Raw genomic sequence first — 115343 nt, 5'->3', positions numbered from 1 at the left:
CAACGGTTGTACTTAACCGTAACATCGCAGCGATGGGTCTATACCCAGCGATCGACCCACTGGATTCAACGTCTCGTCAGCTAGACCCACTAGTGGTAGGTCAGGAGCACTACGACATTGCGCGTGGCGTTCAGTCTACTCTACAGCGTTACAAAGAGCTGAAAGACATCATCGCGATCCTAGGTATGGACGAGCTATCTGAAGAAGATAAGCAAGTTGTATCTCGTGCACGTAAGATTGAGCGTTTCCTAACTCAGCCTTACCACGTAGCGGAAGTATTCACTGGTGACCCAGGCATCTACGTACCTCTTAAAGAGACTCTACGTGGCTTCAAAGGTCTACTAGCTGGTGATTACGACGACATTCCAGAGCAAGCGTTCATGTACTGTGGTGCAATTGACGATGCTATCGAGAATGCGAAGAAGCTATAAGGCTAACTAGGAGGCGATATGGCACCAATAACCTTTCACCTAGACGTAGTAAGCGCTGAGAAGAAAATCTTCTCTGGTCGCGTTGAAACGTTTCAGGTGACCGGTAGCGAAGGTGAGCTGGGTATTTTCCACGGCCACACTCCGTTACTGACCGCTATCAAGCCTGGTATGGTGCGTATTGTGAAACAGCACGGCCACGAAGAAATCATTTATGTTTCTGGTGGTATGGTGGAAGTTCAGCCAGGTACAGCGACTGTACTGGCTGATACTGCTATCCGTGGTGAAGAGCTAGACGCAGCGAAGGCAGAAGAAGCCAAGCGTCGCGCTGAGGAGAGTATCCAGAATCAGCACGGCGATATGGACTTCGCTCAAGCGGCCAGTGAGCTGGCGAAAGCCATTGCTCAGCTACGTGTTATCGAGCTGACAAAGAAACGCCGTTAATCCTATTACGGTGTTTTAAAAATGATAAAGGCGGTCTTATGACCGCCTTTTTGCTTAATTTTTAATAGAAATTTTTCCAGAGCAATTAACTAATCTTGGATAAGTGTCTAGAATACCTCTCAGTTTAAAAACAGCACATTTAAAGGTTACTGAATGAAATTTAGCGCGGTGATCCTCGCAGCGGGTAAAGGGACTCGCATGTACTCGAACAAGCCCAAAGTACTGCATACCTTGGCGGGCAAACCTATGGCAAAGCATGTGATTGATACATGTGCCAGTTTAGGTGCGCAAAATATTCATTTGGTGTACGGCCATGGTGGCGACCAGATGCAGAGAGAGTTGGCGGAAGAGTCAGTCAACTGGGTGCTGCAGGCGGATCAATTAGGTACAGGTCATGCTGTGGATCAAGCCTCTTGTCAATTTGAGGATGATGAAAAGATCTTAGTGCTCTATGGTGATGTACCACTGATCTCAGAAGAGACAATCGAAAGCCTATTGGATGCGCAGCCTACTGGTGGTATTGCGTTACTGACCGTGGTTCTGGATAACCCTATGGGGTATGGACGCATTGTGCGTAAGAATGGCCCTGTAGTAGCTATCGTCGAACAGAAAGACGCGACTGAAGAGCAGAAGCTGATTAAAGAGATCAATACTGGTGTGATGGTCGCGACAGGTGGTGATCTGAAACGCTGGCTATCTGGTCTAAATAACAATAATGCCCAAGGTGAGTACTATCTGACGGATGTCATTGCTGCGGCTCACGACGAAGGTCGTGCTGTAGAAGCTGTGCATCCAGTGAATCCGATTGAAGTGGAAGGCGTTAACGACCGTGCTCAACTCGCTCGCTTAGAGCGTGCTTTCCAATCAATGCAAGCGAAAAAGCTGTTAGAGCAAGGCGTTATGCTACGTGATCCTGCTCGTTTTGATCTACGTGGTGAACTGCAATGCGGAATGGATTGTGAGATCGATACCAACGTGATCATTGAAGGCAAAGTCACCTTAGGTGATAACGTGATCATTGGCACAGGTAGCGTGCTAAAAGACTGTGAAATTGATGATAATTCCGTCATTCGTCCTTACAGCGTGATTGAAGGTGCAACGGTGGGTGAAGACTGTACGGTTGGCCCGTTCACTCGCTTACGCCCGGGGGCAGAGATGCGTAATGACTCTCATGTAGGCAACTTCGTTGAAGTGAAGAATGCGCGTATTGGCGAGGGTTCTAAAGCGAATCACCTGACCTATTTAGGTGATGCGGAAATTGGTCAACGTACAAACATCGGCGCAGGCACGATCACCTGTAACTATGATGGCGCAAATAAGTTTAAGACGGTTATCGGTAATGATGTATTTGTTGGTTCTGACAGCCAGCTAGTGGCGCCAGTAAGCATCGCTGACGGTGCGACGGTTGGAGCGGGAACCACATTAACCAAAGATGTCGCTGAAGGAGAGTTAGTGATTACCCGTGCGAAAGAGCGCAAAATCACAGGCTGGCAGCGTCCCGTCAAGAAGAAGTAGTCCGAAGTAATTAAAGGATCGCCGCCTTAGGGCGGCGTTTTTGTATTCAGTTACTTGGGATCGCTATTCGTTGCTCCAACCACCGGACAGCTTGTGATACCAGTAGAATCAATACCAGATATTCCAGCACCAAGAAGGTATAGATCTCGAGTGGTAAGTACTCATTAACTACCAACTCATTGGCCCGCCTTGTTAAGTCACTCAAGCCAATCACACTGACCAGTGAACTCATTTTTAGGATATAGACAAATTGGTTGCCGAGCGGTGGTAGGATTTGCCTAAATGCTTGTGGAAGGATCACTAAGCGCATCTTTTGCCAATAGTTCAGGCCAAGTGACTCAGCTGCTTCATGCTGTCCTTTGGTAATAGATTTAATACCGCCACGGAACACTTCCGCCATAAAAGCACTTTCGGCAATGGTAAGAGCGATGACACCTGCCCAGAAGTGATCGAGGGAGATGTCCAATAGTGTTGGTAGGCCGTAGTAGACCCACAGCAGCAGAACAAGCACAGGAATTGAGCGAATCACTTCAACATAAACCCGGTTAAAGCCATTTAGCCATGTTGAGCTCGATAATGAGGGCAGAGCAACCATCAAGCCTATTAACATGGCGAGAACCATGCTCAACAAAGAAATCGTGATCGTGTCGTAAAACCCTGCACTGAGAAACTTCAGATTGGTTTGGCCTTGCTCTGTCGCTGGATCGAGCACATACCAGCCCCATTGGTAGTCACTACAACCAGTAAGGAGCAGAAGTGTTGCCAGCCAGAAATAACGATAGGTCACATTACATCCTGTATTGTCTAAAAAAATAGCTTTGTTGCTGCTATGTTAGCAGTGAACAATCACAGAGCGTAATAACTTTAAGGAAGGTTAAATGAACAAGTTCATCCTCGCACTCGGACTGTGTATTTTATCGATTGGGCAATCGGCGGCTGACACTAGCCGACTTGATGATATTCTCGACAGCGGAGTATTACGAGTAGGGACGACTGGGGACTGGAATCCGATGACGATGAAAGACCCAGCAACGAACAGCTATCGTGGTTTTGACATTGATGTTACCACTGAACTGGCTAAAGACTTAGGTGTGAAAATTGAATACGTGGCGACAGACTGGAAAACCTTGGTCAATGGCATTACAGCAAACAAGTATGACATAACGGGAAGTGCATCATTGAATATGTCACGTGCGAAAGTGGCAGGTTATAGTCAACCTTATTTCTATTTGGCGTTTGTACCCGTCGTACAGAAAAAGGATCTACAAAAATTCTCGGATTGGAGCGATTTCAATAAAGAGGATGTGAAAGTGGCCGCAACGTTAGGTACGGTCCAAGAAAAGATGGTCAAAGAGTTTTTTCCTTCCGCGAAGCACATCGTCATTGAAGCGCCCGCTCGCGATTTCCAAGAGTTATTGGCTCGTCGTGCAGATGTTTCAGTCACCTCCAATGTTGAAGCTGCAACACTGGTGGAGAAATTTAAACAGCTTGCGATTGTCCCTGTAAAACAGCCACGTAAACCGACACCGATTGCGATGTTGCTGCCTCAGGATGATCAGGTATGGATTAATTACATTAACCATTGGGTGGAACTGAAAAAAACTCAGGGCTTCTTTAAGAAAACCGCTGAAAAATGGGGACTTACAAGCATGTAAGTGCTTTGAATAGGAAAGAGCCGCATTGTGCGGCTCTTTTTATCGTTTATTCGTCACTTACCACTCGTGAATTATCTGGAGTTGTAAAGTGCTCAGACAATTGACGATTAGAGACAACAAATCCTATCCACAACCCACCCATACAGATCAGAATAGTGACACCTGTAATGACTTGAGCTTGGCTAGCCATCGCCGCGACTAATGCACTGGCGAGACTGCTGATGCAGATCTGCAAACTGTTTTGCAGTCCTGCTGCAGTGGCTGGGCTCTGCTTAGCACTGGCCAATGCGCGGTTGACGACAATCGGGTAAAGCGCACCGTTCGCAACCGCAATTAAACAGAAGGGTGCAAGAATCGGCCAGATAGACGTTAGCTGCCATTGTGAGGCGATAAACACCAGTAGTGAAGCGACACTGAATAAACCAATCAACTGGCGCAGTACTTTTTCGTCACCAAATTTGGTTACCCCTTTTTTCCCTAGGTAACCACCAGCCATAAAGGCGATCGTCTGTGGAATAAAACTTAGACCGATATCTTTGGCTTCGTAACCAAGCTGAGCCATGATTTCTGGCATCCCAGTTAAGTAAGCAAAGAAGGCCGCTGATGCGGTAGCAAACATCATGACGTTGCCCAAATAAGTCTTTGAGCCTACTAGCGCTTTGATGTCTGAACCTATGCTTGTTTGTTTGGCTGGTGCCTTCTCCTGGCTTTGTGCCATTGTTGTCACTGCCAAAAATAGCCCCATTAAGGTCAGAGTGACAAAAATACTGTGCCAACCAAAGTTATCTGCCAGTACGACACCCAGTTGGGGGGCTAACGCGGGAGAGAGTGCGACTAAGGGCATGATGGTGGCAAAGATTTGTTGGCTGCTGCTGGAATAACGCTTGATAACCATGGCTTGCCAAATCACAGCGGGAGCGCAGACGCCAATGGCCTGAACGAAGCGAAGTGTCAGTAATTGCCAGACTTGATCGCTGAAGGCGAGACCAAAAGATGCCAAAGTAAATAAACCTAAACCTACGGCAAGAGTATTACGGTGGCCAAATTTATCAGAGGCCAGCCCCCAGAGTAGCTGACCCATTGCCATACCGACTAAAAAGACGGTCAGCGATAATGCGACTTGTTCTGGACCTGTGGCGAAGTCATTTTCCATCACCTTGAAAGCAGGTAAGTACATATCTGTGGCAATAAAACCTAGCATTGATAACGAGGCTAAATAAAAAAGTTGTAATTTAGAGATTTTCATCATCTTTCCATTCAAAAAAATTCACGGATTGTTATAAGTTGGCGCCAACCTTTTTATTAACTTTGCTATTCTATTTTTCATATTCATGAAATTGAAACGCTAAAATTTACAGTTATTAATCAAAATTTTTGAAAGGTATTATTGTGGGTGTGTTTTCGCAAACATCGTTAGAGCTGGTGGACACTGTTGCTCGGTTGGGCAGTTTCACTGCGGCAGCGGAAGAGCTGCATAAGGTGCCGTCTGCGATTAGTTATAGTATTCGTCAGATAGAGCAAGAGCTAGATGTGGTGCTATTTCGTCGTCTTCCAAGAAAAGTAGAACTGACAGCGGCTGGAGAACTGTTTTTGGATCAAGCCAGAGCTATGTTACGTCAGATGGAAGAAGTGAAAGCGCAAACGAGACGCGCCGCCCATGGTTGGCAGAAAACGCTCAAGATCACGTTGGATAATGTGGTGAAGCTTGAGCGACTCAAACCTCTCATTGAAGATTTCTATCAGACTTTTCCTTACGCTGAATTACAAATCAATATGGAAGTGTTTAATGGTTCTTGGGAAGCGATTTCACAAGGTCGCGCTGATATCGTTATCGGTGCGACAGCAGCGATTCCCGTTGGAGGAGATTTTGAAGTTCGTGAAATGGGTATTTTAGATTGGGCGTTTGTCATGTCTCCCAGCCATCCGTGTGTGAAACAGCAGGCATTAAGTGAAGAGTACGTCAGTCAGTATCCTGCAATCTGCTTAGATGATACTTCCAATTTATTACCCAAGAGACACACAGTGCATTATCCCAAGCAGCGCAGATTGCTGCTACCCAACTGGTACAGTGCGATAGAGTGCCTAAAAAACGGTGTGGGGGTGGGCTATATGCCTCGGCATATTGCGCGCCCTTTGATTGCTGAAGGGTTGTTGGTGGAAAAAATTCTTCCTGAAGAGAAACCTTTGAGCCATTGCTGCTTAGTGTGGCGCAAAGATGAAAATCATAAGATGATTCAATGGATGGTCGACTACCTAGGATCCAGTGAGCAGTTATATCAAGACTGGTTGCAAGCAAGATGAGGGGTTCAAAAAGCGCCAGTTCTTACTGGCGCTTTGCTTTTCTTACGATCGGCACTTTACGGACGTTCGAATACCGTTGCAATACCTTGACCTAAACCAATACACATAGTCGCGAGACCGTATTTTGCGTCTTTCGATTCCATTAGATTGATCAGTGTGGTTGAGATGCGTGAGCCAGAACAGCCTAGCGGATGGCCTAGTGCAATTGCACCGCCATTCAGGTTAACCTTCTCGTCCATCACTTCCAACAAGCCTAAGTCTTTTGCACACGGTAGAGATTGTGCAGCAAAAGCTTCATTAAGCTCAATCACATCCATATCTTCAATGGACAGGCCAGCACGTTTTAGTGCTTTTTGCGTCGCAGGTACTGGGCCATAGCCCATGATAGAAGGATCACAGCCCGCAATCGCCATACCTTTGATACGGGCACGAATGGTTAAACCGAGTTCGTTTGCTTTGTCTTCACTCATGATCAGCATTGCAGACGCGCCGTCTGAAAGCGCCGATGACGTACCTGCTGTGACTGTACCATTTGCAGGGTCAAATACTGGACGTAACTGAGACAGGCCTTCTACAGAAGTCTCTGGACGAATGACTTCGTCATGGTCAAGAGTGAATAAGGTACCGTCCGCTGCATGACCTTCAGTCGGTAAGATTTCATTCTTAAAGCGACCTTCCAACGTAGCAGCGCGAGCGCGAGCATGAGAGCGTGCGGCAAATTCGTCTTGCTGCTCACGGCTGATGCCGTGCAGCTTACCCAGCATTTCGGCTGTCAGACCCATCATGCCTGCTGCTTTGGCGACATGTTTAGACATACCTGGGTGGAAATCTACCCCATGGTTCATCGGTACGTGGCCCATGTGCTCAACACCACCAATTAGACAGATCTCAGCGTCACCTGTCATGATAGCGCGAGTACCGTCATGTAGCGCCTGCATCGAGGAACCACATAAGCGGTTAACCGTCACCGCGCCAATTTCAATCGGCAGGCCTGCCAGTAGGGCTGCATTACGTGCTACGTTGAAGCCTTGCTCTAGGGTTTGCTGAACACAGCCCCAGTAAATATCTTCAATCTCACTTGGATTAACCTGAGGGTTACGCGCTAGGATGCCTTTCATTAGGTGTGCTGATAGGTCCTCAGCACGAGTATGTCGGAATGCACCACCTTTAGAGCGACCCATAGGTGTACGTAGACAATCTACGATAACGACGTTTCTTGTTTGTAAAGCCATGTGGGAATCTCCTTAGATAGAACCTTGTTGCTGAGTGCCGTAGAAGGTTTCACCTTTAGCAGCCATATCAATCAGCATTTGTGGAACCTGATACATAGCACCGAGCGTTTGGTACTGTTCTGCCATCGCGATATATTCAGCAATGCCCACACTATCTAAGTAACGGAACACCCCGCCGCGGAATGGAGGGAAGCCTAAGCCGTACACTAATGCCATATCGGCTTCTTGTGGAGAGGCAATAATGTTTTCTTGTAGGCAAAGTACCACTTCGTTGATCATAGGAATCATCATACGTTGAATGATGGTTTGGTCATCGAACTCTTGAGTTTGGCTACAGACTTCCGACAGGATAGGTAGAATTTCGTCGGTGAAGGCTTTCTTCGGTTTACCGCGCTTATCTACGCTGTAGCTGTAGAAACCGCTGCCATTCTTCTGTCCGTATTTATTGGCGTCGAACAGAGCATCAATCGCATCGCGATCTGACTTACCCATGCGTTCAGGGAAGCCTTGTGCCATCACCGCTTGGGCATGGTGAGCAGTATCAATACCTACTACATCTAGCAGGTAAGCTGGGCCCATTGGCCAACCAAACTGACGCTCCATGACTTTGTCGACTTTGGTGAAGTCTGCACCGTCACGAAGCAACATGCTGAAACCACCGAAGTATGGGAATAGCACGCGGTTAACGAAGAAACCTGGACAGTCATTGACCACGATTGGTGATTTACCCATCTTCGCGGCGTAAGCAACAACACGATTGATGGTTTCATCCGAGGTCTTTTCACCGCGAATGATTTCAACCAGCGGCATTCTGTGGACTGGATTAAAGAAGTGCATACCACAGAAATTTTCAGGACGCTTAAGAGACTTCGCCAGTAAGTTGATTGGGATCGTTGAAGTATTGGAAGTGATAACAGTATCTTCGCTGACCTGCTGTTCTACTTCACTTAATACTGCGGCTTTTACTTTCGGGTTTTCTACCACAGCTTCAACAATCACATCCGAATTTTCAATCCCGGCGTAATGTAGACTAGGTGTAATCGACGCTAGGATACCAGCCATCTTAAATCCATCGATACGGCCGCGTGACAAGCGCTTATTAAGCAGCTTAGACGCCTCTGTCATACCGAGATCTAAAGATGCCTGAGCGATGTCTTTCATCATAACCGGCACGCCTTTTAGGGCTGATTGGTAAGCAATACCGCCACCCATAATGCCTGCACCGAGCACCGCTGCGCGTTCAGTTTGCTTGTTAGCGTTTTTCGCTGCTTTCTTGGCAATACCTTTGATGTACTGGTCATTAAGGAAAAGACCAACCAGTGCTTTCGCTTCTTCGGACTTAGCTAATTTGATGAAGTACTTACGCTCAATATCTAGGGCTTCATTACGTGCAAAACGTGAACCTTCTTCAATGGCGATGACCGCTTTCATCGGTGCAGGGTAGTGCGGACCTGCTTTTTGTGCCACTAGGCCCTTCGCCATCGTGAAGCTCATCATCGCTTCTAACTTACTGAGAGTAAGTGGAGAGGTTTTTTGTTTGCGGCGCTGCTGCCAATCAAGCTTCTCATTAATCGCTTGGGTAAGCGTTGCTAGCGCAGATTCATACAATGACTCACTGTCAACCACAGCATCAAGTAAGCCAATTTTCAGTGCTTCATCTGCGCGGCAAGCTTTACCTTGCGTGATGATTTCCATTGCACTGTCAGCACCAATGACGCGGGGCAGGCGTACACAGCCGCCAAAGCCAGGCATGATTCCGAGTTTAGTTTCTGGTAAGCCAATGCTGGTGGTTTTGTCACCAATGCGCATGTCGGTAGCAAGTACGCACTCACATCCACCGCCAAGAGTATGGCCTTTCAGCACGGAAAGTGTAGGGACAGGCAAGTCTTCAAGTTTATTGAAGATGCTGTTAGCAAACTGCAGCCACTTATCGAGTTCGGCTTCTTCTTTGGCAAACAGGCTTAAAAACTCAGTGATATCTGCGCCAACTATAAAAGCGTCTTTATCTGATGTCAGCAGCAGACCCTTGAGGCCTTGATGGGCATTCAGAGCATCGAGTGCTTTATCGAGTGATTCAAGAGTGGCGAGGTCGAGCTTGTTGACAGAATTGGGTGAGCAGAAACTGAGCTCAGCGATACCGTCGTGTAATTCCTTTACCTGTAGGGTTTCGGCTTGGTAAATCATTATCTATCTCCATGACATACAATCTTGGGATTGCGCGTACACCGACCTCAGGCTTGTGGTCGGCATATAGAAATGTCGCTTTATTTTTATTCTGGTTAGACCAGTGGTTTTAGTTTGGACTCAGCTAAAATTAAATTCAATACATTTTTTAAACAAGTGTTTAACATTGTGCGCTGCCGCTGATCTTTTAAGCGCGCTAATTGGGTTTCATGGTAGACTGGTAAGATAATGAAAAGTGACGTAATGCCATGAACGATCTGCCCTATCTTATCCCCGCTCAACTTGCTCTATTCGAAGAAGAAATTAAGAAAAGTGTCTTTATTACCCAGCTAGCGCATACTCCATCTGTCGAAGCTGCCAAGGCGTTTGTTGAGCAGGTTAAAGCACAACATTCAGGTGCCAGACACAACTGCTGGGGGTTTGTCGCAGGTCGACCTGAAGATTCAATGAAATGGGGGTTTAGTGATGATGGTGAACCTTCTGGCACGGCAGGCAAACCCATCTTAGCTCAACTATCAGGTTCCGGAGTGGGTGAGATTTCGGCTGTAGTGACTCGATACTCTGGTGGAATAAAACTTGGTACTGGTGGCTTAGTCAAAGCGTATGGTGGTGGTGTTCAGCAGGCACTCAAGTTGCTTCAAACAATTGAGAAAAAAATAACCACAAAGCTATTAGTGGAGTTAGACTATGGCTTTATGACTATTGTTCAGGCTTTACTGCCGCAATTTAGCGCGCAAGAAGTGGAGACTGACTATAGTGAACAAGTAAAGATGGTCGTGGAAATTGAACTTCGCTATGTAAGTGACTTTACCCAAACCATAATCAACAAAAGTGGAGCCAAGGCTTTGGTTACCTCTTTAGACGGAAAATAAAGATAATCAGGAAGTCGGAAGCTCAGCTTCAGTAATCATCAGTTCATGCAGTTTCGTTCAATAATTCGTATTGTCGGGCTATTGCTCGCTCTTTTTAGTGTCTCAATGCTAGCGCCTGCGCTGGTCGCGTTGATTTATCGTGACGGTGCAGGTGTGCCTTTTGTTACGACTTTCTTTGTTCTGCTCATCTGTGGCGCTATCTGCTGGTGGCCAAATCGCCGTCATAAACATGAACTCAAAGCCAGAGACGGTTTTCTGATTGTTGTATTGTTTTGGACGGTTATTGGTAGTGCGGGTTCGATTCCTTTCTTGCTTTCTGATAATCCTAATGTGTCAGTGACAGACGCTTTTTTTGAATCTTTTTCTGCGCTGACGACTACAGGAGCAACGGTGATTGTTGGTCTTGATGAGCTTCCCAAGGCACTATTGTTTTATCGTCAGTTTCTACAGTGGTTCGGTGGAATGGGGATCATCGTACTTGCTGTGGCAATTCTGCCTGTACTAGGTATTGGTGGCATGCAGTTGTACCGCGCGGAGATTCCAGGTCCAGTCAAAGACAGTAAGATGACGCCTAGGATTGCTGAAACCGCAAAAGCGCTGTGGTACATCTATTTGAGCTTAACGATTGCGTGTGCCTTGGCATTCTGGTTAGCGGGCATGACGCCGTTTGACGCGATAGGTCATAGTTTTTCCACTATCGCAATTGGTGGTTTTTCTACGCATGACGCCAGCATGGGCTACTTTGATAGCTACGCGATTAACATGATTACCGTGGTGTTCTTACTCATTTCTGCGTGTAACTATTCTTTGCACTTTGCTGCGTTTGCATCCGGTGGTGTTCATCCTAAATACTATTGGAAAGATCCAGAGTTCCGAGCTTTTATCTTCATTCAGGCACTGTTATTTGTAGTGTGCTTTCTGATTCTGCTTAATCATCACTCTTATAACTCTGTCTATGATGCTTTTGATCAGGCGTTATTTCAGACCGTTTCAATTTCTACTACGGCTGGTTTTACGACCACAGGGTTCTCCGAGTGGCCGCTTTTCTTACCCGTACTTTTGCTATTTTCTTCCTTTATCGGAGGCTGTGCCGGTTCAACGGGGGGAGGGATGAAAGTTATTCGTATTTTATTACTCACTTTGCAAGGTGCGCGCGAGCTAAAACGTTTGGTACATCCAAGAGCGGTTTACACGATCAAAGTAGGTGGAACTGCACTCTCTCAACGTGTAGTCGATGCTGTATGGGGGTTCTTTTCTGCTTACGCTTTGGTGTTTGTGGTATGCATGCTGGGACTAATCGCGACAGGTATGGATGAGTTAAGTGCCTTTTCTGCAGTGGCAGCTACGCTCAATAACCTTGGCCCAGGTTTAGGAGAAGTGGCATTGCATTTCGGTGATGTTAACGATAAAGCCAAATGGGTATTAATTGTCTCTATGCTGTTTGGGCGTCTTGAGATATTCACTTTACTGATTCTACTCACTCCAACATTTTGGCGCAGTTAAGGAGCTTATGTGACCAAAGCACTATTTCTTTATTCTTCCCGTGAAGGGCAAACCAAAAAGATCCTTCGTTATATAGAGCAAGAGCTTTCACAATTTGATGTGGAAACGCTGGATTTACACAGTGCTGAAAACATTAATTTTGAATTGTATGACAAGGTTTTGATTGGCGCATCAATCCGATATGGTCATTTAAATAAGCGGCTTTATCAGTTTATAGAGCAATATAGGCAAGAGTTAGAGTCGAGTAAGGTTGCTTTCTTTTGCGTTAATTTGACTGCGAGGAAGGAAGACCAAGGGAAAGATACTCCTGAAGGTAGCGCATATATTCGCAAATTCTTGATCAAGTCTCCTTGGAAGCCGGAGTTAATTGGTGTGTTTGCCGGTGCGCTCTATTACCCTCGTTATAACTGGTTCGATAAAATGATGATTAAGTTCATTATGAATATGACTGGAGGAGAGACGGATACCAGCAAGGAAGTTGAATACACCAACTGGGAAAAAGTTACATTATTTGCTCAAAAATTTAGTAATTTGTGAATATAAAGGTGAAATTTGGTCATTAGAGGTTAAGGTTTCACCGAAAGGTAAAAAAATACAGAAAAATCGAGAAAAAGAGTTGCCAAGATAATCTCTATCTCTATAATGCCCCCTCGCTGACACGGCAACGCTTCAACAGAAATGTTAGGCCAGTTAGCAAGGTCAATTAGCCAAGTGGAAACGCTTGAATAAAGTTTGAAAAAAGTGGTTGACACTAAACTTTATCTCGCTAAAATGGCCGTCCGTTTTGAGTAAGACTTAAAACGAAAGCTCTTTAACAATATAAACCTATCAATCTGTGTGGGCACTCGTTGATGATAATCCAATTCGATACTTCGGTATCAATTTAGGTTTCAATGATACGAAGTGACCATTGAATCTTCGGATTCAGCACAGTCAATTCAAACATTACTTTATGTAATGTTCAGTATTCATTGAGCCGACAAAATCTTAAATTGAAGAGTTTGATCATGGCTCAGATTGAACGCTGGCGGCAGGCCTAACACATGCAAGTCGAGCGGAAACGAGTTATCTGAACCTTCGGGGAACGATAACGGCGTCGAGCGGCGGACGGGTGAGTAATGCCTGGGAAATTGCCCTGATGTGGGGGATAACCATTGGAAACGATGGCTAATACCGCATAATAGCTTCGGCTCAAAGAGGGGGACCTTCGGGCCTCTCGCGTCAGGATATGCCCAGGTGGGATTAGCTAGTTGGTGAGGTAATGGCTCACCAAGGCGACGATCCCTAGCTGGTCTGAGAGGATGATCAGCCACACTGGAACTGAGACACGGTCCAGACTCCTACGGGAGGCAGCAGTGGGGAATATTGCACAATGGGCGCAAGCCTGATGCAGCCATGCCGCGTGTATGAAGAAGGCCTTCGGGTTGTAAAGTACTTTCAGCAGTGAGGAAGGTGGATGTGTTAATAGCGCATTCATTTGACGTTAGCTGCAGAAGAAGCACCGGCTAACTCCGTGCCAGCAGCCGCGGTAATACGGAGGGTGCGAGCGTTAATCGGAATTACTGGGCGTAAAGCGCATGCAGGTGGTTTGTTAAGTCAGATGTGAAAGCCCGGGGCTCAACCTCGGAATAGCATTTGAAACTGGCAGACTAGAGTACTGTAGAGGGGGGTAGAATTTCAGGTGTAGCGGTGAAATGCGTAGAGATCTGAAGGAATACCGGTGGCGAAGGCGGCCCCCTGGACAGATACTGACACTCAGATGCGAAAGCGTGGGGAGCAAACAGGATTAGATACCCTGGTAGTCCACGCCGTAAACGATGTCTACTTGGAGGTTGTGGCCTTGAGCCGTGGCTTTCGGAGCTAACGCGTTAAGTAGACCGCCTGGGGAGTACGGTCGCAAGATTAAAACTCAAATGAATTGACGGGGGCCCGCACAAGCGGTGGAGCATGTGGTTTAATTCGATGCAACGCGAAGAACCTTACCTACTCTTGACATCCAGAGAACTTAGCAGAGATGCTTTGGTGCCTTCGGGAACTCTGAGACAGGTGCTGCATGGCTGTCGTCAGCTCGTGTTGTGAAATGTTGGGTTAAGTCCCGCAACGAGCGCAACCCTTATCCTTGTTTGCCAGCACTTCGGGTGGGAACTCCAGGGAGACTGCCGGTGATAAACCGGAGGAAGGTGGGGACGACGTCAAGTCATCATGGCCCTTACGAGTAGGGCTACACACGTGCTACAATGGCGCATACAGAGGGCGGCCAACTTGCGAAAGTGAGCGAATCCCAAAAAGTGCGTCGTAGTCCGGATTGGAGTCTGCAACTCGACTCCATGAAGTCGGAATCGCTAGTAATCGTAGATCAGAATGCTACGGTGAATACGTTCCCGGGCCTTGTACACACCGCCCGTCACACCATGGGAGTGGGCTGCAAAAGAAGTGGGTAGTTTAACCTTCGGGGGGACGCTCACCACTTTGTGGTTCATGACTGGGGTGAAGTCGTAACAAGGTAGCGCTAGGGGAACCTGGCGCTGGATCACCTCCTTATACGATGATTACTCACGATGAGTGTCCACACAGATTGATGGTTTATGTAGTTTAAGAGACGATACTGGGTCTGTAGCTCAGGTGGTTAGAGCGTTCGCCTGATAAGCGAGAGGTCGGTGGTTCAAGTCCACTCAGACCCACCAATCTTCCTCCCAGGAGATTGGCAACAGTATCGACACCTTGATGGGGCTATAGCTCAGCTGGGAGAGCGCCTGCCTTGCACGCAGGAGGTCAGCAGTTCGATCCTGCTTAGCTCCACCATCTTTAAGCATACTTGCTTAAGTGTTCTTAAAAATGGTTCTTAAATGAATCTAGCTCTTTAACAATTTGGAAAGCTGACGAATAACAACAATCCCCATCTCTTTGAGATGCGTTGTTATTCAATAAAAGTTCTCAAATCCTAATTCTTTGAATTAGGTACCAACACACATTCAAGTGTTCTTGGAAACATCCTTGTGATGTTTAATATTTGAGTCCGGCAAAATCGAGTCTGCATCATGTTTAAATAATGGCAGACAACTTTGGTTGTTTAACAAAGACCCTTTGGGGTTGTATGGTTAAGTGACTAAGCGTACACGGTGGATGCCTTGGCAGTCAGAGGCGATGAAGGACGTATTAACTTGCGATAAGCCCAGATTAGACAGTAAAAGTCATTTGAGTCTGGGATTTCCGAATGGGAAAACCCAACTGCATAAGCAGTTATCATTATCTGAATACATAGGGTAATGAGGCGAACCGGGGGAACTGAAACATCTAAGTACCCCGAGGAAAAGAAATCAACCGAGATTCCGAAAGTAGCGGCGAGCGAAATTGGACTAGCCCTTAAGTCTATAATGCGTCAGGTGAAAGTTCTGGAAAGGTCTGCGATACAGGGTGATAGCCCCGTAACCGACAGCGCATTTTAGGTGAAATCGAGTAGGGCGGGACACGTGATATCCTGTCTGAATATGGGGGGACCATCCTCCAAGGCTAAATACTACTGACTGACCGATAGTGAACCAGTACCGTGAGGGAAAGGCGAAAAGAACCCCTGTGAGGGGAGTGAAATAGAACCTGAAACCGTGTACGTACAAGCAGTAGGAGCACCTTCGTGGTGTGACTGCGTACCTTTTGTATAATGGGTCAGCGACTTATATTCAGTAGCAAGGTTAACCATCTAGGGGAGCCGTAGAGAAATCGAGTCTTAACTGGGCGTCAAGTTGCTGGATATAGACCCGAAACCAGGTGATCTAGCCATGGGCAGGTTGAAGGTTGAGTAACATCAACTGGAGGACCGAACCGACTAATGTTGAAAAATTAGCGGATGACTTGTGGCTAGGGGTGAAAGGCCAATCAAACCTGGAGATAGCTGGTTCTCCCCGAAATCTATTTAGGTAGAGCCTCGGACGAATACTACTGGGGGTAGAGCACTGTTAAGGCTAGGGGGTCATCCCGACTTACCAACCCTTTGCAAACTCCGAATACCAGTAAGTACTATCCGGGAGACACACGGCGGGTGCTAACGTCCGTCGTGGAGAGGGAAACAACCCAGACCGCCAGCTAAGGTCCCAAATTACAGCTAAGTGGGAAACGATGTGGGAAGGCTTAGACAGCTAGGATGTTGGCTTAGAAGCAGCCATCATTTAAAGAAAGCGTAATAGCTCACTAGTCGAGTCGGCCTGCGCGGAAGATGTAACGGGGCTAAGCTGTAAACCGAAGCTGCGGCAATGCATTTTATGTATTGGGTAGGGGAGCGTTCTGTAAGCCGTTGAAGGTGGATTGTAAAGTCTGCTGGAGGTATCAGAAGTGCGAATGCTGACATGAGTAACGATAATGGGGGTGAAAAACCTCCACGCCGGAAGACCAAGGGTTCCTGTCCAACGTTAATCGGGGCAGGGTAAGTCGACCCCTAAGGCGAGGCCGAAAGGCGTAGTCGATGGGAAACGGGTTAATATTCCCGTACTTCTTACAATTGCGATGGGGGGACGGAGAAGGCTAGGTGGGCCTGGCGACGGTTGTCCAGGTTCAAGTGCGTAGGCTTGAGAGTTAGGTAAATCCGGCTCTCTTTAAGGCTGAGACACGATGTCGAGCTGCTACGGCAGTGAAGTCATTGATGCCATGCTTCCAGGAAAAGCCTCTAAGCTTCAGATTGTAAGGAATCGTACCCCAAACCGACACAGGTGGTCGGGTAGAGAATACCAAGGCGCTTGAGAGAACTCGGGTGAAGGAACTAGGCAAAATGGTACCGTAACTTCGGGAGAAGGTACGCTCTTGACGGTGAAGTCCCTTGCGGATGGAGCTATTGAGAGTCGCAGATACCAGGTGGCTGCAACTGTTTATTAAAAACACAGCACTGTGCAAAATCGTAAGATGACGTATACGGTGTGACGCCTGCCCGGTGCCGGAAGGTTAATTGATGGGGTTAGACGTAAGTCGAAGCTCTTGATCGAAGCCCCGGTAAACGGCGGCCGTAACTATAACGGTCCTAAGGTAGCGAAATTCCTTGTCGGGTAAGTTCCGACCTGCACGAATGGCGTAATGATGGCCACGCTGTCTCCACCCGAGACTCAGTGAAATTGAAATCGCTGTGAAGATGCAGTGTACCCGCGGCTAGACGGAAAGACCCCGTGAACCTTTACTACAGCTTGGCACTGAACATTGACCCTACATGTGTAGGATAGGTGGGAGGCTTTGAACCCGGTACGCCAGTATCGGTGGAGCCGTCCTTGAAATACCACCCTTGTAGTGTTGATGTTCTAACTTAGACCCGTTATCCGGGTTGAGGACAGTGCCTGGTGGGTAGTTTGACTGGGGCGGTCTCCTCCCAAAGAGTAACGGAGGAGCACGAAGGTGGGCTAATCACGGTTGGACATCGTGAGGTTAGTGCAATGGCATAAGCCCGCTTGACTGCGAGAATGACAATTCGAGCAGGTGCGAAAGCAGGTCATAGTGATCCGGTGGTTCTGTATGGAAGGGCCATCGCTCAACGGATAAAAGGTACTCCGGGGATAACAGGCTGATACCGCCCAAGAGTTCATATCGACGGCGGTGTTTGGCACCTCGATGTCGGCTCATCACATCCTGGGGCTGAAGTCGGTCCCAAGGGTATGGCTGTTCGCCATTTAAAGTGGTACGCGAGCTGGGTTTAGAACGTCGTGAGACAGTTCGGTCCCTATCTGCCGTGGGCGTTGGAAGATTGAAGGGGGCTGCTCCTAGTACGAGAGGACCGGAGTGGACGAACCTCTGGTGTTCGGGTTGTCATGCCAATGGCATTGCCCGGTAGCTAAGTTCGGAATCGATAACCGCTGAAAGCATCTAAGCGGGAAGCGAGCCCTGAGATGAGTCTTCCCTGACCCCTTGAGGGTCCTAAAGGGTTGTTCGAGACTAGAACGTTGATAGGCAGGGTGTGTAAGCGTTGTGAGGCGTTGAGCTAACCTGTACTAATTGCCCGTGAGGCTTAACCATACAACACCCAAAGGGTTTTGATGGACTCAAAGTAGAACAGATTGAATGTGTAGAGAACGCATTAACAGCTTTCCAGATTAAAGAATTTGCTTGGCGACCATAGCGTTGTGGACCCACCTGATCCCATGCCGAACTCAGAAGTGAAACGCAATAGCGCCGATGGTAGTGTGGGGCTTCCCCATGTGAGAGTAGGACATCGCCAGGCTTTAAATTTAGACTTTAAGTCTAACCAGTGCGGAGCGGTAGTTCAGTTGGTTAGAATACCGGCCTGTCACGCCGGGGGTCGCGGGTTCGAGTCCCGTCCGCTCCGCCACTTATTTCGAAGCCTCGCTTATAGCGAGGTTTTTTCGAATCTAAAATCTGAAAAGATTCTACAGTGGTGTAGCTCTAATTCGAAAGAATAAAGAGCAGTGGATTCCCCAGATACCTTGTGATAGGGCGTGTTGGGAGTTCTAATCCATTCGAACCTGATTGTAGAGAATTTAGGGGTGTAGCTCCAATTGGCAGAGCAGCGGATTCCAAATCCGCGTGTTGGGAGTTCGAATCTCTCCACCCCTGCCATATTTAAGGCTCTAGTCGAAAGACTAGAGCCTTTTTCGTTCCAACTATGAATGTCTAATCTGTAGAGTCGTAACTCGCCCGAGATAACTCAATAGTCAAAGACATGGGCTATTATTTTCTTTCTTATCTGTCATTTATCCAGTGATAATAAGTGGCATTAAAAATTACTTTTCTAGTGAGTATTATTCTTAATTATTTGTTACATTTTGCTAATGAACCAATAATAGTTATCAGAATATGGAAATCTCTCGTCGTCGCTTCTTGCAATCCTCACTCGCTATTTCTGCTCTTAGTGTACTTCCTGCTTGTTCAATGAACCGGTCTACTGATTCGCAAGGGCGTTATGTCTACGATATTACGGCTGAACCTGCGACTGCAGAATTGGTGCCTGGTTATCAAACCCAAGTGCTTGGATTCAACGGGCAGATTCCTGCGCCTACGATCCGTTGCCGTCAAGGTGAGCCAGTTACCATAAGATTCACTAACAAACTATCAGAGCCGACTACCATCCATTGGCATGGACTGAGAATTCCTATTGAGATGGATGGCGTCCCATTTCTTAGCCAGCCACCTATCATGCCAGGTGAGACATTCAGCTATGAATTTACACCACCTGATGCCGGCACATTCTGGTATCACCCGCACATGAACAGTGTGAAGCAACTTGGAATGGGATTGGTAGGATTGATCATTGTTGAAGAGAGCCAGCCTGTTATCTTTGATGAAGAGCATGAATTGATGCTTAAGCACTGGCACCTAGACAAGCAAGGCCAGTGGAAAGACTTAATGATCCCGCGTATGAGTGCACGAATGGGCACTCCAGGGGAGTGGAGTAGTGTGAACGGTATACATGAGCCGATTTACCAACTGAAGGCCAGAGCGACCACACGGTTGCGAATAGCAAATGTCGACAATACTATTACTTACCCGATTGCAGTGGAAGGTGCTGACGCATGGGTCATCGCTATCGATGGTAATCCGGTAAAAACGCCCTATAAGCTATCTCAGCATAAAATTGGCCCAGGAATGAGGGTTGATATAGGTCTTATTGCTCCTCAAGCTGGTGAGCGTGTCTATGTTCGTCAAATGAAGGGACGTTTCCCATTCCATCTGTGTGAATTCGACGTTGTTAAATCTTCTTTGCCTGAGTCTCAACCATTGCCCAAGTTACCATTGAATCCAGTGCCTCAGCTTGATTTGGCTAATGCTGAGGAAATTGACTTTGTTTTTGAGTGGGAGGGCGCGGTTACCCCAACGAGTAAAGATGGTAAAGCTATGCCCAAATTCTGGTTAACCAATAAACGGTCATGGGAAGGTATGAGCAAAAATAATATTCCAGCACCTTTGGCAACACTTGAATTGGGGAAGACTTATATTTTTGACTTAAAGAACGTCACCCAGTATCACCACCCGATCCATATCCATGGTCATACATTCACAGTTCTAGAAATGGACGGTAAAAAGATTGCAGAACCGTTCCATACCGATACCGTACTGCTAGGTAAAAACGGTAGAGCCAAAGCGGCGTTTGTTGCAGATAATCCAGGGCGCTGGATGTATCACTGCCATGTGATTGAACACATGAAAACCGGATTAATGGGTTACATTGAAGTAAAGTGACTCCTGTAACTTTTTAAATCTCAGAATTAATTTGAGATAATGTGTTGCGATTTTGATTCGAAAATAGCCTTATTCCAGATACAATACGGCAGAATTTGACAGGAGGAACCATGGGACAACTTTCGATTCTCGGTTTTATCGCTTTGGGTGGCGCCTTTGGTGCGTGTTCTCGGTATTTAATTTCCGAACTGTGTGTTGTTTTACTTGGGCGTGGTTTTCCCTATGGTACGTTGACGGTCAACGTAGTGGGCTCATTTATTATGGGCTTGCTGATCGCGGCATTTGAAAATGAAATGTTGGCCACCGAACCTTGGCGACAAATCGTTGGCTTAGGCTTTCTTGGGGCTCTGACGACCTTTTCGACTTTTTCCATGGATAATGTATTACTCATGCAGCAAGGTGCATTTTTTAAGATGGGTCTCAACGTACTATTAAACGTTATACTTAGTATCTCAGCGGCTGGTATTGGCTTTCAAATACTGATTAAGAGCTAATTTTGGGGTAAAGTTTCGCTAATATTCTTCTACACGGCTTGGTTTCACCAGGCCGTTTTTATATACTGATTTTACTTGTCGGAGTGCCATAAGGCTGAGACCGTTAATTCGGGATCCGTTGAACCTGATCAGATTAGTATCTGCGAAGGGAACAGGAGAAGAGATCACTGTATTTTCGCACCTGTGATCTATCTACATTCAAGTAATACATTTCTTTATTACTTTGATACCTCTTGTCGCATCTATCCGCCAAGCATTTTTATCCAAAATCTTTTTATCTAGAATAACAAAGCAAGGAAAAATGCTATGTCGAGTCGCAAGCAAGCGAGACTGGAAGCAAAACAGTTTATTGATTCTCTCTCGGTACAACCGTACCCCAATTCACGCAAGGTATACGTACAAGGTTCACGCCCAGATATTCGTGTGCCTATGCGCGAAATCACTCTAGCTGATAGCCTTATTGGTGGCACAAAAGAAGAGCCGATTTTCGAGCCTAATGAACCTATCAGGGTTTATGACACTTCAGGAGTCTATACCGATCCTACTCATACCATAGACCTGTACAGTGGTTTACCTAAGCTGAGAGAGAAGTGGATAGAAGAGCGCAATGATACAGAAGTGCTCGATGATGTGAGTTCAATGTACACCAAGCAACGGCTGGAAGATGAAACGCTCGATGAGCTTCGTTATGGCAACCTGCCACGCATCCGTCGTGCTAAAGGTGGCCAATGTGTTACTCAGCTGCATTATGCACGTAAAGGCATTATTACACCTGAAATGGAGTATATTGCGTTACGTGAAAATATGGGGCGCGCAAAGTATCGAGATCAGGTTCTTAATCAGCAGCACTCAGGCCAAAGCTTTGGGGCTAATCTTCCAGACGAAATCAGCGCTGAATTTGTACGCAGAGAGGTCGCTGAAGGTCGCGCTATTATCCCTTCAAACATCAATCACCCAGAATCTGAGCCTATGATCATTGGCCGTAACTTTCTTGTGAAGGTAAACGCCAACATTGGTAACTCCTCTGTGACCTCATCAATTGAAGAAGAAGTTGAAAAGTTGGTTTGGTCGACACGTTGGGGGGGCGATACAGTGATGGACCTGTCTACTGGTCGTAATATTCACGAGACTCGCGAATGGATTTTGCGTAATAGCCCAGTCCCAATCGGCACTGTACCAATGTACCAAGCATTAGAGAAAGTGAACGGCATTGCCGAAAATCTCAATTGGGAGGTAATGCGTGACACTTTAATTGAACAAGCCGAGCAGGGCGTTGATTACTTTACTATCCACGCAGGTTTACTCCTTCGCTATGTCCCTATGACAGCCAAGCGCGTGACAGGCATTGTCTCACGCGGTGGCTCTATCATTGCTAAATGGTGTTTGGCTCATCATCAAGAAAGTTTCCTCTATACCAATTTCCGCGAGATCTGTGAAATCTGTGCTAAGTATGACGTGGCACTATCGCTTGGTGATGGTTTGCGTCCTGGATCAATTGCAGATGCCAATGATGAAGCCCAGTTTGCAGAATTACGCACGCTTGGAGAACTTACAAAGATCGCATGGGAGTATGATGTTCAGGTGATCATTGAAGGCCCAGGGCATGTGCCAATGCATATGATTAAAGAGAACATGGAAGAGCAGCTAGAGCATTGCCATGAGGCGCCTTTCTATACGCTCGGCCCTCTCACGACAGACATTGCTCCCGGCTACGACCATATTACGTCGGGTATAGGTGCTGCAATGATTGGTTGGTATGGCTGTGCAATGCTGTGTTATGTGACTCCAAAAGAACATCTAGGCTTGCCTAACAAAGAAGATGTAAAGACAGGACTGATCACTTATAAACTTGCCGCTCACGCTGCCGATTTAGCGAAAGGGCATCCAGGTGCTCAGATTCGTGATAATGCCTTATCTAAGGCTCGATTTGAATTTCGTTGGGAAGATCAGTTCAACCTTGCGCTTGACCCTGATACTGCCCGTGCATTCCATGATGAAACCTTGCCCCAGGAGTCAGGTAAAGTTGCCCATTTCTGCTCTATGTGTGGCCCGAAATTCTGCTCAATGAAGATCTCTCAGGAAGTTCGAGAATACGCAAAAGATATTGATCAAGTCGCGGCGGACCAAGCCATCTCAATCAAATTGCTTGATGACCCATTGGAAGGCATGCGTCAAAAGTCTAAAGAGTTTAGAGAGACTGGCTCTGAGCTTTATCACCCTGCAGTAACTTCGGTCACGGAGGGATAACGGTGAAGATCCTTATTCCAGCTATGATGGATACACTCCATCATGAGGTGGGGTTGTGCCTGCGGCTGGCCAAGAAGCAAGGGTTTGAAATAGATAAGTTTGAGTTGGGCATTAGCCCTGCTCAAACTATTCAGGTCACTCAGGGCGAAAGCACGATTGCTCTTGGGGCTGATTTAATCAGTTCTTCTCCGGTTGGTAATTTAGATTACTACCTCATTTACTACTCACAACTGTCTCTTACAGAGTATGTGCCTTCCAAGTTTCCAGTGCACGTTTATCTCAATATTACAGAGAAAGAACAATCAATAGATATTTGGGCTAATTTGCATGGCCATGGTAGCAATGCGCTGGCAAGCTCGGATCATATTCCCTATACCGAAGAAATACGTCACTTATCTTGGGTTATTGTTCTACTTTCATTGCAATTCACGATTGAAGATGCATTGACCCTTTCTCGGGCAATGATAAATGTTTCACGTGAAACATGGGCCGAATGTATCGAAGATTTTCCTATTCCGCTTATTGAGGATATTAGCTCCGGTATTCAAACTGATAGTGTGACTAAAGGGAAGCAACTCTTATTTCCTACTGTGTGTAAATCTGCGATGGCGTTATATCCGGTAGTTAATAGCGCGGATTGGGTCGAGAAACTCTTGAAGATGGGGGTTAAGACGGTACAACTACGTATTAAGGACTCGCAACAACTCGATTTAGAGCAACAGATTGTTCGATCAATCGAGCTAGGCCTCCAGTATGATGCACAAGTGTTTATCAATGATCACTGGCAGTTAGCAATTGAGCATCAAGCCTTCGGTGTCCATCTAGGACAAGAAGACTTAGAGAAGCTTGACCTTGAAGTGTTAGCAGAAGCCAATATCTGCTTAGGTCTGTCTACACATGGTTATTTTGAGTTGCTACGAGTTGCACAGTTCAATCCAAGCTATTTAGCTTTGGGTCACATCTTTCCAACAAAAACCAAGCAATTGATGTCCAGCCCACAAGGTTTGGTCCGCTTAGCCCTATATCAGAAATTGGTTAACTCTATGTCCGCTAATGGAACCGCTGTGATACCAACCGTTGCGATCGGAGGGATTAACACTGCAAACGCCAAATCAGTGTGGGACTGTGGTGTGACAAGTTTGGCACTGGTTAGTGCCATTACCAACGCGCCTTCATGTGAGCATGCCGTCCAATTCTTCAGAGGGCTAACGGAGGAGTCCTCAACGTGCTAACAGACCAAGAGTTTTTACGTTATCACAGACAGGTGTCATTACCTGAGATTGGTGAAGATGGTCAATACAGATTGAATCGAGCCCATGCCCTTGTCATTGGCTGTGGTGGCTTGGGAAGTGCGGCAGGATTATACCTAGCTGCAGCTGGTGTTGGAAAAATAGTGCTTGTTGATGATGACAAGGTAGATAGTACTAATTTGCAACGTCAGATCGTTTATCGAGAGGCTAACCTCGGTGAGGAAAAGACGAAGGCAATACGAGACCAGTTGAGTGCCCTAAACTCGGGCATCAGCTTGCGCACGATCTCTCAACGGCTTTCAGAGTCTCAACTCGCTTTAGAAGTTATGCTGGCCGATGTTGTTTTAGATTGTACGGACAATCTTGAAACGCGCCAATTAGTCAATTCAGTGTGTTTCAAACAGAGCAAGCCACTTATCTCTGCTGCAGCCGTAGGCTGGCAAGGCCAGTTTGCTGTATTTGATTATTCGCAAAAAGAGCGCAGCAAGATGGGGTGCTATCGCTGTCTTTATCCTTTTGATGAACTAATACAACCTAAAAAGTGCAGCGATAGTGGCGTTGTTGGTCCTGTTGTAGGCACATTGGGAAACTATCAAGCACTGGCTGCGATACAAAGGCTGGCAATGGGAAGGTTCAGTTTTCTTCCTAGTCAACTCCATCTATTCAACGGATTAACTCTTGAATGGCAAGTGATGACAATTGCCCGTGATAAACATTGCGCTGTTTGCAGAGGTTAAGCGCTATAACCGATTAATAAAGAAGCGAAATGATGAGAGAGATACAAATCATAGTAAATGAACGGCCTTATAATGTGAGTGCGGGGTCGGACTTAGAGAGCATTATTAAGCAATTTTCACTGCCTGAAATCGGCTGTGTGTTTGCTATTAACAATACGGTTGTGCCTCGTAGTGAGTGGTGCACAACATGTCTGAGTGAAGGAGATACCATTTCACTTTTTCAGGCCATCGCCGGGGGATAATAGCCATGCTGAAGATCGCAGACAAAGAGTTTAGTTCAAGGTTGTTTACGGGTACAGGAAAGTTTGCCAGCAAGTATCTAATGGAAAACGCAATAAAGGCGTCTGGTTCTCAATTAGCTACAATGGCACTTAAGCGAGTAGATGTGCATGATCACCAAGATGATATCCTACAGCCTTTGCTCCAATCAGGAGTGAATTTATTGCCTAATACTTCGGGGGCAAAAAATGCGAAAGATGCAGTTTTTGCAGCGCATTTAGCCAGAGAGGCGCTAGAAACGAACTGGTTAAAGCTCGAAATTCATCCTGATCCAAAATATCTAATGCCAGATCCCATTGAAACATTATTAGCAGCCGAGCAACTGGTGAAAGACGGATTTACGGTTTTGCCATATTGCCATGCGGACCCAGTTCTGTGTAAGAGGTTGGAAGAGGTAGGGTGTGCAGCCGTGATGCCTTTAGGAGCTCCAATTGGCTCAAATAAGGGCATAGCATCGCATGACTTTCTTGAGATCATTATTGACCAAGCTAATGTGCCGGTTGTAGTGGATGCGGGAATTGGCGCGCCTTCACATGCAGCAAGAGCAATGGAAATGGGAGCGGATGCCGTACTTGTAAACACAGCAATAGCAGCGGCCTCTGATCCAATATCAATGGCAACGGCATTTAAGATGGCCGTTGAGTCTGGCCGACTAGCCTATGAAGCTGGCTTGGCTGGGCAAGTCTCTCATGCTGTTGCATCGAGCCCTTTGACGTCATTCCTTGATGATCTCTAATATGAGTAGGTGTGAGAATGACTTTTACAGACCAATTTAACAGGTTAAATTGGGATGACATTTCGATGTCGATATATGCCAAAACCGCGCAAGACGTTGAGCGAGCATTGGCTAAGCCCAAGCGTGATCTAGAAGACTTTAAGGCACTAATTTCACCTGCTGCAGAGCCTTACATAGAAGCAATGGCCCAGCAGTCTTATGCTTTAACTAGACAGCGCTTTGGCAATACGCTTTCGTTATATATTCCTCTTTACTTGTCGAACCTGTGTGCTAATGCTTGTACTTATTGCGGTTTTTCAATGGAAAATCGCATCAAACGTCGAACCCTGAATCAAGAAGAAGTCAGAGCTGAAATGAATGCCATTAAACAGATGAAGTTTGATAGCATATTATTAGTGACAGGTGAGCATGAAACTAAAGTGGGGATGAAGTACTTCCGTGAGATGTTGCCCATCATTAAACAGAAATTTAACTACTTAGCGATGGAAGTGCAGCCGCTTGAACAAGACCAGTACGCAGAACTCAAATCATTAGGTCTGGATGCTGTCATGGTGTATCAGGAAACTTATCACCCTTCGACGTATGCGGAGCATCACCTGCGAGGCAACAAAACGGATTTTGAATATCGCTTAGAAACTCCGGATCGGTTAGCAAAAGCCGGCATAGATAAAATAGGTATTGGCGCATTGATCGGCTTGGAGGAGTGGAGAACTGACTGCTTCTATGTTGCTGCTCACCTTGATTATTTAGAGCGTAAATACTGGCAAACGCGTTATTCAATTTCGTTTCCAAGATTAAGACCATGCGCGGGGGCATTGCAACCTAAATCGGAGATGAGTGACAAGCAGTTAGTGCAATTGATTTGCGCATATCGATTACTCAATCCTGAAGTAGAACTCTCTCTATCGACACGTGAATCAGCACACTTCAGAGATAATGTTTTGCCACTGGGTATTACGTCAATGTCTGCAGCATCAAAAACACAACCTGGTGGCTACGCATCAGAAGAAACGGAATTGGAGCAGTTCGAGATCAGTGATGAGAGAAGTGCAAGCTCAGTTGAAGCGATGATTCGCGCCAGAGGTTTTGATCCAGTATGGAGGGATTGGCACTCAGTCTATTCCGGCTGAAGTGCTTAAAGTGTTTCACGTGGAACATTAGTGATACGCTTAAACCTAAAGCTCTCCATTGGAGAGCTTTAGTGCAAGAATCGATTGCTACAGTAATCAGTAGTGAAGTGGTTGGGTTGCTTTTTCTAACCACTCCTTTACATCCCCTTCGACTAAGGGGCTAATATCATGCCAAACTTTTTGGTGGTAATCATTTAACCATGCCAGCTCTGGCTTAGTTAGCATATTAACATCAATATTTCTTGTATCGATCGGACAACGAGTTAGAGACTCGAACGAAAGAACTGGAAAGTCACCATTGGTTTCAGTCTCAACCACTAGCTCTAGGTTTTCAATACGAATTCCAAAGGCATCAGCGCGGTAATAGCCCGGCTCGTTTGAAAGCACCATCCCTTCGACTAAAGGAACATCAATCTGTCGCTTCGATATACTAGCAGGGCCTTCATGAACATTTAGGAAGTGGCCAACACCATGGCCTGTGCCGTGGTCATAATCATAGCCTTCTGCCCACAAATGCTGGCGTGCTAATGTGTCAATCTGATAACCACGTGTGCCTTTCGGGAAACGGGCACGAGCAACACCAATATGGCCTTTTAGAGCAAGCGTGAATTGCTTAATCATTTCGTCACTTGGTTGACCAATAGCAATAGTGCGCGTGATATCCGTTGTACCATCTAAATACTGACCGCCAGAGTCGACTAGATAAAGTGTATTGAGTTCTAGCTTACCAGGTTCAGGTTGATTCTCATGATTATAGTGGCACATGGCCGCATTACTACCCGCAGCAGAAATGGTGTCGAAACTCAGATCCATTAGAGTTGGGTCTTGCTTGCGGAAAGACTCTAATTTATCGGAGAGCGTTGCTTCATCATGCAAGTTGCCTTCAGCTACTTGTGCATCTAACCAACACAAGAACTTACTCATCGCAACGCCGTCTCGAATATGACAGGCTTTCATACCTGCAACTTCAGTCTCATTCTTCGCAGCTTTAGGCATCAAGCAAGGATCTGCCGCACTAACTACATGAGCGCCGCTGTTTTGCAGAATTAATTTGAACCATGCATTACTGGTCGTTGGATCGAGCAATACTTTCTTGCCCGCCAATGATTCAAGTCGCGCTTGGAGTGTCTCTGGATGATGAACACTAACTCCTTGTCCGACATGCTGTTCAAAGCCGTTAGGCAGGCGAGCTGGGTCAAGGAAGTATTCCAGTGTTGAATCCGCATGTAAGATCACATGTGATAAAAGAACCGGTAATCGAGAAACATCTAAACCGCGTACGTTGAGTAGCCAGCAAACGGAATCCAGTGCTGTGATCACGGCACTATCAGCGCCTGATTGCGCGACCAATTGACTGATCTCCTGACGCTTAGATTGGCAAGATTGACCAACCGCTTCCGTTGGCATTAAACGAACGTCTGAAACCACAGGTTGCGGACGGTCATGCCACAGCTCGTCAATAGGGTTGCTGGAGAGTACTTTGAGCTGCAATAGGTCTGCAAGCTTTGCCTGTGCCATGGATAGCCAAGCTGAATTGTGCATTCGCGGATCTATGGCCACAACTTGCCCCGGGGAAAGCTGGTCTTTAACCCAATCTAGAGCTGGTTCTTCAATTAAATGGCGATACTCAAATAAGTCTGCAGGGACTTCTTTGGTCACTTGAACCGTATAACGACCATCAACAAACATCGCTGCTTTGCTCTGAGTGATAACCGCGGCACCGGCTGAACCAGTGAAACCGGTTAACCAATGCAGACGTTCATTATGAGCGGGTACATATTCGCCTAAGTACTCATCTTCATGGGGTATTAGCAACGCATCAATATCGTGCTGAACCAGCCATTCGCGAATGGCTGCCAAACGTTGTTCAGTAGTGGTAAGCATCTATTAATCCTTCATCATTTATTCACGCGTCCTTTCTATAAAGCGGACGATGTGGCAATAAGCTACTCCTTTTACCGTCAGCCTGCAAATCATCTCAATGCGGTCGTTTTTTCTCTGATTATTCTACGTAACCAAGACAAAGCAGGGTCATTTTCTCGGTCTCTATGCCAGAACAAGGTATAGGCCATTGGCGGAAACTCTAAAGGCAGTGGTAAGACGGTCAGGCCCAGTTGTTTAGACGATAGCTTCACAAAGTGACTTGGGGCGGTAAAGATAAAGTCCGTATAGGAACAAAGGCTGGCTGCACTGTTAAAGTCAGGTACTGTGATGGCAATATCCCGTTCTTTACCAATGTCTGCCAAGCGATAATCCAGTAGCCAGCGATCATTACCATCACAACGAACCTGGACATGGCGTTGTTCGAGGTAAGCTTCTAGGTTCCAGTGGCCAGAGAGAATTGGATGATTATGGCGCAATAAGCACATCTGGTTATCTCTGTATATTTCCTGCTCGCAAATGTCGTTAGGTGGAAGCATAGTGAGTTTTGCATCGTTAATATCTATGTCTTTACCTGTTATACCGAGATCAATGTCGCCGCGTTGGATCTGACGAAAGGTTTGATCGGCCCATGAATGGGTACTGATGGTCACTCCTGGTGCCCGCTTAAAAATTTCTGGTAGAAAATGAGGAAGAATTAATGGGTAAACACTTTCCACGGCGGCAATCTGAAACTTATGGTCACTCGAGTCTGGCGAGAATTGTTCAGGCTGAGTAATTTGTTCTAAGTGATGGATCAAGCTATCCAGTTTTGGTTTGAGGAACAGTGTTTTTGGGGTTGGTTTTAAGCCATGAGCGTGGCGAACAAACAGAGGATCGTCGAATTGATTACGCAGTTTTGCGAGGTTCTTACTCACAGCCGACTGACTGAGGCATAGGCGATGTGAAGCGCGAGTCACGTTTAACTCTTCTGAGAGTACTTTCAAGCATACAAGAAGGTTAAGGTCGAGGCGGGCAAGTTTTTCTATGTTCATGTGAAATTCCTATATGGAATATCTTTAATGATTATGTGTCATTGGATGTCATAACTAGACTAGCTTACACTGCAAACAATTTCATCAATTCTTGTCGGGAGTCTTCTTCGTGCCAACCGCTCATCAACAAAATCACGGTAAAATGCAAATGGTGCTACTCACTTTGCTAGTACTGTTTAGTCCTTTGGCAATTGATATCTATTTGCCAGCCTTACCGTTGATTTCTCAAGCGTTTCACGTGGAACACGCACTGGCTCAAGATACGATTACATGGTTTTTGTTCGCTATGGGTGTCGGTCAATTATTTGCAGGCCCACTGGCAGACAAGGTAGGACGTCGAACTGTTGCATTAGGTGGAATTAGTATCTATGCGTTGAGTGCCTTATTGGCGTGGGGCGCTCAGACGATTGAGTGGATGCTAATCGCGAGGCTGCTACAAGGCTTAGGTGCGTGCGCGACATCGGTAGCAGCCTTTGCAACAGTTCGCGATATTTTTGGGCCACAAAAAAGTGGCAAAATGATCAGCTACTTGAATGGTGCCATTTGCTTTATTCCAGCGTTAGCACCAATTCTTGGTAGCTGGCTAACTCAGCAATTTGGTTGGCGATCTAACTTCTCGTTTATGGCTGGGTTTGCCTTGATCGTGTTGGTTGTGATGTTCATGAAAATGAAGGAAACCAACCCTGCGCCAAGTAAAGAGCCTGTATTTCGTCCTAGTCGTTACATGGCTGTGCTCAAAACTCCATCGTTCTTATTCCACGCCTCATTGTGTATGTTGGCTATGGCCGTCATTCTGGCTTATGTTACCTCGGCTCCTGTAGTCCTGATGGAAAAATTGGGGCTGACGATGAACGAATTCACCATGTGGTTCGGGATCAACGCTGCGATTAACATCGTTGCTTGTATGACAGCACCTAAGTTTATGGAGCAATACGGGACGCATAAAACATTGTTTGTTGGTATTATGACCCTTGGCTTAGCTGGTATTGTGATGCTAGCGATGGCTAAAACACCGACGGCCATGGCTTTTATGTTGCCGATTTTTATGTCTTCGGTCGGATTCGCATGGGTGCTAGGCGCTGCGGCAGGAAAAGCTCTCGCGCCATTCGGTGATAAAGCCGGTACTGCGGCTGCTTTACTTGGCTTGTTCCAGATGAGTGGTTCTGGCCTTGTTGTCGGGACCGTGCAACGACTTGGAATGGAACCACAAGTAATGATAGCGGTGCAGATGTTCATCATTGTTCCAGGGATTTTTGTATTGATGAGTAAAGCAGGAAAAAAATGGCATGCTGCCATAGCGTAAGTTTGTCTAATTGCTTTGAACGACTAAGAAAACATTGTATATTTGATCCTCACTTCTAATAACTAATGTGGATATTAAACCTCGATGTCGATGACAACTTATGAAATGGCTCGTGTACTGGAACAACTAGAAGATGCTCCGGAAAAAGTGATGTTTGGAAAACTATTGAACGAGCTGGGTAACCAAAGTGGAGAGCGTATTCGCAGTGCAGCGAAGCAAGTGCCACTTCATATGTTGCGTGATATTGTGTACCAGTTTCAACAGGTAGTGGAAGACCGTAAAGGGGAAGAGGTTGCTTCGATTGCAAAAACGATTGCCGAACAAGGCATTTCTGCCGAAGAACTCAAAAAGTACCTGGAATCCAAATAACATAAAGAAGGCCTGCATTATGCAGGCCTTCTTGCTTATGGATTAACGTTACGGTTGATGGGGTTCTGGAGAGAAATCAAAGTCTCTGTTGATTGAACTTCATCGATGGCTTGAAGTTTATCTATCAGAACAAACTGGAGCTCTTCAATTGAGCGACACATCAGTTTAACGAAGATATTATAGGCTCCAGTGGTGTAATAGGCTTCAACCACTTCCTCCAATGCATTTAGCTTCTCAAGTGCCGAATGGTAGTCACGAGCAGCATTAAGGTTGATGCCGATAAAGCAACACACATCGTAACCCAACTTTTTGGTATCAACGATCACTTCAGTGCCTTGAATGATGTCGGCCGCTTTCATCTTCTCGATGCGAACATGGATAGTGGCTGGGCTGACCTCGAATTGTTTCGCCATCTCCGCGTAGGCAGTTTTGGCATTTTCCATCAGTGTTTTTAAGATCGCACGGTCAAGGTCATCGAGCTTGGTATGGTGAGCTTGCATCTTTATCCCTACTTAAAACGCTATGTCCTTAGTTCAAAATATCAACAAGAGTGATACTATTAAACTAATTGCTAACTTCATCTGAGAGCTATTTTAGTGCGCTTTTGCCTGATTCTTCTAGCTGTATTTTGTGCGGCGCTCCCTTATGCTCACGCCAAAGACAAAGATGTACTGATTGTTCACTCTTATCACCAAGGCTTTTTTTGGACTGATGCATTTCAGCGTGGTCTTGAGGATGTGTTGAGAGGAGAGGATATTGCCACGCGCGTGGTGTACCTCGACTCAAAACGATTACAAAATCCAGCCTACCTAGAACAGCTCTATAAGCTTTACCAAACTAAGTTTTCTCAAGAAATCTTCACAGCTATTGTAGTGAGTGATAACAATGCACTTAACCTAATGCAACGCTTGGCCCCCGAGCTTGGTGATACGCCTGTGGTATTTGGTGGCATCAACCACTATAGACCACAAATGCATTCACAACTAAGAGCAACGGGAGTAATAGAAGATATTGATATCTATAGTAATGTTGCCTTGATTGAACGTATACAGCCGCAAGTGGAAAAGATTTATGTTGTCAGTGACTACTCTGTCACAGGTCAAGCGGTTAGGCGACAGGTTGAACATTTCCTGACCCTCAATAGTGAATATCAGCCAATGGTTGAGCTACTAGTACCGGAAAGCTACCAGCAGCTGATAGACTTTTCTGCCAGCCTTGACAGCAAAAGTAGCATACTGTTTTGGGTCTATTACCGAGATAAGCAAGGCCGGATAGCCACGAAGCAGGAGTGGAAAAAACTCAGTCGAGAGTCTAATGCTCCGATATATATGGTGCATGACTTAGGGCTTGGCAATGGTGCGGTAGGAGGCGTTATTCTCAATGGCCGAACACAAGGGCAGCAAACGGCTAAACAGCTTCTTAAAGTGCTAAAAGCTGACGATCAATCGTTACCTAAAGTTGAAGTGGCGACTCCTGAAATCAAACTGGATTACCAAGCTGTTGTTAAATGGGGCTTGGGCATTGAAGGAGAGGCCGCGACAACCCTATTCAATAAGCCGCTGCCTTTTGCGGTTCGGTATGAGAAAGAGCTGAGAATCATTACTGGGCTGGTTGTCTTGCTGTCGGTGATCATCATTGCCTTGGTTTACTACCTGAGCCGACTTAAGAAAAGCGAATCCTTAGCCAAAGAGAGCCAAACTTTGCTTGAGATGGTCTTTGACCAGAGCTACCACTTTATCGGCCTGTTGGATGCACAGGGGCGGTCAATATCCAGCAACAGTAAGCTGCAAGAACTCCTCTATCATCAGAATTTCAGTGTTGATCGGCCGATTTGGCAACACCAACACTGGGAAGACCATGCGGCAGATAAATTAAAACACTACTTCAATGATCGACACCAGAAGCAGAATACTCAGTTTGAAGCTGAAATCTGGCACACCGAACAGGGGACCATGGTGCTTGAAATGTCACTCAAGCCTCTACCCGAAATGGGTCAGGGAGCGGAGTATTTATTGGAAGCTCGTGACATCACCTCAAGGAAAATCACAGAGGCACGTCTCTATCAGAGAGAGGCTAACCTTAGTCATTATTACGACCAGCAGCCTGTGATGATGATTACGCTTGATGAGCACAACCGTATTCAGCAGGTAAACCAATTTGCTGAGCAACTGATTGGTTATTCATCAGACAAAGTACTCGGGCACCGGCTAAGAGAGTTCTACCTACATGAAGATGCGGTTATCCCTCGTCAGGTATTGTTACAGCCGAAACAAGCAATGCGTGGCGTTTGGCGGCGAGAAATTGAGTACCGTCATGCCGATGGCAAACCGGTGTGGATTCGTGAAAATATTCGCCCGCTTGTTGAGTCAGGGCACTTGCTGATCGTTGGTGAAGATATTACCGAAACTAAGCAGTTAGCAGAGCAATTAGAGTATCAGGCTCGTCACGATTTGCTGACAGGGACGTTTAACCGGAATCACTTTGAGATGGAGCTGGCGAAGTCATTATTGGAAGTGGAAAGCTATACACGTACTCATGCCATGCTGTATTTGGACCTCGATCAGCTTAAGGTGCTCAATGACACGGCCGGCCATGAGGCCGGAGATACCGCCATCCAGTTCTGCGCTAGCATGCTGGAAGAGGTCTTACCGTATAACGCCATTCTCGCGCGAATGGGGGGGGATGAATTTGCTGTGCTACTCAAAGACTGTACTGAGCGTGATGCTAAAAACGTTGCCAATACGATTATCATGACACTTAGTGAGCAACCTTTTGTTTGGGATGAGATTCGTCTCAACCTGACGTGTTCGATAGGAATTCGTTTGATTGATCATACTGCTGATTCTCCGCAAATGGTTCATGCGCAGGCTGATACAGCTTGTCACGCGGCGAAGGAAGAAGGGCGCAACCGTTTCAACCTTTACTGCCAAGGTGACGCTGATTTGCGCCGTCGTGAACAGGAAATGGAATGTGTCAGTTTGGTTCACAATGCACTGGCGAATCAGCGCATTGAGCTGTTTGCTCAGCAAATATTAGCGCTAAACCAACAAGAGTCGCTGATGCATTTCGAGATCCTCATCCGTATACGTAACGCGGCTGGTGAATACATTTCTCCGGGCATCTTTATGCCTGCCTCTGAGCGGTACAACATTGCCCAGTTGCTCGATAAACAGGTGGTGACTCAAACCTTAGATTGGCTGGCTGCCAATCCCGTGGCGTTGGCGAATCTTGGCATGTGTTCGATTAACCTCTCTGGCCACTCGATGGGTAATAAGGAGTTTATTGCTTTCCTACTGGATACGCTTCAGCACAGCCCTGTACCGTGTGAAAAAATCTGTCTTGAAATTACCGAAACTGCGGCAATGAGTAATATGAATCAGGCAATAGATCTGTTCACTCAGTTTAAACAGCTTGGTTGTAAGATAGCGCTCGACGATTTCGGCTCTGGCTTGTCATCATTTGGCTATCTGAAAAAATTGCCAGTCGACATCGTTAAAATTGACGGATTATTTGTCCGAGATATCGACGTCAATGAAGTCGATCACTTGATGGTTCGCTCAATCAATGACCTAGCAAAGCAAATGGGTAAGAAAACCGTTGCCGAGTTTGTTGAAAATAGCCGTATCATCGACCTCTTAGTCGAGTTGGAAGTTGACTACGCTCAGGGATACGTGATTGGCAAACCCAAACCACTTGAAGAGCTGGTCGATGAGCTGCTGACTGACAAGCATAGTGTCGACTAGCAAAATCCATTACACTGGCGCCCGAGAATTTGACCACCCCTATGGAGCCTATCGTGCAGCTACAACTCATTAGTGAAGATCCGAACCGAAATGAGCAACTGAATCAGTTGGCTCAGCGTTGGGGGCTGTTGCATGATCAACAAAGCGCCTTTGCGCTGGTTCTGACTGCGGAACGCTTAGAGCTGCGTAAAGTCGATGAGCCTAAGTTGGGCGCTATCTTCGTCGATTTAGCGGGTGGTGCAGTGGCTCACAGGCGCAAGTTTGGTGGTGGAAAAGGGCAGGCTATTGCAAAAGCTGCCGGTTTGAATAAAGGCGTGATTCCCACAGTGCTCGATGGTACGGCGGGGTTGGGCCGTGATGCGTTTGTGCTGGCTTCACTTGGGTGTAAAGTGCAAATGGTGGAACGTCACCCTGTTGTGGCAGCCTTATTAGATGATGGATTAGAACGAGCAAAGCAGGACCCAGAAATCGGAGACTGGGTCAGTGAGCGAATGTCTCTACTTCATGCTTCTAGCCATAACGCCTTAGAATCTCTGGCTAACGACTCAGAGTTTACTAAGCCTGATGTGGTTTACTTAGACCCTATGTACCCACATCCAGAAGGCAAAAAGAAGAGTGCACTGGTCAAAAAGGAAATGCGAGTTTTTCAATCTCTGGTCGGGGCCGATCTGGATGCTGATAAGCTGTTAGAACCTGCGTTAGCCCTTGCGAGTAAAAGGGTGGTGGTTAAGAGACCTGACTACGCAGAGTGGCTGAATGGTCAAAAGCCCGCGATGGCTATTGAGACGAAAAAAAATCGTTTTGACGTTTATGTGAATGCATCAATGACTTAGCACTCAATCGTATTTTACAGCGTTATTTAGTGCTTGCTTAATCGTCACCATGCAGGTATATCATACTAAGAATTATTCGTATTCTTAGCTGGAGTGGTAGCATGGCTAAACGACTTTGTAAGATGAATCGCAAGCAAATTGCTGATGGATTGAATGAAATCCATCGTTTGGTGGTCGCACCTAAGTTTGTCTGTCGTTCTTGTGCTCGATCTTCAGCAGAGAAAACCTCTTTGTGTAAACCTGCCGCCATTCCTCCTCAGCAGTGCCAGAGCAAACCTATAGAGCAGCAACGCGCCTGTGGTTTACTAGCGGAAGCTTTACCACCTCAAGAGACTCAAGTACCTCACCTTTCTGAAGAGAAGTCCCAAGCGGTGCGTCGCGTGGTGGAGCGAGTTAAAGAGAAAGCGCAGCCTAAGGTGTCTACAGGACCCAAAACCACTGCCGATGATCTGACGCTGGACTTGTCCGATAAGAAAGCGATTAAGAAGGCTAAGAAAGCGCTTAAGAAATACTACAAGCAGCAGAAGAAGCTATTAAAGCTGGCTAAGAAGCAACACAAACTGCAAAAGCATGAAGCTAAAATCAAGGCTCGCCTCAGTCAAAACCCTGCCTTGAACCTGCCACCAGAGATGTTCGAATCGGCAGCGACACCCAATATGCATTGATAAAAAACGCTCTCCAACTGGAGAGCGTTTTTGTTTAGCTTGCGGCTTGATAACTCTGGGCGACTTTACGCTTGACCCAGGTTTCATTCATCCATAGCGACAGCATGATGATCGCACCGCCAATTGCTAGGCGGGTGAGGTCAACGTCTCGATTCCAAATCACTATGTTGACGATGAGCCCAGCAGGAACCAGCGCATTATTCATCACCGCTAGTGCGCCAGCGTTCACCATAGTCGCCCCTTTATTCCAGGCAAAGTAGCCGAAACCTGAAGCAATTAGACCTAGATAAATCAGAATTCCCCACTGCGTGCTGGTGGTTGGCATCTTGTCGATATTACCCATCAGCGCAAACGCCACCAAAGCAACACACAGAGCACCTAAGTAGAAATAACCAAAAATCGTATGCTGGGGTAAATCAACCGGTTGCTTCTCCATCAGATATTTGTAGCCCACCTGACCGATGGCAAAGCATACGTTAGCACCTTGCACAACAAGGAAGCCGATCAGGAAGTTCTCATTGATACCTGCAAATTTAATAAAGGCTGCGCCCGCCACCGCTATAGCGGCAGTTACTAGGTACCAAGGTGAGAATCGACCTTTGAGTAAATCGTAAATCAAGGTGACGTAGATCGGTGTGAATACGGTGAACAGTAGAACTTCTGGTACAGAGAGTAAAAGAAAAGACTGGTAGTAGAAGCAATACATTAAACCAAGCTGGAAACCGCCCACGGTCATCAGCTTAATGATTAGCGATTTATCGACCCCTTTAAACTTAAGGAATGGAATAAACACCAAACTGGCGAGCGCAACGCGCATTAGCACAGAGAACCAAGAATCAACCTGACCAGCGAGATAAACGCCAATCAGGCTAAACGAGAACGCCCACAACAGGGTGACTGCAGATAGATAACCCATGATTAATACTCATTATCAACAACTGTTCTGCAGTCTATACCAAAAGTCAGCCGCGATCAGTCTTTAAGTGGCACGACCAACATGTCGACCGGAGAGCAATTGATCAGCTGTCGGGTGGAAGACAGCAGTTTGCTCCAAAAGTCCTGATGATGACCACATACCACTAAATCGATGTTGAATTCTTTGATGGTATCGCACAGCTCATTACCTAGATCACCGCTACCAACTAAGGTGTGCTTGATAGGGTGATTGGCGTGCTCAGCAAAGCTCTGCAGTTGCTGCTGAGAGGCTTCGATAGCCTGATGCTGGGTTTCGGCGAGGTTAATGTCAATCAAGCCGGTATACAGTTCAGCGTAGTTGACATCAATATGAATAAACGAGACATCGGCGCCGAGAGGCTTGGCAAGAGCCACCGCTTTATCTACTAAGATTTTACTGTCTTCAGATAGGTCTACAGCAACTAAAATATGTTGATAACTCATAGTGCTACCTCCATTTAGGTATCTGATTATAGGTTAGCACTAAGGTGAGAAAATTTTTGCCGTGGTGATCTCAGATCCACATTCATTCGTCAAAGTGTTATGGTGTGGAAATGATATAGTTCATTGAAGTTCATCGAGTTAATTAGGAGTGATAAATGCTTTCACAGGCAATGGTTGATCAATTGAATGAGCAAATTAATCTCGAATTTTTCTCATCCAATCTATACTTACAAATGAGTGCTTGGTGTGAAGACAACGGTTTTGAAGGTGCTGCTGAATTTTTACGTGCGCATGCCGTAGAAGAAATGGAGCACATGCAAAGACTATTCACTTACGTGAGCGAAACAGGTGCGATGCCAATTCTAGGGGCGATTGATGCTCCAAAGCATGAGTTCGGCAGCCTAGGCGACGTCTTCCGTGAAACCTATGAGCATGAGCAGATGATTACTCAAAAAATCAATAAGCTGGCTCATTTAGCGTTTACATCTCAAGATTACTCTACTTTCAACTTCTTGCAGTGGTACGTCGCTGAGCAGCACGAGGAAGAGAAGTTGTTTAAAGGGATTTTAGACAAGCTAGAGTTAGTGGGTGAAGATGGTAAAGCACTGTTCTTCATTGACAAAGACCTAGCAGCTCTAGCGAAAGAAGGTTCATCTTCTATCATGGATGCCCCTGCTGAATAATGTTCAGCTAAAGACTTTCTAGGCAGATCGTCTTTTTCTTCTGGGCTTCGTATAGAAGGTGTAGGGAGGAAAAGATGATCAATGCTGATACTATTCTATTCACGCTGATGCTAGTGACTCTAGTCAATATGGCTAGGTATCTAACTGCGCTGCGTTCTCTTATCTACATCATGCGTGAAGCGCATCCGCTGCTCTATCAGCAAGTCGACGGAAATGGCTTCTTTACCACTCATGGTAATGTCACTAAACAAGTGAGGCTGTTCCATTACCTGAAGAGCAAAGAGTACCACCATCATCACGATGAAGTGTTTACCGGTAAATGTGAGCGAGTGAGAGAGCTCTTTATTCTCTCAACTTCACTGCTTGGAGTGACGCTATTTGCGGCGTTCATCTTATAACGGGTGATTTGGCAAGCGCTGCATTTGCCGTTAGAATAGCGCCGAAACTGGCTAAGGATGTGCTAAACGCACATCCTTTTTTATTGGATTTTGGTTGAGAAAAGGTCATGACGGAAAAGTTTGATGTGGTCGTCATCGGTGCAGGTGCGGCTGGCTTGATGTGTGCTGCAGAAGCAGGTAAGCGTGGGCGAAAAGTGCTTGTGCTGGATCACGCTAAAAAACCGGGCCGAAAAATCCTCATCTCGGGCGGCGGTCGCTGTAATTTCACTAACTACGATGTCTCAGCCAAAAATTACTTATGTCGTAATCCACACTTCGTGAAGTCAGCATTGGCCCAATACACCAACTGGGACTTTATCTCGATGATCTACAAGCATGAAATCGAGTTTGAAGAGCGTGACCATGGCCAGCTGTTCTGTGTCGGTGATTGCGACTCGAAAGACATCGTCAAAATGCTACTTGCAGAGTGTGATTTGCCGACGGTCGAGCAACGTTATCGTCAGGACATTCACCATATCGAAAAAACCGACACGGGCTTTGAGCTTCACGCTAATACCGAGGTGATTGAGTGTCACTCCTTGGTGGTAGCGACTGGCGGATTGTCGATGCCAAAACTGGGCGCGACGCCCTTTGGCTACAAAGTAGCAGAGCAATTTGGCTTGCCTGTGTTGCCGACGACGGCGGGCTTGGTGCCGTTTACCTTACACAAAGAAGATAAAGAGGATTTCGCTGAGCTGTCCGGTATCGCGATTCCTGTCGAAATCACCACGCAAAGCAATACAACCTTCAAAGAAGCCTTGCTGTTTACTCATCGCGGATTATCTGGACCTTCTGTCCTACAGGTCTCGTCCTACTGGAAGCCAGGCGAAGCGGTAACTGTGAATCTTGTACCGGATGCAGATATTGATACTTTGCTGATCCGCTCTTTGGAAAAGCACCCGAACCAAAGCCTGAAAAATACCTTAGCCAAAGTGTTGCCGAAGCGCTTAGTGGAAGTGCTGATTGAACGTAAAGTGCTGACAGATATGCCACTCAAGCAGTTTGGCGTTCATCAGCTGAAACAGATTACCCAGCAGCTAGAAAACTGGACCATCGCACCCAACGGAACAGAAGGCTATCGCACTGCAGAAGTAACACTAGGTGGCGTTGATACTGATCACTTGTCGTCAAAAACGATGGAATGCAAGGATGTTAAAGGCCTGTATTTCATTGGTGAAGTAATGGATGTGACAGGTTGGCTCGGAGGTTACAACTTCCAGTGGTGCTGGAGCTCAGGCTTTGTTGCTGGCCAGTGGGTATAAATTCTCACGAATAAAAAACGGAAGAGTGGGGAGCTCTTCCGTTTTTGCATATTGGCCTATGGGCAAGTTATTTAGCTGGTGTAATGGTCAACTGAGCATCACCGAAGCCAAGAGCCTCGAGTTCTTGTGCATCGAAGTTAGTGGTGACTTCGATATCACCGATTCGTTCACTCACCAGAGCTTCCGCTGAGCGTTTGACGCGGCTGCCTTGTGCTGCAGTGCCAATCGGTGTGGCTTGACCGATTTCGATCGTGCCAGCAAATTGAGATTCGGCGTAGAAATCCCCAGAGACGTAAGAGTAAAACGGACGTAGGCTGGCTCCTGTTGCGTACTGCATGTTACCTAAACCATTCTCGTTGATGGCCCAGCTCCAATCCCACCATTTGACTTCACCAGGAATATAGCGGTGATCCCATTGATAACGGATATCTGCGGAGTGTTCGCTACCGCGTCCCATCGTAAAGGTGTGTGCTTTGTAAGGGCGGTTGTCAGGATGAGAATGCCACGCGTTGCCACCCCAGCGTAGGAAGCCATTAAATTCGACATCGTAGCTGATATCCGCGCCAAAGCGATACGGATAGGAGATGCTCGAACGGTACAACTCGACACGAATTGGGATTTCAGAATTTGCAGGTACGGTTGGTCTTGCTTGAAGCGTCACCTGCTCGCTGGTGGAGCCACCATTCGTGTTAGCGAAACTTTGATTGGCTTCTAGAGTGATGGTCAGTTTGGTGTCACCGACCAAAGGCCATTTGAAGGTGTTTTCTGTCGATACCTTCTGAGCAAAACCATAGCTGTTGGTTTTAGACCAGTTGGTAGACTCATCCACTTTCAGATCCACTACTACTTGTTGCGGGATATCACTGTTGTTGCGGGCGACTGCCGTCACGGTTTTTACCAACTGACGATCCGACTCAGTCACAGTGCCGTGCCAGAAATCGCTGTCGTTAAGAGTATAGGCAAAGTTATCGACGGTGATTTTGGTTTTCTCATCACAGCGATAGCCACTGCATGAGCCGTCATTGTTGCCTTGAATTACCCAGCTGTCACCTTCACGCCTGACATCCATATCTTCGCCGACGTATTGGCTATGGTTACCGCCAACCCAAGCGTATCCGAGATAATGAGCAAGGTAGCTTAATGGACGAACAAAGTTGGAGTGATCAGTTACCAGCTCATACTGAATGTCCAGTTCATCACCTTCTGGGATGGGTTTAGAAGGGTAGTTTGGAATTTCAGACAAAGCGTTGTCAGGGTAGCACCAAGTGCTGCTATTGGGGTTATCCTGCTTGATTTGACCATGGTAACCAGAGCCCATTATCACCCAGTTGTCCTTTAGTCCTGCGATTTGCCACTGACCCATGCGAGAAACAATGTAGTCCTTTTGCTCAGAGGCTTCGAATCGATCGATAGGGCGGTAGCCAGAACGGCAGACATCTTCACCCAGTTGATCAAGTACTAACTGATCAGGGTAAATCTTGGCTTGTGCGCCTGCAGAGAGAACGGAAAGTACCGCTGCTGATAACACATGTTTTTTCACCGTAGACATAGACGTTTCCTTTCGTGATTTTTCTTAGTTTTATGAAGTTGTGTTGTCATTATTGGCTGCTTATCAAAGCAACAGGTTTACCTTTCCATAGTCATGTAATTTACAATACTGAAAAGAGTTGAATTTTATTTCTATTTAAATTCAATTGGTTGAATTGTGTTATTTGTCATTTTTATGTAATGAAAATCATCGCTGATTGATGGGTGTGATCTTGCTTCGATGGGATTTAGAAAAATTGTGATGTGTTTAGGTAGGAGGAAGAACAGGAGGACCTGTACTGGCTAAACCATGGGAAGATAACGCTTAGGCTGGTGAGCTTTGTCGATGTTTATCGCTTAGCCAGCAGTTGAACTCGGCCTGTTTGCCTATCACGCACAATCACGAAACGGTCAGTGGAATAAAGAATATCGATATCAAGTGTGTAAGGGTCGTCATTGAGCAAGAGGTAGGGCGAAATGGTCGCATCGTTCATCACGGGGGTTAACGTTTGTACCGAGAGCAGGTTGATGATACCAGACAATGAAAAACCAAACTGACGGAATGATTCCGCTTGGCCCTGAAAACGAATCACAATCGGCTGATCCATATTCTCATCTTGAAGCGAGGCTAAATGCACCACTTGGTTGTTTTCAATTCGTGTCAATCCATCAGAGCGGAAGACTCGATTGTTAGGCTGAATATGAATTTCACTGTGTTGATAGCGATTATCTTCAATACGATTTGACCAAGGTAGGCTTAAGACAGTCGAGAAGACAATCGCGGCAATCACTAGTGTTAGGTAGGGGATCATAGTTGCCCCTCCTGTACAAAACGTTCAATCTGAGCCGAAACTTGTTTGAGCTGACTGGGGGCGTAGAAGATATTGATGGACTGTCGGCGCTGTTTATCTAGCCATGAGAGTTCAGAAAAGTGCTCGTTTTTCTCGATATAAACCACGCAATCACACTGGTTCTTCGATAAAAGCTGACGCAGTGGCAGGCTAAGTCGAGTTTGTGGCTCTGTAAAGACTTGTAGCTGTCCTATGGTGTGCTGAGTCAGATACTGATCACTGGGAATGTCTTCCCAACGCCATCCGTGCAGCTTGCTTAAAGCCAGAATGCCTGATGCAAACAGTAGTGCAATCGCTACAACATAACACAGTGGCGATTTACACTCCTCAAAAGACAGCTTGAATTTAAGAGAGTGACTTGATGGTGTTGCAGTTAGGGGAGTGTTTGCTTCACGATTGATGGTTTGTGATGGAAGAGCGGCAGGTGCATACGCAATACAATGGCCTACCAGTCGGTAACCGACTTTAGGCACCGTCACAATCGGGGACTCTTTTGCGCCCAGTTTAACGAGGGCTTGCCTCAGTGTACTAATGCTTTTCGCCAGTGAAGTCTCGCCAATATACTCGCTGCCCCAAGCATGTTGAACGATGTCGTGTTTTTTGACGACCTCAGGGGAGTGCTTGAGTAGCAGGTCAAGTACCTGCGCTTCACGATAGCCAATTCTTATGACGCGTTGCTTAGTCGAAAGCTTATTCTGAACGGAGTGGAATAGAATCATACAGCCAGCTTTTTATAGTTATTGTTGTCATCTCAATTCTTATTGAGAGGATCAATATACTATTACGACAATGCGAACGCATGAATATTTTTTGATCAATTATTCAGTTTTTCTTATTGAATTTATCGCTTGTTTTTCTGCTAAGCCCTCTTGATCGGGAAGCGTGATATTGTGGCTATCCCTCTTTTGCTGAATTTCTATCCTATAGTAAATGAGGACAGAACTTGTTGAAGGAGTGGTATATGAGCTATCAAGCGCTGATCTCAAGAATTAATGAATTACCCAGAATCGAAAGTGTGCTTCAGGAATTGCTGGAGATGGTGAACAGGGAGCAAATTGATTTTGGTGAACTGGCAAAGAAAATGGCCATGGATCAGGTGTTGTTAGCGCGTGTGTTAAGGATGGCAAACTCAGCGCAATTTGGTGGTGTAAAAGGAGTGTCGAACATCAACGATGCGATTGTGCGCATTGGTGTCGGCGCGATTCGAAATTTGATTTCATCATCTATTCTCGCCTCCACCTTTCCCAAATTGGAAACTCTCAATATTAAAGATTACTGGGCCAGTACCTTTGAGGTTGCAACTGTTGCCAGTACCATCGCTAAGGACGTCAAAGTGGACCCTAATGAAGCGTTTATTGCCGGCATACTACATAATATTGGAGAGTTGATGATCCACTCCTTAGAGCCTGAAAAAGCGTTGGAGATAAGCCGTCGGGTTGCAGAAGGAGAGAATCCAGTTGAAGTGCAAAGAGAAGTGCTCGGTACGGACGCACAGCAATTGGGGGCGGCCTTAGCGGAAAGCTGGAAGTTTCCCTCAGAATTGATTGATGCTATCGCCAATGTGAATCATCCAAGCAAGGCGGTGGAATCAAAAAGGCTCGCCTGCTTAATGTTTTTAGCTCGCGATATTGACCGTAAATGGGATTCCATGCTCAGTATAGATGAGAAGCAAGGGTATTTGAGTCGACACAAAGCCGCAGCGGCATTGCGTGTTTCTCCTGACCTCACTGGAAAAATTGATGAGGTACGAGGTCAGGGAAGTGAGATGGCTTATCAATTGTTCTAATAATGTTAATTGGTTGATTGAGTGAGATCTTTTTTGCCCAATTTGATCTGCTGGATCACCAATCCTGTAATGATCAGAAGCAAACCTATCAGAGTGGTCGGGTGAATATCTTCACCAATAACTGTGGCAAGCAGCGCCAGAGAAATAAACGGTGAAGCGAATATCAGATTGCTGATACGCGCGGTGTTTTGTGTCAGTTTGAGTGCGCTGAGCCAAAGGACGAAAGTCACTCCCATTTCAAACAAGCCCACATAAGTCACCGCTAACCAACCTTGTAATGAGATGCCACGCCAATGAGCGCCTTCATACACACTCAGAGCAACTGCAAACGGGATCGCCACTAAGAAGCCAAGCAAGACGCCGACGATAGGGTCTGCCTTGTTTTTGGTATTCAGGATCCAATAACTGGCCCAAAGCAACGTAGACAATAGAGCTAACCCAACACCCACGGGGCTTTCAAAGCTCAGCCCCAGTATGTCACCTTTAGTAGCGATCACGATGACGCCAAAATAACTCAATGTACACGCCAGCCAATCTTGTTTGCGGATCTTCTGACCGAGGAAGATGGCTGCCATCAAGGTCAGTGTAATTGCCCAGCTATAGTTGATCGCTTGTGCCTGTGAGGCAGGAAGTAAGTCATACGCTTTGAACAGAATCACGTAGTAAGCCAGTGGATTGATCAACCCGAGTAACAAGTAATACCAAGGGTTGGCCATGAAGGTGCTTGATAGCGAAGATAGCTTACCTTGGAATAGGCATACGGCTGTCAGAGCCACAGCTGAAACTACGCTGGCAGCGGTTAGCATTTGTATTGGAGTAAATTCTGCGAGAGTTAATTTAAAAGCGGTGGCAACGGTAGACCACAGTAAGACGGCAGACAAAGCAAAACCTAAAGCACGTCGCTCGTTCATGATGTTCCTTCATTAAACCAACACTCGAGTTGTTGGTGATTGGCGGTGAGGTGAATTAAAGAGCGCTTAGTCTAGCTGTTCGATATCTGGTCGACAAACTGGACATTTATCCAGTGGTAAAATACCATTGAAACAGTACTTGAAATAAGAGTTAAACCTTGATTATGCAATGGATTCTGGACAACCAAGCCCTACTTATTAGTGTTATAGGCAGCGCTGCAATCAGCGGGCTCGGAGTTGGTTGGTGGATCAGGCAGAAAATGCGTTTTGATCAACAACTTCTCAAACAGCAGCTTGAGTCCAATCAACAGCTCGCTAATACGCAAATTACCCAGTTAAAAAAAGAGCTTGAGCAAGCCTATCAGGAGTTGGATGAGCTGGATAGTGAGCGAGACAAAGCTGCCTATGAGTTAAAACAGTCTCATGGCAAGCTGATGGCGGTGCTGGAAAAGTTACGCTACTTCGAGGCGGTTAAGCAAGAACGTGAGCAATACGCCAAGGAGTTAAACCACAGCCGCGATCAGAAAGCGCAGCTCGAAGCTCAGCTCAGAGAGCAAGAAGCGCGTCATGAGGAAGAAAACAAAGCCAATCGCGACAAACTGCAATTGTTAGAGCAGGCCGAAACTCGTCTAAAGCAACAATTTGAACACCTTGCGAATCAGTTGTTTGAGGTGAAAACTGCCAAAGTTGATCAACAAAACCGCCAGAGTCTTGAAGGTTTGCTCACTCCACTCAAAGAGCAGTTAGAAGGCTTTAAGAAGCAGGTCAACGATAGCTTTACGGTGGAAGCGAAGGAGCGCCATACCTTAGTCCATGAGCTGAAAAACCTACAACGCCTCAATGAACAGATGACGCGTGAAGCGGTTAACCTCACCCAAGCATTAAAAGGCGATAACAAACAGCAGGGTAACTGGGGTGAAGTGGTACTTGCCCGAGTATTGGCCGAGTCTGGATTACGCGAAGGGCACGAGTACCAGACTCAGGTTAGCTTGCAAAATGAAGCAGGTAAGCGCTATCAGCCGGATGTGATTGTCCACTTGCCGCAAGATAAACAGGTAGTAGTCGACTCTAAAATGACGCTGGTGGCGTATGAGCGTTATTTCAATGCGGAATCTAACTCTGAGCAGGAACAAGCATTAAGTGACCACTTACTATCATTAAGGTCACATATTAAAGGGTTATCACAAAAAGATTATCATCAACTGAAAGGAATCCAGAGTCTCGATTACGTGCTGATGTTTATCCCTGTTGAGCCAGCGTTTCAGGTTGCGATTCAGGCTGACCCCGATCTGGTGAAGGATGCGATGGAACACAATATCATCTTAGTTAGCCCAACCACTTTACTAGTGGCATTGCGTACGATTGATAATCTATGGCGCAATGAACGACAGAATCAAAATGCACAAATCATTGCCGAGCGAGCCAGTAAACTGTATGACAAGCTGCGCCTGTTTGTGGACGATATGGAAGGTCTTGGTGCTGCGTTGGACAAGGCCAATCAGAGTTATCAAGGCGCGATGAACAAGCTTGCGACTGGTCGAGGCAATGTGATTCGTCAAGCAGAAAGCTTTAAGCAACTGGGAGTGGAGGTCAAAAAGCCAATATCGCCGAGTCTGACGGAGCTGTCTCAGTATGATGGGCTCACAGAAAATAATGCGCTGAGTGAAAATGATTCTATCGCGGAAAGACATCCGGCTGAGGATAAAGTAAACTAATCGCCCCGCAGCGCTCAGCCGTATTTATTCATAGCGTTGCTCGAAGAGGAATCATCATGACGGATACAAGCGTGCAGTCGAATACAGCTTTAGAATCAAATGAAACCACGCATTTTGGTTTCACCACGGTAGCCAAAGAAGAGAAAGTCGCCAAGGTCGCAGAAGTATTCCATTCTGTTGCCGCCAAATACGACATCATGAATGACTTAATGTCCGGTGGTGTGCACCGTCTTTGGAAGCGTTTCACGATTGATTGTAGTGGAGTGCGCCCGGGTCAACGTGTGCTGGACTTAGGTGGGGGGACGGGTGATCTGACGGCGAAGTTCTCTCGCATTGTCGGTGAAAAAGGTCATGTGGTTCTGGCTGATATTAACAACTCAATGCTCAATGTGGGACGCGACAAACTGCGTGACAAAGGCATTGTGGGTAACGTGCATTATGTTCAAGCTAACGCCGAAGAACTGCCTTTCCCAGATGATTACTTTGATGCCATCACTATCAGTTTCTGTCTGCGTAATGTGACAGACAAAGACAAAGCACTGCGCTCGATGTTCCGCGTTTTAAAACCAGGTGGCCGCCTATTGGTGCTGGAATTTTCTAAGCCAGTACTCGAGCCGTTATCGAAAATTTACGATGCCTATTCTTTCCATCTGCTACCCAAAATGGGCGAGCTGGTGGTGAATGATTCGGAGAGTTACCGTTATCTGGCAGAGTCTATCCGCATGCATCCAGATCAGGAAACGCTCAAAGGCATGATGGAAGAAGCGGGTTTCGACAAGACCAGCTACTACAACCTGACTGGCGGTATTGTTGCGCTGCACCGTGGTTACAAATTTTGAGGTTAGAGGATTGCTATGCCATTTGAACCTCTTGTCACTGCTGCGATTGAATCGACTCTCAATACATTGATTAACGACGACCCAGAGTTAGGGCGTCGTCTTTCCCGCCTTAAAGGTCAAGTGATTCAAGTTCACCTTAAAGAGCTTAATAAGACATTGACCTTTGTGTTTAGCCAACAAATTGATGTGTTGGCTCATTATGAAGGGGAACCGGATTGCTATCTGTCACTTAACCTTTCTGTGCTACCTGAACTGCGTGAGCAGTCGAATATCACCAAGCTGATCAAACAAGATAAAGTGATCTTGGAAGGGGATATTCAGCTAGCTCAGAAGTTTTCTCAGTTAATGACAGATTGTAAGCCAGACATCGAAGAGTGGCTTTCTCGTGTGACCGGGGATGTCGTAGCGCACAGCTTAGTACAAGGCGTGTCGAACCTTGGCCAGTTGGTTAAAACCAAAGCAAACAAGCACCAAAACCATTTGGCACAGGTTATTACCGAAGAGTGGAAACTGGCGCCTGCACCACTGGAAATAGCCCATTTCTGCGATCAGGTGGATGAGGTTACAAGCCAAGCGGCTCGTCTTGAAGCCAAGTTGAATCAATTACTGGAGCGCGCATGACTCCGGCAGAATTAAAACGCCTCTACCGTATTATCAAAGTTCAGCTCGAATATGGACTGGACGAGCTGTTGCCTAATCATCAGTTAACCAAAGCGCCTTTGCTTGCTCGTAAAGCCCTATTCTGGATTAAAAAACAACATGCGGACAAAGAGTTAGGTGAAAGGCTACGCCTTGCGTTGCAAGAGTTGGGGCCAGTATGGATTAAGTTTGGTCAGATGATGTCGACCCGACGTGATCTCTTTCCTGCTCACATTGCTGACCCACTGGCGTTACTTCAGGATCAGGTTTCTCCTTTTGATGGCCAATTAGCTAAAGAGCAGATTGAACAGGCGTTGGGGGGACCACTGGAAAATTGGTTTAGTGATTTCGATATTACACCACTGGCGTCAGCTTCCATCGCTCAGGTCCATACTGCCAAGCTCAAATCAACTAACCAAGAAGTGGTATTAAAGGTTATCCGGCCAGATATTCGTCCGGTCATTGATGCAGATCTAAAACTGATGTATCGAATGGCGCGTATAGTCGCCAAAGCTTTACCTGAAGCACGTCGTTTAAAACCCGTCGAAGTGGTGCGCGAGTATGAAAAAACCTTACTCGATGAATTAGACTTACGACGAGAGGCGGCAAACGCGATTCAGTTAAGAAGGAACTTTGAAGGCAGTGAAGAACTGTACGTTCCTGAAATAATTACTGATTTTAGTAATGAAACTGTAATGGTTTCTGAGCGAATATACGGCATCCAAGTTTCGGACATTGAAGGCTTGAAAGCCAACGGCACCAATATGAAGCTGCTGGCTGAGCGTGGCGTGAGTGTGTTCTTCACTCAAGTCTTCCGTGATAGCTTTTTCCATGCTGACATGCATCCGGGCAACGTGTTTGTAAGCCCTGATCATCCACATAACCCAAGATGGATTGGTTTGGATTGTGGCATTGTTGGCACACTAAATAGCGAAGATAAGCGTTATTTAGCGGAAAACTTCTTGGCGTTTTTCAATCGAGATTATCGCCGTGTTGCCGAGTTGCATGTTGAGTCGGGTTGGGTTCCACGTGAAACGAACATCGACGAGTTTGAATTTGCTATCCGCGTAGTGTGTGAGCCCATTTTTGCTAAGCCGCTATGTGAGATTTCATTCGGTCATGTACTACTGAATCTGTTCAATACTGCTCGCCGTTTCAATATGGAAGTTCAGCCCCAGTTGGTGCTACTGCAAAAGACATTGCTGTACGTGGAAGGTTTAGGTCGTCAGCTTTATCCTCAGCTTGATCTTTGGCAAACTGCGAAGCCATTCCTTGAAGAGTGGATGATGAATCAGGTTGGCCCGCAAGCCGTGATAAATGCGATCAAAGATCGTGCGCCGTTTTGGGCTGAGAAGTTGCCTGAATTGCCAGAGCTTCTATATGACAGCTTACGCCAAGGCAAGATGATGAATCAGCGTATGGACCAGCTCTATCAGGGTTACCGTACTACGAAGCGTCAGCAGGCAACGGGGAAATTTTTATTTGGTGTTGGGGCCACATTAGTCGTATGCTCGGCAATATTGGTCAACAGCCCGTACGAGCAGTTATCGATGGCCACGGCTATTGGCGGTGTCACATTTTGGCTGCTCAGTTGGCGAGCTTATCGTCAATAGACGTTAAACTCTTGAAATAATTTGTTTAATAAGACCCGAGGTATAGAAAATGGGTGGTATTAGTATTTGGCAACTTTTGATTATTGCTGTCATCGTTATTCTTCTGTTTGGTACTAAGAAACTACGTGGTATCGGTGGTGATCTGGGCGGCGCAGTGAAAGGCTTCAAAAAAGCCATGAGCGATGAAGAGCCAGCAAAAAAAGATGCGGACTTCGAGCCAAAAAATATTGAACAGCAGAAAACAGATACTTCTGCTGAAACTAAGAAAGACAAAGAGCAGGCATAACACGTGTTTGATATCGGTTTCTGGGAACTGGTATTAATATCTGTCGTCGGGTTAGTGGTTCTTGGCCCTGAGCGTTTGCCTCATGCTATTCGTAGTGTGTCCCGATTTGTCGGCGCGGCGAAAAAGATGGCAAACAGTGTGAAAGATGAGCTTTCACATGAACTGAAAGTTCAGGAACTGCAGGAAAATTTGCGCAAGGCTGAGAAAATGGGGATGGAAGACCTATCACCAGAGCTGAAGTCTTCTGTTGAAGAACTTAAGCAGGCCGCTCAAGATGTGCAACGCCCATATGCGAGTAAAAGCGACTCAGCACCTCAAGGTGCTGAAACGGAAGCGGATAAAGTACAATCCATTCCTGACGCCAATGACTCAGTGGCTGCTGTAGAGACTCTTGATACTCAGGCAGCGCCTCAGGCAGATAAAAAAGCCGAATAGTCTCGCATTAGGGGAGCTGCTGCTGTGCAGCTCCTTTTCGATCTTTTAGAGTAGAGGTTTTCATGTCTTCTGTTGAGCAGACACAACCTTTGATCAGCCATTTGCTGGAATTGCGTAACCGCCTGCTTCGGGCGATTGTTGCGGTGCTGGTGGTTTTTGTTGGCTTGATCTATTTTGCGAATGACATCTATGAGTTTGTCTCCGCGCCACTCGTTGAACGCCTGCCGGAAGGTGCAACGATGATTGCAACGGATGTTGCATCGCCTTTCTTTACCCCACTTAAACTGACTTTAATAGCGTCAATCTTTATTGCGGTCCCCTTTATCCTTTATCAGGTCTGGGCATTTGTTGCGCCTGGGCTATACAAACATGAACGGCGCTTGATCATGCCGCTGATGTTCTCTAGCTCACTGCTGTTCTACTGTGGCGTGGCCTTCGCGTACTTTGTGGTATTCCCACTGGTATTTGGCTTCTTTACGGCGATATCACTGGGCGGCGTAGAGTTTGCCACGGATATTTCCAGCTACCTCGATTTCGTTCTGGCGTTGTTTTTGGCCTTTGGCATTGCTTTTGAAGTACCGGTGGCGATCATCCTGTTGTGCTGGACGGGGGCAACCGACCCGAAGAGCCTAAGTGAGAAGCGACCGTATATCATCGTTGCTGCATTTATTGTCGGCATGATGCTAACGCCACCAGATATGATTTCGCAAACCTTGCTGGCGATCCCAATGTGCTTATTGTTTGAGGTTGGCTTGTTCTTTGCGCGCTTCTATGTGCGTAAGAATGATGAACAAGAGCAGGAAGAAGCTGGAGAATAGGCGTTCAAATCAGAAAAAGGCTTGCCAAGTGGCAAGCCTTTTTTGTACTACAACTGGAATAGCTTAGTCGCGTTGGACGTGGTGATGGCATCGACTTGGTCGACACTGATGCCACGTAAATCAGCGACTCGCTGGGCAACCAAGGATGTGTATGCAGGTTCATTGCGTTTGCCACGGTGTGGCACTGGAGCTAGGTAAGGGCAGTCGGTTTCAAGAATGACATAGTCCATATCCAGCGACGGAATGACTTTGTCCATGCCACCATTTTTAAACGTCGATACACCACCCAAACCGAGGTGAAAGCCTAATCCATTGATTGCTTTGGCTTCTTCTACACTGCCACCAAAACAGTGGAATACGCCAGACAACGAGCCATCTTGTTCCTGTTCAAGCAGCTGAAGTGTTTCTTCAATAGAGTCACGGGTGTGGATGACGACAGGTAGCTTCATCTCTTTGGCCCAGTTGAGCTGGGTGACAAAGGCCATTTCCTGCTCGGCTTTGTAGGTTTTATCCCAGTAGAGGTCAATACCAATTTCGCCTACAGCAATAAAGTTGTGTTTCTCAAACCAATGGCGAATCACCTGCAGTGTCTGTTCAACATTGCCATCGACATAACATGGATGAAGGCCCATCATTGAGCGACAAACTTGCGGATAGGCTGCCTCAGTCTCTAGCATCGGCTCAATCGACTCCAGATCGATGTTTGGCAACAGGATTTTGTCTATCCCCTGAGCCAAGGCTCTCTCGACGACTTGGTCGCGGTCACTATCAAATTCGCTGGCATAAATATGGGCGTGTGTATCGATCATGGTTTGTCTCTGTAAAGCTTGCTTGGCCTGAGTATACGGCAGTGTGAGCATTTGGTCATTTCTTGCATTTTTACTGCTTGCGGCTAGCGTCATTACGCAAGAGTGATATCATGCAAATCAAGCACTTTCACCACACAAGGAGAACAGAGTGTCAGTTTCCATTCAAGGTCAGTTCCCTGGCCGTCGTATGCGTCGTATACGCAAGCATGACTTTAGTCGTCGCCTTATGGCTGAGAATCAATTAACCACAAGCGATCTGATCTACCCAATGTTTATCTTGATGGGTAAAGACCGCCGTGAAACCGTTGAGTCTATGCCTGGAATTGAGCGTCTGTCTATCGACCTGATGTTGGAAGAAGCACAGTACTTAGCAAGGCTTGGGGTTCCAGCGATTGCGTTGTTCCCTGTGGTGAATCAAGATGCCAAAAGCTTGTGCGCAGCTGAAGCCTACAACCCTGAAGGGCTAGTTCAACGCGCGGTACGTTCTTTAAAAGAGCATGTGCCAGAAATTGGCGTGATCACTGATGTGGCTCTTGACCCGTTCACGACGCACGGTCAAGATGGCATCATCGATGAAGAAGGTTATGTTCTGAACGATGCAACGACAGAAGTTTTGGTCAAACAGGCTTTGTCTCATGCGGAAGCGGGCGCTGATGTGGTTGCGCCATCAGACATGATGGATGGTCGAATTGGCGCGATTCGTGAAGCGCTGGAAGAAGCAGGCCACATCAATACTCAGATCATGGCTTACTCTGCGAAATACGCATCTTATTACTATGGACCTTTCCGTGATGCAGTCGGCTCAGCGGGTAACCTTAAGGGTGGTAACAAGAAAAACTACCAAATGGATCCGGCCAACACTGATGAAGCGGTGCACGAGGTCGCGATGGATGTCAACGAAGGTGCGGACATGGTGATGGTCAAGCCGGGTATGCCATATCTTGATGTGGTGCGTCGTGTTAAATCGGAACTGCAAGTCCCGACGTTCGCTTATCAAGTGTCTGGCGAGTATGCGATGCATAAAGCGGCATTCCAAAACGGTTGGCTTAAAGAGCGTGAGACTGTGATGGAATCACTGCTTTGCTTTAAGCGCGCAGGTGCCGACGGTATCCTGACTTACTTTGCTAAAGATGTCGCTGAGTGGTTGGCAGAAGAAAATGCTCAGCCTGCTCAGTTTCTAAAAGACGCGGAATAACTCAGCTTACACATATTCAAAGGCTGGCTTGTGCCAGCCTTTGTTGTTTTAAGGAGAACCGATGAGCGTTGAATATCGACTTGGAACACTAGAAGAATGTGTTGAGATTGTCGCGACTATCGAAGAGTTCATACATAAAGAAAGCGTAGAAAGCTTGTCCGAACGATTAGACGGCAAGCGATACCTCATTCAGGTAGCTGAAGAAAATGGCCAGCTACTTGGGTTTAAAATTGGATATGAGATTGACGAAAACACATTTTATAGCTGGTTTGGTGGTGTATCACCTCTGGCTAGAAATAAAGGGGTGGCCCAGAAGCTACTCGATTATCAAGAGATCTGGGTCAAAAAACACACTTATTCTCAACTTAAGGTGAAATCTCGTAATCAATTTCCTTCTATGTTAAGACTCTTACTGAGAAATGGTTATCTAATTGAAAAGTTTGAAGTAAAAGAGCCTTTGATCGAATCAAGAATTCATTTCGTGAAGCAGTTGTAGCACTGTCATAAAAATTAAATGAGATTTTTTCTCATTTAGGGGTTGACGAGATAAATGAGAATAATTATTATTTATCTCGTCTTAGGGAATAAGAGAAGTTCACAAGGACGTCGAGTTACCAGATTCAACTTGGAGACGGTGATGACACTGAACTTAATTGAACTTGCACTAGTTCTTTTTGACACGACATTGCTCACATTGCTTCCAGTGTAATTTATAGCTTTATGGCAAAGCTAACTATTCAATTGAATAAGCTTTGACCCCTTTTTGCTAGGCGACATCGTTAAGATGTCGCTTTTTTTATGCTTAAAATTCATCGCTGGATAAAAGGACACCAATAGTCTTTTCCACAGTTAAGGATCGTTATTGGATCGATCTTATGGTGAACGATCTAAAACATTTGTATTATATTTCAATTGCTTGTGATGTTTTATTGCAGTTTTGTGACGAAATGTTGTGATAGTGGATAAATAGTATAAACAGAGTTATCCACAGGTGGAGGTGTCGATCAGGGGATTATTAACCAAATGTGTGAGTAGTGTACACAGAGTTAAAATGGATCCACTGAAAGAGTCATGGCATCCTAAGCAGATCTTAACTTCTTGGATGCTTAAAGACTATGGCTCATATTCCAGACAACCCGTTGATTTTGATTGACGGCTCTTCTTATCTTTACCGCGCATTTCATGCTTATCCGGGCACTATGAGTAATGGGGAAATTCCAACCAATGCAGTGTACGGCGTTGTGAATATGTTGCGCAGCATGATGCGTCAATTTGCTTCCGATCACATTGCCGTGGTCTTTGATGCCAAAGGAAAAACGTTCCGCGATGAGATGTATCCCGAATACAAGGCTAATCGTCCACCTATGCCTGATGATCTTCGCTGTCAGATTGAACCACTGCACAATGTCATTCGTGCTATGGGACTGCCTTTGATCTGCGTTCCTGGTGTGGAAGCGGATGATGTGATTGGGACATTGGCTCATCAAGCATCGCAAGCGGGTATGCCGGTCTTAATCAGTACTGGTGATAAAGATATGGCTCAGCTAGTCGATGACAATGTGACTCTGATTAACACCATGACCAACGTGGTCATGGATCGAGAAGGTGTGATTGAAAAATTTGGTATTCCACCTGAGTTGATCATTGATTACCTCGCATTGATGGGCGATAAGGTCGACAACATCCCTGGCGTTCCTGGTGTAGGTGATAAAACAGCGACCGCATTACTTCAGGGAATCGGTAGCCTAGAAAAACTTTATGAGAACCTCGATGATATTGCATCCCTTGGTTTCCGTGGTTCCAAAACCATGGCGAAAAAGCTGATTGATAACAAAGACAATGCTTTCATGTCTTATGAGTTGGCAACAATCAAGCTCGATGTCGAATTGGAAGAGAACTATGACACTCTAGTGAAGAGTGTGCCGAATAAAGATGAACTCGTTAGGCTTTATGGAGAGCTGGTGTTTAAGTCTTGGCTTAACGAGTTACTTGAAGGTGGGAATGGTGTGGTTGAAGCTGATGAAAAGTCGGGAGCGTCACAGCATGATAAGGCCCCTGAGCTCAGTGTTTCGGCCATTACGATTGATCGTAGCCAATATCAAACGGTTTTAGACAAAGACACGTTCAATGCTTGGTTAGACAAACTCAAGGCTTGTGATGTTTTTGCATTTGATACGGAAACGGACAGTCTCGATTACATGGTCGCTAACCTAGTTGGTGTTTCGTTTGCGACAGAAGAAGGCGTAGCGGCATACGTACCTGTGGCGCATGATTACCTTGATGCGCCAGATCAGCTTGATCGCGACTGGGTACTAGAGCAATTGAAGCCGATTCTTGAAGATGATGCTCAGGCGAAAGTGGGTCAGAATCTAAAGTATGATGCGTCTGTCTTGGCTCGATATGATATTGAGATGAAGGGCATAAAGCATGACACTATGCTCGCGTCTTACGTGTATAACAGCGTTGGCGGCAAACATGATATGGACAGTTTGGCACTGCGCTTCCTACAACATAGCTGCATTTCTTTTGAACAGATTGCGGGTAAAGGTAAGAAACAGCTCACCTTTAACCAGATTGAGCTGGAAGAGGCTTCCCCCTATGCAGCGGAAGATGCAGATGTGACGCTGCGTCTGCATCATCGCTTATCGGCCAATATTGAGCAGGATGAAAAGCTTAAGACTATTTACGAAGAGATCGAAGTCCCGCTGGTGCCAGTACTATCACGTATTGAACGCACAGGGGTGCTGATTGATGATATGAAGCTGGCGGCTCAATCTCAGGAGATTGCGCTTCGTCTCGATGAGTTAGAGCAGAAAGCGTTTGAAATTGCTGAGCAAGAATTCAACATGAACTCACCCAAGCAGCTGCAAGCTATCTTGTTTGAGAAGATGGGGTTGCCAGTGGTGAAAAAGACGCCTTCAGGCACGCCTTCCACCAACGAAGAAGTACTGCAAGAGTTAGCGCTAGACTATCCGTTACCAAAATTGATTCTTGAATATCGTGGTTTAGCGAAACTCAAATCGACCTACACCGATAAATTACCCAAGATGATTAACGCTGAAACGGGGCGTGTTCATACGTCTTATCATCAGGCGGTGACCGCTACGGGGCGTCTTTCTTCGACTGACCCTAACTTACAGAATATCCCAATCCGTAATGACGAAGGGCGTCGTATTCGTCAGGCATTTGTCGCGCCGCATGGTTACAAGATCATGGCCGTCGACTATTCCCAGATTGAATTGCGTATTATGGCGCACCTTTCAGGAGATAAAGCGCTGCTGGATGCTTTCCAGCAAGGAAAAGACATTCACGCAGCCACAGCAGCTGAAATCATTGGTGTGGACATAGAGCAGGTGTCAGCTGAACAACGTCGTCGTGCGAAAGCGGTCAACTTTGGTCTTATCTATGGTATGAGTGCTTTTGGTTTGGCAAAACAGTTGGGTATTCCGCGTGGCGAAGCACAGCAATATATGGATACCTATTTTGAGCGCTACCCAGGTGTGATGCAGTACATGGAAGACACACGCAGTGCCGCGGCAGAACAAGGGTATGTCGAAACCATCTTTGGCCGCCGTCTGCACTTGCCGGAAATAAAATCACGCAACGGCATGCGTCGTAAAGCGGCAGAACGTGCGGCGATCAACGCTCCAATGCAGGGGACGGCAGCGGATATTATCAAAAAGGCCATGTTGTTGGTTGATCGGTGGATTGAGCAAGAAGGTCAGGGTCGAGTGAAATTGCTGATGCAGGTGCACGACGAACTGGTCTTCGAAGTTCAGGAGTCAGCTTTAGCCGAAATTGAAAGTAAAGTACAAGAATTGATGGAATCAGCCGCTCAGCTTGATGTGCCTTTGATTGCGGAAGCTGGTCATGGTGATAACTGGGATCAGGCGCACTAGGCAAAAAATAGCCAAAATTCGCTAAATAACATGAGCCAGCGCCCAATCGCTGGCTTTTTTTTGATTCTAAAAAAGCCAGTGCTTATTAGTGCGTCTTGTAGTTTAATAAAATTTTAATGAAAAAAAATTACGAAAAGAGTTTTCATTTCTGACCAATTGTTGTACATTAAACGGCGTAGGGTACAGAGGTAAGATGTTCTATCTTTCAGACCTTTTGTTTCACGTTATTGGATTAGGCTGATTCAGCCGCCCCAGTCAGAATTTGACTGGGGCGTTTTTTATTGCGCCAAAGAAAATTACAATAAATTTCATACCCTTACTGATGTCCTTTCTTATTTGTTATGATTTGGCTGCTCAATTCTCAATATCGTACTCTTAACTCGCCTTAATCTTGTATTTGGTAACTCAGACCAATTTTGTAAGAAAACTTCAATCACACTTTTATTTTTTCAAATAGAAAATCAAATCAAGAGCTCAGAGTGTTCGTCTCATTTTATAGAGTAATTATTTATATTTTTTAATGATTTAGGTGTTAGTAGTAGGAAAGGAAAGTGATGGAGACTGAGAAGAAACCAGCCGTTGCATTGTTCTCTGCTTTGAACAATCCTATCGGCATAATAATAACTACCTCCTATTTCTCTCCCGTTGCCCCACCAGGATGGTGGGGATTTTTATTTCTGCTGATGGATATTTCTTTCGCTGCAGTGCCGAGGTAAAAAAGCAGAGACAAAAAAGCCCCACTGAATAGTGAGGCTGGTATCATCCGGTAGTGCGCTTATTCTTACTCGTCGCCTTGCTGGTCTTCAATAATCTCATCAGTCAACTGCTCTGCAACGGCAGGGGCAAACCACTCATCAAGTTTGTTGCGCAGGACATCAACACCGATGCCCTTCAACGAAGAAAACGCAGCAACACTCACATCACCACCGAATCCAGCAGAATCCTTCTTGATCTTAAGTACTTGAGCTTTGCGCGCACCACTTTTCAGCTTATCTGCTTTGGTCAATAGAACCTGTACGGGGATGCCGCTGTCGACCGCCCAGAATATCAGCTGTTGATCGAGATCCTTCATTGGGTGGCGAATGTCCATCAATACGACTAAACCTTTCAGACTTTGACGCTTTTGTAGATATTCACCGAGTGATTTTTGCCACTTCCTTTTCATTTCCAGCGGTACTTGGGCGAAGCCATAGCCTGGGAGATCGACGATGTGGCAGCCATCGGTCACTTTAAATAAATTGATCAGCTGAGTTCGACCTGGTGTCTTACTGGTTTTGGCTAAACTTTTCTGGTTAGTCAGTCGGTTAAGAGAACTTGATTTGCCCGCGTTGGAGCGTCCTGCGAACGCAACTTCGATACCTTCATCTTCAGGCATGTGACGAATATCAGGTGCACTGGTGATGAAATGGGTGTTTTGATAATGAATTTTTACGCTCACTGTTAACTCCATCTCGACTTTGTGTAGTCGATTGATTACTTTTTTGTGAAATTGTGTAAAATAACCGTGCTCGGCATAAGGTCGCCTATTGTACCATGAGTGGCAACTCGGAGTGGTACTGGAAGCTTGATAATTATAATGGAATGTCATGAAGAAATTAGCGCTAATCTTGAGTCTTTTAGCCAGCTGCTCTGTATGGGCCCAAGGCAGTATTGAAGCTGGTAAAGCAAAATCCCAAACCTGTGTTGCTTGTCATGGTGCTGATGGCAACAGTCAATTGGCCATGTACCCTAAGTTAGCAGGTCAGCATGCTAAGTATATTGAGAAGCAGCTGAAAGATCTGAAACTAGGTATGACAAGTGGTGGTAAGCAGGGTCGTGTTGATCCGGTGATGGGCGGTATGGCAATGCCACTGTCTGAGCAAGACATGAAAGATCTTGCAGCTTACTACGCATCTTTACCAATTTCTCACAACACGACGCCTGAAAACGTGGTGGAACAAGGCAAAACTCTATATACGGCGGGTGATGCGACACGTGGTCTGACAGCATGTATTGCCTGTCATGGTCCTCGCGGTAACGGTACTGAGCTTTCAGGTTTCCCTAAAATTTCAGGTCAGCACGCTGATTATATCAAAGCTCAGCTAATGAAATTCCGCGATGGCTCTCGTGCTAATGATATGAATGGCATGATGCAAGATATCGCGAAGAAACTGACAGACGAAGATATAGAGACTTTGTCTAAATATGTTGGTGGCCTACACTAAGCCCTATTAAATACTGCCCGAGCAATGTTGTATTGAAAGAGCCCAGACGAAAGTCTGGGCTCTTTCGTATGATGCATATCACAACGACTTTTCTTCGGTGTGGTTCGATCTTTCCCAAAGGTTTGTAAGAGATCGCCCATTTATCGTATTGCTCTTTTCTCGTTGTGTTTTGTAACTATCTGAAAAATAATAGAAGAGGAGCGGTGGACAAAAAAAAGCCGATTTTTTTCTTCAAGTGGATTGTTCAAAATCCATCAAGCGTTAAAGTGTGTTCATCGGCAGGGCGCTGATAAAGGAATTTAGGCCATGATGGTCTCCAAGGACGCAAGCGAAGGATGCTTGGAGGTCTATAAAGGAGTTAGGTAAGCAGGAAGCTTACTGGATAGGGATGGTCACCTCGTCTAATGGTTTAGACAGCGAAAAGGATCAGGCTAAGGATTAGCCCAGTTACGGGAAGTAAACGGAAAGCCAAAATTCACTAGGATGGTGAAAAACGACACCTTTTGCAGGGAAAGCGCCAAAAACAAATGGAAATTTGATGCACGATAATATGTGCAACACAGTTTCGCCGAAAGGCATTTTTAGAAAGCGATAGAGTGATCTATCGCTTTTTTTATATCTCAAATCCACCAACTTCCGCCTCTCGCCAACTCGGTTCCTTTATTACATCGATAAGATTATTGGTCAGAGAGGGAAAATTTCATTAAATTGGTGATTATTTGCCCAATGGCACTCCACTCTACAGCCACTTTCTGGTATGTTTCGCATCCCTGTTTGAGGATGTCAGCATGCACCACTGCCCACTTTGTCATTACCCTGAATCGCATCATTACTTTGAAGATAAGCGTCGAGCCTATCTCCAATGTCAGCAATGCGAACTGGTATTTGTCAATCCAGAGCAAAGGCTGGATGCAAAGGCTGAAAAAGCCCACTATGATCTGCATGAGAACGATCCAAATGACGCTGGCTATCGTACCTTTTTATCTCGGGTAGCCAACCCCATATTGGAACGTATTGAGCCTAGCTCAACAGGGTTAGATTTTGGTTGTGGTCCTGGACCGACTCTCTCTTTGATGATGGAAGAGCAGGGGCACAACATGTCATTGTATGACCTCTATTATCACCCCAATACCGAGGTGCTAGAGCGTACATATGACTTTATGACTGCCACTGAGGTGATTGAGCACTTGTATCATCCGGATCAGGTATGGCAGCAATGGTTGAATTTAGTTAAGCCAGGTGGCTGGATTGGTCTGATGACCAAGATGGTCATTGATGTCGAAGCGTTTGCCAAATGGCACTATAAAAATGACCCTACGCATGTGGTCTTTTTTAGCCGCAATACGTTTAAGTACTTGGCAGAGCGGGATCAGCTCAAGCTTGAATTTATTGGTAATGATGTAATTTTACTGAGGAAAACCCAGTAATGAGCCGTAGTAAGAAAGTAAGATCGGGCGGTAATGGTGACGTAATTGTTGTCCGTAATCGCACGGAAGCTGACGTCGAAGGACGTCTACGTAAGAAAGAGAAAAAACGCAAAGGCCTAAAAACGGGCGGTCGTAACTCTGAAGCGAAGCAGAATAAACAGCAGACAGCTGGACAAAAGCGCGACCCACGTTTAGGCAGCAAGAAGAAAATTCCTCTTGTGGTTGAAGCGGTGAAGAAGCCAACCAAAGCAGAACGTCGAGTCAACGCAGAACAAGAGCTAGAGATGCTGGAAAATGATGCCCAGCTGAATGTCTTGCTTGATCGCCTTGATAATGGTGAAAGCTTAGGCGCAGGCCTACAGAAATACGTCGATGAGAAATTGGCGCGTATTGAAGTGCTGATGAAGCAACTCGGCCTCTATGAAGAGGAAGAAGAGCCAGAAATCGTTGAGGAGCCGAGCGCACCTGTGGCGAAAAAGGTGAGTAAGAAAGCTTCATCAGAAGATGAACTGCTGTCGCAGTTCGAAGATCTGGATTTGAACCAGTTTAAAGGGTAGGAAAATTGTGAATGTAACCTTGTTAGCCATTGCTGGTGGAGTCATTATTCTCGGCTTAGCGTCCTATGCGGGTTACCTTCTGCTCCAGCTAAAGAAGCAAAAGGAATTGCAGGAACAGCATACGAAGCTGGCTATTGATAAGCGCAACGCCAACATTTTTGAAAGTGTTCATGTGCTTTGTTTAGCCGGTATTCAAGGCCAGTGTGATTTGTCGGAAATCAGTATTCGCTTATACAACATCATGGACTATGTTCAGGGTGAAGATCGGGTGGATTTTGATACAGAGTTCCCAGCGACATCGGAGCTTTATCATCTTGTCAAAGACATGCCACGTGGTGAAGATCGCCAACAAATGGCGAAGAAAGATCGCATGAAGCAAAACTTAGAGCGTCATAAAGCGGAATCTCGTTTGCAAGATGCGATAATCGACGAGCTCAAGCTGCTGCAGAAAAAAGTTCAGCCTTTAAACAACCAGATCAACATTCAGATGATCTAGATTGATACTTTAGTCACTCGATCACTTACACTTATGGGTGAGTGATCGAGTTATCAATTCTGACTATTGTTACTCAAAAAGCGCTATGCCACCCGGCGACCCGCCTCTGCGTGTGGCAAAATAGCCCCCAAAATATAACGGTTAATCACACCGGATACGCATTACAGCACTAACGGAAGTACACCATGTCTCAGCAAGTCGTCGCAAGCCAACAAATAGTATGGGATCAAGCCATCCTTAATAAATACAACTATTCTGGTCCGCGTTATACGTCTTACCCAACCGCGTTGGAGTTTCACGAAGCGTTCACTATTGCCGACTATGATATGGCGTGTACTGAATACCCGGAGCGTCCGCTGTCGCTCTACATCCATATTCCGTTTTGTCACAAGCTTTGCTACTACTGCGGTTGTAATAAGGTCATTACGCGTCATGCACATAAAGCTGATGAGTATCTCGATGTACTGGAGCAGGAAATCCTGACACGAGCTTCCTTACTGCATGGACGTAAAGTGACTCAGTTGCATTTTGGTGGTGGTACACCCACATTTCTGACCAAGACCCAAATCAGCCGTTTGATGAACATTCTACGAGCGGAATTTAGCTTTGAAGCCAGCGCAGAAATCAGTATTGAAGTCGACCCTCGTGAGATCGAACTGGATATGCTTGATCACCTGCGTGAAGAAGGTTTTAACCGTTTAAGTATTGGTGTTCAAGACTTTAATAAAGAAGTGCAAAAGCTGGTCAACCGCGAGCAAGATGAAGAGTTCATTTTTGCTATGGTTGAGCGAGCGAAACTGCTTGGTTTCCGTTCGACCAACCTTGATCTGATTTATGGCTTACCAAAACAGACTAAAGCGCGCTTCGCTGAAACATTGAATCGAGTTTTGGAGATGCAGCCAGGGCGTTTGTCTATTTTTAACTATGCTCATATGCCGCAGCTGTTCGCTGCTCAGCGTAAGATTAAAGATGAAGACCTGCCACAAGCGGAAGAAAAAATGGCCATTCTTCAGGATACTATTGCGACGTTGACCAATGCTGGTTACCAGTTTATCGGTATGGACCACTTCGCAAAGCCTGATGATGAACTGGCGGTCGCTCAGCGCGAAGGAGTTTTGCATCGCAATTTCCAAGGTTATACCACTCAAGGTGAATGTGACTTGGTTGGCTTTGGGGTTTCCGCTATTTCAATGATCGGCGATGCCTATGCGCAAAATCAGAAAGAGTTGAAAAAGTATTATTCTCAGGTTAATGAACACCGCCATGCTCTATGGAAAGGTGTTGCTCTTGATAGTGATGACTTACTTCGACGTGAAGTGATTAAACAACTTATCTGCAATTTCAAACTCGACAAAGCGGCAGTAGAAGTAGAGTTTGATATTCAGTTTAGTCAATACTTCAAGGAAGACTTGGAATTGCTGCAAACCTTTATCGATGATGGACTTGTTGAAGTAGACGATAAGGAAATTCGCGTGACATTGCGTGGTCGTCTACTGATTCGTAATATCTGTATGTGTTTTGATAAATACCTCCGAGCGAAGGCGCGTCAGCAGCAATTCTCGCGAGTGATTTAATCGTCGTAGTTGCCTCGATAACCACGAACAATAAAGCCACCGACAACGGTGGCTTTATTGTTTCTTCGGGTAGTTGTTAGGGCGCGATATAGGCGTCTTGAGCGACTTCCCATAGTGCTTTGACCAGCGGATTATCCAGCTGCGAGCGTTTGCAGCAGACCCCTAACTTGAAAGGCTTGATTGATGCGACCTTGAGCCTTTGAATCTTCTCTTTAACTGGGCTGTTGTTGATCACCACGTCCGGCGCAATACCCACGCCACAACCTAGTGCGACCATACTGACTATCGCCTCATGACCGGAGACTTGCGCATAGATGTTGGGTTTGATTCTCATCGCTTTAAACCAAGTATTGGCGCGGTCTCGTGCGGTACCTGATTCCGGCACGATGAAAGGAATGGACGACCAGTCAGGTTTGTCCTTTTGCAGCGCTTCAGCAAAGTTGCTCACGCCGACAGGGGCGATCACCGAAAGAGGAATTTCACTAATGGTTTCAAATTTGAGTTTGGCAGGCAGCACTTCCGGTTGGGCGGAGATTGCCACGTCCACTTCATCATTAAGGACTTTGTTTATAGCTTGAGCCGGATCGCCTGTAGACAGTTTAAACTCAATAAACGGATGCTGAAGGCGAAACTCTGACAACAGCTCAGGCAGGTGGCTGTAGCTGGCTGTCACCGAGCAAAATAGGCGAATCTCACCTTTTAATTCTTCTTCGTGCCCTTGAATCTGCGCATTGAAGTTTTGCCATTCTCCGAGAATCTTTAAAGCCACAGGCAAAAGTTTTTTTGCCGCTGGGGTCAATTCAACACTGCGGTTATCCCGTACGAACAATTCTTGCCCGGTTTCTGCTTCCAACTTTTGTACCTGACGACTGAGCGCAGAAGGGCTGATGTGCATAGCAGAAGCCGTTTTGGCGAAGCTTTTGCTATCACACAGATGAATGAACAATTGCAGACTTTTAATGTTCATGAAATAAGTGTTTCCTTGTTGCATTTTTTGCAATAACTAATTGTGAATATATCACTTTAAGCAACCCGATGTCTGATTTAGTATCGAGGCATTCGGTAATGAAACGCCGACCCAAACGGATAAATTCTCAAAGGAGAGCCCTAACATGGCTAACTATTTCAATACATTAAACCTACGTGAGCAGCTAGATCAGCTTGGCCGTTGTCGCTTTATGGACCGCAGTGAATTCGCTACAGAAGCGGATTACCTGAAAGGTAAGAAAGTTGTTATCGTTGGTTGTGGTGCACAAGGTTTGAACCAAGGTTTGAACATGCGTGACTCAGGCCTTGATGTTGCTTATGCACTGCGTCAGGCAGCGATTGATGAGCAACGCCAGTCTTTCAAAAACGCGAAAGAAAATGGTTTTGAAGTAGGTAGCTACGAGACGCTTATTCCTCAAGCTGATCTCGTGATCAACCTAACGCCAGACAAGCAGCACACGAATGTGGTTGAGACGGTAATGCCGCTGATGAAAGAAGGCGCAGCACTAGGTTACTCACACGGTTTTAACATTGTTGAAGAAGGCATGCAGATCCGTAAAGACCTAACCGTCGTGATGGTTGCGCCTAAGTGCCCGGGTACTGAAGTACGTGAAGAGTACAAGCGTGGCTTCGGCGTTCCTACGCTAATCGCAGTTCACCCAGAGAACGATCCAAAAGGTGAAGGTTGGGATATCGCCAAAGCTTGGGCAGCAGGTACTGGTGGTCACCGAGCAGGTTGTCTAGAGTCTTCATTCGTTGCTGAAGTGAAATCTGACCTAGTGGGCGAGCAAACTATTCTGTGTGGCATGCTACAAGCAGGTTCAATCGTGTCTTACGAGAAGATGGTTGCGGAAGGTATTGATCCAAGCTACGCAGGTAAGCTAATCCAGTATGGTTGGGAAACCATTACAGAAGCGCTGAAGTTTGGTGGCATCACACACATGATGGATCGCCTATCAAACCCGGCGAAAATCAAAGCGTTCGAGCTTTCTGAAGAGCTGAAAGAGTTGATGCGTCCGCTTTACAACAAGCACATGGATGACGTAATCACAGGCCATTTCTCTAGCACTATGATGGCTGACTGGGCAAATGATGATGCGAACCTACTAGGCTGGCGAGCAGAGACAGGCGAAACAGCGTTTGAAAACTACCCTGCAGGTGATGTGGAGATCTCAGAGCAAGAGTACTTCGACAACGGTATCCTTCTAGTTGCAATGGTGCGTGCGGGTGTTGAGCTAGCATTCGAAGCAATGACAGCGTCAGGTATCATTGATGAGTCAGCGTACTATGAGTCACTACACGAGCTACCACTCATCGCAAATACAGTCGCGCGTAAGCGTCTGTACGAAATGAACGTTGTTATCTCTGATACGGCTGAATACGGTAACTACCTATTTGCTAATGTCGCTACACCACTACTGCGCGAGAAGTTCATGCCTTCTATTGGCACTGACGTGATTGGTAAAGGTTTAGGTGAGACTTCTAACCAAGTAGACAATGCAACGCTAATCGCAGTGAACGATGCAATCCGTAACCACCCTGTTGAGTACATTGGTGAAGAGTTACGTGGATACATGACGGATATGAAGAATATCGCGGTAGGCGGTTAATCTTCTTCGCTAAGATGAGTAAAGAACTCCAGACAGACTGGAGTGATAAATACAAAATATAAACACAACACTTAATGAAAAGGCTTGGTCGCCGTTGACCAAGCCTTTTTTATTTTCCATAAGCTAGGTATGCACTGAGGGATAGAATAAGTTTGAGAAAATAAAAAGGGCTGACGCAGTACGCCAACCCTCCATATTTCATCGCTATCAGCTGTTACTTATCTGCTAGTTTCTCTTCTAGATCGGCTAGCTTCTTTTCCATTTCAGTCAGCTTCTGGCGAGTGCGAAGGAGTACCTGAGTCTGAACATCAAACTCTTCGCGACTAACGACATCCAGCTTATTCAGCTGACCTTGGATAACTTGACGAACTTTCTGATCAACATCTGCACCAAGTTCTTTTACTGGCGCGGGCATGGAATCATGAATCTGTTTAGCAATTTGCTCTAGTTTCTTTGGGTCAAACATGTGACGAGAACTCCTGTATCTTTGTGTATATTCTATGTAATTGGTACGGGAAAGTCGCTATTTGGATAATAAAAATTCGATGTGGTCAGCGGTCAATCTAAACCAATAAAAAAGGCCACCGAAGTGGCCTTTAGTTAACGCGGAGCTTAGCTGTTGTCGGCTAACTCACGTTGTGCGGCTTTTGCTTCATCAACACGAGCCAATTTCTCTAAGTCTTTATCTTCAACAAAGACTGGAAGTGGCTTGTGCTTCTCAGCTAAGTAGCTATAGATAACTGGCAGTACGAACAGGGTAAACAGAGTACCGATCGCTAGACCAGCCACGATAACAATACCGATACTGAAGCGCTGAGCGGCACCAGCACCTGTTGCGTACATCAGTGGGATCAGACCTGCAATCATCGCTGCAGTTGTCATTAGGATAGGGCGTAGACGAACCTTCGCCGCTTCCATGACCGCTTCTGTCTTGCTCAATTTATTGTGTAGCTGCTCTTCTTTGGCCACCTCACAGATCAAGATGCCGTGCTTGGTGATCAGGCCTACCAAGGTGATCAGGCCAACCTGAGAGTAGATGTTCATCGAAGCAGCTCCCCAAGCCAGAGCAATCAAGGCACCACATACCGCCAATGGAACGGAAACCATGATAACAATTGGGTCTTTAAGAGATTCAAACTGAATCGCCAGAACCAAGAAGATGATAGCCAGTGCTAAGCCAAACGTTGCGTACAGTGCACTACCTTCCGTAACATATTGACGAGCTTCACCCATGTAGTCGTGGTTGTAACCATTTGGCAGTTTGTTGCTTGCTAACTCTTCCAACCAGTTTACCGCGTCACCCATTGCTGTCCCTGGTGCAGGTACAGCACCGATGGTCGCTGAGTTTAGCTGGTTGAAGTGTGGTAGCGAACGTGGCTCCGCGACAACATCGATAGTAATCAGGCTACCAAGTGGAACCGCGCGGTTATCTGCGGCACGCACGTAGTAGTTATTCATCGACTCAGGGTTAAGACGCCACTTACGCTCTACCTGTGGAATGACCTCGTAGGAGCGGCCGTTAAGGTCGATACGGTTTACATAGCCATCGGACATCATGGTACTCAACGTAGTACCAATGTCTTGCATTGTTACGCCGTATGCGCCCGCTTTGTCTTTATCAATGTTGATCTTCATCGTTGCTGAGTCGTAGTTTAGGTCCAGCTCAGAGTAGACAAACATTGGGTTAGACGACACCTCGCCAAGCACATCTGAGGCAATAGCGAATAAGCTCTCAAACGCATTAGGTGTGGTGATAACGAACTGTACTGGCAGACCGGAACCGGCACCTGGTAGTTCTGGCATCTGGAATGCAGTTACCGCCATGCCTGGAACGTTTTTCACAAGGCCTGTCACGCGATCAGCTACTTCAGACTGGCTTGCTTCACGCTCACTCCAAGGCACCATAGAGGCGATACCAAACGCTTGGTTTGAGTTAGGCACACCAGTAAACACCTGTGCGTAAGCCACTTCTGGTTGATCAGACAGAATTCGGTTTACGTCGTTCATGGTGTTTTGCATGAAGTCGAGGTTAGCGTTTGATGGAGCCGTACCCATCAGCATCACCACCCCTTTATCTTCCGATGGCGCCAGTTCGCTTGGAATGAATTTGAACAGCATCGGTAGGCTGGCAAAAACAATCACAGCGAAACCAAGTACTACAGGGCGATGTTTCATGACCGCACCCAGCATGCGTTCATAACGGTTGGTCATGCCATCCAGCACACTATGGACTTTTTGTTCGAATTTGCTTGGGGTTTCATTGGCCTTGAGCATTTTCGAACACATCATAGGTGACAGAGTCAGAGCGACGATACCGGAAACGAATACCGAGCCTGCGAGGGTCAAAGCGAACTCTTTAAACAGTGAGCCTGTGATGCCCCCCATTAAGGCTATTGGCGCATACACCGCACCCAGTGTTAGGGTCATCGCGATAACCGGAACAGCAATTTCACGTGTACCAATAATCGCAGCACGGAAAGGCGACTCACCGAGCTTGATGTGTCGGTCGACGTTCTCTAGAACAACGATCGCATCATCCACCACCAGACCGATGGCCAATACCATGGCGAGTAGTGTCATCAGGTTCCATGAGAAGCCCATCGCTTGCATTACCATCGCCACACCAATCAGTGAGAGAGGGATGGTGACGATAGGGATCATTACCGCACGGAAAGAACCGAGGAATAGGGTAATGACGATCAATACAATCAGTGCTGCTTCCGCGATGGTCTTAATAACCTCGTTTATCGATTCATTGATAGCAATGGTCGAGTCATACATCACGTTCATATTGATGTTGCTCGGTAGGTTACGCTCTAGTTGAGGTAACAGGTCAAGCACATCAGCCGCAATGTTGATTGGGTTGGCACTTGGTGCTGCGTTGATCGCAACTACTACCGCCTCTTTACCGTTGGCACTTGCGCGGTAAACATCATGGCTCTTCTCAAGCGTTACCTTAGCGATATCACTCAGACGAGTAACATCACCTTCATCAGAGCTTACGACAAGGTTCTTCAGCTCTTCTACGTTTGATACCTGAGTATCTGCACTACCGTTATACAGAACGAACTCGCCTACAGCCTGACCAGCTGCTGACTGATAGTTGTTGGCACTTAGCACGTTCATGACATCGGTAGCGGTTTTGCCCAGCGCGGCCATTTTGGCCGGGTCTAGCCAAATACGCAGGGCGTATTTCATGCCACCGTAGAGGTCAACCTTAGAGACACCATTTACAGTGAACAGCTGTGGGTTGATTACACGCTCTAGGTAGTCAGTGATCTGGCTCGATGAAAGTTCATCACTGGTAAAGCCGATATAGAGTACTGCGGTAGTCGAGCCCGTCGACATGGTCACAGTTGGGTCTTCGGCTTCTTTTGGAAGCTGAGATCGAACCGAGTTGGTCTTAGCCAGAATGTCAGATAGGGCTGCATTCGGGTCAGTGTTCAACTTCATGTTAACGGTAATGGTCGATGTACCGAGTACCGACGATGATGTCATATAGTCGATATTATCGGCTTGAGCTACGGCCTGTTCCAGAGGCTGAGTAATAAAGCCTTGGATCAGATCGGCACTGGCACCGTAGTAACTGGTTGTCACCGTAACTACAGTGTTTGTCATTTCAGGGTATTCACGGACCTGCATTTTGAATACTGCTTGTAAACCAAGCAGGGCTATCAAAAAGCTGATCGATACCGCTAAAACTGGACGTTTAATAAAAACATCAGTAAAGCGCATGAGGCCTCCAATTACAGCATTGGTGTTTCAGCTGGTGGAGTAGTTGCATCGCTTTCTACTACACGAACTTTCGCGTCATTGCTCAAACGAACCTGACCAGATGTCACAACCACATCACCAGGCTTCACGCCATCTAGGATATGAGCAATGTCTTTCACGCGTTCACCTACTTTAACCACTTGCTGTTTAACGCGTTTCTCACCATCTTTCTCGGAAATGATGTACACATTGTCACCGTAAAGAGTGAAGGTGATAGCCGTTTGTGGCAGAGTCACCTGATTTTCCAAGGTTGGCAGAATGATATTGGCACGAGCGAACATACCGCTACGTAACTTGCCATCGCTGTTTGGAATATCCGCTTGAACCTGAATCAAACCACTTTGAATATTCACCGCAGGTTCTATTGCTGTGATTGAGCCTTCGAATGGTGTTTCAGGGTAAGCATCGACGAAGATATCAACTTGTTGACCAAGCTGGATGCGTGAGATATCTGTCTGAGGCACAGTGAAGCGTAGGCGCATGACGCTGGTATCTTCAAGACGAACAATATCAGTACCGGCTTGTAGGTATTGGCCTAGGTAAACGTTACGAATACCTACCACGCCTGAAAAAGGTGCCTTGATGTCACGGCGGTCAATCGTTGCTTTAAGGCTTTCGATATCGGCTTTTAGCGAGAAGTAGTTTGCTTCTGCTTCATCATATGCTTCTTTCGATACAGAGCCTTTTTTGTATAGGCCTTGGTAACGTTTGTATTTCGCTTGAGCAGCAGGCAGTTTTGCCTGTGAGCTCTTCAGGTCAGCTTTTTCCACCTTAGAATCCAGCAGAACAAGAGGCTGGCCTTCTTCAACCGTAGTACCTGAGTCGAACGTGATTTTATCAATCACACCTGCTGTTTCATTGGCGATAGTGACACCTTGATTCGGCTCGATGAAGCCGATCGCTTCGATCACCGGTACCCAATCAACCGGCTTCACTTCCGTTACAGTAACCGGAAACTCAGGCTCTGGGCGATTAGCCAAATATTCGGCTATCTTTTGTTGTTTGAATAGATTGAAGCCTATCACGCTGCCAAACAGCAGTATTGCGATAAGCAACATAAAGAAAGTCCACTTTTTCATTCTGATCAGAACTCCAAGTTAGTGTTGAATTATTGCATCCCAACTGGCTTCGATTGCGGCTTCTAAGGCTGCTTCATCCAGATGGTAGTATCCCAAAGCATGTTTTCTCGCCAGTGCGACACTGGCTTCAAAACTCAGCCCTGAAAGAATCTCATTGTCGAGAGGTTTAAAGATCCCTTGCTCTTTTCCTTGCTTAAACAACCGATCCACTTGGGCAAACATTTGTCGCTCAAGTTCCCGAGTCTTTCTCTTATTTGCACAGGGAAGAGATTCATATTGAACGCGACTACTCAGGGTTTCCATATCTGAACTGGCTAAATTCCATATGTTTAACCACATAGTGCGATAGCGTACTTTCAAGGGCATATCGTCATTGACACCAGATTGGACGGCAGATGCAATCCGCTCGGCGACGTTCAAACGTACTTCATCTAGGAGATGCTCTTTATCTGAGAAATAACGATAGATAGTGCCTGCAGCCACACCCGCTTCTTTGGCCAGCTTATGCATCGACAGGCCTTGAAAACCGGACTCTGCAATCAGCTTTTCGGCTGCAGTGAGGATCTGTTCTTGCTTATCTATTGCAGTGTTACTAGACATAGTTTCACTACCCAATGAATGAACGTTCATTCATTATAGCCTAATAGCTGTACACTAGTGCAATAAAATATTTGGTTAATTATGTAAATTTATAGGTAATGAGATCATTTTAGCTGGCACTAGTCGGTGTCGATTAAGCATAGCAATCGATCTGTTGCAGCATTATTATAGGCGCCAAAGAATTTGACCTCAGAGATCTTTATGAAGCTGAACCCCAATCAAGACCAAGCCGTAAAATATGTATCAGGACCTTGTCTGGTTTTGGCGGGTGCGGGATCTGGCAAAACTCGCGTTATTACTAATAAGATTGCGTATTTGGTTCAGCAGTGTGGTTATAAGGCGCGCAATATTGCTGCGGTGACGTTTACTAATAAAGCAGCACGTGAAATGAAAGAGCGTGTCGGCCAGACGTTAGGTAAAAACGAATCGAAAGGCTTGATGGTTTCGACTTTCCATACTTTGGGCCTCAACATTATCAAACGAGAATATAAGTCGCTGGGGTTAAAGGCGGGCTTTTCTTTGTTTGATGATCAAGACCAGTTAGCGCTACTGAAAGAGCTGACGGAGAAGCAGTTGGATGGCGATAAAGATTTATTGCGTCAATTGCTCAGTACGATTTCTAACTGGAAAAATGACATGCTGACCCCTGATGAAGCCAAAGCGCGCGCACAGGGTGAGCAACAGCAACTGTTTGCGTTCTGCTTTGAAATGTATCAAAAGCAGATGAAAGCCTATAACGCCCTCGATTTTGATGATCTGATCGCTTTACCAGTTCTGCTGCTGCGTACTAATGAAGAAGTCCGTCAGCGTTGGCAAAACCGCATTCGTTATTTGCTCGTTGACGAGTACCAAGATACTAACACCAGCCAATATGAGTTGGTGAAATTGATTGTCGGTGAGCGTGGCCGCTTAACGGTTGTGGGAGATGATGACCAGTCGATTTATTCTTGGCGTGGTGCCAAACCTCAGAACTTAGTCTTGCTTGGTGAAGACTATCCGAATCTTCGTCTGATCAAACTGGAGCAAAACTATCGCTCAACCAGCCGAATTCTGCGCGCTGCCAATATTTTAATTGCCAACAACCCGCACGTGTATGAGAAGTCGCTGTTTTCTGAAATCCCCGATGGCGAAAAGCTCAAAGTGTTGCTGGCGAAAGATGAAGAACATGAAGCGGAGCGCGTGACGGGTGAGCTGATCGCCCATAAGTTCCTCAATCGTACTGATTACCGCGATTACGCTATCTTATATCGTGGTAACCATCAGTCTCGTCTGATTGAAAAATCGCTGATGCAAAACCGAGTGCCTTACAAGCTCTCTGGCGGTACCTCATTTTTTGCTCGTGCTGAAATCAAAGACATCATGGCGTATTTACGTGTGTTGGTGAACCCGGATGATGACAATGCATTTTTGCGTATTGTGAACACGCCACGGCGTGAGATTGGCCCAGTAACCTTGGAAAAACTGGGCAGTTACGCCAATATGCGCGGCAAGAGCCTGTTTGAGTGCAGTTTTGAGATCGGACTGGAGCAGCACTTGTCTGGCCGTGGGTTAGAAAATTTGCGCCGCTTTAGTCAGTGGTTAGTCAAGATTGCCGATCAGGCTGAGCGAGGAGACACTGTAGAAGCTGTGCGTTCATTGGTGCGGGACATCAACTACGAAGACTGGCTATATGAAACCTCTGCGAGCCCAAAAGCAGCAGAAATGCGGATGAAAAACGTTTCTGATCTGTACTCCTGGATTGTCGCAGATCTGGAGGGAGATAATTACGATCAGGAAGAAAAGAGTCTTAAAGAAGTCGTTCAGCACCTGACACTGCGTGACATGATGGAGCGAGGGGAAGAAGATGAGGACAGTGATGCTGTTCAACTAATGACGCTACATGCTTCGAAAGGTCTTGAATTCCCTTATGTGTATTTGATTGGTGCGGAAGAAGGTATTTTGCCTCACCAAACCAGTATAGATGAAGACAATGTTGAAGAAGAGCGCCGTCTGATGTACGTAGGGATCACCCGTGCACAGCGCGAGTTGACTTTTACCATGTGTAAAGAGCGTCGCCAATTTGGCGAATTAATTAAACCGACCCAAAGTCGATTCCTAGATGAATTACCGTTTGATGATGTAGAGTGGGAAGTGAATAAAAAGCCCCAGACCCAAGAAGAACGAATGGCAAAAGGGCAGGCACATATCGCTAATATTCGAGCGATGTTTAATAAAGATTGATGTACTGTTTATAGAAGACAGTAATGAAAAGGGCTTGGTGAAAACCAAGCCCTTTTTCGAATCGCTTCTTATATAAAGACGAATTACAGGCCGGCAATCATGTGCTCAATTGCCGCAACGATTTCATCGTCTGAACAATCCATACAGGACCCTTTCGCTGGCATAGCATTAAAGCCGTTGATAGCGTGGTCTTTCAGCACGTCTTTGCCCTGTGCAATTCGCGGACCCCAGTCACCAGCATCACCGGTTTTTGGTGCGCCACTAACGCCTGATGCGTGGCAAGCAATACAGAAGGTGCCATACACGGTCGCGCCATCACGTGGACCGGTTGGCTCTGCTTTGACTGGTTCTGAACCTGCAAGGTACACATCACCGACAGGTTTAATGCGCTCTGCAATCGCATCATAGTCTTCTTGGCTAACATTAGCTGCAAAAGAGGCGCTAGAAAAAGTGATCGCAGCGACCAAAGCGGTTAAGATTTTTCGAGACATATCCATTAAACTCACTTTACATTCCTGAAGGTAAGTTCGTGCTTACCTATTATTAGAGTGTGGTTTGATCCACAGCGTTTTGCTGTTAAATCAATGTAAATATTGGGTGATTATATCCTGATAACTTGTTGCAATAAACAACAAGTTACCCGCTTCCATGGGGTTATCTAATGGGAAATAGGGGTTTATCACACTTTAATTGCCCAAAAAGGCGCCAAACGATAAAAAAAGTTTAAAAAGTACTAGACGGCCTAGTGTGATATACGTATTATTCCACTCCGCCGATAGGGCATGCGCCCGTAGCTCAGCTGGATAGAGCGTTGGCCTCCGGAGCCAAAGGTCGAAGGTTCGAATCCTTTCGGGCGCGCCATCCGGACGCTTACTAAGGTAAGTTAAATTGGCAGTATAATGGTGGCTATAGCTCAGTTGGTAGAGCCCTGGATTGTGATTCCAGTTGTCGCGGGTTCAAGTCCCGTTAGCCACCCCATTATTTTGGTGGCATTGTCTCCATTCTTGATTGATTATCGAGATAAAACTTAAGTCGGTGAATAGCGTTGTTTGTAGCGCATCTAGGCTCTTGGAATAAGCGGGACCAGAGGGTTAAGCTTCTATAAACGTAAACCAAGTAAAAAAATAATTCGTCGGTGAATAGCGCAGCTTGGTAGCGCATCTGGTTTGGGACCAGAGGGTCGGGGGTTCGAATCCCTCTTCACCGACCACTCTTTCGTTTATGGCTTTAAGAGCGGTAAACATCAAAATTTTGATGGTGGCTATAGCTCAGTTGGTAGAGCCCTGGATTGTGATTCCAGTTGTCGCGGGTTCAAGTCCCGTTAGCCACCCCATTACTCAGGTGGCATTGCTTCCTTTCTTGACTCTCTTCAAGATAAATATAAGTCGGCGAATAGCGTTATTTGTATCGCATCTCGGCTCTTGGAATAAGCGGGACCAGAGGGTCTATAACGTAAACCAAGTAACAAAATCCATCGTCGGTGAATAGCGCAGCTTGGTAGCGCATCTGGTTTGGGACCAGAGGGTCGGGGGTTCGAATCCCTCTTCACCGACCACTATTGAAAGCCTCGACAGTAATGTCGGGGCTTTTTTGCATTGAATACTCATCATTAAGTCTACTAACGGGCTCAAGCCTCTTTCTGCTTTAGTATCCCTCTTTTTTGCTCTCCAATGGTTTAAATCAAGAGGTACATACAATGCCACGCTTTCATGGTCCCAACAGGTTTGAATGAGCCCGAACATGAATGGCGCATAGATTGTTAAACATGGTTATACAAAAGCTTTCTTGGTAACGCTTGAATAAAGAGCGCTCAGTTATATGTGCTGATTATGCATTTAATAGTTACGCATAATCGTGTGGTGATACTTGCTGTTTGGTGTGAAAGTAACCATAGTCATTTAGTCTGTATTTTTGGTTTTTATCTGGTTCTATATTTGGTTAATTTTTATTTTCTCGGAGTTTAGGTCTAACAAATAAATTTTATCTGACCTAATGTTTTTATTTTGTTAAAGGGTTGGCTGGTCTTTTTTGTGAATTAATATTCATCGTTTTTTATGGCTAAAGGTTTTAAGTTATAACTAATCTGCTTATTATTCTTACTCTGAAGCTGAGGTTTGTGTACAGGTATGACCAACCGATGATCTAGCTTGATTGCATATTTATTTTCATAAGCTGCTTGGTTTTTGTTCGAACTCGACTTTTTATCCTATGTTTGTTGCTTTTCTGTGAATTTTTTGCCAAATTGATGACCTTGTAAATTGCCAGAACGATATACCCAATTTGCTTTTTGGATTGGGTGACGAGCTGGCTTGAATGGATTCACTTTTCAGACAGGGCAGAAAGCTGCCAAAGCAGTAGAGGTCTGGTTAATGTCACTCTTAGAAGTTAAAAATCTTCGTATTGAATACCCGTCGCGTCATGGTGTGCATGCAGCGGTTAAATCGTTATCGCTCAATATTGAGCGAGGCGAAATCGTGGGTGTGGTTGGGGAATCTGGTGCGGGTAAGTCAACAGTTGGTAACGCTGTGATCGATTTGCTTAGCCCTCCTGGCCGTATCGCCAGTGGTGATGTCTATTTGGACGGTGAGTTGATCTCCGGTTTATCGGCTGAAGAGATGCGACAAGTTCGAGGCTCAAAAATTGGGTTTATTTTTCAAGATCCAATGACTTCCCTTAACCCGCTATTTACGGTTGAGCACCAGCTGAAAGAGACTATTCACGCCAACATGAATGTGTCAGATGAAGAAGCTTATCAGCGTGCCTTATCTTTAATGCAGCAAGTCGGTATTCCACAGCCAGAAAATCGCCTTAAGCAGTACCCTCACCAATTCTCAGGTGGTATGCGCCAACGTGTTGTTATTGCTATTGCACTTGCCGGTGAGCCTGATTTGATCATCGCTGACGAACCGACCACGGCGTTGGACGTCTCTATTCAAGACCAAATTCTGAGCCTGATCCGCGAATTGTGTATCAAGAATAATGTTGGTTGTATGTTGGTCACCCACGATATGGGTGTGGTTTCTAATGTCACGGATCGTGTTGCGGTCATGTATCGAGGCGACTTAGTTGAGTTTGGCCCGACAGCAAAAGTATTAGGCGATCCTGACCATTCATATACTCGCAGCTTGATTTCTGCTGTTCCTCGCTCAGATATGAAGCTTGAGCGTTTCCCTCTGGTGAGTTACATCGAAGAAGCTCATGAGATGGCGCCTTTGGATGTGAAAAATCATTGGCTAGGCCAAAGTCAGGATCATCGTGAATACACAGGTTCATTGTTGACCGTAGAGAATGTCAATCTTCGCTTTACCACCAAGGATTCATTGTTTGAAAGCCGTCGTGAGTACGTGCAGGCATCGAACAATGTCAGCTTTGAAGTTTTCGAAGGGGAAACCTTCGGTTTGGTGGGTGAATCGGGCTCGGGTAAGTCAACCATTGCACGTGTGATTGCGGGTCTGTATCAGCCAAACTCAGGCAAGGTTACTTTTGAAGGTATTGATCTGACTTCGCTAAAATCTGAAAAGGAGCGTCGTCCACTTCGTCGTCAGATGCAGATGGTGTTTCAGAACCCATACACATCTATGAACCCACGGATGAAGATCTTTGACATCATTGCTGAGCCAATCCGTTTTCATAAGTTAACCCGCGATGAAACGGAAACCAGACAGATCGTCAACGATCTGCTTGATCACGTTGGTTTGGGAAAGATGGCTGGTGTGAAGTATCCACATGAATTCTCAGGTGGTCAGCGTCAGCGCATTTCGATTGCGCGTGCTCTAGCGACTCGTCCACGTCTTCTGATTTGTGATGAACCAACGTCCGCACTGGATGTATCGGTTCAGGCACAAATTCTTAACCTATTAAAAGACTTACAAGATGAGTTAAATCTCACCATGTTGTTTATCAGTCACGATCTCCCTGTGATTCGCCAAATGTGCGATCGAGTGGGTGTGATGCAAATGGGAACACTATTGGAAGTTGCGCCAACCGAGCAGCTGTTCAATTCACCACAGCATGAATACAGTCAACAACTGATTTCTTTAATGCCTGAATTTACAGGTTTAAGAGAAGAAGTAAAAACGGCGTAAGTCGTAGACATTACCCAGATGTACTTGGGTGACCAAACAGAAGCAAACACAACAACTAGGGATGAATCCCGCATAAGGAGTTATGCAATGAAAACCATGAAAAGCAAACTAGCAGTGGCTTTAATGGCAGCTGGCTTGAGCTTTAGCGCAGCAGCAGCAGATATCACAGTGGCTTACGATGCTGACCCAGTATCTCTGGACCCGCATGAGCAGCTATCAGGCGGTACTCTGCAAATGTCTCACATGGTGTTTGATCCACTAGTTCGTTACACACAAAAGTTTGATTTTGAACCTCGCCTAGCTGAGAAATGGGAACGTGTTGATGACACAACTTTCCGCTTCCAATTGCGCAAAGGCGTGAAGTTCCACTCTGGTAACGAACTGACGGCTGACGACGTAGTTTGGACGTTTGACCGTCTGAAAGACTCTCCTGACTTCAAAGCTATCTTCGAACCATACGAGAAGATGGTAAAAGTAGACGACTATACGGTTGAGCTAATCTCGAAAGGGGCTTACCCACTAGTTCTACAAACGGCAACTTACATCTTCCCGATGGACAGCAAGTTCTACTCTGGTAAGACAGAAGATGGCAAAGACAAAGCGGAAGTGGTGAAGCACGGTAACTCGTTCGCTTCAACGAACGTTTCTGGTACTGGTCCGTTTATCGTTACTCAGCGTGAGCAAGGTGTAAAAGTCACATTTGAGCGTTTTGGTGATTACTGGGACAAAGACACAGGTAACGTAGATAAGCTAACACTTGTACCAATCAAAGAAGACGCGACACGTGTTGCCGCGCTACTTTCTGGTGATGTAGACATGATTGCACCGGTGGCGCCAAACGATCACAAGCGTGTCAAAGGGGCGAAGAACGTAGACCTAGTGACATTACCAGGTACACGTATCATCACGTTCCAAATGAACCAAAACAGTAATGAAGCACTGAAAGACGTTCGTGTTCGCCAGGCGATTGTTCACGCGATCAACAACGAAGGCATTGTGAAGAAAATCATGAAAGGCTTTGCCACGGTTGCTGGTCAGCAAGGCCCAGAAGGTTACGCTGGTTACCAAGCTGACCTAGTGCCACGCTATGATCTGAAGAAAGCCAAAGAGCTGATGAAGGAAGCGGGTTACGAGAAAGGCTTCACGCTAACAATGATGGCGCCAAATAACCGCTACGTAAACGATGCGAAAATTGCTCAGGCTGCTGCGGCCATGCTGTCTAAGATCGGTATCAAAGTGGATCTGAAGACTATGCCTAAAGCGCAATACTGGCCAGAGTTCGACAAGTGTGCGGCTGACATGCTGATGATTGGTTGGCACTCAGATACAGAAGATTCAGCGAACTTCTCTGAGTTCCTAACCATGACACGTGATGAAGCAACAGGTAAAGGCCAATACAACTGTGGCCACTACTCGAACCCAGAAGTGGATAAGTTGGTTAACGCGTCAAACGTAGAAACGGACCCAGCTAAGCGTGCAGAGATGCTTCAGAAAGTAGAAGCAACGCTGTACAACGAAGCGGCGTTTGTTCCTCTACACTGGCAGAACCTTGCTTGGGGTGCAAAATCTAACGTTGATATCGCGCCAATCGTGAACGCGATGAACTTCCCTTACTTCGGTGACTTGGTGGTGAAATAACCCCTCACAGAATTAAGTTGGAATATTGGCACCCTTTTCGGGTGCCAATACTTAATTTTTTGGTGCTTAGCTTTGTTTCAGTCGGGTTAGGTGCCATTTTTCAGACTGAAAGTGCGATCAGATGAGTTTTTCTGGTTTAGCAGACTGAAATCTACGGAAAGTTAAAGGGGCAAGGAATGTTTTCGTTTCTGGTCAAGCGCCTGTTTCAGGCACTGATAGTGATGTTTGTGATCAGTTTGGTGGCGTTTGCCATTCAGGATAATCTGGGTGACCCGTTGCGTGAGCTTGTTGGTCAATCGGTTTCTGAAGCGGAGCGTCAAGCTCTCCGTGATGAGCTCGGCCTTAACGATCCCTTCATTACGAAATACACTCGCTTTGTTGGCGCTGCGCTACAAGGTGACTTAGGGACTTCTTATTTCTTCAAGCGTCCAGCGGTTGAAGTAATTCTCGATAAATTGGTGGCGACACTAGAATTGGTGTTTGGTGCCACAGTGATCATCATTGTTTGTTCAATTCCTCTCGGCGTTTACTCGGCAATTCACCCGAAAAGTATCTTTACCAAAGTGGTGATGGCGTTCAGTAGTATCGGGATCTCTATTCCGGTCTTTTTGACCGCGATAATGTTGATGTATGTCTTCTCAATTGAACTTGGCTGGCTACCGTCCTATGGTCGGGGAGAAACCGCCAATGTGCTCGGCTGGGAATCTGGCTACTTTACTCTTGATGGCCTTGCACACTTAATCCTGCCATGTATTGCGCTGGCGTCCATCATGCTGCCATTATTTATTCGCCTAGTGCGCTCTGAAATGCTGGAAGTGCTGAGCTCTGAGTACATTAAATTTGGTAAGGCTAAAGGCCTTGCTCTTAATAAAATCTATTACCAGCATGCCCTGAAAAATACCATGTTGCCTGTGTTGACGGTTGGTGGTGTACAAATCGGTACTATGGTGGCCTACACCATTCTGACCGAAACTGTGTTCCAGTGGCCGGGTACTGGTTTCCTTTTCCTAGAAGCCATCAACCGTGTGGATACGCCGCTGATCACCGCCTACGTAATTTTCGTTGGTCTGATTTTCGTAGTCACTAACACCATTGTGGATTTGCTATACGGTATCATCAACCCGACTGTTAACCTGACAAGCAAAGGAGCATAATCATGAGTCAAACAGTAGCTGCTCCTTCTCGTTGGGAGCGTTTCAAACAATCGGATTTTCTTTATTATTTCAAACGCGACAAGGTGGCGATGGCCAGCTTTACCGTGTTTATGTTATTCCTCGTAATGGCACTTGCTGCACCAGTGTTGTCGCCAACTGACCCGTATGATCTCGCGTCTATCGATATCATGGACTCAGAATTGCCACCTTCTTGGATGGAAGACGGTGACGAGCGATTTGTGCTTGGTACCGATGAGCAAGGTCGTGACATCCTTTCAACCATACTTTACGGTTCTCGCTTGTCATTGACGATTGGCTTTTTGGCGGTCGGCTTACAATTGATACTAGGTATCGTGATTGGCCTGTCGGCGGGTTACTTCGGTGGCCGTATCGATAGCTTCCTGATGCGCTTTGCTGATGTCCAGCTGTCATTCTCTACGATGATGGTGGCGATCATAGTGTCGGCTATCTTCAAAGCCAGCTTCGGTAGTGACTTTTACGCCCAGTATGCGGTAATTATGCTGGTGGTGATCATCGGTGTAGCAGAATGGCCGCAGTATGCGCGAACTATTCGTGCTTCGGTTTTGGCGGAGAAGAAGAAAGAATACGTGGAAGCTGCACGAGTCATGGGCTTTAAAGCTCCTCGTATCATGTTCCGCCATATTCTGCCGAACTGTTTGTCGCCTATCTTGGTTATCTCGACGGTTCAGGTGGCAAACGCCATCATGTCAGAAGCGGCACTTTCTTTCCTTGGCTTAGGCCTTCCGGTAGATCAACCATCACTTGGCGCTCTGATCAGTATCGGCTTTAACTACATCTTCTCAGGAGCTTGGTGGATTACGGCTTTCCCAGGTGTCGTTCTGGTGACACTAGTGTTGGTTATCAATCTATTGGGTGACTGGCTACGTGATGTATTTAACCCGAAAATCTACAAAGGGTGATCCAAGCCTAAGATTTGGTTATAAAAACCTCACTACACTAAGAGCCGTAACATGTTACGGCTCTTTTTTTGCATCTGAATTTTTTTAGTAGTGAGTCGTCAATAATGCACTCTATCGTTTAGAGTATGGACATCGAATTTAAGGTTTAAATAAAGAATATGGGAACGAGAATGGCCGTTACATTTAGGCGACCTTTAATCGCACTTATGAGCATTGCGGTATTCGCTTTACCAATGCAGTCTGCTCCGGCCTATGCGGAAGAATTTTTGTGTGATGCAACTCAGGCCTCTAGCGACACCTTGCCTTTGCTCGATGCTGCTTGCCCGATTGGTAAGGGGATGTGGGGAAAACAAAAACCAAAAGGTCAGGCGTCTTATTTCTGGATTCAGTGTGGTGTGTATGGCAAGCCTCTGGCTTTGCCTGAAGCGAAGAAAATATATCAACACATCAGTGCGGATGTATGGGCTAAGCCAGAGGGGAAGGCGTATCGTTGTTTGATTGGCCCGTATAAAGCTTTTTCTGAAGCAAAGTCCGATCTGGCTAAAGTCAAAAAATTACCGGATTACAAAGAAGCTTTTATTCGTGAAATCGTGAAAGGTGCACCAACGGCCAAAGCTGTCCCAGTTACTAAGTCGGCGGCCAAGCCACCTACTAAAGTGGCACAGCAAAAAACAACGGTTCTTCCTGCACCAAGTAAACCTGAGCCTAAAACTTTAGCCCAAGCGAAGCCGGAACAACCGCGAAACCAAGGGGTGGCGATTCGTCAGCACGCCAACATAAACGGTGTCGAGTATAAGGTGCCGTATAGCATGTTTGGTAACGATCAGTTCTATATGGAACATGAACTGCCTTGGAATCGCATGGATTATGAAATGGCTTATAAGACTTGCTATCGAATGGGAATGCGTTTGGCGACGGAAAAAGAGTGGCAAGCCTTGCTCAATGCTGACGTTATGTCACGAGATAAATGGCCAATGCATTTGCCTTACTGGGGCGCGGATCGAATTGGTTTATTCTACAGTGGTAAAGTTAATCACCTGAAGGGCACATCTTTGCTGAATGTGATGTGTGTGAAATAGCAATCAACCAGTAGCTAAGTGGGTGACTGGTTTTTTTCTTCACTCTCTTTAATTAAGTCGAGGTATTTCTTCTCGACAAAGTCTTTCTCTTTGGTGATGTGGTGCAGTTGCTGCTGCACAGCTTCAAGTTGGGTTCGCACTTCACCGATGTCACCTTTCTCAGCCGCTTTCTTCTTATACGTCTCTATGATGCCGAGCAATTGTTGTCTTTCTTGCTGATAGTCTTGTTCGAGCTTATTGAAGCCGCCAGCTTCACTGATCTGGACATACTCTTGCTCAAGCTGCTCGAACTGTTTCTCTAGTTGCTCTTTTTCTTGTTGCAGGCTCTCTACGGTATCCGATTGCTTCAGGAGTTTGTTCTTGGCTTTTCTTAGCCCTTTAATGCTGCGGTTGAGGTCACCTTTGAGTTTTTTTATCAATTGATGTGATTTACTCAGTTTTTGGTTGAGGTCTTCGATGGATTCCTGATCTTGAGCACTTAGCCCTCCTTCATTAGCCGATTTGATTTGCGATACTTGTGCCTCTAATGCTTGCTGAATAATGATCAGGTCATTCAATGTGTCACTATTTTCTGCGGTGTAGTTCAAGGCACTGTCAACCGACTGTTGGCACAGTTCATAGGTATTGCGGTCCATATTTTGGCCATGAACGACCTCTCGCGCAAAATGGCGAAACTCACGCAGTATCAAAAGTAATATCACAAACCAGACTAGCAGAATAAAAAGACCCATATCGATCGCTAGGGCGACGAGGTTCTCTGCTGTGAGAAGAGGTGCTAAATCCATGAACTCATTCCATGTTTTTTGAATCCTGTTAGAGTCTAAGTTTAGTTGTCATCACAAATTGTGCCTATAATTTAGACAGTCCCCAGCTAGAGTAGAATGCGATTTGTGAAGATCCTGATTGTCGATGACAGTAAAGCCACATTAGAAATTGTTCGGCGAGCGCTGGAAAATTTTGGTTATCGCCGTTTGTCGATCCAGAAAACAGACAGTGCTCTGGATGCCTTAGAGCAAGCTAAGCAATGGCAACCAGAGATTGTGCTCACCGATTGGTATATGCCGGACATGACAGGGTTGACCTTAATTCAAGAAATCAAAAAGCTGGGGTTGGACATCAAGATGGGCATGATCACCACTGTTGATGATCAGTTGCAAATCAATCAAGCCAAGGCGGCTGGCGCCAGTTTTGTACTGTCTAAACCTTTCGATGATAAAGAGCTGCATCGCAAACTTTTGCCGTTGGTTCAGGGGGCAGAAGAAAGCGAGCGGGCATTGGAAAACATTAACGATGTGCAAAAAGAGCTCGCGCTGCCTAAATTGTCTCAGTTGGAAAAGCTGATGAAGCGAGAGGTGAGTGACCGCTTAGTGTTGAATAATATTCGTCAGCAGTCGTTCGATGAAAGCAAAATCCCTTGCCTGCTTGCCGTGTACGAGGATGGCGAAACGCAAAGGCCGCGCGCGGTGGCTATTCTCGACATCTATGCGATTTGTGTTTTCTCTCGCAGTAATTCAGCCATCAGCAAGCAAGATCTCCAACGCGCCATTCATAGTAAATTGGTGAGTAAAGATATTCTCGATACTTGCCAACAGGTATTGGAGAAGTCTGCACTGGCGTTTCTGGATAGTAATTCACGTAAAAGCCTGAGATTGAAAAATGTCAGTTTTATACCTTCCGCATTTGAAAAGCTTGAGGCCTTATACAGCAAAGAAGCTGACAAGAGGGTCGACTTTTCTTGTCAGCTTGAAGATATGGCACAAGGCAAAGTGACCTTGATCGGTTTTTAACGCCTAGGTCAGTCTCTTGCAGGTTGGTTAACGTAAATCGGGTTAGAGTAGAACCACAAGTCTTTCCAAGCCATCGCGGCAATATCTGATTGATCCTTATGGAGATCAGAGATTGGATTACCTTGCTCATCTACGTAATTTTCCGTACCTTTTGGCGTGTTTGAACCTCGCAGGCGCAAATAATAAGGATTATCTTGTGCGGGGATTGTAAAGCTCAGTGATACTGTATTGCCTTCTCTTAACCAGCTTTCGGTTCCGCTTTCGAAGCTCTGGATGACTTTGGCCAGATCTGTGTATGGCTGGTCATACATTTCATCACCGGGTAGCAATACCTGATTGGTAATCGTACCCATAATGACATCGACGAACTCTACGTTTACATCATCGCCGTTATGGTTCTTGTCTGGCATGGTGAATTGAATATTTACCGTTGCTGGCAGAGTATGATCAATGGCTTGGCTTCGGCCCATCTCAACTTTTTTGCCATTTTGAGTCATATGGAAATCTAGGTCGGTGATCAGGTCACCATGTGTAGCAAAAGATTTACCGCTTTTAATTGCGTTAATAATACCTTGTGGAGATTCTTCAGTGAGGTACAAGTGGGTTTTGCTGTACTCGCCGGGCCAAAAGTCTTTGAGCATGCTATGAAAGTCACTGCCGACGAAAATCGAGAACTGATGACCTTCTGATAATAAAGCGTCCCATGCTCCGCCCACTTTCGCTGTCATATAATCAAAACCGCCATAAGTTGTACCATGGTAGGCTTTGTAGTGTTCACCTTGGGTATTAGTCATCATGATCGGCGTGACCATTTCATATGAGCCTCGCGCCTCAGGATTACGTTGGTGTCCAGGTGCTCCTTCCATACCAGCAAAGACATCGGGGCCTGTGGCTAACATTTCACGGATAATCTCAATACGATACTCATGCTTTCGAGATGGGTGGTTTAACGTGAAGAAACTGTTTGTTGGGTGGTTTTGTTGCAAGTATGCTACGCCGTCCAGCATATTTTGCTTGTCGGCTCCACCCTCGGATTGGTCATTCGGGTTGCCCTTAAAGTAGTGGTTATGGAAGCTGTTGAGTTCTGCGGAAGTATGATAGCCCTCATCAATAAACAGCGTGGTATGCTCATCCACGTATGGGGCGGTCCATTCCATACCCTTTAATAGCAGCTTATCGCTAGCTAGTTCCTGTTGACGATAATTGTTCAGATGCTCCAGCATGATATTGGAGTTAAACGCATACTCACGTTCGTGCTTGGCGTGTTCAAAGTTGTCTTTGGCGTAGTCGTGGTTGTGAGGCTCTTGCTGATCTTTCCAGTCTACGATAAATGAGCCTCGGCGAGCCATACGCCACATATTGTCTGATGAGATTTCAAAACTCTTAAAGCCACCATGATCGGTCGAAATTAAATAGTCCATTCCGTACTTGTTGTAGCCAATATCCAGCACAGATGTAATTAAGTTATGACCGTCAGACGCAGTGGAGTGGATGTGCATATCACCGGTTACCCATCGACCTGAGGGTGTTGGGTCTATTTTCGCTTCTTCGTCTTCACAACCTGACAGTAGGGCGAGGGGTAAAAGGAGAGGGGCAGTATGCTTGCGAATTATCATCGTGACTCGTCGGTATTGGTTATCAAAAGCCGCGAGTCTATTTTTGGAATATTAAGGTGAGGTTACGAATATATTTCAACACTCAGACTCATGCTGAATCATTCTTAACATCCGATTTGCTTCGTTAGGGGATAGTGATTAACCATTTTTTTGGATTATGGCGCGATTAAACAGATAGCTGTCATTAATAAAAAGTGCTGATGTACATTATCCCTCCATACGTCTACATCATTGTTTTAATTGATATTAATATCAGTATTGAGTGGTGCCGCCATTGGGTTGTTATATGATTTATCTGTTTTTATCTTAATTAGTGTTAGTGAGTCGAAGTCAGTGCTTTTTTGGTAGTAAAACCCAATGCATAAGGTATGATGCGCATATTGTTTTTTACTGATAACGTTAACAAACCATGGATGTACGTAACGCTGATATGGAAGCGATGTGCCATGTATTCAAACGCTATGTCGAATATATGGGGGTTGATCAGACGGTGTCTTTTTCTCGGGTGGATACACAACTTGAGCAAGTTAAGACGGTCTCGACCAACTACTCATGGCATCTAGCCTATTGGGGTGACGAGTTATATAAGAACCTGCATTCACGCTTAAAACCAGGTATTAACTTGTGGAATAGCCAAGGCGCCCAAAACTTCCGTGAATCAGCGCAAGCGAGCCATAATCGCGTCGATATAGTCACCAACCAAGGTTCGCAATACGACATCCTTTCGATTTCTTTGCCTATCACGCCTTTACCCTGTGACGTGGTCAGTCAAGCGATTGCGTTCCGTCCTAAGGTTAATCATCTTGCTCTTGAGTGTTGGAGTGACAAACCGATCCAGATTCCGATTGATAGTTTGTCAGTCACTAATACCGCTCAGTCGAATTATGCCGAAGAAAAACCGTATGTGTTTGGTAACCTGACGCTGACACACGATGAACTGACCAGCGTACGTTACTTTCTTGAGATGAAAACCTTTCAAGAAGTGGCTGTACTTCGCGGCTGTCAAGAAGCGGAAGAAGCGCACCGAATCTATACCATCAAGTGCAAACTTGGCTGTGAGAATCAGCCCGATTCGGTATTTTTTAGAAAACTGGTGGAACACGGAGTGACCGTCGCATGTCTGGACAGTTTCATCACGTATCGCTAACAGTCAGCGACTTGGTTGCCAGCCAAGATTTCTATGCATTGTTTGGTTACCAGCTTGAACGACGTTATCGGGATGAGCAGGTCACCATTCATATGTTGGAAAACCAAGGCTCGAGAATCGAGCTTTTTCATTTTTGTGGGGACGTTTCAGCCCCAGTTCCTGAATCATTGATCGCGTTAAAAAGAGTGGGCATCACCCATTTCGCTTTACGTGTGAATGATCTTGAAGCCTTTCATAGAAAATTATCGGAAGTCACCAACATCACTAATATTTACAACGCTAGGCTAGGTCGTTTCCGTTACTTTTTCTGTTCAGACCCCGATGGAAATCAATTAGAACTTATAGAGGAGTAAAACAGAATGTCACTCACCTGGAAACAGCGCACCAGTGCTGTCCTTGGTAATGCCATGGAGTTTTATGATATCGCTGTATTCGCATCGATATCTATGTACATTTCCCAGCTATTTGCCACCCAAGGCATTGAGCACTCAGAGCTGGTGGTATGGGGCGTCTTTGCCCTACGTTTTTTGATTCGGCCTTTTGGTGGCGTCGTGATAGGTCGTTACGCCGACAAATATGGCCGTAAGCGTGCGCTGGTTTTTTGTAACCTTCTGACTGGCTTAGCAACTGTCTCGATGGCGTTTGTCCCTGTGGATACTGTTGGCCAGTATGTGGTGGTGGTGTTTTTATTCTTCCAGATGATTCAGGCCTTTAGCTTTGGTGGCGAATACCCAACGTTAATTAACTACCTTCTCTACGATGCGAAGAAATCAGAACGCTCACGTGTGAGCAGTTTGATTGTTGCGAGTTCCATTGTCGGTGTCATCATTTCTCTCCTTATCGTAGCAGGCTTAGAACACTATTTAACGGCGGAAGAGATGAGCGCTTGGGGCTGGCGAGTACCGCTGCTAGTGGGTGTCGCAAATATTATCGTAAGCTTGTATTTACGCTTGTCTCTACCAGAGTTACCGAAAGCTGAAGCCATGGCGAGTAAGTCTAGTCGTCAGATTGTGGCCAAAGTGTTTTGTATCTCGATTCTCGGTGCGGTGGTGTTTTATGTGCAGAACCTAGCCAGTGGTATCTTGGGTAAAGCAATGGGTATTGAGAACCTGGCGCTGATCAACTCGTCAGTGTTGGTTGTATTGTTGTTCGTATTTTCTTTCATCGTAGACAAAAGTTCCTCACCACAACAAGCATTTAAAGTCGGAGCGCTGTTTATGCTGTTTGCTGCGGTACCTTTGTTTGCACTGCTTGGTTCCAGTGAATTCATCTGGCAAGCGTTAGCAGTGTTGGGGATCAGTGCTTTAGCCGCGATTATTTTAGGTAACCTCGCCGCACTCCTATGGCAGCAATCCGCTAACCAAACCACCAGCTTAGGTATTGGTTACAACATTGCCTTGTCTATTTTTGGTGGTTTGACGCCGCTGATTGTGACAGAAGCGATGTCGTTCAGTTCTGCCTATGTCGGGGTTTATGTGGCGATAGCGACATTGCCGGGGCTTACGGTGTTGTATCGCTTCAGTGCTGCGGTGCACCAAGAGCCCATTCAGTCGGCATAGCAATTCAACGGTTTTAATAAAGGCTTTAAGGCGATGTACTTAGAGCCTTTGTTTTAAGCGATAGCTTTGAATTGAACCGTTTAAAGTGAATAAGACGACAACCAAAAATTGAAGGCTGAACACAAGAAATTGGAAGATTTTCCAATTTTTCGTAATTGATGAGACGTAAAAAACTCTAACCTTTTGAATATATTAGAATATTAAAGTGGGCGTACTTTTTGCTTGGTTTGCGCTCCAGCCTTGAGGTTAGCCTTGTTCCAATGACAGAGTAAAAAGATGAGTAAAAGCCTGCCACTACCCCCTAAAACGTCAATGTTTTGGGTTGACCATGCCTATTCTTGTGAAGAGGCGACGGCTGCCTATGAAGCGGATGGCAATTTGTTGTCGTTCGCTGAGGTATCCGAGAATCCATCTGATGATGTTGCAGGCTCTCCGCCTAAGCACAGTATGTTCTGGGAAGGGGGTACGGAAAAAATTGAGCCGCCTGTCCAAAAAGAGCCGGAGCCGCGCAAGTTTACCAAGCCAAAAACATCAAGCGAAGCGGCGCCCGCTCACTTTGTTCCCGTGCGCTACGCCTTGGACCAGTTAGAGTCTGAAGACACACAATCATTTGGCCTGCCGGAACATTGGCGCGGTCAAGGGCCTGCACGGTTGAACACACTCAGTTACACCCTAAGACAGCTAAGAGATGGCTGGCTGTATGTCTACGATGCCAAACAAAAAACGCTGGATGAGTATGAGGTGAAAGGTGCTCAATTCACCTATTACAAACTAAGTGAAAGTGAAGACCCACAATCATCGCAGCGGGGTAGCCCTCAAAAAACTTCTCCCTTCCTCAGTTATTCTGAGGACAGTGTGCTGTCACTGTGCTTTTCAGAGCACCGTTGGACATGGACCATGTACTTAAAGGTTCTGGACAATGCAAGCTCCCACATTGGTCGGATGCAAACCGTCGTGCTTATGCCTAATGACCACCAGCGTCATATCAGCCCGATTGAGAACCTCACCGAGGTGGCTGACATTGAAGCATCTGCCATAGAAGATGGGCGCTTTGCACAGTCCTGCGTGGTAACGATGGCCGATGATGCCTCTAGCACTATCAAGCCAGTTGCGGTTGAAAGCGACATCACTGGTGCGTTACCTGAAGATGAGGCGGCTTATTTTATCGCGGTCACAGATCATGCCGCAGATGTTCGAGATATGGCGATCCATTTTGCCAGCATTGCTAGCCCTTATCGGCTGTTTACCGAGCAATACGCCAGCCAATGGCAATTGATGCAGACGGCGATGCAATTGTGCTTGTTTGGGGCCAGCGACAAGATCGATTTTCCCTACCGCGTTAGAAGCAAGAGTCAGCAACTCGAGTTTTATCAAAAGATGGGGGAGTATTATGACAATCTTGGTATGTTGGAGCTCACCCAGCAATCGCAAGGTCCTATCGTAAAAGGAATGCCTTCGACGTTTTCACAAGGGGATATTGACTATTACCAACACCAGACCACGTTAGTGGCGGAGTCGATTCAAAAAGAATTTGGTATTTCAGCCTCACAATTTGGTCGCTACGAGCAGTGGATAGCTACGGATCGCTGGCGTAGGCAGCTGAATTGGCAACAAATGCTCAGTGAAATGCAAGCGTTATCTGAGCAGAAGGACGCGATGTTAGCTCAGGTTGTAGCCGCTAAGCAGGATTTTATCGCGGCACTGGAAGCATTGTCGCCACACCACCTTGAGCAGATATTCGATTTATACAGCGAAGAGACGCAATGGAGCCTTAGCCAGCTTCACCTTGAAGCAGTCGAGTCTTTCAGTTTGGTGATAGAAGAAGACGATAGAGGCTGGGCGGAAAGTCAGTGGTCAAAACCCACCAGTATGTTGCCACTTTATACAGCGGGCTTCAGCCGAAGCATCTATAAAAAGCTGGAAGGGGCGTTACCGTCCCCACTTGAGGTCAATAGTGAATCTCAAGAAGGCATCATGGAGCATGTATCGGCGTGGAGCAATCGCACTGGCATGTATGCCAAAATCGTCGACTTTATGTCTAACCCCAACAGTTCAGAAACCACGATACTCAAAGAGCTTGCACAAGGCTTCCAGAAGTTGGATGAGATCTTTAAGGCCGCGGCGAGCGCGGCAATGCGGGGTGTGGCTGAGTTTTCATTGAGCTATAGTGCTCAGGCCTCTTCGCTACTGATGGCTACGCTTTCTAAGCCCATGCAGCGCCACCATTTCCACTGGCGTGCTGCCTTCGCTGAAATCGTCGCCCATGCCACTGCTGTGACTATACCTAATGACTATGCGGCCAAGTTTGCAGATTGGCGTGAGCGTATGAATCAATCTCACAAAGAGTTAAAACTGGTCAACCAAGAGCTTGCTGCCCAACGCAGTAATAAGGTATCAAGCAAGCAGCGCCAAGCCTTGCTGGACAAAAAACGTCACCTACAAAAAGTGGTCAATGCCAATGCCTTGGGGTACCCGCAGCGGATTGTGCTGGAAGGTAACCTAGTGCAGCGCACATTAGAGTTGCAGCGCAAGATCTTGAGCAATCAAGTCAAAAACCTGCATACCTTGTTTGAAAATGTCGGGGGCTTAGGTTTTCTGGCCTTTCTCTTTAACGCTATCGCGCTCGGGGATGCAATCATTACGATTGAAGAAACCGGGCTGATGTCAGAGGATGACTTCCTTGATGTGCAACAAAAGCTGTTTTATGTCGCAGCAGCATGGACTGGGATACGGACAGGGACGTTATGGAATAATGTTAGATCCAGTGAAAAATTGAGAGGCTCTTCATTAAACGCACTACGCGTTTTAGTGGCTAACAATGATAGATTTTCGGGTTTAGTTTTAGATGATCTGAAGTTGTTTAACAAATGGTTAGCCATCACTGCAAGCTTTGGTATGTTAGCTTCTGGAATTGAAGCTTACCGTTCATTCCAGAAAATAGATCAAAGTTATGGTGTTGAAAAACAGTTACATATTGCTAATACCCTATCCTTATCAGGCCTGACTTTAGTTGGCCTTGGCCAAATGATTGGTGGTTTGAGTGGATCACTGTCTGTGAACTTGATGTTTGGTGGCCCTACTATGGCATTTATTGCAGTGCTAACGGGGGTAAGTATTCTGATCAATTTAACTCTTAATAATATCAAGCAAGATGACTTTCAGAAGTGGCTTGATCGCTTACCTTGGGGTTATCACCCTGAACGGGTGCGCTGGAGCCAGGCCGCGACACTAGCAGAGCGGGAACAGCAGGATAGTCAACTGGTTCAAGAAGCCTTATTTGAGCTGCACAGTATTGTTCAGCAGCCTATGATATATCATAAGCCGATCGAGCAAGTGCAAGCCTTCAATAGGTATACTCATAAAACGTTGGTAGGTGTTGAAGTGCATATTCAAGTGCCTAATTCGGTGGCTAAGCAAGGGGTAAAACTGCGCACCAATACCCAAGCCAGTGCAGAAGAGCTCACCGCTGGGCGCTGGTACCCAAATGCGGAGCTAGAGAGCTTAGCCGCCAGTGCGACCCAAGGTAAAAGCGTGTACAGTGTGACGCTACCAGTCAGTGACAATATGCAGTATTTGGCATTGCAAATCAGCTACCCAAGCGAGGAAGGGGAGCGGCACTACTGGTTGCAACATGCGATTAAACAAACCGCTTCTTACAGTGTGATTTCAGAGAGCAGCAAACAAGCGGTCATCATTCAGACGCTAAGCGATACGCAAGGCGAAACCGTGTTATAGGAGTAACCTTTGGCTTATTTACCCTTTTATATAACTCCAGAAGAGTTTGCGGAGAAGCAAAAGCAGCAAGAACAGGAGATAGCCTCTGGTCGCAATCAGATAAGTTGGTATAAATACGATATTGAGGAGCCAAATAGATATCACAATATATTGATGAGCCTCGTACCAATTTCTTTGTTGTCGGTGATGCTGGGTTATTTTTGGCTTGCTAGTGGCAAAGATGCCTTTATGGGTTTTGGTTCCCTTGTTCTTTTGGTGTTTGGCTATGGCTATTGTTATTTACTCTTTGGTCTTGATTATCGCTACGATTACCAGCTCTCGGAACTAGGCTTGGTTGTGAAAAAGCGGCGTAATATTCCCCGTTGGGTGAATAGTGCCTCTCAAGTGGCAGCGTGGTTTGGTGCCATTGTGTGCATTTTTGCAGTATCAGTTGCAGGCCCTATGATTCTTGCTGGTGCGGGTGGGCTGATTTTACTTTCTTTTACTGGGTTAAAGCGCCAGCCGGATGATAAAGCAGAGGTACGAATTGGTCATAGTGAAGACTGGTTATTTGCTTATTACAATACTCAACGCAAAGTGATAGTTCTCTATCATAAGTGTGATCATTGTGAATATGAAGATGTTGCTAAGACTGAAGTCGTTCGTAGTCAGAGCCGAAGTGGTAGTTACCTCTTCTTTAAAACGGTTGAAGAAATGAGGCAGGTTGTTAATACGCTGAGTCAGTGTCATCAGCTAGAGTGTTGTGAAATCAGTAACCCTAAGTCTCTTTTTGGATTAGATGGTGGTAGGCCTGAACCATTGCTAAAGATACCCTCGCGAACGATGTTTTATCAGAAGTCAGAGGTCGATCTATTGAAGCAAAAAAAAGCGCCCCTTCCAGACTGGAAGTACCTTTATCAGGGAAAATTTCGTACTAAAGAAGAAATTACAAAACTACAAAACCAGCCACTGACCGCTGGGGAGTAACCCTTGGCTTATTTACCTTTTTATATAACTCCAGAAGAGTTTGCGGAGAAGCAAAAGCAGCAAGAGCAGGAGATTGCCTCTGGTCGCAATCAGATAAGTTGGCATAAATACGATATTGAAGAGTCTTTTCGTTATTTGTACTTGTGTTACGGACTGGTTCCTCTTATTCCTCTTTTTATTCTCACTTATGTGTTATTTGATCGTGACGAGGTATTTTTAAATGTCATGATGATTGGTCTATCCATATTGATGTCAGGTGTATGTTACTTAACGTTTGGCCTTGACTATCGTTATGACTATACACTTTCAGATAGAGGGTTAGTGGTAAATAAGCGGCGTAATATGCCCCGTTGGGTGAATAGTGCCTCTCAAGTGGCAGCGTGGTTTGGTGCCATCGTGTGCATTTTTGCAGTATCAGTGGCAGGCCCTATGATTCTGGCTGGTGCGGGTGGGCTAATTTTACTTTCTTTTACTGGGTTAAAGCGCCAGCCGGATGAAGAAACCGAAGTGCGAATTGGGCATAGTGAAGATGGATTGTGTGCTCGTTTTAACTCTAAAAGAAAAGTGATTGAATTGTTTCATAAATTCGACAGTTGTGGCTATCAGGACGTGGCCAAAACTATAGTGTCTCGCTATCATTCCATTGGCGGATCTTATCTCTTCTTCTCTTCGCAACAGCAAATGGTTCAGGTATTAGAATTACTGTCTAACGAGTGGAAAATTCCATGTGAAGAATTTACTAATACGAAGACGCTGTTCAGCTTAAGTGACTTACCCGAACTATTTTTGAATACTCCTTTCAGAGGGACAACTTTCCCAGTTAATGAAACGCAATCATTACGATCTTCAGGTGCGCCGCTACCAGAGTTTGAGTACTTCGAGTCCACCATCTCCGAGGACTAAGCCTTGGCTTAGTGACCTCTTTCTTGGTCACTATAAAACCAAGCAGCTTTAAACTGTGTGGTCTATAGCGCTGACGCTTTACCAATCTATACATGGCCATTTTCTGGTTTTGTTCTCCCCAACAATGATTCCACTCGACCTCTGGTTATTAGCGAAGGGTCGAGGTTTGTGATAGCCCTATCATTTTTCCCATGCCTATTTTGAGCCTTATGACATTGCTCACAATAGAGTTTAAGTGATACAAAAATATAGTTATTGGTTTTTTTTTGCTATTTAAGAAATATCCGACATTCTTTAAATTTAACTCATTACTCCAGAACCAATGAGTTAAATAATGATTACAGAACTAACTAACGTCAATTTAATTAAAGGAAACCTTCAGGCCAACAATAAAAAAGAAGTTTTTGAAGAGCTTTCCAGCATGCTATTTGAAAATGGCAACATTAATAGTAAAGAGAATTTTTTATCTGATATTGAAGCACGTGAATCATTAAGCGTGACGTCAATGGATGGTATTGCTTATCCCCATTCCAAAAGTAAAGCGGTGGTTAACCCTGCTATTGCGGTTGGTGTCAAGCGTGAAGGTATTGATTACGCTGATGAAGAAGGTGTTGAACCAACAGTCTTTTTTATGATCGCTTCTCCTGATAATGGTGCAGATCATCATATCTATGTCCTCCAAGAACTATTTGGCAAGTTTAGCGAAGAATTTATTGGAGAAATTCATAACGCACAAGACGAACAACAAATATTAAATGTTTTAATTAATTCTTAAGGCGTGAAATTATGACGGCAATTATAGCTCAAGAAAATAATAGTAGTGACTATAAAAAAATATTAACTACGATGAAAGGCCATCTTTTATATGGCACTTCACATATGTTGCCCTTTATTGTGGCTGGTGGTGTACTACTCGCTCTTGCAGTAATGGCATCAGGTAAAGGTGCGGTGCCAGCAGACGGCCTATTAGCTGATATTTCTAATATCGGTATTAAAGGTTTGGTGCTGTTTCCTATTATTCTTGGTGGTTTTATCGGTTACTCAATTGCAGATAAACCGGCATTAGCACCAGCGATGATCGCTTCTGGCATTATGGCAGATATGGGCGGTGGCTTTCTTGGCTGCATCGTGGCGGGCTTCCTTGCTGGCGGTGTCGTACTTCAGCTTAAGAAGATACCGCTTTCTACCAACATGACCGCGTTGGGTGCGTACTTTATTTACCCTCTTCTTGGCACACTGATCTCGGCGGGTATTGTGCTGTGGGGGATAGGTGAACCTATTAAGGTTTTCATGGCGTCAATGAATGAGTTCTTGGCTTCAATGGCTGGGGCATCAAAAGTAGTGCTGGGAACGATTCTGGGTGCGATGACAGCCTTTGATATGGGCGGCCCAATCAACAAAGTGGCAACACTGTTCGCTCAAACTCAGGTGGATACTCAGCCTTGGCTAATGGGTGGCGTTGGTATCGCTATTTGTACACCACCACTGGGTATGGCACTTGCTACCTTCCTATTTAAGAAAAAATTCACCAAGCAAGAGCAAGAAGCGGGTAAAGCGGCAGCAATCATGGGCTCAATCGGTATATCGGAAGGTGCCATTCCATTTGCCGCAAATGACCCTGTTCGAGTTCTGCCTTCGATTGTAGTGGGTGGTGTTGTTGGCTGTGTATTTGGCTTCTTAACCGACGTATTGCTGCATGCCCCATGGGGAGGCCTGATTACTGCGCCTGTATCTAGCAATATTCCAATGTACGTTGTCGGTATCGCATTAGGTTCCATGACCACTGCTCTGATTGTCGGTTTCTGGAAGCCTGTTGCTGAAGAATCAGAAGACGACACACAAGAGGCTGAGCCTGTTCAGGCAAAACCTGCACCTGTAGCTGGCGAAGGCGAGTATGACATTGTGGCGGTAACGTGCTGTCCTTCAGGCGTTGCACATACCTTTATGGCGGCAAAAGCACTGGAAAAAGCAGGCGCCGCGGCTGGCATTAAAATCAAGGTTGAAACCCAAGGTCAGAACGGCATTCAGAACCGTATTACTGACCTAGATGTTGCCAATGCGAAGCTGGTTATTCTGGCTCATGATATCCAAGTGAAAGATGTTCACCGTTTTGCAAACGCCAAGGTGGTGGAATGTTCAACCAAAGAGGCTATGCGCAAGGCAGCAACACTGATTAATTCATAAGCATCCATAACGTTAAGCTCCTAATTAAGAGCCCTTTCCCCCAAAGGGCTCTCCTCCCTACTAAATATAACGATAATACGGTAAGTACATGTATAGACGTAGTTTACTTTCACTCGCCATTCTAGTCGGCCTTTCTGGCGGGTTAGTCGGCTGTAACAGTGACAATGACACCAGAGATAAACAGCCTGTTGATCTGACAGTGTTGGAGTATGTTGATCCAATGATTGGCACCGCGGCATCGGGGCATACCTTTCCCGGAGCGACAGTTCCGGCAGGCATGGTACAGTTGTCCCCCGATACGTTTATTGGCTCTGAAACGGACCATGAATCTGGCATGAACCCTTGGCATTCAGCTTCTGGTTATTGGGATTCATCAAATTACGAAACCGGTGAAATAGTCGATACTGATATGCCACTTTACGGTTTCTCCCATACTCATCTCTCTGGCACAGGTGCCACCGACTTGGGTGATATCCTAGTTTTACCTTATGCTGATTTAGCCGATACCCAGATAAACTCCTTTGACAAAGTCAATGAAGAAGCAAGCGCGGGCTACTACAAAACTAAGCTAAACCAAGGCCAAATTGAGGTTGAGCTGAGCGCAACCAAGCGCGTTGGTTTACACCGATATGTCTTTGCTGAAGGTGCTGAGCGAAACGTTAAGTTCGATTTAGGCCATACCCTTTTGAACAATAACGGTGAATCACTCAACAACAAGCTGGAAGTGGTGGATGACTACACTCTTCGCGGTAGCAAAAAATCCACTGGTTGGTTCCAAGGCCAAGATCATCAAGGTCACGATATCTTCTTCTATGCCAAATTTAGTCAGCCAATTGCTAGGGCAATGTTGGGCGAAAGTGACAGTTTGCCTACTCAACCGATGGCTCAGAGTTCGGTTTACGAAGGTGACGACCTAACCGCCTATCTAAATTTTGGCGCGGGTGATGAAGCTATTGAGATTCGAGTGGGTATCTCACCAGTGAGCTGGCAAGGCGCACAGAAGAACTTAGAAGCCGAAGTGCCAGAGTTTGATTTTGCGCAAACGAAAGAAGACGCAGAGTATGCATGGGCTGAAAAGTTAGCCAAAATCAAGCTAGAAGGAGGCAGTGACGCAGAGAAAACCAACTTCTACACCGGTATGTATCACATGATGATCGCCCCGATAGAGTTCTATGATGTCGATGGGCAGTATGTGGATATGTTGGGCGGTTTGCGTCAGTTGGAAGCAGGGGATACCCCTAACTACTCTATCTACTCCACTTGGGATACGTTCCGTGCTGTTCACCCGATGTGGACCATTATCGATCCTAAACAAGCGACTTTGTACGCCAAAGATTTAATTCGCAAATCCAATCAGGAATTTGGGTTAGTGCCTAAATGGGAAGGGCACGGCTCAGAAACGGGCACCATGATTGGTTATCCCGCGGCTGCGATCTTGGGTGATGCAGTGACCAAAGGCTTAGTTGATGCTGAAGCGGCGTATTCCGCCTCGGTGAAGTCTGCACGTTACGCTCCAGATGAATATCCGCAGATCCACGATGATATTTTAAGTTCAGTGATGGCTGGTCAATTGAGCTATCACGAAGATGAACAGTGTGTTCGGTATCCGAATTGGAACTCAGTCTCATACTCGTTGGAGTACTCCTTCTACGATTGGACCATTGCCGAAATGGCCAAAGCCGCAGGCGATATGGACGGCTACGAAGAGTTTAAAGCGCGTTCCTATTACTCGCTTAACCATTGGGATGCTGATGCCGGTAATGCCGATGGCACAGGTTTCTTTGTACCTACCGAGCTGAAAAAGGGTGGCGTTGATCCATGTGAGCTGAAATATGCCTCTGCCGATTTTGACCCTTATCTATCAGATGCTTATTACTACACCGAAGGCAATGCCTGGCAATGGCAATGGACCTTTATGCAGGACTTGGACAAGCTAACCGAGATCATGGGGGGCACGTCAGGTTTAAACGATAAACTCAACAACCTGTTTAATGCTGATCCTAATGGCGGTGATGCCCATCAAGATATGACCGGTTACATAGGTCAGTACATTCATGGTAACGAGCCATCGCACCACGTGATTTATCTCTACAACCGTACGGAAGAATCGTACAAGGCGCAGGAGTATCTGGATCAGGTCTATGATGAGTTCTACAAGCCTACTCCGGATGGCATTATCGGCAATGAGGATGTTGGCCAAATGTCCGCTTGGTACTTAATGTCTGCCCTCGGTTTTTACCAAATTTCCCCTACGGATCCCACCTACAGCATAGGCCGACCTATTTTCGACAAAGCCACCGTAGATATCGGCTTGGGTACCTTTACAGTGACAGCGGAAAATAACGGCCCAGACAACATGTACATCAAAGAGGTGACCATTAACGGTAAGCCTTTAGATAAGTACAACACCTTCCAGCACAGCGAATTCAAAGCGGGTGGCGAACTCCATTTCGTCATGACGGGTGACAAGTCTCAGGCAATGAAAGCCAATCTTGGCGAGTAATCATTTCTAAGGGGGCTCAGTGCTCCCTTTTTTGTGTGCAAACTCAATCTTGGACAATAACCATGCAATTTAAGAAAACACTTCTCTCAATCGCAGTGCTCAGTGCTGTGTTTAGTCTGGCTGCTTGTAACAGCGATGACGAATCCGGATTTGATGTGACTGCTACCCCCACTCTGGCATACGTTGATACCTTGATTGGTACCGAGGGCTTAGGCAATGTAAACCCTTCCCCCGTGATGCCTGAGGGGATGATCCAGCCCTCACCGGATAACTTTGACCCGACAGGGTGGGAGGGTAAAGGGTCACCCGTGGAGTATGACCCAGTACACGATTTGCTGTCTGGCTTTTCCATGACCCATATCTCTGGTGCGGGTAAAGGGGATTTAAACGATTTTGCCTTTTTACCTTACACCGGGTTCGACACTGACCCAGTAACGATGGATAAAGCCTCTGAAGTGGCGGAAGTGGGTTACTACGCCGTGGATCTGGTGGAGACGGGTGTTAAAGCTGAACTTTCGGCCACAGATCGTGTGGCATTCCAGCGCTATACCTTCGAGCCCGGAGAAGACCGAAAAATCCGCATTGATCTGCAGCATGAGTTGCTAGAACAGTACGGCAACCATTCGCGCAATATCTATTACAAAAGGGTCAATGATACTACCGTGGTCGGTGCCCGTACTTCTAATGAGTGGGGACAGTGGCAAACTGTCTTCTTTGCTGCTGAGTTTTCCGAGCCTATCGTTGAGGAAAACTTGTATTCAAAGTTGGTCTTAGAAACGGAGCTGACAGAGACGGACGCTACTGAGGTGGGGTTAGAAGACTACCGAGGGTACGCTGAGCATGAGTCCGTTCCGGGCGAGCCGGAACCCGATCCGGAGCGTTTGGCTCGGATGGCCAATGATGTAATGACGCATTTGAACTTTGGTAAGGGTGACGAGGCGCTAGTGGTCAAGGTCGCTGTGTCTGGAACGGGAGTGGACGGTGCACTGAAAAACTTAGCCGCAGATACTAATGGCTGGGATTTTGAGCGTGTGGTCGCCAAAAACCGTACTGCATGGCAAAACGTGTTGGGTGATTTTGAATTGGAGGGGAGTAATCAGGCAGATAAAACCCTCTTTTATACTTCTTTGTATCGCACTTTCATCGCGCCATTTGTCTACCAAGACGTGGATGGAAAGTACCGTGGTATGGATGGCAAAGTTCACCAAGCGAAAGAGGGCGTGGTGAATTATTCTGTCTATTCGATGTGGGATACCTTCCGCGCTGCTCAACCGTTGAAAACCATCGTAGATAAAGAGCGTGCCATCGAACATGTCCGTGACCTCTTGAATAAATACCGCACTGGCGGCGTACTGCCTAAGTGGGAACTGCACTCAGATTATACAGGGGAGATGGTCGGTCATCCTGCTATGGCTGTGATTGCTGATGTCATGGTGAAATACCCTGACGCTTTTTCAGCCGAAGAGTTTGATTTGGCGCTGCAAGCAGCTGAAGAGTCGGTGAATTTTGACCTGAACAAAACCGAAACTTGGGTTCCTTACCAAGACGCATGGAATGGTGACAAACGTTTCACCATCATGACCCGCCACAATGAGTACCAAGAAGACAATGGCTTTATTCCAGCTAATACGAAGTGGGCCGCTGATGCGGGCGATAAGCCAGGCTATGTCGATGGTTTGAAAATGGATAAGTACGATGAACTGGTCAGCGAGTCTGTTTCTTATGGTTTAGAAAATGCGTACTACGACTGGTGTATCGCGCAAATTGCCAAGCTGGCGGGTGATGATGCCCAGTATCAACGTTATATGGCACGTTCAGAGTCGTTCAAAAACTACTTCGATTTCAATCCAACCTACTACGGTAAGCTGCAAGATCCCGATGGCAATGCCTTGGGTGTGACTGGATTTATGCGCCCCGTCTATCTCAATAATGGCTCGAAGGAGTGGGCAAATAACCTGAAAGTACAATGTCTGGATGACAATCTGGCGCTCGCGATTCCAGATCATATGGATTACGACCAGTGTAAAGACCGCGCGGATCTCAAGCCTTACGACACGTTCTGGCCATATCGCGCCGAGCACCGTGGTGAAGACTTCACCGAAGGCAATAGCTGGCAGTGGACTTGGTTTGCACCGCACAACCTCAATGGTTTAGCTAATGTCATGGCGGGCGAATTCATTGAACGTGATGACTTCTCGTTACCTGAAGATGTCACACCAAAAGGCAAAGCGGCATTTTTGACCAATTTGAACGCCTTGTTCAATGCGGATCCAAATGCAGATACCAGCCAATCTCACGACATGTCGGGCTACATTGGCCAATTTGTGATGGGTAATGAGCCCGATCACCATGTGCCTTATCTCTACAACTGGACGGCACAGCCATGGAAGACCCAAGAGGTCATTGATCAAGCCATGAACACGTTTTATCACCCGACCCACGATGGCTTGATTGGCAATGAAGATGTCGGTCAGATGTCGGCTTGGTATGTGATGTCCGCTTTGGGTTTTTACCAAGTGACGCCAGGTGATGCGACTTACACTATCGGACGCCCGCTATTTGATAAAGCGGTGATCCCTGTTGATGGCGGTCAGTTCACTATTACGGCGGAAAACAACAGTGACGAGAATATCTACGTCAAGTCAGCCACCATCAATGGTCAGCCTCTTGGGGAAAATTTTACTTTTGCCCACAACGAGCTTAGGGACGGTGGTGAACTGCACTTCGTGATGACATCCGATCAATCTGAAGCGATGCAAGCACAGTAATCCAGCCTCTCCACAATCGCAAAAAGAGGGGCAAGCCAGCCCCTCTCTTTCTGTAGACACTTTAATCACTATGGAATAGAAACATGAAACTAAAAAGAACGCTCGTCTCTACTGCAATCATCGCTGTGATGTTGGGGCTCGCTGGCTGTAATCCCGAAGAGGACAGCAGCGGCTCCGGCACGGTTTTAGACACCACTCTGACTCAATATGTCAACCCAATGATAGGTACCGGAGCTGATGGCCACACCTTTCCTGGCGCGGTCGTGCCTTATGGCTTGGTTCAACTTTCCCCTGATACTGAGATGGAAGGCTGGGGATCAGCCGCGGGTTACTTTGATCATGGTGAGCTGACTGAAATTCCTGTTTACGGTTTCTCTCACACTCACCTCTCAGGCACCGGAATTACCGATCTTGGAGATATCCTCGTTTTGCCCTTTACCGAGAAAGAAAATGCGGTTTACAACACTTTCGATAAGAAAAACGAAACTGCAGCAGCTGGATATTACGCTGTGGAGCTAAACGAAGGCAAAATCCAAGCTGAGCTGACAACGACTCAACGTGTTGGCTTTCATCGCTACACGTTTAAACAAGGCACAATTCCACGTATCAAGTTCGACCTTGACCACACCCTTAACAAGGGCCATTTTGATAACCGAACGATGAATGGCGACCTTGAGTTCATTGACGCTTACACCATTCGCGGCATGCGTAGCTCAAATGGTTGGGCAAACAACCAGCATGTCTACTTCTATGCAAGGTTCAATCAGCCTATCGTCAAGGCAATGGCGATGGTGGATGGCGTAGAGACTGAAATTGATGTTGAAAATGACAATATAGATGCCACCAAAACCATCGCCTATTTAGATTTTGCGCCTTCATCGGTACCGCTTGAAATTCAAGTCGGCTTGTCCCCAACCGGTGTAGAGGGGGCTCAAAAGAACTTAGAAGCTGAAGCACAAGGTGTCTCTTTTGATATGGCACGTGAAAAAGCCAACGATGCGTGGCACCAAGAGCTGAGTAGAATGATAGTTTCGGGTGGCTCAGAAGATCAGAAAGAAATCTTCTACACCGCGCTTTATCATGCCTCGATTGCCCCTATGATTTTCCAAGATGTAGACGGTCAATATCCGGCGATGCGCACCCGTATTCAAAAAGATGCCGGAGAGACACCGAACTATTCCGTCTACTCAATGTGGGATACTTTCCGTGCCGCTCACCCGCTAAAGAGCATCATAGATCCTGAGCGAGCCGAAGAATTTGCTAATGACTTGATTCGTAAGTATCAAGATGGAGGAATTTTGCCCAAATGGGAGCTGCACAGCCATTACACTGGCACCATGATTGGCTTCCCCGCCGTTTCTATCATTGCGGACGCAATGGCAAAAGGCTTGGATGTCGACCCCCAGCTTGCCAAAGAAGCGGCAGAGTTCACCGTTCGTTACCACGAACCGGAGGAGTTCCCAGACTGGACCGAAGATAACAATATCGGCGCGGCAAGTGTGGTGCAGGTACAAGCGTACGAGGATAATGGTTTTGTCCACCACGGTTACTGGAACAGCGCCTCTTATACTCTAGAGTTTGCTTATGGCGACTGGGCGATGTCAGAAATTGCCCGCATGGCGGGTGATACGGATCTGCAGAACGAGTTCTTAACTCGGGCGGAAAACTGGCTGAACCATTGGGATCCAAGAACGGGGTTTTTACGCGCGAAAAACCATCCTGACAGCACATCACCTAACAAACCACCACTCGAGTTTTATCAGCCAGTGGATGAGGAAAGATTGGATGAGTGTGTTTTGGTGGAGTTCCCTAGCGGTTCTGGCGAAATGAAACCGCAATGCCCGTTATTGCCGTTTGACCCTTATTACGTTGACGAGTTTGCCTATACCGAGGGCAATGCATGGCAGTGGAAGTTTCAGCCGATGCATGACTACAAGCGTTTAAAAGAAGAGATCTATAATGCGGATGCAATACGAGGTAAAGACACTACTCCAGAGATAGCCTTCCGTGAAGATTTGGATGAGCTCTTTAATGCCAGTTCATCCAATACTGGCGAAGAATTACCTGATTTGACGGGCTACATTGGTCAATACATGCATGGCAATGAGCCATCGCATCATATCCCATACCTGTATGCGCTTACCGATGAACCTTGGAAGACGCAGGAATATCTCGACCAAATCATGTCCGAGATGTACACCACTGAGCCGACCGGACTGATTGGTAACGAAGATGTGGGTCAAATGAGTTCTTGGTATCTGATGTCCGCCATGGGCTTCTATCAAGTGACCCCAGCCGATCCAACTTACACTATTGGCCGCCCACTGTTTGACGAAATTACCATTCCGGTAAAAGGCGGTGAGTTTAAGATTATTGCGGACAATAACAGCCCTCATAACAAATACGTCAAGTCAGCCACCATAAATGGTCAGCCTCTGGGTGAGAACTTCACCTTCAAGCACGATGAAATTAAAGCCGGAGGTACACTCCATTTTGTTATGACCGGCGATAAGTTACAGGCGCTTCAACCGCAGTAAGCTGTGATAGCAATATAAGAAAATGGCTTGGCAATCTGTCCAAGCCATTTTTATTAGCGAGTGGCCGGGGTAAAAATACTAAAGGGACAAAACTGTATATATGTAACCTTTCCTAATGGTGGAGATATCTGTAAAGCAAATAATAAGATCGTTAACATTATTATATTCTAGGCAGTTTGTGGCGTAGCGTTTACTGTAAGATTGGTGTACTTTCTAGATTTTTGTAACCTTAAAATGAAAGTGTGAGATGGCTCATTAGTACAAAAGACCGGTAGGGTGTATACCTGTAGGCAGAACTAATTCAAACATGGGTTATCTTGAATTAGCTTTGTGTATAGAACCCTATGCGTAGAGTGTAGCTAATGATTTTTAATGACTTAATTTCATCGGTATTAAATGAGCGAGAGCCATTTCATAACATATGGTTTGCGGGGGATTTTCATACACCGCCAGAATTTAGCTATCAGGTTAATTTCCCTCGTTTAGAATTGGTTCTTAGTGGGGAATATATTAATGAAATGGAGAGTCATGACCTCAAAGTGACTCAAGTTATTGCTCAACAAGGGGACGCGATATTTATTCCTCCCAATTGCTGGAATAAGCCGGATTGGGATACCGATTGTTCTGTGCTAAGCATTCTATTTGGTCGCCGCCAAATGGGCTTTAGCCTAGTCAGTAAGCGAAAAAATGAAGCAAGCTTTTTCGATATCCAAAAGCATAGTATTCAAACTCGTTCCGGCTTTGCTATTGATAACATTCTAGAGGCACTCAGTGCTTTAGCTCGTGAAAGCAACAAGAAACCCATGGATGAGCTTTTACTACAGGCACTACTGCAGTATTCAAAGAGTATGCTGGACACTCCAGTTGAGAAGAAATCCCATAATCGTGTTCAGGATCTGTATCAGGGGATTTGTATCTATATTCAAGAGAACTTTCATCGCCCAATTACCCGTGTCAGTATTGCATCACGTTTCAGTATCTCCTCTAACCACCTCTCTCGTTTGTTCCGCCAGCAGGGGCACATGACACTCGCGGACTACATTACATGGGTCAGGATCGATCGCGCTAAATTCATGTTGAAGAAGTATAACTTTAAGCTGAATGAGGTATCTATCCGCTGTGGATTTAAAGATGTGAATTACTTTTGTCGTGTGTTTAAAAATCGAACTGGCAAAACACCTACAGAATACCGCGCGTCTATCTAGTTAATATTAAACAAGTAACCTTGACATGGCGTACATAAGTAGCGCTTGTAAGTCGACACTGCTTCTTGTTAGTAGCAACCGCTCAGCGACTTGGCCTGTCAGTAGATTACGGGTGAGGTTGGTTGCTGCCATGATTTGCTCAGGCGTTGGTTTGGTTGGCATAACCAGAGCTATGGCGAGATTGACGTTGCCCATTTTGGACGCCCAATCTATTGGTGCTTCACTGGCAATAACAGCGACAGCAAGGTGCTCTGCATCCGCAAACATGACATGGGGGAGAGCGATACCAGGTGTGACACATGTGGATGAGCGCTCCTCTCGCTTAATGAGGTCGAGAACGAGCTTATCGGCTTGGAGTGGATGAATGAGCTGGGCTAATCCTTTGAGGCATTCGAACTTATTGAGCTCAGTGTAGGCTTTGGCGTAGTACCATTGGATCTCACAGGGTGGGCATATTTGGGGTATGCGTTCAGCTAGTTGGCTGCAAAACTGATAGTCGATATGAGAGCCAACCACAGTAAAGTGTTCCGCGATGATATCTTTGATGACAAAACAGGCTAGCTCCGCATCAATACCCTTTGCGGTGATCTGGCAAAGGTCACCATGTTGAAGACCCACTTGCAACATGGCAACGGACTTGGTGAGGTTAGCACTGCGGTTTTGCGTGATATTGATGATACGTAACGTACTTTTGAACTTTTTGGCTACCCGATTAAGGGGCAAGCTCACGTAGGCGCTGGCATTGCTATTGTCGACAAAAAAGGTGATTTGGTATTCGCTCATCAACAGACTTAGCCACGGCAATGCACTAGGAATACTTTATCGACATTAAGTAACACACTTTCGATTGAGATTTGAACTTGGTTGGAACCTTCAAAACGGCCGGGCTGTTCAATATCAATATCGGACACAATCAATACGCGATCCGCTTGATCAATATCATGGGGGGTGAGTTGGTTTTCTATCCCCATCGCGCCTTGAGTTTCAACTTTAATCTGTACGTTATACTTTGGGGCTGCTTTGATGAGAGCATCCGCTGCCATATAAGTATGAGCGATGCCTGTAGGGCACGCTGTCACCGCTACGATTTTCATAGTTTATCCACCTATTTTTGGGGGATATTATCACAGCGCTTTGGAGGGGAATTGATTTAATATCAATAAACACAAGAGCACTATCACAGTTTAAATTTCACGTTACATTAATCCAGTAAATGCACCTTCTGTCCTGTATATCGAGGGAAGCGGGGTCGCTAGGGTATATACCGCGTGGAGCGTTTCAAGGTACCAATAATGGACATAACCAACCTAATAAAGCCGGAGACCATTTGCTTAGATCTTAAGGCCGAAACCAAAGAGGAAGTGCTCAAGGAGCTTGTGGGCATGCTCGATGCTGCAGGTAAACTTGAGAGCAAAGAAAGGTTCCTCTCTGATGTTTGGCGGCGGGAGGAGATTGGCAATACTGGCTTTGATGAGGGGATCGCCATTCCGCATGCCAAAAGCGATGCGGTAGTTCAGCCATCTGTTGCTGTGGGCATTAGTCGTAAAGGCATCGATTACGGTGCTGATGACGGTGAGCTATCAGATGTTTTTTTTATGCTGGCATCGCCAAATAATGACGAGCACCACCATATTGAAGTATTGGCACAAATTTCTACCAAGATCATTGAAGATGGTTTTGTTGAGCAGCTCAAAGCGGTTGATACTGCCTCAGAGGCGCTAGAGTTACTAACTGGTACTCAAAATAATGCTAATGAGAGTGCATTAGGCTCTTCTGAGTATGTGCCTGTGAGCCCATGGGCTCGAAAGCTCAGTCGTATCAAAGAGCACCTGTTGTTTGGTACCTCTCATATGATCCCGTTTATAGTCGCGGGTGGGGTGCTGCTTTCCCTTTCGGTGATGTTATCCGGACATGGTGGTGTGCCCGAGGAAGGTGTTCTTGCTGATATTGCAGAGATGGGCATGGCTGGCCTCACACTCTTTACAGCGGTATTGGGTGGTTACATCGCTTATTCTATAGCGGATAAGCCTGGTTTGGCCCCTGGAATGATAGGCGCTTGGATCGCAGTGAGTCATTACAATACTGGTTTTTTAGGGGCAATTGTCGTCGGTTTTTTCGCCGGGTTTGTGGTTTGGTTGCTAAAGAAGATTCAGTTGCCAGACAGCATGATGTCGCTTGGCTCCATTTTTATTTATCCGTTGATTGGTACGTTTGTCACCTGCGGGGCGGTGATGTGGCTGATAGGATCACCCATTGCCACAGCCATGACGGTAATGAATGACGTGCTCACTGGTATGGCAGGTTCTGGTAAGGTGATGTTAGGTACGGTATTAGGGGCTATGACCGCCTTTGATATGGGAGGGCCGATCAATAAAGTCGCGACCTTGTTCGCCCAAACCCAAGTCCATACCCAGCCTTGGCTGATGGGCGGAGTGGGTATTGCCATATGTACCCCGCCATTAGGCATGGCATTAGCAACCTTCCTGTCACCGAATAAATTCAAACGTGAAGAACGAGAAGCAGGAAAGGCGGCGGGTCTCATGGGGATGATCGGGATCAGTGAAGGCGCGATTCCTTTTGCCGCTGGCGATCCCGCGCGAGTACTCCCCGCGATTGTGGCTGGTGGTGTTGTGGGAAATGTGGTGGGTTTTATGTTCCACGTGACCAACCATGCACCATGGGGAGGTTGGATTGTGTTACCTGTCGTTGATGGCAAGGTTGGCTATATTGTGGGCACGGTTGCAGGCTCAATGACAACGGCTCTGATAGCCATTGCTTTGAAGAAACACGTAGTGGAAGGAGAGAGCCTTATTGCTCAGTCGCCAGCTTATTCATCCGTTATAGGTGAGGGCGAAGCGGATATTCTTGCGGTGACTTCATGTCCGTCAGGGGTAGCGCATACTTTTCTGGCGGCGAAATCTTTGGAAAAAGCAGCAGGTGCTGTGGGGGTTAAGATTAAGGTCGAAACCCAAGGAGCAAATGGCATCATCAACCGAATTACTCCCGCTGACATCGAAAAGGCTAAATTGGTGATATTTGCTCATGATGTTGCAATCAAAGAACCTGAGCGTTTCAAAAAGATGCGAGTTATTGATGTGAGTACCAAAGACGCCATGCTTAATGCTGCTGCGTTAGTACAGACGAACACAGAATAAGTCGCATCTGGTGCTGAAGCTTGGTTAGATTACACGATTTTAGGTTGTCCGTCTGAAGCGGTGGCACCACCATCAACGGGTAAATTCACACCATTAATAAACGAGGCATCCTCACTGGCTAAAAACGCGACTACCGCAGCAATCTCTTTTGGTTCAGCTGCACGCCCCAAAGGGATACGTTCATTAAACTTGTCGCGCACTGAATCTGGCCAACCATTAGTCATATTGGTTTTGACTAAGCTTGGGCATACGGCATTGATGCGAACTCCGTCCAAACCATGGTCCAGCGCCATTGCACGGGTTAGATTCACCACCGCTCCTTTCGTTGCACAATAAAATGCTGCACCCCAATCGCCACCTAAACCAGACACCGACGCTGTGTTGATGATGCAGCCGCGGGATTTCAGTAACTCTGGTAAGGCAAATTTTGCACAGTAAACCACACCATCGATATTCACTGCCGAAATTTTACGCCAATCTTCTACACTACATTCCAGCACATTTCCGGGAATATGAATGCCCGCATTGTTGACTAGAATATCTAGTTGCCCGAAGTTTTCGACACAAGTTTGGATTAAGGCTGCCACTTGTTGAGCATCTGAGACATCGACTTTCTGCGCGGCCACGCGAGACTGATCAAAGTGCTCTAAAGCTTTGAGCAACTGCTCTTGATCCCAGTCTGCTAGCATCAATTGAGCCCCTTCGTCATAGAGACGTTGCGCAATAGCTAAACCAATACCATTCGCGGCACCAGTGATGATTGTCACTTTGTTGGTTAAACCTTTCATAGAAAAACTCCTTCGTTGTTAATTTGAAAAACAGGATCTTGTTGCTCTTCGCTTCTGGCTTGCATTAGTTTGTAGTTGTCTGAGTAGTCGACGGGAATCGCGACGACTGCTGGCCCTTCTACTTCCATTGCTTGGCGGAGAATAGGCATTAATTGATCCGCTTGTGTCACGGCAAACCCATGCGCACCAAACGACTGCGCGTAAGCTTGAAAGTCTATCGGTCCAAACTTTACGCCTGAGATGCGTTGATATTTTTTCTGCTCCTGCATTTCCACCATGTTGTAAGCATTATCGACCCAAATAATATGAACTATGTTGCAATTTAATCGCACTGCGGTTTCCAGCTCCATGCTCGACTGCATAAAGCCACCATCACCAGAAACTGACACTACCTTATGCCCAGGTTTTAATAAGCTCGCAGCAATTGCCCAAGGTAGCGCTACTCCCATCGTTTGCTGACCGTTCGAGACCAACATCTGTCGAGCGCGAAAACAGCTTAAATAGCGTGCTATCCAAATATGAAAACTCCCCATATCGAGACACAAGGTGGTATCGGGTGTGATGATTGCCTGCATGGTTTTGAGCAAGCTTAACGGGTGAAAACCTGCTACTCGCTGCTTAATCGGAGAGCTTTTGATGATATGCCTTTGTTGCGCCACTTCTTCTAGAATCGATACTGCCGTAGACGATAAACGGGAGCATTCGCGGATCTGTGTACAAAGTGTTTGTAATGTCGAACCAATATCGCCAACAATTTCTAGACAGGGTTGATAGTGTTGTTGATACTGCGCAGGCTCAATATCAATATGAATGATTGAGCAACGGCGAGCATTCCATAGTTCTGGGTCGTATTCGATGGGGTTAAAGCCGATGGTGATAATCAAATCGGCATCTTGCAGTAGCACATCCCCCGGTTGATTATTGAATAGCCCGACTCGGCCAGCGAAATGGTGATAATAGTGAATATCGACGGCCCCTGCCGCTTGATAAGTCCCCACTACTGGTAATTGCGTTTTTTGTAAAAATTGACTGATCGTAGAGGCGTTGGCTTGATCGCTGGCATGTAAGCCAAGCAGTACCACGCAGCGCTGTGCTTTATTAATCCGATGAGCGGCTTCTTCAATGGCGACCCGATCCGCATAACCACTTGGGCGAAAACTAGGTGGGATAACTAAGTCTGTATCTGTTTGCTCACTTAAGACATCTTGTGGAACGCTGATAAAACATGCGCCTTGGCGTCCAGACTCAGCAATTCGAAACGCATTGGCCATGATTTCACTCGCTGCGTCAATATGCTGGATCTCTGCGCTGTATTTGGTTACTGAGCGAAAAATACTCACCGTATCCATGCTCTGGTGAGTTTGTTTTTGCTGGTAAGTTCTTTTTACCGCGCCACCAATAGCCAGCATCGGATCACCCTCTGCGTTGGCTGTTGCAACACCGGTGACTAAATTCCCACATCCCGGACCTGAAGTCGCCAAGGTCACGCCCGCTTTACCCGTCAAACGTCCCATGATGCCTGCCATAAACGCGCCATTGGCTTCGTGTCTTACCGGAATCAGTTGCACTTTAGTGTCTTCCAGAGCGTCAAATAAGCGATCAATTTTAGCTCCGGGTATACCAAAGACATACCGAACGCCTGAGGTTTCTAGCTGCTGGGTAATTAACTGCGCGCCACTGCGCAAAGCGTGAGGGGATGACATAACATTTCCTTTTGACTGACTATGTGTTGAGTTATTTTTCAGCCGCTTCGATAGCGGCATGAAGATCTTTTGGTACTAGGTCGGCATCAAGAAAATCGCTTGATACTGGTGTATCAATCACAAGACGTGAGACACGACCTATTTGTATAAAACCCGATGAAATTAGGTAGTCCTGAACATGACCTCCGCCTGTTCTCGCTCGATTAATAAAATGTTCGTGATAGCCGGGGACATTAATTCCAGTGGTGTACCTAGGACTGCGAAATCCTGCCATCACCCCGGATTGATGCTTAAAATGAAACGTGGGTTGCTGTTTTATTGCTTCGAGCATTGGCCGATACGGACGTTGCTGTTTAGGCACCGTGCGGGTTTGGACGAGTGGAAAACTCCCTTCAAGCCGAATCGCACAAAAGATGTTGTCACTAGGAATCAGACGATCGATAAGTCGATGGACTTCTTGACGGGTTAACGTGTCATTAATTGACAGCTCAATGTCTGGTTTGAAAAAAGTGAACACCGCGAAAGGGGTTTTTTGATCAAGCTGAGCAGGATGTGCTGAGCCATTCGCGTGCAGTTGGAACACTTGATTATCAAAAGCAATCAATTCGCCATCTAATTGATTAAAAGTCCCTAAACCAAAATCACCGTGTTCAAGCAATTCAGCAATAGTTGTTGACCCTTCATAAACACCAGCAATCAAAGCACTCATCAGTGAAGTTTGATAAATCTCGCCTTCTCCTGAGCCTTGCTGATAGCGAGCAAACTGTTCTGAAATTTGCTGAGAGCAAGAACAGACTGAAGAGATAGAACGTTGCATAACTGAACCTAAATATGAATCAAGATGTATATTTAGATTGACTTGAGGCGCCCAACAAATCCAATATAAAAAAGATTTATTTTGATATGAAAAATATATGGATGAATGATGGAATTTCGCTACATGAAGTACTTCGTCGCAGTAGCTAAAGCGAAACATTTTACCCGTGCAGCAGAGCAGTTAGGCATCGCTCAACCACCGCTAAGTCAACAGATAAAGAAACTAGAAGAGGAGTTAGGCGTTACTTTATTTAAGCGCTTATCCCGCGGTGTAGAGCTGACCGCAGCGGGTGAAGAGTTTTATCATGATGCACAGCACATTTTACAAGAGGTGGAGTGTTGTCAGCGTAAGCTAGAGCAAATTGCGCGAGGGGAAAAACAGGAGTTACGTATCGGACTTGCTTCTTCAACGGCGAGTAGCAGGGAAGTTTTAGAAAATATTCGCAGGTTACATGAGCAATATCCGACGCTTAATTTAGTGGCTGTTGAGCACTCAATGCCCGAGTTGGTCACATTGCTTAAACAGCGGCGTTTGGAATTCGCTTTTATGCGCCTGCCTTGCTATGCCTGTGAGTCTCTTAACCGGCAGGTCTTGTTTGATGATCCTCTTGTGGCAGTTACTCCGGCTAGCTATCGTTTGGTTGCTCATTCAACACTCGACTTGACCCAGTTAAATAATGAGAATGTCTTAATGTTCCCTCGTGATGCTGGCCCAGCGCTGTATGACCGTATTGAGGCGGCTTTACATAATGCGGGAGTACATATTGCTCGACCTTATGCTGCGCCACAATTGCGCACCGCAATTACCATGGCACAAGCCGGCTTTGGCATTGCGATAGTACCGTTATCTTTAACTGAACATCTTGATCAGTCAGTCGTTATACAACAAATCAATGATATGCCTTTTGTCAGTCAGGTCGCATTGGTATGGGATAGCCATCATCATCACCCCTTAATTAATACCAGTATTCGATGCGTGAATAGCCTTAAACATGATCGCTTGCATGCCTAACACATGTAATCAATATCAGACTTATGTACGGTATTTTTAATGGTCAGTTTGTCTGTTCATAGACATGACTTGATTGGATTGATATACCCTACATTGGCCAAGAAACCACTGACCATACCGATGGCATAGTTAGTCATTGATACTAGTCGGTATTGGATAGGCCTAGCCTTCTTTGCCAGTATCCGGATTGCATGAAGCGCTGCTCGCTAGCGTAGAGAGAGTATCTAAGGCCAACATACTGATTAAAATCTGAAAAAACTTGGTCTTGATAGTGCGAAAGTGTAGAGGTTGAACGTTTAGCTAGTGCATCGTGAACACTCGACCCTGCAAGCTGTCCATGCATGAGTGCTTTGGTAATTCCTGCTGAACTGATGGGATCATAGCTAGATGCTGCATCGCCTACAGCCAGCCAGTTTTGAGCTACCACTGCACTTAAGATGCTGGAGCTCGCCCCACGTTTGAAAAGAGTAACTTGGTAGGTCAATCTTTCAGTGAGTCGCTCTTTCAGTGTTTCTCTGATGAGCTGAGTTTGGTTGAGCAGAGAGTACCATACATTTAGGTCATCGAGATTTTGTTCCTGCATTTGCTGTGTGTCAGTGCAAAGCGTCACTATAAGCTTATTCCCGGGTAGCTTTGCTGCATACCACCACCCATACGAACAAGACTCAACCAGAGTACGCGTAGGCATTAATACTGGCTGTATTTGTGTCGCCTGATCATCAATAAGCGCACCAATATAAAGCACTTCATCAAAGGTATTACGCGCTATATCTAGTCTGCGAGCCGATACAGCGGCACAACCAGTCGCATCGACAACAAAATCAGTATTGATGGTTTGTCTCTCTGTTTTTTTGTTTAGTTGTAAACTAAAGCCGTGCTTGTTTTTGGAGAGTTGTGCTAGTCGCGAGTGTGGATTGAGATGGATTCCTTTATGTTGAGCAATGTCACTCAGTTGTTCTTCAAATCGCTTTCTATCTAAGTGGTAGCCTTGCCCATCAAGGTCGAACATAAAATCGTTCATACCCGGCTGATCACTTCCCCACAGGGAGAGGGAGCCTGGACACACGGTATGTTCTGCTAGCATGCTATCTAGGTGTTCACCAACTAGATCGCGTAGTATCGGTGTGGCGGCAGGTGGAATGGTTTCACCAATTTTTGCTTTGGCCTTGCCGTTGGCTTCGAATACGTCGATATGAAACTTTTCACCTGAAGCATTGGCGTGATTTTTCAGAGCCAACGCGGTAGCAAGTCCTGCAGGTCCGCCACCAATTATTGATACGTGGTAATCTTTCATAGGGTTATGACAGCTCTTCTTTTAACAAGCGGGCAAACCTTTGCTTGCCCGCAGTAGGTGACAATCGCCGATGGCCAGTTAATCTTCTGGAATGGCAGAGGTTAAGCCTGGCTGTACTAGATCACCCTCAGACTTA

The 115343-nt window shown here is 46.1% G+C and carries 92 protein-coding genes, 9 tRNA genes, 3 rRNA genes, 2 pseudogenes and 1 riboswitch (2 of these 107 running past the window's edge); of the genes and pseudogenes, 76 read left to right on the top strand and 30 right to left on the bottom strand.

The window, feature by feature from the left end; translation table 11 throughout:
• The 3 genes from atpD to glmU all read left to right on the top strand — a co-directional run.
• A protein-coding gene (atpD, locus tag CTT30_RS15505; protein ID WP_239870925.1) for a F0F1 ATP synthase subunit beta crosses the window boundary here: on the top strand, nucleotides 1–431 show its final stretch. Its footprint begins 973 nt before the window's first position; 431 of the gene's 1404 nt are visible here — the last part of the coding sequence; its start codon lies beyond the left edge, outside the window; it ends in the stop codon at nucleotides 429–431.
• Nucleotides 432–449: 18 nt separating this feature from the next.
• Entirely contained in the window at nucleotides 450–872 is a 423-nt protein-coding gene (locus tag CTT30_RS15500; protein WP_006957442.1) for a F0F1 ATP synthase subunit epsilon, read from the top strand.
• A 153-nt stretch (nucleotides 873–1025) separates the two neighbouring features.
• Nucleotides 1026–2387 carry a bifunctional UDP-N-acetylglucosamine diphosphorylase/glucosamine-1-phosphate N-acetyltransferase GlmU gene (glmU, locus tag CTT30_RS15495; protein WP_252035598.1) on the top strand — a complete coding sequence of 454 codons (1362 nt, stop codon included), beginning with the start codon at nucleotides 1026–1028 and terminating at the stop codon, nucleotides 2385–2387.
• A 46-nt stretch (nucleotides 2388–2433) separates the two neighbouring features.
• Here glmU and CTT30_RS15490 read toward each other — a convergent pair whose 3' ends face one another.
• Complete coding sequence (locus CTT30_RS15490) at nucleotides 2434–3174, bottom strand: amino acid ABC transporter permease (protein WP_252035596.1); 741 nt, start codon at nucleotides 3172–3174, stop codon at nucleotides 2434–2436.
• 91 nt (nucleotides 3175–3265) lie between these two features.
• Between CTT30_RS15490 and CTT30_RS15485 the strand changes: the two genes are divergently transcribed.
• Entirely contained in the window at nucleotides 3266–4042 is a 777-nt protein-coding gene (locus CTT30_RS15485) for a transporter substrate-binding domain-containing protein (protein WP_239870933.1), read from the top strand.
• 46 nt (nucleotides 4043–4088) lie between these two features.
• Here CTT30_RS15485 and punC read toward each other — a convergent pair whose 3' ends face one another.
• The gene (gene punC / locus CTT30_RS15480) at nucleotides 4089–5288 is read right to left on the bottom strand and encodes a purine nucleoside transporter PunC (RefSeq protein WP_252035594.1); all 1200 of its coding nucleotides are present in this window, start codon (nucleotides 5286–5288) and stop codon (nucleotides 4089–4091) included.
• Nucleotides 5289–5437: 149 nt separating this feature from the next.
• On the opposite strand from punC, the gene punR reads away from it, so the two are divergent.
• Nucleotides 5438–6343 carry a DNA-binding transcriptional activator PunR gene (gene punR / locus CTT30_RS15475; RefSeq protein ID WP_252036660.1) on the top strand — a complete coding sequence of 302 codons (906 nt, stop codon included), beginning with the start codon at nucleotides 5438–5440 and terminating at the stop codon, nucleotides 6341–6343.
• 56 nt (nucleotides 6344–6399) lie between these two features.
• Here the strand turns inward: punR and fadA are convergent, their stop codons facing one another.
• Entirely contained in the window at nucleotides 6400–7575 is a 1176-nt protein-coding gene (gene fadA, locus CTT30_RS15470) for an acetyl-CoA C-acyltransferase FadA (protein WP_252035592.1), read from the bottom strand.
• A gap of 12 nt (nucleotides 7576–7587) precedes the next feature.
• The gene (fadB, locus tag CTT30_RS15465) at nucleotides 7588–9759 is read right to left on the bottom strand and encodes a fatty acid oxidation complex subunit alpha FadB (protein WP_252035591.1); all 2172 of its coding nucleotides are present in this window, start codon (nucleotides 9757–9759) and stop codon (nucleotides 7588–7590) included.
• 248 nt (nucleotides 9760–10007) lie between these two features.
• On the opposite strand from fadB, the gene CTT30_RS15460 reads away from it, so the two are divergent.
• From CTT30_RS15460 to thiH, 18 genes are all read left to right on the top strand, one after another.
• Nucleotides 10008–10631, top strand: a complete 624-nt coding sequence (locus CTT30_RS15460; RefSeq protein ID WP_252035588.1) for a YigZ family protein — start codon at nucleotides 10008–10010, stop codon at nucleotides 10629–10631.
• Nucleotides 10632–10676: 45 nt separating this feature from the next.
• Complete coding sequence (locus tag CTT30_RS15455; protein ID WP_239838779.1) at nucleotides 10677–12134, top strand: TrkH family potassium uptake protein; 1458 nt, start codon at nucleotides 10677–10679, stop codon at nucleotides 12132–12134.
• A 9-nt stretch (nucleotides 12135–12143) separates the two neighbouring features.
• Nucleotides 12144–12671 carry a menaquinone-dependent protoporphyrinogen IX dehydrogenase gene (gene hemG, locus CTT30_RS15450; protein WP_239838778.1) on the top strand — a complete coding sequence of 176 codons (528 nt, stop codon included), beginning with the start codon at nucleotides 12144–12146 and terminating at the stop codon, nucleotides 12669–12671.
• A 452-nt stretch (nucleotides 12672–13123) separates the two neighbouring features.
• Nucleotides 13124–14675 (top strand): 16S ribosomal RNA (locus CTT30_RS15445).
• A 66-nt stretch (nucleotides 14676–14741) separates the two neighbouring features.
• A tRNA-Ile gene (locus CTT30_RS15440) sits at nucleotides 14742–14818 on the top strand.
• A gap of 42 nt (nucleotides 14819–14860) precedes the next feature.
• Nucleotides 14861–14936, top strand: a tRNA-Ala gene (locus CTT30_RS15435).
• A 294-nt stretch (nucleotides 14937–15230) separates the two neighbouring features.
• Nucleotides 15231–18119 (top strand): 23S ribosomal RNA (locus CTT30_RS15430).
• A gap of 89 nt (nucleotides 18120–18208) precedes the next feature.
• Nucleotides 18209–18324, top strand: a 5S ribosomal RNA gene (rrf, locus tag CTT30_RS15425).
• The 16S, 23S and 5S rRNA genes sit together here with 4 tRNA genes alongside, the layout of an rRNA operon.
• A gap of 31 nt (nucleotides 18325–18355) precedes the next feature.
• Nucleotides 18356–18432, top strand: a tRNA-Asp gene (locus CTT30_RS15420).
• Nucleotides 18433–18603: 171 nt separating this feature from the next.
• Nucleotides 18604–18680, top strand: a tRNA-Trp gene (locus tag CTT30_RS15415).
• Nucleotides 18681–18917: 237 nt separating this feature from the next.
• The gene (locus CTT30_RS15410) at nucleotides 18918–20300 is read left to right on the top strand and encodes a multicopper oxidase family protein (protein WP_252035586.1); all 1383 of its coding nucleotides are present in this window, start codon (nucleotides 18918–18920) and stop codon (nucleotides 20298–20300) included.
• A gap of 110 nt (nucleotides 20301–20410) precedes the next feature.
• A complete protein-coding gene (gene crcB, locus CTT30_RS15405; protein WP_252035584.1) occupies nucleotides 20411–20794 on the top strand; it encodes a fluoride efflux transporter CrcB in 384 nt (127 codons plus the stop codon).
• A gap of 69 nt (nucleotides 20795–20863) precedes the next feature.
• Nucleotides 20864–20962, top strand: a riboswitch (TPP riboswitch).
• 138 nt (nucleotides 20963–21100) lie between these two features.
• Nucleotides 21101–23041 carry a phosphomethylpyrimidine synthase ThiC gene (thiC, locus tag CTT30_RS15400; RefSeq protein WP_252035583.1) on the top strand — a complete coding sequence of 647 codons (1941 nt, stop codon included), beginning with the start codon at nucleotides 21101–21103 and terminating at the stop codon, nucleotides 23039–23041.
• A 2-nt stretch (nucleotides 23042–23043) separates the two neighbouring features.
• The gene (locus CTT30_RS15395; RefSeq protein ID WP_252035581.1) at nucleotides 23044–24273 is read left to right on the top strand and encodes a thiamine phosphate synthase; all 1230 of its coding nucleotides are present in this window, start codon (nucleotides 23044–23046) and stop codon (nucleotides 24271–24273) included.
• A complete protein-coding gene (locus CTT30_RS15390) occupies nucleotides 24267–25028 on the top strand; it encodes a HesA/MoeB/ThiF family protein (RefSeq protein ID WP_252035579.1) in 762 nt (253 codons plus the stop codon). The genes CTT30_RS15395 and CTT30_RS15390 overlap by 7 nt, the downstream gene beginning before the upstream one ends.
• A 32-nt stretch (nucleotides 25029–25060) precedes the next feature.
• Nucleotides 25061–25270, top strand: a complete 210-nt coding sequence (gene thiS / locus CTT30_RS15385) for a sulfur carrier protein ThiS (protein WP_252036659.1) — start codon at nucleotides 25061–25063, stop codon at nucleotides 25268–25270.
• Nucleotides 25271–25275: 5 nt separating this feature from the next.
• Entirely contained in the window at nucleotides 25276–26043 is a 768-nt protein-coding gene (locus CTT30_RS15380) for a thiazole synthase (protein WP_252035577.1), read from the top strand.
• A gap of 17 nt (nucleotides 26044–26060) precedes the next feature.
• Nucleotides 26061–27173: a 2-iminoacetate synthase ThiH gene (gene thiH, locus CTT30_RS15375; RefSeq protein ID WP_239870171.1), complete on the top strand. Its 1113-nt coding sequence runs from the start codon at nucleotides 26061–26063 to the stop codon at nucleotides 27171–27173.
• 96 nt (nucleotides 27174–27269) lie between these two features.
• Here thiH and CTT30_RS15370 read toward each other — a convergent pair whose 3' ends face one another.
• Nucleotides 27270–29057, bottom strand: coding sequence for an aminopeptidase P family protein (locus CTT30_RS15370; protein ID WP_252035575.1), 1788 nt, complete (start codon nucleotides 29055–29057; stop codon nucleotides 27270–27272).
• A gap of 89 nt (nucleotides 29058–29146) precedes the next feature.
• Nucleotides 29147–30088 carry a LysR family transcriptional regulator gene (locus CTT30_RS15365; RefSeq protein WP_239877038.1) on the bottom strand — a complete coding sequence of 314 codons (942 nt, stop codon included), beginning with the start codon at nucleotides 30086–30088 and terminating at the stop codon, nucleotides 29147–29149.
• A gap of 142 nt (nucleotides 30089–30230) precedes the next feature.
• On the opposite strand from CTT30_RS15365, the gene CTT30_RS15360 reads away from it, so the two are divergent.
• Together CTT30_RS15360 and tsrA are read left to right on the top strand one after the other, a co-directional pair.
• On the top strand, nucleotides 30231–31391 hold the full coding sequence (locus tag CTT30_RS15360; protein ID WP_252036658.1) for a multidrug effflux MFS transporter: 1161 nt from the start codon (nucleotides 30231–30233) through the stop codon (nucleotides 31389–31391).
• A gap of 84 nt (nucleotides 31392–31475) precedes the next feature.
• Nucleotides 31476–31760: an H-NS-like global regulator TsrA gene (gene tsrA, locus CTT30_RS15355; protein WP_239838763.1), complete on the top strand. Its 285-nt coding sequence runs from the start codon at nucleotides 31476–31478 to the stop codon at nucleotides 31758–31760.
• Nucleotides 31761–31795: 35 nt separating this feature from the next.
• Here the strand turns inward: tsrA and asnC are convergent, their stop codons facing one another.
• Complete coding sequence (asnC, locus tag CTT30_RS15350) at nucleotides 31796–32260, bottom strand: transcriptional regulator AsnC (protein ID WP_239838762.1); 465 nt, start codon at nucleotides 32258–32260, stop codon at nucleotides 31796–31798.
• 96 nt (nucleotides 32261–32356) lie between these two features.
• Here asnC and CTT30_RS15345 point away from each other — a divergent pair, with 96 nt between their 5' ends.
• From CTT30_RS15345 to CTT30_RS15335, 3 genes are all read left to right on the top strand, one after another.
• Entirely contained in the window at nucleotides 32357–35503 is a 3147-nt protein-coding gene (locus tag CTT30_RS15345; protein WP_252035573.1) for an EAL domain-containing protein, read from the top strand.
• A 53-nt stretch (nucleotides 35504–35556) separates the two neighbouring features.
• Nucleotides 35557–36336, top strand: coding sequence for a class I SAM-dependent methyltransferase (locus tag CTT30_RS15340; protein ID WP_252035571.1), 780 nt, complete (start codon nucleotides 35557–35559; stop codon nucleotides 36334–36336).
• 101 nt (nucleotides 36337–36437) lie between these two features.
• Complete coding sequence (locus CTT30_RS15335) at nucleotides 36438–37001, top strand: hypothetical protein (protein ID WP_252035569.1); 564 nt, start codon at nucleotides 36438–36440, stop codon at nucleotides 36999–37001.
• A gap of 34 nt (nucleotides 37002–37035) precedes the next feature.
• Here the strand turns inward: CTT30_RS15335 and CTT30_RS15330 are convergent, their stop codons facing one another.
• Both CTT30_RS15330 and uspA read right to left on the bottom strand, forming a co-directional pair.
• Nucleotides 37036–37917 carry a carboxylate/amino acid/amine transporter gene (locus CTT30_RS15330; RefSeq protein WP_252035567.1) on the bottom strand — a complete coding sequence of 294 codons (882 nt, stop codon included), beginning with the start codon at nucleotides 37915–37917 and terminating at the stop codon, nucleotides 37036–37038.
• Between the two features lie 56 nt (nucleotides 37918–37973).
• Nucleotides 37974–38399, bottom strand: coding sequence for a universal stress protein UspA (uspA, locus tag CTT30_RS15325; protein ID WP_239838757.1), 426 nt, complete (start codon nucleotides 38397–38399; stop codon nucleotides 37974–37976).
• Between the two features lie 155 nt (nucleotides 38400–38554).
• On the opposite strand from uspA, the gene ftnA reads away from it, so the two are divergent.
• The 3 genes from ftnA to CTT30_RS15310 all read left to right on the top strand — a co-directional run bounded on the left by ftnA (nucleotide 38555) and on the right by CTT30_RS15310 (nucleotide 40781).
• A complete protein-coding gene (gene ftnA, locus CTT30_RS15320) occupies nucleotides 38555–39082 on the top strand; it encodes a non-heme ferritin (RefSeq protein WP_239838756.1) in 528 nt (175 codons plus the stop codon).
• 74 nt (nucleotides 39083–39156) lie between these two features.
• Complete coding sequence (gene uspB / locus CTT30_RS15315; protein ID WP_239838755.1) at nucleotides 39157–39480, top strand: universal stress protein UspB; 324 nt, start codon at nucleotides 39157–39159, stop codon at nucleotides 39478–39480.
• 107 nt (nucleotides 39481–39587) lie between these two features.
• Nucleotides 39588–40781, top strand: coding sequence for a BaiN/RdsA family NAD(P)/FAD-dependent oxidoreductase (locus CTT30_RS15310; RefSeq protein WP_252035565.1), 1194 nt, complete (start codon nucleotides 39588–39590; stop codon nucleotides 40779–40781).
• A 67-nt stretch (nucleotides 40782–40848) separates the two neighbouring features.
• Here the strand turns inward: CTT30_RS15310 and CTT30_RS15305 are convergent, their stop codons facing one another.
• The 3 genes from CTT30_RS15305 to CTT30_RS15295 all read right to left on the bottom strand — a co-directional run bounded on the left by CTT30_RS15305 (nucleotide 40849) and on the right by CTT30_RS15295 (nucleotide 43878).
• Nucleotides 40849–42330, bottom strand: coding sequence for an aerolysin family beta-barrel pore-forming toxin (locus tag CTT30_RS15305; protein ID WP_252035563.1), 1482 nt, complete (start codon nucleotides 42328–42330; stop codon nucleotides 40849–40851).
• A gap of 328 nt (nucleotides 42331–42658) precedes the next feature.
• Nucleotides 42659–43120 carry a hypothetical protein gene (locus tag CTT30_RS15300; protein ID WP_252035561.1) on the bottom strand — a complete coding sequence of 154 codons (462 nt, stop codon included), beginning with the start codon at nucleotides 43118–43120 and terminating at the stop codon, nucleotides 42659–42661.
• Complete coding sequence (locus tag CTT30_RS15295) at nucleotides 43117–43878, bottom strand: winged helix-turn-helix domain-containing protein (RefSeq protein ID WP_252035559.1); 762 nt, start codon at nucleotides 43876–43878, stop codon at nucleotides 43117–43119. The genes CTT30_RS15300 and CTT30_RS15295 overlap by 4 nt, the downstream gene beginning before the upstream one ends.
• 242 nt (nucleotides 43879–44120) lie before the next feature.
• On the opposite strand from CTT30_RS15295, the gene CTT30_RS15290 reads away from it, so the two are divergent.
• Nucleotides 44121–44945: an HDOD domain-containing protein gene (locus CTT30_RS15290; protein WP_239838750.1), complete on the top strand. Its 825-nt coding sequence runs from the start codon at nucleotides 44121–44123 to the stop codon at nucleotides 44943–44945.
• A gap of 5 nt (nucleotides 44946–44950) precedes the next feature.
• Here CTT30_RS15290 and CTT30_RS15285 read toward each other — a convergent pair whose 3' ends face one another.
• A complete protein-coding gene (locus tag CTT30_RS15285) occupies nucleotides 44951–45856 on the bottom strand; it encodes a DMT family transporter (protein WP_252035556.1) in 906 nt (301 codons plus the stop codon).
• A 164-nt stretch (nucleotides 45857–46020) separates the two neighbouring features.
• On the opposite strand from CTT30_RS15285, the gene CTT30_RS15280 reads away from it, so the two are divergent.
• The 7 genes from CTT30_RS15280 to tatC all read left to right on the top strand — a co-directional run bounded on the left by CTT30_RS15280 (nucleotide 46021) and on the right by tatC (nucleotide 52201).
• Nucleotides 46021–47571, top strand: coding sequence for a DNA recombination protein RmuC (locus tag CTT30_RS15280; protein WP_252035554.1), 1551 nt, complete (start codon nucleotides 46021–46023; stop codon nucleotides 47569–47571).
• A gap of 56 nt (nucleotides 47572–47627) precedes the next feature.
• The gene (gene ubiE, locus CTT30_RS15275) at nucleotides 47628–48410 is read left to right on the top strand and encodes a bifunctional demethylmenaquinone methyltransferase/2-methoxy-6-polyprenyl-1,4-benzoquinol methylase UbiE (protein ID WP_252035553.1); all 783 of its coding nucleotides are present in this window, start codon (nucleotides 47628–47630) and stop codon (nucleotides 48408–48410) included.
• A gap of 15 nt (nucleotides 48411–48425) precedes the next feature.
• Nucleotides 48426–49031 (top strand): ubiquinone biosynthesis accessory factor UbiJ, encoded by a 606-nt coding sequence (locus CTT30_RS15270; protein ID WP_239838746.1) that lies wholly within the window; start codon nucleotides 48426–48428, stop codon nucleotides 49029–49031.
• Nucleotides 49028–50662: a ubiquinone biosynthesis regulatory protein kinase UbiB gene (gene ubiB / locus CTT30_RS15265; RefSeq protein WP_239870067.1), complete on the top strand. Its 1635-nt coding sequence runs from the start codon at nucleotides 49028–49030 to the stop codon at nucleotides 50660–50662. Before CTT30_RS15270 ends, ubiB begins: the two co-directional genes overlap by 4 nt.
• A gap of 49 nt (nucleotides 50663–50711) precedes the next feature.
• Nucleotides 50712–50948 (top strand): Sec-independent protein translocase subunit TatA, encoded by a 237-nt coding sequence (gene tatA, locus CTT30_RS15260; RefSeq protein WP_239870047.1) that lies wholly within the window; start codon nucleotides 50712–50714, stop codon nucleotides 50946–50948.
• Between the two features lie 3 nt (nucleotides 50949–50951).
• Complete coding sequence (gene tatB, locus CTT30_RS15255) at nucleotides 50952–51383, top strand: Sec-independent protein translocase protein TatB (RefSeq protein ID WP_239876801.1); 432 nt, start codon at nucleotides 50952–50954, stop codon at nucleotides 51381–51383.
• A gap of 62 nt (nucleotides 51384–51445) precedes the next feature.
• Entirely contained in the window at nucleotides 51446–52201 is a 756-nt protein-coding gene (tatC, locus tag CTT30_RS15250; RefSeq protein WP_239870007.1) for a twin-arginine translocase subunit TatC, read from the top strand.
• Between the two features lie 47 nt (nucleotides 52202–52248).
• On the opposite strand, the gene CTT30_RS15245 is transcribed toward tatC, so the two are convergent.
• On the bottom strand, nucleotides 52249–53010 hold the full coding sequence (locus CTT30_RS15245) for a TatD family hydrolase (RefSeq protein ID WP_252036657.1): 762 nt from the start codon (nucleotides 53008–53010) through the stop codon (nucleotides 52249–52251).
• 148 nt (nucleotides 53011–53158) lie between these two features.
• Here CTT30_RS15245 and hemB point away from each other — a divergent pair, with 148 nt between their 5' ends.
• The 4 genes from hemB (at nucleotide 53159) to spfP (ending at nucleotide 58345) form a co-directional block, all read left to right on the top strand.
• A complete protein-coding gene (gene hemB, locus CTT30_RS15240; protein WP_239838740.1) occupies nucleotides 53159–54205 on the top strand; it encodes a porphobilinogen synthase in 1047 nt (348 codons plus the stop codon).
• Nucleotides 54206–54266: 61 nt separating this feature from the next.
• Nucleotides 54267–54701 (top strand): GNAT family N-acetyltransferase, encoded by a 435-nt coding sequence (locus CTT30_RS15235; RefSeq protein ID WP_252035552.1) that lies wholly within the window; start codon nucleotides 54267–54269, stop codon nucleotides 54699–54701.
• Between the two features lie 619 nt (nucleotides 54702–55320).
• The gene (gene polA / locus CTT30_RS15230) at nucleotides 55321–58104 is read left to right on the top strand and encodes a DNA polymerase I (protein ID WP_239876802.1); all 2784 of its coding nucleotides are present in this window, start codon (nucleotides 55321–55323) and stop codon (nucleotides 58102–58104) included.
• Between the two features lie 193 nt (nucleotides 58105–58297).
• Nucleotides 58298–58345 carry a small protein SpfP gene (gene spfP, locus CTT30_RS23465; protein ID WP_438356636.1) on the top strand — a complete coding sequence of 16 codons (48 nt, stop codon included), beginning with the start codon at nucleotides 58298–58300 and terminating at the stop codon, nucleotides 58343–58345.
• A 540-nt stretch (nucleotides 58346–58885) separates the two neighbouring features.
• On the opposite strand, the gene yihA is transcribed toward spfP, so the two are convergent.
• A complete protein-coding gene (gene yihA / locus CTT30_RS15225) occupies nucleotides 58886–59542 on the bottom strand; it encodes a ribosome biogenesis GTP-binding protein YihA/YsxC (RefSeq protein ID WP_252035551.1) in 657 nt (218 codons plus the stop codon).
• A gap of 148 nt (nucleotides 59543–59690) precedes the next feature.
• Here yihA and CTT30_RS15220 point away from each other — a divergent pair, with 148 nt between their 5' ends.
• The 5 genes from CTT30_RS15220 (at nucleotide 59691) to hemN (ending at nucleotide 64362) form a co-directional block, all read left to right on the top strand.
• Entirely contained in the window at nucleotides 59691–60308 is a 618-nt protein-coding gene (locus CTT30_RS15220) for a c-type cytochrome (protein WP_239869951.1), read from the top strand.
• Nucleotides 60309–61096: 788 nt separating this feature from the next.
• Nucleotides 61097–61735: a class I SAM-dependent methyltransferase gene (locus CTT30_RS15215; RefSeq protein WP_239869933.1), complete on the top strand. Its 639-nt coding sequence runs from the start codon at nucleotides 61097–61099 to the stop codon at nucleotides 61733–61735.
• Entirely contained in the window at nucleotides 61735–62292 is a 558-nt protein-coding gene (yihI, locus tag CTT30_RS15210) for a Der GTPase-activating protein YihI (RefSeq protein WP_252035550.1), read from the top strand. The genes CTT30_RS15215 and yihI overlap by 1 nt, the downstream gene beginning before the upstream one ends.
• A 7-nt stretch (nucleotides 62293–62299) precedes the next feature.
• Complete coding sequence (locus CTT30_RS15205; protein ID WP_239838733.1) at nucleotides 62300–62788, top strand: DUF2489 domain-containing protein; 489 nt, start codon at nucleotides 62300–62302, stop codon at nucleotides 62786–62788.
• Nucleotides 62789–62973: 185 nt separating this feature from the next.
• Nucleotides 62974–64362, top strand: coding sequence for an oxygen-independent coproporphyrinogen III oxidase (gene hemN / locus CTT30_RS15200; RefSeq protein WP_239869911.1), 1389 nt, complete (start codon nucleotides 62974–62976; stop codon nucleotides 64360–64362).
• Between the two features lie 76 nt (nucleotides 64363–64438).
• Here hemN and ilvY read toward each other — a convergent pair whose 3' ends face one another.
• Nucleotides 64439–65329, bottom strand: coding sequence for an HTH-type transcriptional activator IlvY (ilvY, locus tag CTT30_RS15195; RefSeq protein WP_239838731.1), 891 nt, complete (start codon nucleotides 65327–65329; stop codon nucleotides 64439–64441).
• Between the two features lie 145 nt (nucleotides 65330–65474).
• On the opposite strand from ilvY, the gene ilvC reads away from it, so the two are divergent.
• Entirely contained in the window at nucleotides 65475–66959 is a 1485-nt protein-coding gene (gene ilvC, locus CTT30_RS15190) for a ketol-acid reductoisomerase (protein ID WP_239876807.1), read from the top strand.
• Nucleotides 66960–67173: 214 nt separating this feature from the next.
• On the opposite strand, the gene ubiK is transcribed toward ilvC, so the two are convergent.
• The 4 genes from ubiK to CTT30_RS15170 form a co-directional block, all read right to left on the bottom strand.
• Nucleotides 67174–67425 carry a ubiquinone biosynthesis accessory factor UbiK gene (gene ubiK, locus CTT30_RS15185; protein ID WP_004745538.1) on the bottom strand — a complete coding sequence of 84 codons (252 nt, stop codon included), beginning with the start codon at nucleotides 67423–67425 and terminating at the stop codon, nucleotides 67174–67176.
• Between the two features lie 146 nt (nucleotides 67426–67571).
• On the bottom strand, nucleotides 67572–70694 hold the full coding sequence (locus CTT30_RS15180) for a multidrug efflux RND transporter permease subunit (RefSeq protein ID WP_239838729.1): 3123 nt from the start codon (nucleotides 70692–70694) through the stop codon (nucleotides 67572–67574).
• Between the two features lie 11 nt (nucleotides 70695–70705).
• On the bottom strand, nucleotides 70706–71812 hold the full coding sequence (locus CTT30_RS15175) for an efflux RND transporter periplasmic adaptor subunit (protein WP_239876808.1): 1107 nt from the start codon (nucleotides 71810–71812) through the stop codon (nucleotides 70706–70708).
• A gap of 18 nt (nucleotides 71813–71830) precedes the next feature.
• A complete protein-coding gene (locus tag CTT30_RS15170) occupies nucleotides 71831–72412 on the bottom strand; it encodes a TetR/AcrR family transcriptional regulator (protein WP_239838727.1) in 582 nt (193 codons plus the stop codon).
• Between the two features lie 201 nt (nucleotides 72413–72613).
• On the opposite strand from CTT30_RS15170, the gene rep reads away from it, so the two are divergent.
• Nucleotides 72614–74632 carry a DNA helicase Rep gene (gene rep, locus CTT30_RS15165; protein ID WP_252035549.1) on the top strand — a complete coding sequence of 673 codons (2019 nt, stop codon included), beginning with the start codon at nucleotides 72614–72616 and terminating at the stop codon, nucleotides 74630–74632.
• A gap of 83 nt (nucleotides 74633–74715) precedes the next feature.
• On the opposite strand, the gene CTT30_RS15160 is transcribed toward rep, so the two are convergent.
• The gene (locus CTT30_RS15160) at nucleotides 74716–75129 is read right to left on the bottom strand and encodes a c-type cytochrome (protein WP_239838775.1); all 414 of its coding nucleotides are present in this window, start codon (nucleotides 75127–75129) and stop codon (nucleotides 74716–74718) included.
• 287 nt (nucleotides 75130–75416) lie between these two features.
• Here CTT30_RS15160 and CTT30_RS15155 point away from each other — a divergent pair.
• The 10 genes from CTT30_RS15155 to CTT30_RS15110 all read left to right on the top strand — a co-directional run bounded on the left by CTT30_RS15155 (nucleotide 75417) and on the right by CTT30_RS15110 (nucleotide 83529).
• Nucleotides 75417–75493 (top strand) — tRNA-Arg (locus tag CTT30_RS15155).
• 41 nt (nucleotides 75494–75534) lie between these two features.
• Nucleotides 75535–75610, top strand: a tRNA-His gene (locus tag CTT30_RS15150).
• A 155-nt stretch (nucleotides 75611–75765) separates the two neighbouring features.
• Nucleotides 75766–75842, top strand: a tRNA-Pro gene (locus CTT30_RS15145).
• 47 nt (nucleotides 75843–75889) lie between these two features.
• Nucleotides 75890–75965, top strand: a tRNA-His gene (locus CTT30_RS15140).
• A 145-nt stretch (nucleotides 75966–76110) separates the two neighbouring features.
• Nucleotides 76111–76187, top strand: a tRNA-Pro gene (locus CTT30_RS15135).
• An 814-nt stretch (nucleotides 76188–77001) separates the two neighbouring features.
• Nucleotides 77002–78717: a dipeptide ABC transporter ATP-binding protein gene (locus CTT30_RS15130; protein WP_239876811.1), complete on the top strand. Its 1716-nt coding sequence runs from the start codon at nucleotides 77002–77004 to the stop codon at nucleotides 78715–78717.
• An 87-nt stretch (nucleotides 78718–78804) separates the two neighbouring features.
• Nucleotides 78805–80355, top strand: a complete 1551-nt coding sequence (locus CTT30_RS15125) for an ABC transporter substrate-binding protein (protein ID WP_239869838.1) — start codon at nucleotides 78805–78807, stop codon at nucleotides 80353–80355.
• A 176-nt stretch (nucleotides 80356–80531) separates the two neighbouring features.
• Complete coding sequence (locus CTT30_RS15120) at nucleotides 80532–81509, top strand: ABC transporter permease (protein WP_239838723.1); 978 nt, start codon at nucleotides 80532–80534, stop codon at nucleotides 81507–81509.
• 2 nt (nucleotides 81510–81511) lie between these two features.
• Nucleotides 81512–82450 carry an ABC transporter permease gene (locus tag CTT30_RS15115; RefSeq protein ID WP_239838722.1) on the top strand — a complete coding sequence of 313 codons (939 nt, stop codon included), beginning with the start codon at nucleotides 81512–81514 and terminating at the stop codon, nucleotides 82448–82450.
• A 170-nt stretch (nucleotides 82451–82620) separates the two neighbouring features.
• Entirely contained in the window at nucleotides 82621–83529 is a 909-nt protein-coding gene (locus tag CTT30_RS15110) for an SPOR domain-containing protein (protein WP_239869835.1), read from the top strand.
• 14 nt (nucleotides 83530–83543) lie between these two features.
• On the opposite strand, the gene CTT30_RS15105 is transcribed toward CTT30_RS15110, so the two are convergent.
• Entirely contained in the window at nucleotides 83544–84314 is a 771-nt protein-coding gene (locus tag CTT30_RS15105; RefSeq protein WP_239838720.1) for a chromosome partitioning protein ParA, read from the bottom strand.
• 105 nt (nucleotides 84315–84419) lie between these two features.
• On the opposite strand from CTT30_RS15105, the gene CTT30_RS15100 reads away from it, so the two are divergent.
• Complete coding sequence (locus tag CTT30_RS15100) at nucleotides 84420–85316, top strand: response regulator (protein WP_239838774.1); 897 nt, start codon at nucleotides 84420–84422, stop codon at nucleotides 85314–85316.
• An 8-nt stretch (nucleotides 85317–85324) separates the two neighbouring features.
• Here the strand turns inward: CTT30_RS15100 and CTT30_RS15095 are convergent, their stop codons facing one another.
• The gene (locus CTT30_RS15095) at nucleotides 85325–86932 is read right to left on the bottom strand and encodes a hypothetical protein (protein ID WP_252035548.1); all 1608 of its coding nucleotides are present in this window, start codon (nucleotides 86930–86932) and stop codon (nucleotides 85325–85327) included.
• Between the two features lie 409 nt (nucleotides 86933–87341).
• Between CTT30_RS15095 and CTT30_RS15090 the strand changes: the two genes are divergently transcribed.
• From CTT30_RS15090 to CTT30_RS15035, 12 genes are all read left to right on the top strand, one after another.
• On the top strand, nucleotides 87342–88079 hold the full coding sequence (locus CTT30_RS15090) for a hypothetical protein (RefSeq protein ID WP_252035546.1): 738 nt from the start codon (nucleotides 87342–87344) through the stop codon (nucleotides 88077–88079).
• The gene (locus tag CTT30_RS15085; RefSeq protein WP_252035544.1) at nucleotides 88049–88432 is read left to right on the top strand and encodes a VOC family protein; all 384 of its coding nucleotides are present in this window, start codon (nucleotides 88049–88051) and stop codon (nucleotides 88430–88432) included. Before CTT30_RS15090 ends, CTT30_RS15085 begins: the two co-directional genes overlap by 31 nt.
• A gap of 6 nt (nucleotides 88433–88438) precedes the next feature.
• A complete protein-coding gene (locus CTT30_RS15080) occupies nucleotides 88439–89638 on the top strand; it encodes an MFS transporter (protein ID WP_252035543.1) in 1200 nt (399 codons plus the stop codon).
• 276 nt (nucleotides 89639–89914) lie between these two features.
• Complete coding sequence (locus CTT30_RS15075; protein WP_252035541.1) at nucleotides 89915–93373, top strand: T6SS effector BTH_I2691 family protein; 3459 nt, start codon at nucleotides 89915–89917, stop codon at nucleotides 93371–93373.
• A gap of 9 nt (nucleotides 93374–93382) precedes the next feature.
• Nucleotides 93383–94339 (top strand): immunity protein TsiV2 protein, encoded by a 957-nt coding sequence (locus tag CTT30_RS15070; RefSeq protein ID WP_252035540.1) that lies wholly within the window; start codon nucleotides 93383–93385, stop codon nucleotides 94337–94339.
• Nucleotides 94340–94342: 3 nt separating this feature from the next.
• Entirely contained in the window at nucleotides 94343–95242 is a 900-nt protein-coding gene (locus tag CTT30_RS15065) for an immunity protein TsiV2 protein (protein WP_252035539.1), read from the top strand.
• 334 nt (nucleotides 95243–95576) lie between these two features.
• Nucleotides 95577–96017 (top strand): PTS sugar transporter subunit IIA, encoded by a 441-nt coding sequence (locus tag CTT30_RS15060; protein WP_239838714.1) that lies wholly within the window; start codon nucleotides 95577–95579, stop codon nucleotides 96015–96017.
• 11 nt (nucleotides 96018–96028) lie between these two features.
• Nucleotides 96029–97426: a PTS fructose transporter subunit IIBC gene (locus CTT30_RS15055; RefSeq protein WP_252035538.1), complete on the top strand. Its 1398-nt coding sequence runs from the start codon at nucleotides 96029–96031 to the stop codon at nucleotides 97424–97426.
• Between the two features lie 88 nt (nucleotides 97427–97514).
• Nucleotides 97515–99929 carry a GH92 family glycosyl hydrolase gene (locus CTT30_RS15050; protein ID WP_252035536.1) on the top strand — a complete coding sequence of 805 codons (2415 nt, stop codon included), beginning with the start codon at nucleotides 97515–97517 and terminating at the stop codon, nucleotides 99927–99929.
• Between the two features lie 62 nt (nucleotides 99930–99991).
• Nucleotides 99992–102697, top strand: a complete 2706-nt coding sequence (locus CTT30_RS15045; protein ID WP_252035534.1) for a GH92 family glycosyl hydrolase — start codon at nucleotides 99992–99994, stop codon at nucleotides 102695–102697.
• A gap of 83 nt (nucleotides 102698–102780) precedes the next feature.
• On the top strand, nucleotides 102781–105234 hold the full coding sequence (locus tag CTT30_RS15040; protein ID WP_252035532.1) for a GH92 family glycosyl hydrolase: 2454 nt from the start codon (nucleotides 102781–102783) through the stop codon (nucleotides 105232–105234).
• A gap of 362 nt (nucleotides 105235–105596) precedes the next feature.
• Entirely contained in the window at nucleotides 105597–106439 is an 843-nt protein-coding gene (locus tag CTT30_RS15035; protein WP_239869783.1) for a helix-turn-helix transcriptional regulator, read from the top strand.
• 6 nt (nucleotides 106440–106445) lie between these two features.
• Here the strand turns inward: CTT30_RS15035 and CTT30_RS15030 are convergent, their stop codons facing one another.
• Complete coding sequence (locus CTT30_RS15030; RefSeq protein ID WP_239869781.1) at nucleotides 106446–107222, bottom strand: PTS sugar transporter subunit IIA; 777 nt, start codon at nucleotides 107220–107222, stop codon at nucleotides 106446–106448.
• Between the two features lie 8 nt (nucleotides 107223–107230).
• Entirely contained in the window at nucleotides 107231–107533 is a 303-nt protein-coding gene (locus tag CTT30_RS15025) for a PTS fructose transporter subunit IIB (protein ID WP_252035531.1), read from the bottom strand.
• Nucleotides 107534–107731: 198 nt separating this feature from the next.
• Between CTT30_RS15025 and CTT30_RS23430 the strand changes: the two are divergent.
• Both CTT30_RS23430 and CTT30_RS15020 read left to right on the top strand, forming a co-directional pair.
• Nucleotides 107732–108137 (top strand): annotated as a pseudogene (locus tag CTT30_RS23430) (PTS sugar transporter subunit IIA); the annotation flags it as partial.
• An 80-nt stretch (nucleotides 108138–108217) separates the two neighbouring features.
• Nucleotides 108218–109594, top strand: a pseudogene (locus tag CTT30_RS15020) (PTS fructose transporter subunit IIBC); the annotation flags it as partial.
• A gap of 29 nt (nucleotides 109595–109623) precedes the next feature.
• Here the strand turns inward: CTT30_RS15020 and budC are convergent.
• From budC to budA, 3 genes are read right to left on the bottom strand one after another with little or no spacing between them, the layout of a single operon-like run.
• Nucleotides 109624–110382: a meso-2,3-butanediol dehydrogenase gene (gene budC / locus CTT30_RS15015; RefSeq protein WP_252035529.1), complete on the bottom strand. Its 759-nt coding sequence runs from the start codon at nucleotides 110380–110382 to the stop codon at nucleotides 109624–109626.
• Entirely contained in the window at nucleotides 110379–112085 is a 1707-nt protein-coding gene (alsS, locus tag CTT30_RS15010; protein WP_252035528.1) for an acetolactate synthase AlsS, read from the bottom strand. Before alsS ends, budC begins: the two co-directional genes overlap by 4 nt.
• A gap of 31 nt (nucleotides 112086–112116) precedes the next feature.
• A complete protein-coding gene (gene budA / locus CTT30_RS15005) occupies nucleotides 112117–112902 on the bottom strand; it encodes an acetolactate decarboxylase (protein WP_252035527.1) in 786 nt (261 codons plus the stop codon).
• 108 nt (nucleotides 112903–113010) lie between these two features.
• On the opposite strand from budA, the gene CTT30_RS15000 reads away from it, so the two are divergent.
• A complete protein-coding gene (locus CTT30_RS15000; RefSeq protein ID WP_252036656.1) occupies nucleotides 113011–113913 on the top strand; it encodes a LysR family transcriptional regulator in 903 nt (300 codons plus the stop codon).
• Nucleotides 113914–114055: 142 nt separating this feature from the next.
• Here CTT30_RS15000 and CTT30_RS14995 read toward each other — a convergent pair whose 3' ends face one another.
• Complete coding sequence (locus CTT30_RS14995) at nucleotides 114056–115207, bottom strand: NAD(P)/FAD-dependent oxidoreductase (protein ID WP_252035526.1); 1152 nt, start codon at nucleotides 115205–115207, stop codon at nucleotides 114056–114058.
• A gap of 78 nt (nucleotides 115208–115285) precedes the next feature.
• Nucleotides 115286–115343, bottom strand: the 3' portion of a protein-coding gene (locus CTT30_RS14990) for a LodA/GoxA family CTQ-dependent oxidase (RefSeq protein WP_252035525.1). It continues 1970 nt past the right edge of the window; only the last 58 of its 2028 coding nucleotides appear in the window; its start codon lies off the right edge, out of view; its stop codon occupies nucleotides 115286–115288.

The sequence above is a fragment of the Vibrio coralliilyticus genome, from assembly GCF_024449095.1.
Lineage (GTDB): Bacteria > Pseudomonadota > Gammaproteobacteria > Enterobacterales > Vibrionaceae > Vibrio > Vibrio coralliilyticus_A.
Note: the sequence above shows the minus strand (reverse complement) of the source record. Positions and strands in the feature narration are given on the sequence as shown.

Excerpts from the sequence above, each read along its gene's own strand:
- CTT30_RS15500 (WP_006957442.1), top strand. The coding sequence starts at position 450 with ATGGCACCAATAACCTTTCACCTAGACGTAGTAAGCGCTGAGAAGAAA.
- glmU (WP_252035598.1), top strand. The coding sequence starts at position 1,026 with ATGAAATTTAGCGCGGTGATCCTCGCAGCGGGTAAAGGGACTCGCATG.
- CTT30_RS15485 (WP_239870933.1), top strand. The coding sequence starts at position 3,266 with ATGAACAAGTTCATCCTCGCACTCGGACTGTGTATTTTATCGATTGGG.
- punC (WP_252035594.1), bottom strand. The coding sequence starts at position 5,288 with ATGAAAATCTCTAAATTACAACTTTTTTATTTAGCCTCGTTATCAATG.
- fadA (WP_252035592.1), bottom strand. The coding sequence starts at position 7,575 with ATGGCTTTACAAACAAGAAACGTCGTTATCGTAGATTGTCTACGTACA.
- fadB (WP_252035591.1), bottom strand. The coding sequence starts at position 9,759 with ATGATTTACCAAGCCGAAACCCTACAGGTAAAGGAATTACACGACGGT.
- CTT30_RS15460 (WP_252035588.1), top strand. The coding sequence starts at position 10,008 with ATGAACGATCTGCCCTATCTTATCCCCGCTCAACTTGCTCTATTCGAA.
- CTT30_RS15455 (WP_239838779.1), top strand. The coding sequence starts at position 10,677 with ATGCAGTTTCGTTCAATAATTCGTATTGTCGGGCTATTGCTCGCTCTT.
- CTT30_RS15410 (WP_252035586.1), top strand. The coding sequence starts at position 18,918 with ATGGAAATCTCTCGTCGTCGCTTCTTGCAATCCTCACTCGCTATTTCT.
- crcB (WP_252035584.1), top strand. The coding sequence starts at position 20,411 with ATGGGACAACTTTCGATTCTCGGTTTTATCGCTTTGGGTGGCGCCTTT.
- thiC (WP_252035583.1), top strand. The coding sequence starts at position 21,101 with ATGTCGAGTCGCAAGCAAGCGAGACTGGAAGCAAAACAGTTTATTGAT.
- thiS (WP_252036659.1), top strand. The coding sequence starts at position 25,061 with ATGAGAGAGATACAAATCATAGTAAATGAACGGCCTTATAATGTGAGT.
- CTT30_RS15380 (WP_252035577.1), top strand. The coding sequence starts at position 25,276 with ATGCTGAAGATCGCAGACAAAGAGTTTAGTTCAAGGTTGTTTACGGGT.
- thiH (WP_239870171.1), top strand. The coding sequence starts at position 26,061 with ATGACTTTTACAGACCAATTTAACAGGTTAAATTGGGATGACATTTCG.
- CTT30_RS15370 (WP_252035575.1), bottom strand. The coding sequence starts at position 29,057 with ATGCTTACCACTACTGAACAACGTTTGGCAGCCATTCGCGAATGGCTG.
- CTT30_RS15365 (WP_239877038.1), bottom strand. The coding sequence starts at position 30,088 with ATGAACATAGAAAAACTTGCCCGCCTCGACCTTAACCTTCTTGTATGC.
- CTT30_RS15360 (WP_252036658.1), top strand. The coding sequence starts at position 30,231 with ATGCAAATGGTGCTACTCACTTTGCTAGTACTGTTTAGTCCTTTGGCA.
- tsrA (WP_239838763.1), top strand. The coding sequence starts at position 31,476 with ATGTCGATGACAACTTATGAAATGGCTCGTGTACTGGAACAACTAGAA.
- asnC (WP_239838762.1), bottom strand. The coding sequence starts at position 32,260 with ATGCAAGCTCACCATACCAAGCTCGATGACCTTGACCGTGCGATCTTA.
- CTT30_RS15335 (WP_252035569.1), top strand. The coding sequence starts at position 36,438 with ATGGCTAAACGACTTTGTAAGATGAATCGCAAGCAAATTGCTGATGGA.
- CTT30_RS15330 (WP_252035567.1), bottom strand. The coding sequence starts at position 37,917 with ATGGGTTATCTATCTGCAGTCACCCTGTTGTGGGCGTTCTCGTTTAGC.
- uspA (WP_239838757.1), bottom strand. The coding sequence starts at position 38,399 with ATGAGTTATCAACATATTTTAGTTGCTGTAGACCTATCTGAAGACAGT.
- ftnA (WP_239838756.1), top strand. The coding sequence starts at position 38,555 with ATGCTTTCACAGGCAATGGTTGATCAATTGAATGAGCAAATTAATCTC.
- uspB (WP_239838755.1), top strand. The coding sequence starts at position 39,157 with ATGATCAATGCTGATACTATTCTATTCACGCTGATGCTAGTGACTCTA.
- CTT30_RS15310 (WP_252035565.1), top strand. The coding sequence starts at position 39,588 with ATGACGGAAAAGTTTGATGTGGTCGTCATCGGTGCAGGTGCGGCTGGC.
- CTT30_RS15305 (WP_252035563.1), bottom strand. The coding sequence starts at position 42,330 with ATGTCTACGGTGAAAAAACATGTGTTATCAGCAGCGGTACTTTCCGTT.
- CTT30_RS15300 (WP_252035561.1), bottom strand. The coding sequence starts at position 43,120 with ATGATCCCCTACCTAACACTAGTGATTGCCGCGATTGTCTTCTCGACT.
- CTT30_RS15295 (WP_252035559.1), bottom strand. The coding sequence starts at position 43,878 with ATGATTCTATTCCACTCCGTTCAGAATAAGCTTTCGACTAAGCAACGC.
- CTT30_RS15290 (WP_239838750.1), top strand. The coding sequence starts at position 44,121 with ATGAGCTATCAAGCGCTGATCTCAAGAATTAATGAATTACCCAGAATC.
- CTT30_RS15285 (WP_252035556.1), bottom strand. The coding sequence starts at position 45,856 with ATGAACGAGCGACGTGCTTTAGGTTTTGCTTTGTCTGCCGTCTTACTG.
- CTT30_RS15280 (WP_252035554.1), top strand. The coding sequence starts at position 46,021 with ATGCAATGGATTCTGGACAACCAAGCCCTACTTATTAGTGTTATAGGC.
- ubiE (WP_252035553.1), top strand. The coding sequence starts at position 47,628 with ATGACGGATACAAGCGTGCAGTCGAATACAGCTTTAGAATCAAATGAA.
- CTT30_RS15270 (WP_239838746.1), top strand. The coding sequence starts at position 48,426 with ATGCCATTTGAACCTCTTGTCACTGCTGCGATTGAATCGACTCTCAAT.
- ubiB (WP_239870067.1), top strand. The coding sequence starts at position 49,028 with ATGACTCCGGCAGAATTAAAACGCCTCTACCGTATTATCAAAGTTCAG.
- tatA (WP_239870047.1), top strand. The coding sequence starts at position 50,712 with ATGGGTGGTATTAGTATTTGGCAACTTTTGATTATTGCTGTCATCGTT.
- tatC (WP_239870007.1), top strand. The coding sequence starts at position 51,446 with ATGTCTTCTGTTGAGCAGACACAACCTTTGATCAGCCATTTGCTGGAA.
- CTT30_RS15245 (WP_252036657.1), bottom strand. The coding sequence starts at position 53,010 with ATGATCGATACACACGCCCATATTTATGCCAGCGAATTTGATAGTGAC.
- CTT30_RS15235 (WP_252035552.1), top strand. The coding sequence starts at position 54,267 with ATGAGCGTTGAATATCGACTTGGAACACTAGAAGAATGTGTTGAGATT.
- polA (WP_239876802.1), top strand. The coding sequence starts at position 55,321 with ATGGCTCATATTCCAGACAACCCGTTGATTTTGATTGACGGCTCTTCT.
- CTT30_RS15220 (WP_239869951.1), top strand. The coding sequence starts at position 59,691 with ATGAAGAAATTAGCGCTAATCTTGAGTCTTTTAGCCAGCTGCTCTGTA.
- CTT30_RS15215 (WP_239869933.1), top strand. The coding sequence starts at position 61,097 with ATGCACCACTGCCCACTTTGTCATTACCCTGAATCGCATCATTACTTT.
- yihI (WP_252035550.1), top strand. The coding sequence starts at position 61,735 with ATGAGCCGTAGTAAGAAAGTAAGATCGGGCGGTAATGGTGACGTAATT.
- hemN (WP_239869911.1), top strand. The coding sequence starts at position 62,974 with ATGTCTCAGCAAGTCGTCGCAAGCCAACAAATAGTATGGGATCAAGCC.
- ilvY (WP_239838731.1), bottom strand. The coding sequence starts at position 65,329 with ATGAACATTAAAAGTCTGCAATTGTTCATTCATCTGTGTGATAGCAAA.
- ilvC (WP_239876807.1), top strand. The coding sequence starts at position 65,475 with ATGGCTAACTATTTCAATACATTAAACCTACGTGAGCAGCTAGATCAG.
- ubiK (WP_004745538.1), bottom strand. The coding sequence starts at position 67,425 with ATGTTTGACCCAAAGAAACTAGAGCAAATTGCTAAACAGATTCATGAT.
- CTT30_RS15180 (WP_239838729.1), bottom strand. The coding sequence starts at position 70,694 with ATGCGCTTTACTGATGTTTTTATTAAACGTCCAGTTTTAGCGGTATCG.
- CTT30_RS15175 (WP_239876808.1), bottom strand. The coding sequence starts at position 71,812 with ATGAAAAAGTGGACTTTCTTTATGTTGCTTATCGCAATACTGCTGTTT.
- CTT30_RS15170 (WP_239838727.1), bottom strand. The coding sequence starts at position 72,412 with ATGTCTAGTAACACTGCAATAGATAAGCAAGAACAGATCCTCACTGCA.
- rep (WP_252035549.1), top strand. The coding sequence starts at position 72,614 with ATGAAGCTGAACCCCAATCAAGACCAAGCCGTAAAATATGTATCAGGA.
- CTT30_RS15160 (WP_239838775.1), bottom strand. The coding sequence starts at position 75,129 with ATGGATATGTCTCGAAAAATCTTAACCGCTTTGGTCGCTGCGATCACT.
- CTT30_RS15130 (WP_239876811.1), top strand. The coding sequence starts at position 77,002 with ATGTCACTCTTAGAAGTTAAAAATCTTCGTATTGAATACCCGTCGCGT.
- CTT30_RS15125 (WP_239869838.1), top strand. The coding sequence starts at position 78,805 with ATGAAAACCATGAAAAGCAAACTAGCAGTGGCTTTAATGGCAGCTGGC.
- CTT30_RS15120 (WP_239838723.1), top strand. The coding sequence starts at position 80,532 with ATGTTTTCGTTTCTGGTCAAGCGCCTGTTTCAGGCACTGATAGTGATG.
- CTT30_RS15115 (WP_239838722.1), top strand. The coding sequence starts at position 81,512 with ATGAGTCAAACAGTAGCTGCTCCTTCTCGTTGGGAGCGTTTCAAACAA.
- CTT30_RS15110 (WP_239869835.1), top strand. The coding sequence starts at position 82,621 with ATGGCCGTTACATTTAGGCGACCTTTAATCGCACTTATGAGCATTGCG.
- CTT30_RS15105 (WP_239838720.1), bottom strand. The coding sequence starts at position 84,314 with ATGGATTTAGCACCTCTTCTCACAGCAGAGAACCTCGTCGCCCTAGCG.
- CTT30_RS15095 (WP_252035548.1), bottom strand. The coding sequence starts at position 86,932 with ATGATAATTCGCAAGCATACTGCCCCTCTCCTTTTACCCCTCGCCCTA.
- CTT30_RS15090 (WP_252035546.1), top strand. The coding sequence starts at position 87,342 with ATGGATGTACGTAACGCTGATATGGAAGCGATGTGCCATGTATTCAAA.
- CTT30_RS15085 (WP_252035544.1), top strand. The coding sequence starts at position 88,049 with ATGTCTGGACAGTTTCATCACGTATCGCTAACAGTCAGCGACTTGGTT.
- CTT30_RS15080 (WP_252035543.1), top strand. The coding sequence starts at position 88,439 with ATGTCACTCACCTGGAAACAGCGCACCAGTGCTGTCCTTGGTAATGCC.
- CTT30_RS15075 (WP_252035541.1), top strand. The coding sequence starts at position 89,915 with ATGAGTAAAAGCCTGCCACTACCCCCTAAAACGTCAATGTTTTGGGTT.
- CTT30_RS15060 (WP_239838714.1), top strand. The coding sequence starts at position 95,577 with ATGATTACAGAACTAACTAACGTCAATTTAATTAAAGGAAACCTTCAG.
- CTT30_RS15055 (WP_252035538.1), top strand. The coding sequence starts at position 96,029 with ATGACGGCAATTATAGCTCAAGAAAATAATAGTAGTGACTATAAAAAA.
- CTT30_RS15050 (WP_252035536.1), top strand. The coding sequence starts at position 97,515 with ATGTATAGACGTAGTTTACTTTCACTCGCCATTCTAGTCGGCCTTTCT.
- CTT30_RS15045 (WP_252035534.1), top strand. The coding sequence starts at position 99,992 with ATGCAATTTAAGAAAACACTTCTCTCAATCGCAGTGCTCAGTGCTGTG.
- CTT30_RS15040 (WP_252035532.1), top strand. The coding sequence starts at position 102,781 with ATGAAACTAAAAAGAACGCTCGTCTCTACTGCAATCATCGCTGTGATG.
- CTT30_RS15035 (WP_239869783.1), top strand. The coding sequence starts at position 105,597 with ATGATTTTTAATGACTTAATTTCATCGGTATTAAATGAGCGAGAGCCA.
- CTT30_RS15030 (WP_239869781.1), bottom strand. The coding sequence starts at position 107,222 with ATGAGCGAATACCAAATCACCTTTTTTGTCGACAATAGCAATGCCAGC.
- CTT30_RS15025 (WP_252035531.1), bottom strand. The coding sequence starts at position 107,533 with ATGAAAATCGTAGCGGTGACAGCGTGCCCTACAGGCATCGCTCATACT.
- budC (WP_252035529.1), bottom strand. The coding sequence starts at position 110,382 with ATGAAAGGTTTAACCAACAAAGTGACAATCATCACTGGTGCCGCGAAT.
- alsS (WP_252035528.1), bottom strand. The coding sequence starts at position 112,085 with ATGTCATCCCCTCACGCTTTGCGCAGTGGCGCGCAGTTAATTACCCAG.
- budA (WP_252035527.1), bottom strand. The coding sequence starts at position 112,902 with ATGCAACGTTCTATCTCTTCAGTCTGTTCTTGCTCTCAGCAAATTTCA.
- CTT30_RS15000 (WP_252036656.1), top strand. The coding sequence starts at position 113,011 with ATGGAATTTCGCTACATGAAGTACTTCGTCGCAGTAGCTAAAGCGAAA.
- CTT30_RS14995 (WP_252035526.1), bottom strand. The coding sequence starts at position 115,207 with ATGAAAGATTACCACGTATCAATAATTGGTGGCGGACCTGCAGGACTT.